This window comes from Nonomuraea sp. NPDC050394 (assembly GCF_044459065.1).
Lineage (GTDB): Bacteria > Actinomycetota > Actinomycetes > Streptosporangiales > Streptosporangiaceae > Nonomuraea.
In genome coordinates, this window is the sequence record NZ_JBITIO010000004.1 from 391090 (window position 1) to 504848 (window position 113759).

At 71.1% G+C, this 113759-nt stretch carries 95 protein-coding genes and 1 pseudogene (2 of these 96 only partly in view); 38 read left to right on the top strand and 58 right to left on the bottom strand.

Annotated features, from left to right (window positions below; genetic code table 11):
- Positions 1–613, bottom strand: partial view of a cytochrome P450 gene (locus tag ACIBKY_RS19340; RefSeq protein WP_397098014.1) — the 5' portion only. The gene continues 527 nt to the left of window position 1, outside the view; the window shows 613 of its 1140 coding nt (coding positions 1–613); its start codon is at positions 611–613; its stop codon lies beyond the left edge, outside the window.
- 37 nt (positions 614–650) lie between these two features.
- Between ACIBKY_RS19340 and ACIBKY_RS19345 the strand changes: the two genes are divergently transcribed.
- Positions 651–1070, top strand: coding sequence for a MarR family winged helix-turn-helix transcriptional regulator (locus ACIBKY_RS19345; RefSeq protein ID WP_397098015.1), 420 nt, complete (start codon positions 651–653; stop codon positions 1068–1070).
- Here the strand turns inward: ACIBKY_RS19345 and ACIBKY_RS19350 are convergent.
- Positions 1057–1704, bottom strand: coding sequence for a M15 family metallopeptidase (locus tag ACIBKY_RS19350; protein WP_397098016.1), 648 nt, complete (start codon positions 1702–1704; stop codon positions 1057–1059). The genes ACIBKY_RS19345 and ACIBKY_RS19350 overlap by 14 nt on opposite strands.
- 12 nt (positions 1705–1716) lie before the next feature.
- Complete coding sequence (locus ACIBKY_RS19355; RefSeq protein ID WP_397098017.1) at positions 1717–2865, bottom strand: ROK family protein; 1149 nt, start codon at positions 2863–2865, stop codon at positions 1717–1719.
- A 142-nt stretch (positions 2866–3007) separates the two neighbouring features.
- Here ACIBKY_RS19355 and ACIBKY_RS19360 point away from each other — a divergent pair, with 142 nt between their 5' ends.
- The 4 genes from ACIBKY_RS19360 to ACIBKY_RS19375 all read left to right on the top strand — a co-directional run bounded on the left by ACIBKY_RS19360 (position 3008) and on the right by ACIBKY_RS19375 (position 7715).
- Positions 3008–4351, top strand: a complete 1344-nt coding sequence (locus tag ACIBKY_RS19360) for an extracellular solute-binding protein (RefSeq protein WP_397098018.1) — start codon at positions 3008–3010, stop codon at positions 4349–4351.
- A 3-nt stretch (positions 4352–4354) separates the two neighbouring features.
- On the top strand, positions 4355–5374 hold the full coding sequence (locus ACIBKY_RS19365) for a carbohydrate ABC transporter permease (RefSeq protein ID WP_397098019.1): 1020 nt from the start codon (positions 4355–4357) through the stop codon (positions 5372–5374).
- Positions 5371–6222 (top strand): carbohydrate ABC transporter permease, encoded by an 852-nt coding sequence (locus ACIBKY_RS19370; RefSeq protein ID WP_397098020.1) that lies wholly within the window; start codon positions 5371–5373, stop codon positions 6220–6222. The genes ACIBKY_RS19365 and ACIBKY_RS19370 overlap by 4 nt, the downstream gene beginning before the upstream one ends.
- Before the next feature lie 74 nt (positions 6223–6296).
- Entirely contained in the window at positions 6297–7715 is a 1419-nt protein-coding gene (locus tag ACIBKY_RS19375; protein WP_397098021.1) for a glycoside hydrolase family 3 protein, read from the top strand.
- 470 nt (positions 7716–8185) lie between these two features.
- On the opposite strand, the gene ACIBKY_RS19380 is transcribed toward ACIBKY_RS19375, so the two are convergent.
- Genes ACIBKY_RS19380 through ACIBKY_RS19400 form a run of 5 tightly spaced genes read right to left on the bottom strand, consistent with a single transcriptional unit; the run spans position 8186 to position 14033 of the window.
- Positions 8186–9367 carry a 2-oxo acid dehydrogenase subunit E2 gene (locus ACIBKY_RS19380; protein WP_397098022.1) on the bottom strand — a complete coding sequence of 394 codons (1182 nt, stop codon included), beginning with the start codon at positions 9365–9367 and terminating at the stop codon, positions 8186–8188.
- On the bottom strand, positions 9360–10325 hold the full coding sequence (locus tag ACIBKY_RS19385) for an alpha-ketoacid dehydrogenase subunit beta (protein ID WP_397098023.1): 966 nt from the start codon (positions 10323–10325) through the stop codon (positions 9360–9362). Before ACIBKY_RS19385 ends, ACIBKY_RS19380 begins: the two co-directional genes overlap by 8 nt.
- Positions 10322–11233 (bottom strand): thiamine pyrophosphate-dependent dehydrogenase E1 component subunit alpha, encoded by a 912-nt coding sequence (locus ACIBKY_RS19390; protein WP_397098024.1) that lies wholly within the window; start codon positions 11231–11233, stop codon positions 10322–10324. The genes ACIBKY_RS19385 and ACIBKY_RS19390 overlap by 4 nt, the downstream gene beginning before the upstream one ends.
- Complete coding sequence (locus tag ACIBKY_RS19395; RefSeq protein WP_397098025.1) at positions 11230–12633, bottom strand: condensation domain-containing protein; 1404 nt, start codon at positions 12631–12633, stop codon at positions 11230–11232. Before ACIBKY_RS19395 ends, ACIBKY_RS19390 begins: the two co-directional genes overlap by 4 nt.
- Entirely contained in the window at positions 12630–14033 is a 1404-nt protein-coding gene (locus ACIBKY_RS19400; protein ID WP_397098026.1) for a class I adenylate-forming enzyme family protein, read from the bottom strand. Before ACIBKY_RS19400 ends, ACIBKY_RS19395 begins: the two co-directional genes overlap by 4 nt.
- A 205-nt stretch (positions 14034–14238) precedes the next feature.
- Between ACIBKY_RS19400 and ACIBKY_RS19405 the strand changes: the two genes are divergently transcribed.
- Genes ACIBKY_RS19405 through ACIBKY_RS19415 form a run of 3 tightly spaced genes read left to right on the top strand, consistent with a single transcriptional unit; the run spans position 14239 to position 17587 of the window.
- Positions 14239–14475 (top strand): acyl carrier protein, encoded by a 237-nt coding sequence (locus ACIBKY_RS19405; protein ID WP_379625479.1) that lies wholly within the window; start codon positions 14239–14241, stop codon positions 14473–14475.
- A complete protein-coding gene (locus tag ACIBKY_RS19410; protein WP_397098027.1) occupies positions 14472–15734 on the top strand; it encodes a condensation domain-containing protein in 1263 nt (420 codons plus the stop codon). The genes ACIBKY_RS19405 and ACIBKY_RS19410 overlap by 4 nt, the downstream gene beginning before the upstream one ends.
- The gene (locus tag ACIBKY_RS19415; protein WP_397098028.1) at positions 15731–17587 is read left to right on the top strand and encodes a N,N-dimethylformamidase beta subunit family domain-containing protein; all 1857 of its coding nucleotides are present in this window, start codon (positions 15731–15733) and stop codon (positions 17585–17587) included. Before ACIBKY_RS19410 ends, ACIBKY_RS19415 begins: the two co-directional genes overlap by 4 nt.
- 519 nt (positions 17588–18106) lie before the next feature.
- Here ACIBKY_RS19415 and ACIBKY_RS19420 read toward each other — a convergent pair.
- From ACIBKY_RS19420 to ACIBKY_RS19450, 7 genes are all read right to left on the bottom strand, one after another.
- A complete protein-coding gene (locus ACIBKY_RS19420; protein WP_397098029.1) occupies positions 18107–18820 on the bottom strand; it encodes a PIG-L family deacetylase in 714 nt (237 codons plus the stop codon).
- A complete protein-coding gene (locus ACIBKY_RS19425; protein ID WP_397098030.1) occupies positions 18820–19953 on the bottom strand; it encodes a hypothetical protein in 1134 nt (377 codons plus the stop codon). Before ACIBKY_RS19425 ends, ACIBKY_RS19420 begins: the two co-directional genes overlap by 1 nt.
- A gap of 24 nt (positions 19954–19977) precedes the next feature.
- Positions 19978–20631 (bottom strand): DUF6875 domain-containing protein, encoded by a 654-nt coding sequence (locus ACIBKY_RS19430; RefSeq protein ID WP_397098031.1) that lies wholly within the window; start codon positions 20629–20631, stop codon positions 19978–19980.
- 3 nt (positions 20632–20634) lie between these two features.
- Positions 20635–21864 (bottom strand): FAD-dependent oxidoreductase, encoded by a 1230-nt coding sequence (locus ACIBKY_RS19435; RefSeq protein WP_397098032.1) that lies wholly within the window; start codon positions 21862–21864, stop codon positions 20635–20637.
- The gene (locus tag ACIBKY_RS19440; RefSeq protein WP_397098033.1) at positions 21861–22823 is read right to left on the bottom strand and encodes a methyltransferase; all 963 of its coding nucleotides are present in this window, start codon (positions 22821–22823) and stop codon (positions 21861–21863) included. The genes ACIBKY_RS19435 and ACIBKY_RS19440 overlap by 4 nt, the downstream gene beginning before the upstream one ends.
- 64 nt (positions 22824–22887) lie before the next feature.
- Positions 22888–24198, bottom strand: a complete 1311-nt coding sequence (locus ACIBKY_RS19445; protein ID WP_397098034.1) for an MFS transporter — start codon at positions 24196–24198, stop codon at positions 22888–22890.
- The gene (locus ACIBKY_RS19450; protein ID WP_397098035.1) at positions 24191–28288 is read right to left on the bottom strand and encodes a thioester reductase domain-containing protein; all 4098 of its coding nucleotides are present in this window, start codon (positions 28286–28288) and stop codon (positions 24191–24193) included. Before ACIBKY_RS19450 ends, ACIBKY_RS19445 begins: the two co-directional genes overlap by 8 nt.
- Positions 28289–28402: 114 nt before the next feature.
- Here ACIBKY_RS19450 and ACIBKY_RS19455 point away from each other — a divergent pair, with 114 nt between their 5' ends.
- A complete protein-coding gene (locus ACIBKY_RS19455; protein WP_397098036.1) occupies positions 28403–29911 on the top strand; it encodes a glycoside hydrolase family 3 protein in 1509 nt (502 codons plus the stop codon).
- On the opposite strand, the gene ACIBKY_RS19460 is transcribed toward ACIBKY_RS19455, so the two are convergent.
- Positions 29901–31079, bottom strand: a complete 1179-nt coding sequence (locus ACIBKY_RS19460) for an ROK family protein (protein WP_397098418.1) — start codon at positions 31077–31079, stop codon at positions 29901–29903. The two genes, ACIBKY_RS19455 and ACIBKY_RS19460, sit on opposite strands and share 11 nt — an antisense overlap.
- Positions 31080–31168: 89 nt before the next feature.
- On the opposite strand from ACIBKY_RS19460, the gene ACIBKY_RS19465 reads away from it, so the two are divergent.
- Positions 31169–32944, top strand: a complete 1776-nt coding sequence (locus tag ACIBKY_RS19465; protein ID WP_397098037.1) for an endonuclease/exonuclease/phosphatase family protein — start codon at positions 31169–31171, stop codon at positions 32942–32944.
- A gap of 8 nt (positions 32945–32952) precedes the next feature.
- Positions 32953–33402 carry an Rrf2 family transcriptional regulator gene (locus tag ACIBKY_RS19470; RefSeq protein WP_184966799.1) on the top strand — a complete coding sequence of 150 codons (450 nt, stop codon included), beginning with the start codon at positions 32953–32955 and terminating at the stop codon, positions 33400–33402.
- A 44-nt stretch (positions 33403–33446) separates the two neighbouring features.
- Here ACIBKY_RS19470 and ACIBKY_RS19475 read toward each other — a convergent pair whose 3' ends face one another.
- Complete coding sequence (locus tag ACIBKY_RS19475) at positions 33447–34754, bottom strand: MFS transporter (protein ID WP_397098038.1); 1308 nt, start codon at positions 34752–34754, stop codon at positions 33447–33449.
- A gap of 82 nt (positions 34755–34836) precedes the next feature.
- Between ACIBKY_RS19475 and ACIBKY_RS19480 the strand changes: the two genes are divergently transcribed.
- Positions 34837–35424: a TetR/AcrR family transcriptional regulator gene (locus tag ACIBKY_RS19480; RefSeq protein ID WP_397098039.1), complete on the top strand. Its 588-nt coding sequence runs from the start codon at positions 34837–34839 to the stop codon at positions 35422–35424.
- Positions 35411–36184, top strand: a complete 774-nt coding sequence (locus ACIBKY_RS19485; protein WP_397098040.1) for a DNA-formamidopyrimidine glycosylase family protein — start codon at positions 35411–35413, stop codon at positions 36182–36184. The genes ACIBKY_RS19480 and ACIBKY_RS19485 overlap by 14 nt, the downstream gene beginning before the upstream one ends.
- Here the strand turns inward: ACIBKY_RS19485 and ACIBKY_RS19490 are convergent.
- The 8 genes from ACIBKY_RS19490 to ACIBKY_RS19525 form a co-directional block, all read right to left on the bottom strand.
- Positions 36181–36537 (bottom strand): helix-turn-helix domain-containing protein, encoded by a 357-nt coding sequence (locus ACIBKY_RS19490; RefSeq protein WP_184966807.1) that lies wholly within the window; start codon positions 36535–36537, stop codon positions 36181–36183. The genes ACIBKY_RS19485 and ACIBKY_RS19490 overlap by 4 nt on opposite strands.
- 256 nt (positions 36538–36793) lie before the next feature.
- On the bottom strand, positions 36794–37291 hold the full coding sequence (locus ACIBKY_RS19495) for a CinA family protein (RefSeq protein WP_397098041.1): 498 nt from the start codon (positions 37289–37291) through the stop codon (positions 36794–36796).
- A complete protein-coding gene (gene pgsA / locus ACIBKY_RS19500; protein WP_397098042.1) occupies positions 37288–37860 on the bottom strand; it encodes a CDP-diacylglycerol--glycerol-3-phosphate 3-phosphatidyltransferase in 573 nt (190 codons plus the stop codon). Before pgsA ends, ACIBKY_RS19495 begins: the two co-directional genes overlap by 4 nt.
- The gene (rimO, locus tag ACIBKY_RS19505) at positions 37857–39260 is read right to left on the bottom strand and encodes a 30S ribosomal protein S12 methylthiotransferase RimO (protein WP_397098043.1); all 1404 of its coding nucleotides are present in this window, start codon (positions 39258–39260) and stop codon (positions 37857–37859) included. Before rimO ends, pgsA begins: the two co-directional genes overlap by 4 nt.
- A 36-nt stretch (positions 39261–39296) precedes the next feature.
- Positions 39297–40067, bottom strand: coding sequence for a helix-turn-helix domain-containing protein (locus ACIBKY_RS19510; RefSeq protein WP_397098044.1), 771 nt, complete (start codon positions 40065–40067; stop codon positions 39297–39299).
- Positions 40068–40145: 78 nt separating this feature from the next.
- A complete protein-coding gene (locus tag ACIBKY_RS19515) occupies positions 40146–42662 on the bottom strand; it encodes a DNA translocase FtsK (protein WP_397098045.1) in 2517 nt (838 codons plus the stop codon).
- A gap of 403 nt (positions 42663–43065) precedes the next feature.
- Positions 43066–43692: a two-component system response regulator gene (locus ACIBKY_RS19520; protein WP_379634049.1), complete on the bottom strand. Its 627-nt coding sequence runs from the start codon at positions 43690–43692 to the stop codon at positions 43066–43068.
- Entirely contained in the window at positions 43689–48902 is a 5214-nt protein-coding gene (locus ACIBKY_RS19525; RefSeq protein ID WP_397098046.1) for a HAMP domain-containing protein, read from the bottom strand. Before ACIBKY_RS19525 ends, ACIBKY_RS19520 begins: the two co-directional genes overlap by 4 nt.
- 95 nt (positions 48903–48997) lie before the next feature.
- On the opposite strand from ACIBKY_RS19525, the gene ACIBKY_RS19530 reads away from it, so the two are divergent.
- Complete coding sequence (locus tag ACIBKY_RS19530; RefSeq protein ID WP_397098047.1) at positions 48998–51424, top strand: SpoIIE family protein phosphatase; 2427 nt, start codon at positions 48998–49000, stop codon at positions 51422–51424.
- Here the strand turns inward: ACIBKY_RS19530 and ACIBKY_RS19535 are convergent.
- Together ACIBKY_RS19535 and ACIBKY_RS19540 are read right to left on the bottom strand one after the other, a co-directional pair.
- Entirely contained in the window at positions 51414–52316 is a 903-nt protein-coding gene (locus ACIBKY_RS19535) for an aldose epimerase family protein (RefSeq protein WP_397098048.1), read from the bottom strand. The two genes, ACIBKY_RS19530 and ACIBKY_RS19535, sit on opposite strands and share 11 nt — an antisense overlap.
- Complete coding sequence (locus ACIBKY_RS19540) at positions 52313–53254, bottom strand: LacI family DNA-binding transcriptional regulator (RefSeq protein WP_397098049.1); 942 nt, start codon at positions 53252–53254, stop codon at positions 52313–52315. The genes ACIBKY_RS19535 and ACIBKY_RS19540 overlap by 4 nt, the downstream gene beginning before the upstream one ends.
- 89 nt (positions 53255–53343) lie before the next feature.
- On the opposite strand from ACIBKY_RS19540, the gene ACIBKY_RS19545 reads away from it, so the two are divergent.
- The gene (locus ACIBKY_RS19545) at positions 53344–54222 is read left to right on the top strand and encodes an NAD-dependent epimerase/dehydratase family protein (RefSeq protein ID WP_397098050.1); all 879 of its coding nucleotides are present in this window, start codon (positions 53344–53346) and stop codon (positions 54220–54222) included.
- A complete protein-coding gene (locus tag ACIBKY_RS19550) occupies positions 54222–55268 on the top strand; it encodes a mandelate racemase/muconate lactonizing enzyme family protein (RefSeq protein WP_397098420.1) in 1047 nt (348 codons plus the stop codon). The genes ACIBKY_RS19545 and ACIBKY_RS19550 overlap by 1 nt, the downstream gene beginning before the upstream one ends.
- Before the next feature lie 2 nt (positions 55269–55270).
- On the opposite strand, the gene ACIBKY_RS19555 is transcribed toward ACIBKY_RS19550, so the two are convergent.
- On the bottom strand, positions 55271–56074 hold the full coding sequence (locus tag ACIBKY_RS19555; RefSeq protein ID WP_397098051.1) for an NAD-dependent epimerase/dehydratase family protein: 804 nt from the start codon (positions 56072–56074) through the stop codon (positions 55271–55273).
- Positions 56075–56210: 136 nt separating this feature from the next.
- On the opposite strand from ACIBKY_RS19555, the gene ACIBKY_RS19560 reads away from it, so the two are divergent.
- The 5 genes from ACIBKY_RS19560 to ACIBKY_RS19580 are packed head-to-tail and all read left to right on the top strand — an operon-like array spanning position 56211 to position 61012.
- Positions 56211–57521, top strand: a complete 1311-nt coding sequence (locus ACIBKY_RS19560) for an ABC transporter substrate-binding protein (protein ID WP_397098052.1) — start codon at positions 56211–56213, stop codon at positions 57519–57521.
- A complete protein-coding gene (locus ACIBKY_RS19565) occupies positions 57518–58444 on the top strand; it encodes a carbohydrate ABC transporter permease (protein ID WP_397098053.1) in 927 nt (308 codons plus the stop codon). Before ACIBKY_RS19560 ends, ACIBKY_RS19565 begins: the two co-directional genes overlap by 4 nt.
- Entirely contained in the window at positions 58441–59298 is an 858-nt protein-coding gene (locus ACIBKY_RS19570; RefSeq protein ID WP_184966839.1) for a carbohydrate ABC transporter permease, read from the top strand. Before ACIBKY_RS19565 ends, ACIBKY_RS19570 begins: the two co-directional genes overlap by 4 nt.
- Positions 59299–59338: 40 nt before the next feature.
- Entirely contained in the window at positions 59339–60100 is a 762-nt protein-coding gene (locus ACIBKY_RS19575) for an IclR family transcriptional regulator (RefSeq protein ID WP_397098054.1), read from the top strand.
- 12 nt (positions 60101–60112) lie between these two features.
- The gene (locus tag ACIBKY_RS19580; RefSeq protein WP_397098055.1) at positions 60113–61012 is read left to right on the top strand and encodes a 5-dehydro-4-deoxyglucarate dehydratase; all 900 of its coding nucleotides are present in this window, start codon (positions 60113–60115) and stop codon (positions 61010–61012) included.
- Positions 61013–61254: 242 nt separating this feature from the next.
- Here ACIBKY_RS19580 and ACIBKY_RS19585 read toward each other — a convergent pair whose 3' ends face one another.
- Positions 61255–62076, bottom strand: coding sequence for a carbohydrate-binding protein (locus tag ACIBKY_RS19585; protein WP_379618248.1), 822 nt, complete (start codon positions 62074–62076; stop codon positions 61255–61257).
- A gap of 152 nt (positions 62077–62228) precedes the next feature.
- On the opposite strand from ACIBKY_RS19585, the gene ACIBKY_RS19590 reads away from it, so the two are divergent.
- A complete protein-coding gene (locus ACIBKY_RS19590) occupies positions 62229–63611 on the top strand; it encodes a pyridoxal phosphate-dependent decarboxylase family protein (RefSeq protein ID WP_397098056.1) in 1383 nt (460 codons plus the stop codon).
- A gap of 385 nt (positions 63612–63996) precedes the next feature.
- Here ACIBKY_RS19590 and ACIBKY_RS19595 read toward each other — a convergent pair whose 3' ends face one another.
- Positions 63997–65529, bottom strand: coding sequence for an aldehyde dehydrogenase (NADP(+)) (locus tag ACIBKY_RS19595; protein ID WP_397098057.1), 1533 nt, complete (start codon positions 65527–65529; stop codon positions 63997–63999).
- A gap of 535 nt (positions 65530–66064) precedes the next feature.
- Between ACIBKY_RS19595 and ACIBKY_RS19600 the strand changes: the two genes are divergently transcribed.
- From ACIBKY_RS19600 to ACIBKY_RS19610, 3 genes are read left to right on the top strand one after another with little or no spacing between them, the layout of a single operon-like run.
- Entirely contained in the window at positions 66065–67336 is a 1272-nt protein-coding gene (locus ACIBKY_RS19600) for a glucarate dehydratase family protein (RefSeq protein WP_397098058.1), read from the top strand.
- A complete protein-coding gene (locus tag ACIBKY_RS19605) occupies positions 67255–67584 on the top strand; it encodes a hypothetical protein (RefSeq protein WP_397098059.1) in 330 nt (109 codons plus the stop codon). The genes ACIBKY_RS19600 and ACIBKY_RS19605 overlap by 82 nt, the downstream gene beginning before the upstream one ends.
- Positions 67581–68714, top strand: coding sequence for a hypothetical protein (locus ACIBKY_RS19610; RefSeq protein ID WP_397098060.1), 1134 nt, complete (start codon positions 67581–67583; stop codon positions 68712–68714). The genes ACIBKY_RS19605 and ACIBKY_RS19610 overlap by 4 nt, the downstream gene beginning before the upstream one ends.
- A gap of 426 nt (positions 68715–69140) precedes the next feature.
- Here the strand turns inward: ACIBKY_RS19610 and ACIBKY_RS19615 are convergent, their stop codons facing one another.
- From ACIBKY_RS19615 to ACIBKY_RS19625, 3 genes are all read right to left on the bottom strand, one after another.
- Positions 69141–69632 (bottom strand): DUF402 domain-containing protein, encoded by a 492-nt coding sequence (locus ACIBKY_RS19615; protein ID WP_397098061.1) that lies wholly within the window; start codon positions 69630–69632, stop codon positions 69141–69143.
- 11 nt (positions 69633–69643) lie between these two features.
- The gene (locus ACIBKY_RS19620; RefSeq protein ID WP_397098062.1) at positions 69644–70285 is read right to left on the bottom strand and encodes a response regulator; all 642 of its coding nucleotides are present in this window, start codon (positions 70283–70285) and stop codon (positions 69644–69646) included.
- A 197-nt stretch (positions 70286–70482) separates the two neighbouring features.
- Positions 70483–71604: a sensor histidine kinase gene (locus ACIBKY_RS19625; protein WP_397098063.1), complete on the bottom strand. Its 1122-nt coding sequence runs from the start codon at positions 71602–71604 to the stop codon at positions 70483–70485.
- A 134-nt stretch (positions 71605–71738) separates the two neighbouring features.
- Between ACIBKY_RS19625 and ACIBKY_RS19630 the strand changes: the two are divergent.
- The 3 genes and pseudogenes from ACIBKY_RS19630 to ACIBKY_RS19640 form a co-directional block, all read left to right on the top strand.
- A pseudogene (locus ACIBKY_RS19630) lies at positions 71739–72380 on the top strand (ABC transporter ATP-binding protein); the annotation flags it as partial.
- A 74-nt stretch (positions 72381–72454) separates the two neighbouring features.
- Positions 72455–73219 carry an ABC transporter permease gene (locus tag ACIBKY_RS19635; protein ID WP_397098064.1) on the top strand — a complete coding sequence of 255 codons (765 nt, stop codon included), beginning with the start codon at positions 72455–72457 and terminating at the stop codon, positions 73217–73219.
- Between the two features lie 84 nt (positions 73220–73303).
- Positions 73304–74062, top strand: a complete 759-nt coding sequence (locus ACIBKY_RS19640) for an ABC transporter permease (protein WP_397098065.1) — start codon at positions 73304–73306, stop codon at positions 74060–74062.
- Between the two features lie 116 nt (positions 74063–74178).
- On the opposite strand, the gene ACIBKY_RS19645 is transcribed toward ACIBKY_RS19640, so the two are convergent.
- Positions 74179–75864: a ribonuclease J gene (locus tag ACIBKY_RS19645; protein WP_379618230.1), complete on the bottom strand. Its 1686-nt coding sequence runs from the start codon at positions 75862–75864 to the stop codon at positions 74179–74181.
- A 54-nt stretch (positions 75865–75918) separates the two neighbouring features.
- The gene (gene dapA / locus ACIBKY_RS19650) at positions 75919–76836 is read right to left on the bottom strand and encodes a 4-hydroxy-tetrahydrodipicolinate synthase (RefSeq protein WP_397098066.1); all 918 of its coding nucleotides are present in this window, start codon (positions 76834–76836) and stop codon (positions 75919–75921) included.
- A 1030-nt stretch (positions 76837–77866) separates the two neighbouring features.
- Here dapA and ACIBKY_RS19655 point away from each other — a divergent pair.
- The 3 genes from ACIBKY_RS19655 to ACIBKY_RS19665 all read left to right on the top strand — a co-directional run bounded on the left by ACIBKY_RS19655 (position 77867) and on the right by ACIBKY_RS19665 (position 82418).
- Entirely contained in the window at positions 77867–78583 is a 717-nt protein-coding gene (locus ACIBKY_RS19655) for a GntR family transcriptional regulator (RefSeq protein ID WP_397098067.1), read from the top strand.
- A 112-nt stretch (positions 78584–78695) separates the two neighbouring features.
- Entirely contained in the window at positions 78696–81725 is a 3030-nt protein-coding gene (locus ACIBKY_RS19660) for a glycosyl hydrolase family 95 catalytic domain-containing protein (RefSeq protein WP_397098068.1), read from the top strand.
- Between the two features lie 33 nt (positions 81726–81758).
- Positions 81759–82418: a RadC family protein gene (locus ACIBKY_RS19665; protein WP_397098069.1), complete on the top strand. Its 660-nt coding sequence runs from the start codon at positions 81759–81761 to the stop codon at positions 82416–82418.
- A 702-nt stretch (positions 82419–83120) separates the two neighbouring features.
- Here the strand turns inward: ACIBKY_RS19665 and ACIBKY_RS19670 are convergent.
- From ACIBKY_RS19670 to asnB, 12 genes are read right to left on the bottom strand one after another with little or no spacing between them, the layout of a single operon-like run.
- On the bottom strand, positions 83121–84128 hold the full coding sequence (locus ACIBKY_RS19670; protein ID WP_397098070.1) for a methyltransferase: 1008 nt from the start codon (positions 84126–84128) through the stop codon (positions 83121–83123).
- 10 nt (positions 84129–84138) lie between these two features.
- On the bottom strand, positions 84139–84798 hold the full coding sequence (locus ACIBKY_RS19675) for a class I SAM-dependent methyltransferase (protein ID WP_397098071.1): 660 nt from the start codon (positions 84796–84798) through the stop codon (positions 84139–84141).
- Entirely contained in the window at positions 84795–86285 is a 1491-nt protein-coding gene (locus tag ACIBKY_RS19680; RefSeq protein WP_397098072.1) for an acetyl/propionyl/methylcrotonyl-CoA carboxylase subunit alpha, read from the bottom strand. The genes ACIBKY_RS19675 and ACIBKY_RS19680 overlap by 4 nt, the downstream gene beginning before the upstream one ends.
- 11 nt (positions 86286–86296) lie before the next feature.
- Complete coding sequence (locus tag ACIBKY_RS19685; protein ID WP_379618214.1) at positions 86297–86767, bottom strand: acetyl-CoA carboxylase biotin carboxyl carrier protein; 471 nt, start codon at positions 86765–86767, stop codon at positions 86297–86299.
- Positions 86768–86771: 4 nt separating this feature from the next.
- Positions 86772–88406: an acetyl-CoA carboxylase carboxyltransferase subunit alpha gene (locus ACIBKY_RS19690; RefSeq protein WP_397098073.1), complete on the bottom strand. Its 1635-nt coding sequence runs from the start codon at positions 88404–88406 to the stop codon at positions 86772–86774.
- Positions 88407–88415: 9 nt separating this feature from the next.
- Entirely contained in the window at positions 88416–88991 is a 576-nt protein-coding gene (locus ACIBKY_RS19695; protein WP_397098074.1) for an antibiotic biosynthesis monooxygenase family protein, read from the bottom strand.
- Positions 88988–89452, bottom strand: coding sequence for an anthrone oxygenase family protein (locus ACIBKY_RS19700; protein WP_397098075.1), 465 nt, complete (start codon positions 89450–89452; stop codon positions 88988–88990). Before ACIBKY_RS19700 ends, ACIBKY_RS19695 begins: the two co-directional genes overlap by 4 nt.
- Before the next feature lie 4 nt (positions 89453–89456).
- On the bottom strand, positions 89457–89909 hold the full coding sequence (locus tag ACIBKY_RS19705; protein ID WP_184966885.1) for an SRPBCC family protein: 453 nt from the start codon (positions 89907–89909) through the stop codon (positions 89457–89459).
- A 2-nt stretch (positions 89910–89911) separates the two neighbouring features.
- A complete protein-coding gene (locus tag ACIBKY_RS19710; RefSeq protein WP_397098076.1) occupies positions 89912–90235 on the bottom strand; it encodes a TcmI family type II polyketide cyclase in 324 nt (107 codons plus the stop codon).
- Positions 90232–91350 carry a PLP-dependent aminotransferase family protein gene (locus tag ACIBKY_RS19715; RefSeq protein WP_397098077.1) on the bottom strand — a complete coding sequence of 373 codons (1119 nt, stop codon included), beginning with the start codon at positions 91348–91350 and terminating at the stop codon, positions 90232–90234. Before ACIBKY_RS19715 ends, ACIBKY_RS19710 begins: the two co-directional genes overlap by 4 nt.
- Positions 91347–92471 carry an enduracididine biosynthesis enzyme MppP gene (mppP, locus tag ACIBKY_RS19720; protein WP_397098078.1) on the bottom strand — a complete coding sequence of 375 codons (1125 nt, stop codon included), beginning with the start codon at positions 92469–92471 and terminating at the stop codon, positions 91347–91349. The genes ACIBKY_RS19715 and mppP overlap by 4 nt, the downstream gene beginning before the upstream one ends.
- A 19-nt stretch (positions 92472–92490) precedes the next feature.
- Positions 92491–94332 carry an asparagine synthase (glutamine-hydrolyzing) gene (asnB, locus tag ACIBKY_RS19725; protein ID WP_397098079.1) on the bottom strand — a complete coding sequence of 614 codons (1842 nt, stop codon included), beginning with the start codon at positions 94330–94332 and terminating at the stop codon, positions 92491–92493.
- Between the two features lie 191 nt (positions 94333–94523).
- On the opposite strand from asnB, the gene ACIBKY_RS19730 reads away from it, so the two are divergent.
- Positions 94524–95273 (top strand): ABC transporter ATP-binding protein, encoded by a 750-nt coding sequence (locus ACIBKY_RS19730; protein ID WP_379618196.1) that lies wholly within the window; start codon positions 94524–94526, stop codon positions 95271–95273.
- Positions 95270–97219 carry an FtsX-like permease family protein gene (locus ACIBKY_RS19735; protein ID WP_397098080.1) on the top strand — a complete coding sequence of 650 codons (1950 nt, stop codon included), beginning with the start codon at positions 95270–95272 and terminating at the stop codon, positions 97217–97219. The genes ACIBKY_RS19730 and ACIBKY_RS19735 overlap by 4 nt, the downstream gene beginning before the upstream one ends.
- A gap of 7 nt (positions 97220–97226) precedes the next feature.
- Here the strand turns inward: ACIBKY_RS19735 and ACIBKY_RS19740 are convergent, their stop codons facing one another.
- Positions 97227–97880: a response regulator gene (locus ACIBKY_RS19740; protein WP_397098081.1), complete on the bottom strand. Its 654-nt coding sequence runs from the start codon at positions 97878–97880 to the stop codon at positions 97227–97229.
- Positions 97868–99148, bottom strand: coding sequence for a sensor domain-containing protein (locus ACIBKY_RS19745; RefSeq protein WP_397098082.1), 1281 nt, complete (start codon positions 99146–99148; stop codon positions 97868–97870). Before ACIBKY_RS19745 ends, ACIBKY_RS19740 begins: the two co-directional genes overlap by 13 nt.
- A 92-nt stretch (positions 99149–99240) precedes the next feature.
- On the opposite strand from ACIBKY_RS19745, the gene mppR reads away from it, so the two are divergent.
- A complete protein-coding gene (mppR, locus tag ACIBKY_RS19750; protein ID WP_397098083.1) occupies positions 99241–100017 on the top strand; it encodes an enduracididine biosynthesis enzyme MppR in 777 nt (258 codons plus the stop codon).
- A 188-nt stretch (positions 100018–100205) separates the two neighbouring features.
- On the opposite strand, the gene ACIBKY_RS19755 is transcribed toward mppR, so the two are convergent.
- The 7 genes from ACIBKY_RS19755 to ACIBKY_RS19785 all read right to left on the bottom strand — a co-directional run bounded on the left by ACIBKY_RS19755 (position 100206) and on the right by ACIBKY_RS19785 (position 108354).
- The gene (locus ACIBKY_RS19755) at positions 100206–101159 is read right to left on the bottom strand and encodes a cytochrome d ubiquinol oxidase subunit II (protein WP_397098084.1); all 954 of its coding nucleotides are present in this window, start codon (positions 101157–101159) and stop codon (positions 100206–100208) included.
- Between the two features lie 11 nt (positions 101160–101170).
- Complete coding sequence (locus tag ACIBKY_RS19760; RefSeq protein WP_397098085.1) at positions 101171–102430, bottom strand: cytochrome ubiquinol oxidase subunit I; 1260 nt, start codon at positions 102428–102430, stop codon at positions 101171–101173.
- Positions 102431–102522: 92 nt separating this feature from the next.
- Positions 102523–102780: an acyl carrier protein gene (locus tag ACIBKY_RS19765; protein ID WP_379618182.1), complete on the bottom strand. Its 258-nt coding sequence runs from the start codon at positions 102778–102780 to the stop codon at positions 102523–102525.
- Positions 102725–104260, bottom strand: a complete 1536-nt coding sequence (locus ACIBKY_RS19770; RefSeq protein WP_397098086.1) for an MFS transporter — start codon at positions 104258–104260, stop codon at positions 102725–102727. The genes ACIBKY_RS19765 and ACIBKY_RS19770 overlap by 56 nt, the downstream gene beginning before the upstream one ends.
- 103 nt (positions 104261–104363) lie before the next feature.
- Positions 104364–105848 (bottom strand): FAD-dependent monooxygenase, encoded by a 1485-nt coding sequence (locus ACIBKY_RS19775; RefSeq protein WP_397098087.1) that lies wholly within the window; start codon positions 105846–105848, stop codon positions 104364–104366.
- Positions 105845–106861 carry a methyltransferase gene (locus ACIBKY_RS19780; protein WP_397098088.1) on the bottom strand — a complete coding sequence of 339 codons (1017 nt, stop codon included), beginning with the start codon at positions 106859–106861 and terminating at the stop codon, positions 105845–105847. Before ACIBKY_RS19780 ends, ACIBKY_RS19775 begins: the two co-directional genes overlap by 4 nt.
- Positions 106858–108354, bottom strand: coding sequence for a peptide MFS transporter (locus ACIBKY_RS19785; RefSeq protein WP_397098089.1), 1497 nt, complete (start codon positions 108352–108354; stop codon positions 106858–106860). Before ACIBKY_RS19785 ends, ACIBKY_RS19780 begins: the two co-directional genes overlap by 4 nt.
- A 147-nt stretch (positions 108355–108501) precedes the next feature.
- On the opposite strand from ACIBKY_RS19785, the gene ACIBKY_RS19790 reads away from it, so the two are divergent.
- Positions 108502–109683 (top strand): cytochrome P450, encoded by a 1182-nt coding sequence (locus ACIBKY_RS19790; protein ID WP_397098090.1) that lies wholly within the window; start codon positions 108502–108504, stop codon positions 109681–109683.
- A gap of 6 nt (positions 109684–109689) precedes the next feature.
- Here the strand turns inward: ACIBKY_RS19790 and ACIBKY_RS19795 are convergent, their stop codons facing one another.
- A complete protein-coding gene (locus ACIBKY_RS19795; protein ID WP_397098091.1) occupies positions 109690–110355 on the bottom strand; it encodes a response regulator in 666 nt (221 codons plus the stop codon).
- Entirely contained in the window at positions 110352–111491 is a 1140-nt protein-coding gene (locus tag ACIBKY_RS19800; RefSeq protein ID WP_397098092.1) for a sensor histidine kinase, read from the bottom strand. Before ACIBKY_RS19800 ends, ACIBKY_RS19795 begins: the two co-directional genes overlap by 4 nt.
- An 81-nt stretch (positions 111492–111572) precedes the next feature.
- Between ACIBKY_RS19800 and ACIBKY_RS19805 the strand changes: the two genes are divergently transcribed.
- The 3 genes in view from ACIBKY_RS19805 to ACIBKY_RS19815 are tightly spaced (each overlapping or abutting the next) and all read left to right on the top strand, a layout consistent with a single transcriptional unit that may run on beyond the window.
- Positions 111573–111986: a cupin domain-containing protein gene (locus ACIBKY_RS19805; protein ID WP_379618167.1), complete on the top strand. Its 414-nt coding sequence runs from the start codon at positions 111573–111575 to the stop codon at positions 111984–111986.
- The gene (locus ACIBKY_RS19810) at positions 111983–113245 is read left to right on the top strand and encodes a beta-ketoacyl-[acyl-carrier-protein] synthase family protein (protein WP_397098093.1); all 1263 of its coding nucleotides are present in this window, start codon (positions 111983–111985) and stop codon (positions 113243–113245) included. The genes ACIBKY_RS19805 and ACIBKY_RS19810 overlap by 4 nt, the downstream gene beginning before the upstream one ends.
- A protein-coding gene (locus ACIBKY_RS19815; protein WP_397098094.1) for a ketosynthase chain-length factor crosses the window boundary here: on the top strand, positions 113242–113759 show its 5' portion. 715 nt of this gene lie beyond the right edge of the window; only the first 518 of its 1233 coding nucleotides appear in the window; its start codon is at positions 113242–113244; its stop codon lies off the right edge, out of view. Before ACIBKY_RS19810 ends, ACIBKY_RS19815 begins: the two co-directional genes overlap by 4 nt.

Sequence of the window (113759 nt, forward strand, 5' to 3'; positions counted from 1 at the left end):
GGCGGCCGTCTTCCGCGTCGCGGACCGCGATGACCTCGCTCAGCAGGTCGGGGCCCGGGTCGGCGCGCTTGGCGGCGATCAGGCTCGGGAAGTAGGCGGTGAGCTCGCCCCACGCCTGCTCGAAGCCCTCGCCGCCGCCGGTGATGCCGGAGGCGGCGTCGGCCCAGGCGTAGAAGCGTTCGCGGTCGGTGACGTTGATGCCGAGCATGTGGCTGGTCACCCCCAGCGGCAGCGGGCGGCCCACGATGGAGACCAGGTCGGAGCCGGGTCCGCGCTCGCGCAGCTCGGCCACGAGCTCGCCGGCCAGCGTGGTGATGGCGGGGCGCAGCCGTTCCAGATTGCGGGGGGTGAAGGCGCGGGAGAGCAGGCGGCGCAGGCGCGCGTGCGGCGCGCCGTCGCTGAGCAGCGAGGCGGGCCCTTCGGGCGTGCCGGGCGGCGCCATCGTGAAGCGCGCGTCGGACAGCACCCGTCGGGCCAGCGCCGCCCCGACGATCACCCACGCGGGCTGACCGTCCGCGGTCACGACTCTGGCGATGGGTCCGGTACGGCGCAGCTCGTCATGGACCGGCGTCGGGCCGAACGGGGCAGGGCGCTCAAATGGTAGGTTCCGCATATCGTGAAGCTAGCATATAGTGAAGGTGCATCACTACATGACCATTGAGATATTCGAGCGGACGCTTGAGCTGGCCGAACTGCTCGGCGAGGAGATGGAGCGCAGGCTCGCGGCCGACGGCCTGACGCCGTCCCGCGCGCAGTTGCTGCGCGAACTCGGCCGGCGCGGACCGCAGCAGCAGCGGGAACTGGCCGGCACGCTGGCGGTGAGCGCGCGCAACATCACCGGCCTGGTGGACGGCCTGGCGGCCACCGGATTCGTGACCCGCGAGCCGCACCCCGACGACCGGCGGGCCACGCTCGTCACGCTGACCGGGCGGGGCACGGCGGCGGTGCGCGCCATGGAGGACGGGCGCGCGGCAGCGGCGGCCATGCTGTTCGCCGGGATGTCACAGGAGCGGCTGGCCGCCTACGCCGCCGGGCTCGACGTGCTGCTGGGGAACCTCAGAAAGGCGTAGGCCCGTAGTGGGCGAAGGAGGCGCCGGTGGTGAAGGCCCAGTAGCGGTCGCCGTAGGACCAGTGCCACCACTCGGTCGGGTAGTTGACGAGGCCGGCCTCTTCGAGCGCCTTGCCCAGGATGGCGCGGTGCTCGCGGGCCTCGGGGCCGATGTTGGCGGCGCCGGTGTAGCAGGCGCCGTCGCTCTGCTCGGGGTTGTCGTTGACGGCGGTGCCCATGTCGTACTCGACGCCTTCGGGCGAGCACAGCGTCAGGTCCACGGCGGCGCCGGCGGTGTGCGGCGCGACCTCTACCGGCGAGACGTAGCGGCTGGCCGCGACGTGCGCCTCCGCGGGCGTCATCTCCGGGAAGGAGGCCTGGAGCTGGTCGCGGTACTCCTCGAAGTAGTGCCGCTGCGTGGGGATCGGGCGATAGCCCTCGACGATCAGCAGGTGGTAGCCGGAGGGCAGGAGGTTCTCGGCCTTCTCCAGGCGGGCCAGCAGCCCGGAGCGCAGGTGCGCGTAGGCGCCGATCGCGTCGGCCAGCCGGTCGTCCACGCGCAGCCGCCCGCGTACGTCGGCGAGTGGCTCTCCGCTCTCCCGAACCGGAATCGCCGCCACCCGAGGGTCCGAAATCAGCACGATGTCAGCCGCCATGGGCATAAATTCTCACACAGTGTCGGAGAAGACCTGTTCACGGGCCTGCTCCAGCGCGGCCACGAGCGCGCCGCGCAGCACCGGATTGCCGGCCACGCCGGTGGTCACGACGCGGGAGGGCGACGGGCACACGCGGGCCACGGCCTGCTCCACCTTGGCCGCCAGGCGGGCGCCGCCCGCGCGGCCGATGTCGCCGCTGAGCACGATCAGCCCGGGGTCGAGCACGACGGCGATGGCGGCGCAGCCGACGGCCAGCCGGGCGGCCACCTCGTCCAGGTAGCGGTCGCCGCCGTTGCGGACCTGGTCGGCGACGGACAGGCCGCTCACGTTGTGGTGCTTGGCCAGGCCCTCAAGCGCCTCGTGGCCGACGAGCCGCTGGAACGAGCCGGACTGCGGGTGGCGGACGTCGGTGGGCAGCGGTTCGCCGGGGACGGGCAGCCAGCCGATCTCGCCCGCGCCGCCGGTGAGGCCGCGGTGCAGCCGGCCCCCGAGCATGACGCCGAGGCCCTGGCCGATACCGGCCCAGATGACCGCGAAGTCCTCGTGACCGGCGGCGGCGCCGTAGCGGTGCTCGGCCAGCGCGACGAGGTTGACGTCGTTCTCTATCGTCACCGAGGCGCCGAGGGTGTTACGCAGGCTGGCCAGCACGCCCACGTGCCAGTCGGGCAGGTCGTGGGAGAAGCGCACGTCGCCCGAGCGGGGGTCGACGACGCCGCGGGTGCCGATGACGAACGAGCGCAGTTGCGACTGGCTGATGTTGGCCGAGGCACACGCCCGTTGTACGGCAGAGTGCACCGCTTTGACCGGATCCTTGGTGCCCCGCGGATTGACCGTCACCTCGACCACGATTTTACCTGTGATGTCGGCCACACCGACGGTCAGGCTGTCGGGCAGGACTTCCAATCCGGCGACGTAGGCGCTCGACGGAACCACGGCGTACAGGGCGGCGTGCGGCCCTCTGCCGCCGGCGCGCTCGCCGACCACCTCCACGAGTCCACGATCTTCCAGTCGGGCGAGTAGCTGACCTGCGGTTACCTTGGAAAGCCCCGTCTGTTCCCCCAGCTCGGCGCGGGTCAACGGTCCTTGGTAAAGGAGCAGTTCGAGTGCCGATCTGTCGTTCAGCCGGCGCAGCAGCCGCGGGGTTCCCGGGCTTCGGCTCATGAATGCGCCCCCTCTCGTCACGATCGGCTAACGGTCTGTTTCTTTTAATAAAGTTTCTTGTTAGTTTAGCAGCAATCGTTCGGACTGACGATCAGCCAGCCTGGTGCCGACCGTAGGCCAGCACCATGGAAGGGAGAACCCTGTGAGGATCGCGAAGATCACAGCCACTACGGTCACCACAGCCGCTCTGGCTCTTGGCGTGGCCGCCTGTGGAGGCTCCGAGGCGCCGAAGCCCTCCGCGGCACCGTCCGAAGGCGCGTCGAGCGCCGCACCGGGCCAGAAGTTCGCGGGGCAGACGCTCACGATGTGGCGCCTGGGCACGCCGAAGGACGTCTCGACCAAGCTCATGAACGACATCAACACCAAGTTCAAGGAGCTCACCGGCGCTGACGTCAAGGTCGAGTTCGTGCCGTGGCCCGACGCCCAGAAGAAGTGGACCACCGCCCTGGCCGCCGGCGAGGGCCCGGACGTGACCGAGTTCGGCAACGACCAGGTCGCCGCCTGGGTCAAGCAGGACGCGCTGCAGGACATCACCGACATCGCCAAGTCGACCCCCGACTTCCAGTCGATCCCGCAGAACCTGTGGAGCTACGAGACGATCGACGGGAAGATCTACGGCGTTCCGTGGGGCGGCGGCACCCGTGCCGTGCTCTACCGCAAGGACTGGTTCGACGAGCTCAAGATCGAGACTCCGAAGACCTGGGAAGACCTGGTGGCCGCGGCCAAGAAGGTTCAGGAGAAGAAGGGCAAGGACGTCGACGGCTTCGCCTTCAACGGCGGCTCCGACGCCAACATGTCCCTCTCCCCCTTCGTCTGGTCGGCCGGCGGCGACTTCGCCGCCAACGAGGGCGGCAAGTGGGTGGGCAAGCTCACCGAGCCCGGCTTCAAGGAAGGTTTCCAGTACTACACGGACCTGGTCGCCAAGAACGGCGTGTCCGGCAAGGCCCGCCTGAACCTGAACTCCATCGAGATCTCCCAGCGCTTCGCGGCCGGCAAGGTCGCCATGTACGTCACCGGCGGCTGGGACGTCTCCCAGGTGAAGGAACAGAGCAAGGGCAAGATCGACGAGTCGAAGATGGCCTTCTTCTCCCTCCCCAACAAGGACGGCAGCGGACCGGCCCCGGCCTTCCAGGGCGGCAACGACATCGCCATCTGGAAGGACTCCAAGAACCCCGAGCTCGCGGCCGAGTACATCAAGGTCGCGGCCGGCAAGGAGTTCGGCACCCTCTACGCCACCTCGGAGGGCCTGCTCCCGCTCTACCCCGAGGCTCTGGCCAAGCTCGGCGAGGACCCGATGCAGAAGGCGTTCACCGACACCTTCGCGGTCGCCAAGGGCTTCCCGGCCAGCCCCAACTGGGCTGAGGCCAACGACACCAAGGCCGTGCTGCAGAACGCGGCGCGCAAGGTGATCAAGGGCGAGGCGACCGTCGACGAGGCTCTGGCCGCCGCCAACACCGAGCTCGAGTCCATCCTCAACCAGCAGTAAACGATGAGTGATACGTCTACCATCGCCCGAGGCGGGGGCCACCGTGCCACCGCCTCGGCGCGGCGGGCCAAGCCGCCGCGCCGGCCCAGCGGACTGCCTCCGCGGTTTGTCCCGTACGCCCTGCTCCTGCCCGGCCTATTGGTCATCGCGGTGCTGTTGCTCTATCCGCTGTACCAGATGGTCGACATGTCCTTCCACAAGGTCGGGCTGCGGCAGATCCGGCCGAGGAACCCGCTGCCAGCGGAGTTCGTCGGCACCGACAACTACACCGCGGCGCTGCAGTCCGACCTGTTCGGCGTCGCCGTACGCAACACGCTGATCTTCGCCGTCGTCACGGTCGCGCTGACGCTGCTCATCGGCACGCTCGTCGGGCTGCTGCTGCACAAGCTCGGCCCGAAGATGTCCACCACGGTCATCGTCGGCACCATGGCCGCCTGGGCGGTCCCGCCCACCTCGGCGGCGGTCGTGTGGAAGTGGCTGTTCGACGCCGACTCCGGCGTGGTCAACTGGGTGCTCAACCTGCTGCCCGACTGGCTCTCGCAACTGGTCTTCGGCCGGGCCGACTGGGCCGGCGTGCCGTGGCTCAACGACCCGTCCGACATCTACTTCGTGCTCATCCTGACCGTCGTCTGGGCCTCGTTCCCCTTCATCGGGGTCTCGATCCTGGCCGGGCTGAAGAGCATTCCGAGTGAGCTGTACGAAGCGGCGCGGGTGGACGGCTCCACGGCCTTCCAGACGTTCAGGAAGATCACCTTCCCGCTGCTGCGGCCGGTCTTCTCGGTGCTGGTCGTGCTCTCCATCATCTGGGACTTCAAGGTCTTCACCCAGCTGTTCATCCTGGCCGGCGGCAGCAACATGCCCCGGGAGGCCTTCAACTTCTCGGTGTGGAGCTACATCGAGGCCTTCAACCCGCCGCCCGACATGGGCCTGGGCTCGGCCATCGCCGTCGTGCTGACCGTGATCCTCCTGCTGATCACGTTCGTGTACGTACGGCAGATCGTGAAGACGGAGGACGTCCGATGAATCCCGTGACCCGCAAGAGGCTCGGCAAGATCGGCCTCAACACGGCCGGCATCGCCGTCTTCCTCTTCGCGGTCTTCCCCGTGTACTGGATGGTCTCGGCGGCCTTCAAGCCGAACGACCAGATCTACACCACGGAGTTCATCCCGTTCCCGATGCCGCCCACTCTCGAACACGTCGAGCGGGCCTTCACCAAGGGCATCAACGGCAACTCCATCTGGACCTACATGATGAACAGCGCGATCGTGTCGCTGAGCACCATCATCATCGGGGCCGTGTTCGCGCTGCTGGCCGCCACCGCGGTCGCGCGCTTCCGGTTCCGCTTCCGGACGAGCTTCCTCATCCTGCTGCTGATCGTGCAGATGGTGCCGTCCGAGGCGCTGCTCATCCCGCTGTTCCTGAACGTGCGCCAGATGGGCCTCTACAACGAGCTGCTCGGCCTGATCGTCATCAACGTCGGCCTGACACTGCCGTTCTCCGTGTGGATGCTGCGTACCTTCGTGGCCGCCGTCCCGAAGGAGCTGGAAGAGGCGTCCTGGATCGACGGAGCCAGCCGTTTCACCACCTTCTGGCGGGTCCTGTTCCCGCTGGTCGCGCCGGGCCTGGTGGCCACGAGCATCTTCTCGTTCATCACGGCCTGGAACGAGTTCGTCTTCGCGCTCACGCTCATCGAGGACTCCAGCAAGTTCACGATGCCCAGGGCGCTGTCGTTCTTCGTCGGGCAGCGCTCGACGGACTGGGGCGGCATCATGGCCGCGTCGACACTGATGACGATCCCGGTCCTGATCTTCTTCCTGCTGGTGCAACGCCGTATGGTCTCCGGCCTGGTGGCCGGGGCCGTCAAGGGCTAGCACCCCGCAAGCGGCTCGCGCCGCCCGCCGTACAGGCCGCGGCGCGAGCTCACCAACCTCCGTGATGAGGAGATATGAGTCAGAGTGATCGGGGGCTGCGCCGCCTGGCGGCCGGCACACTGCTCGTCGCCTTCCAGGGCACCACGGCACCCGACTGGGTGCTGAGGGAACTGGAGCAAGGCCTCGGCGGCGTCACGCTCTTCGGTTTCAACGTCGGCAACCCCGCCCAGGTGGCGGAGCTGACCGGCAGCCTGAGGGCGGCCGGGGAGCCCGTCATCTCGCTGGACGAGGAGGGCGGCGACGTCACCCGTCTCGCCTACCACGTCGGCAGCCCTTACCCGGGCAACGCCGCTCTGGGCGCGGTGGACGACGTCGAGCTGACGCACCGGGTCTACCGGGCGATCGGCTCGGAACTCGCCGCGTGCGGGATCAACCTGGACATGGCCCCCGACGCCGACGTCAACACCGCCGACGACAACCCCGTCATCGGCACCCGCTCGTTCGGCAGCGACACCGCGCTGGTGTCCCGCCACACCGTGGCCGCCGTACGCGGCCTGCAGTCGGTGAACGTGGCCGCCTGCGTCAAGCACTTCCCCGGCCACGGCGCGACCCGCATGGACTCGCACCTGGCCATCCCCATCGTGGACGTCACCATGGACGTCCTGTACGAACGCGAGCTCGCGCCCTTCCAGGCGGCCATCCAGGCGGGCGCCAAGTCCATCATGACCGCGCACGTCGCCGTCCCCGCCCTCACGGGCGACACCCCCGCGACCCTGTCCGCCGCCGCGCTGAGCGTGCTGCTCCGTCAGGAGCTCGGGTACGACGGCGTCGTCGTCTCCGACGCCCTCGACATGCACGCGATCACCAAGAGCGTGGGCCTGGCGGGGGGCGCCGCGCGCTCGCTGGCCGCCGGGGCTGACATGCTGTGCCTGGGCCCCATCCCCGGCTACGACGACGTCCAGCGCGTCATCGCCGAGATCGCCGCCACCGTGCCGGTCGAGCGGCTGGAGGAGGCGGCGGCCCGGGTGGCCGCGCTGCGCGAGTGGTTCGGCTCCGGCACCGCCCCCACCACCGAGCTGAACGTGATCGGCCTGGCCGCCGCGCGCCGCGCGGTCCGCCTGACCGGCGCCACGAACCCGCTCACCAACCCCCTCGTGGTCGAACTCGACACGCCGCCCACGATCGCCGTCGGCGACGTGCCCTGGGGTCTCGAACTGCCCGAGGCGGAGACGGTCAGGCTGAAGCCCGACGACGCGGACGCCCTGGGGATCTTGGAACGCGCCAGGGGCCGCTCGCTCATCGTCGTCGTCAAGGACGCCCACCGGCACACGGCCAGCCGGCGCCTCGTGACCATGCTCGTCACCGCCCGGCCCGACACCACGGTGATCGAGATGGGCCTGCCCGTGTGGCGTCCGGACAGCGCCGCCTACATCGCCACGTACGGCGCGGCCAGGGCCAACGCGATGGCAGCCGTCGAACTCCTCACCGCCTGACACCCGAACCGTGGGCACAGCAACCCACGGCCCGACCACCCCATGGTTTGACCGCAGGTGGGATGACGGCCTGAGGGATGACGGCCCGTGGCATGACGGCCCGTGGGATGACAGCCCGTGGGATGGCGGGGCGCCGAAGGGACGACAAACCCGTGGGGTGACCCCGTGGCGCGGCGACCTGAGGAGTTGACGACCTGGGGGTGGGCGGTCCCTGACACGACGGCCCGGGGTCGGCGGGGCTCCGAAGAGGCGGCAAACCCCGTAGGGGTGACCCCGTGGCGCGGCGACCTGACGCGTTGACGGCCCTGGGGTTGACGGCCCTGGGGTTTGGTGGTCCGGGGTATGGCCGCGCGCAGGTTGACGGCCTGTGGGGTTGTGTCGAGGGTCGGCGTTCAGGCGGCGGCTTCACGCACGCCGCCTGAACGCCTGCCCTCCGGGCCCGAACCCCTGGGCCCGGGGACCTTGGCCCGCTACGCGAGCGTCCCGCCCGTCCAGCCGGTCACGGCCGTCCGCAACGCGGCGAGGAACAGCGAGGCGTCCCGGCCGTTGATCAGCCGGTGGTCGTAGGCCAGCCCGATCAGCGCCGGGGACCCGTCGGCCGGTGAGGTCACGGCCAGCGCGCCGGCCGTGCCGGGGAAGACGAACGGGATCGCCATCTCGACCTCCCCCTCGGTGTGCAGGGTCACGACGAAGTTGGCGCCGGTGAGGTCGGACTCCTTGAAGTCGCCGGTCGTGGCGGCCAGCCGGTGCTTCATGAGCGTGCCCGCGAGGTCCTTGAGTGTACGGCCGGCCGCGTCGTGCACCACCGGCACGTACAGGCCCTCCCCCAGGTCCACCGTCACCCCGATGTCCGGCGTGGCGGACAGAACCGCATGGCTGCCATCAAGCCTGGCGAAGAACAGGGGGAACTCCCCGTGCAGCCCCGCGACCGCCTGGACGAAGATCTCGGCCACGCCGACGGGCCGGCGGACCTCCTTGGTCAGGGTGCGGGCTCGCTCGAGCGCGGGCGTCAGGTTCATGCGCACCGCGACGTAGGCGGCCGGGATGGTCTGGTGGGACAGCTCCACGGCCCTGGCGACGGCACGTTGCACGCGGGGCAGTTCGATCCGGTCCGCCCGGGTCAGCAGGCGTTCCACGTCGGCCCGCCGTACCAGATGCACACCCAGGCTCGCGACCTGCTCGGGCGTGATGCCGTGCTGGTCGATGAGGGCCTGGGCGGGCGCGGTCACCAACGGCCCACCCGCCTCCGCGGACCCGGCAGCCGAGGGGGCGGGTGCGGAGAGCCCAGCAGCGGGCGCGGAGGACCCAACAGCCGGCGTGGAGAGCCCAACAGCCGGCGCGGAGGACCCAACAGCGGGCGCGGAGGACCCAACAGCGGGCGCGGAGGACCCAACGGCGGGCGCGACGGCGGGCGTGGCGGGGTCGGGGCCGATGGTGGCGATGACCTCGTCGGGGTGGCACCAGGCGCCGGCCTTCATCGCGTGGCGCAGGACGCCGGTGGTGTCGGCGGGGAGTTCCTCGGCCGCCTTGGAGGTCTCCACCAGCACGACCGCGTCGTCCTCGTGTACCTCGGCCCCGTCGGGAACCAGCCACTCGACGATCATGTACTCGGTGTCGTTGTTGTTCAGCTTGGGCACGCGCAGCTCAGCCACGGATGACCTCTCTGATGACGCGGTGGATCACGGTCTCGTCCACGACCACTTCGCGCTCCAGGTGGGCGGCGGTGGGGATGACGGAGTCCGCGGAGTGGACGAGCGTCACCGGGCCGGCCAGCCGGTCCCAGTGCCGCCGGTGGACGGCGTGGGCGACCTCGGCCCCCCAGGTGCCGCCCGCGGTGCTCTCCTCGACGACGAAGACGTGCGGCGCGGCGGGCACGTCCACGTCGAACGGGTAGAGGCGCGAGGGGACCAGCAGGGTGCAGGAGATCTCCTCTTCCATCAGCAGCGAGTGCATGGCGGCCAGCGCCCGGTGGGCCATTCCGCCGGGCGCGACGATCACGCAGTCGGGCCGGGTGTCGAGGAAGACGCGGGCGACGCCACCGGTGTTCTCGACGGTGAAGGGGGGCCGCACGGTGTGCATGGGGCGGGTGTAGAGGACCTTGTCCTCGAACAGGACGCACGGCTCCTCGCGGGCCAGCATCTCCTGGAGGACGGCGAGGTTGTCGTGCAGGTGTGACATCTCGTACAGGGCGAGGCCGGGGATGCCGACGAAGTGCTTCTGGAGGCTCTGGCTGTGGGTGGGGCCGTAGCCTCTGCCGCCGCCGACGGGGCAGCGCACGATCATGCGCATGGGTACGCGGGAGCCGTACATGGAGACGGATTTCGAGGCGAAGTTGAGCAGCTGGTCGAAGGCGAGTGCGGCGAAGTCGCCGAACATGACCTCCACGATGGCGCTGTCGCCGCACAGGGCCAGGCCGGCGGCGACGCCGGTGATGGCGCTCTCGCTGATCGGGGTGGTCAGCACGCGGCCGGGGTGGCGGGTGGACAGGCCGCGGGTGACCTTGAAGGCGCCGCCGTAGGGGTCGAGGACGTCCTCGCCGAGCAGGTACAGGTCCTGGCGGGTGTCCATGAGGGTGTGGAGGGCGGTGTTGAGGTTCTCTGCGACTCTCATGGGCGCGCCCATCGGGACGGCGGGCGGGCGATGACGTCGGCGGCGACGGCCTCGACGCGGGCGCGGGCGGCCTGGTCGAGGCGTTCTGACTGCTCGGGGTGGGCGGCGGCGTAGAGGTCGCGCCAGTCGCGCAGTTCGCTCAGCGCCTCGGGCGGGCGGGTGTCGTCGCCCTTGCTGTGCGGGCCGATCCGGTGGGTGGCGAACTCGGCGATCAGCGGCTCGCCCTGCCGTACCCGCGCGATCAGCGGTTCCAGCGCGGTGCGGATGCCCGGCAGGTCGAAGCCCTCCACCAGGTGGTGGCCGATGCCGAAGGCGGCGGCCCGGCCGGCGATCGTGCCGGCCAGGTGCGTGGCGATCGGGGTGGACTGGGCGATGCCGTTGTTCTCGACCACGACGAGGACGGGCAGCCGCCAGAGCGCGATGATGTTGAGCGCCTCGTAGACGGCGCCCTCGCCGAAGGTGCCGTCGCCGATGTAGACGAGCGCGAGCGCGCCGGAGCCCGCCCGCGCGAGGTGCAGGGCGACGCCGGCGGCGACGGGCAGGCTCTCGCCCTGGACGCCCGTGGACAGGTAGCCGTCGCGGCGGATGTGCTGGCTGCCGCCGACGCCCGCGCAGACCGCGCCCTCGCGTCCCATGATCTCGGCCAGCAGCCCTTCGAGGTCGCCGAAGCGGGCGAGGTAGTGGCCGTGGCCGCGGTGGTTGCTGAAGACGTGGTCGCCGGGGGTGAGCAGCGGGCGCAGGGCCACGGGCACGTACTCCTGGCCGAGGCAGGTGTGCGTGGTGCCGTTGAGCAGGCCCTGGGAGAACAGGTCGAGCAGCTTCAGCTCGAACGCCCTGATCTCCAGCATGAGGGACAGGTCCGCGTCGTCGAGCTTCGGCACCAGCGCCCGGTCGAGCGTGGTGGTCATCGGCGCATCACCTCGACGAGCCCGGCGATGGTCGGGTTGTCGAAGAAGTCGTCCAGCTCGATCTCGACGCCGAGGCGCTTGCGGACGCGGGCGATGATCTGGGTGATGGTCAGCGAGTGCCCGCCGAGGTCGAAGATGTCGTCGTGCGGCTCCACCGGCGAGAACTTGAGCACCTCCTCCCAGATCGCGGTGATCTCCGCGAGCAGCGGGTCGCCGGGCACGGCCTCGGCGGCGGCCTGCCTGGACTCCTCGGGCGCGATGGCGGCCAGGTCGTGGAACGGGGTCAGGTCCTTCAGGGGGCGGCCGGGCTCGATGCGGGCCAGGAGCGCCTGGAGGTCGGCGGCGACGCGGCCGGGGTCGGGCAGTTCCTGCCGGTCGTGGCGCAGGCTGGCGGTCAGGCCCTCGGGGCCGTCGAGGAGCTGGAGTTGCAGGGCGCCGCGTACGGCCTGGTTGAAGGCCAGCCATTCGACCTGCCAGCCGGGGATCTCGGGTCCGGCCTTGCGGTAGCTGACGCTCACGGGGGCCAGCGCCGCGTGTGGCCTGATTCCCGGTACGGCACGCGCCACGGGCACCTCGCGGAAGCCGTACACGAGACGCAGCTCGGCACGGAGCCCGGCGGCGAAGTCCCCGAACGACATGTCAGGAGACGGCTCGCCGAAGACCGGCACCTCGTTGACGAACGCCCCGATCCGTCCGGTTTCGGAAGGTGTGCGGGTGGACAGGTCGACCGCGGTCACGACGTGCTCATTGCCATAGGAGCGCAGCAGCGTGTGCAGGGCCGCCAGGACGACCTCGAACCTGGTCAGGCCGGGCAGCTCGGGCGGTTCCAGCGTGAACTCCAGCACGCCGCCCTCGCCCGCGCGGCGCGAGCGCAATCGTCCGCCGGGCACCGCCACCTCGCCCGGCTCGCGCCAGCGCGCCGACCAGAACGCCTTGGCGTCCTCCAGCTGGGCCGCCACCCGCTCGCGCTGGGCGGCGACGCCGTCGAACGCCTGCAAGGGGCCGGGCTCGCGGCCTTCGTAGAACGCGGCGAGGTCGGCGACCAGCACGTCCTTGGACTGGCCGTCGAAGACCAGGTGGTGGGCGAGGACCAGGAGGCGGTCACCGGCCAGCGTGAAGCGGATCAGCGGCCCCTTCTCCAGGTCGAAGGGCCCGTCGACGGGCTGCGCGTCGAGCGCGGGCCGCAGGGCCGCCGGGATCAGGTGAGGCACGCCGGAGCGCTCCTCGACGGCGCAGGCCAGCAGCGGATGCCGTTCCACGAGCCTGGTCACGGCGGCGGCCAGGCGCTCACGGTCGGGTGGTGTGGCGAAGCGGACGGTCAATGGCATGTGGTAGGCCGACCCGGCGCCCATGTTTTCCATGATCCACATGCCGTGCTGGGTGAAGGTCGCTTCGGTCATCTAACAACCTCTCGAAGTGCGTGTTTGTCCACTTTGCCGTTGTGGTTGCGCGGCAGAGCGTCGAGGGAGATGAGGCGGACGGGCAGTTCGTGGGGAGCCAGGCGCTCCTTGAGGAAGATCCGCAGCTCCTCGTGGGTCACCGGGCCGACGACGGCGACCGCGACGGCCTTGCCGAGCGTCGGGTGCGCCACGTCGAAGGCGGCGGCCTCGGTGACGTCGGGGTGCTGGTAGACGGCGTCCTCGACGTGGATGGTGGAGACCTTGTAGGCGCCGGACTTGATCACGTCGCTCTCGCGGTCGACCAGGTACAGGTAGCCGTCGTCGTCGAGGTAGCCGAGGTCGCCCATGCGGACCCAGCCGGCGCGGAAGACCTCGCCGGTGGCCGCGGCGTCGCCGTAGTAGGCGCGGACCGCGGCGGGCGAGCGCATCCAGACCTCGCCCGTGGTACCGGCCGGCAGGGGTTCGCCCTGCGCTGTGGCGATCTTCACGGCGCCGCCCGAGGCCGGTCGGCCCACGCTGGACGGCCGGTCGGGGTCGAAGATCATGACGGTCTGGGCGGGCGCGGCCTCGGTCGAGGTGTAGTAGTTGGTGATCGTGGCGTTGGGGAAGGCGTCGCCGAGCCCCACCGCGATCTTGGCGGGCAGCGGCGCGGCCGCCGAGCCGAGCAGGAGCACGCTCGACAGGTCGTGGCGCTCGTGCACGCGGGCGGCGAGCATCTCGATGGCCATGGCGGGGACCAGGAAGACCGTGCCGGCCTCGTAGTGCTGGATGAGCTGGGCGAAGCGGCCGGGTGTGAAGCGGGGCAGCGTCACCGTCTCGGGGTGCGCGTCCACCGCGTTGACCAGCATCCACTGACCGGCGTTGGTACCGATCGGGAAGGCGTGCGCCAGGTGCTTGCTGTGGGCGAAGGGGCGGCGCCGGCCGCCGCAGCCGTGGGCGAGGTTGGCGTGGGTGGCGGAGACGCCCTTGGGGCGGCCCGTGGTTCCGGAGGTGTAGAGGATCTGGGCGAGGGACCCGGGCGCGGGCGGCGACGGCGCGGCCGCGGCGGCCAGGACGTGCGGGACCTCACCCGGGCGTAAGACCGCGCTCGCGCCGCAGTGGGCGAGCATCGCGTCGATGTCGGCCCGCGCGAGCCGGTCGGACAGCGGTACGGCCACGCCGCCCGCCTTCACCGCCCCGAAGAAGGCGACGGCATAGTCGAGCCAGTCGCCATTGCCATAGACCAGCCCCACCCGGTCACCTTCGCGGACTCCCCGTTCGACCAGTGCGGCGGCCAGGTCGGTCGACCTGGTCTCCCACTCGCCGAAGGTCAGCGAGCCCGTGCCGTGGACGGTCATCGCCACGCGACCGGGGTCCGCGGCGGCTCGCGCGCGGAGAAGGGATGGAAGCGTCACGCTCACGATCGCCCCCAGGCTCGGACGTCTTTCTATTAGGAAACTTTCCTTTTATTTCAACGAGCGCCAGTCTCGCACGCTGCCGCGACGGAGACAAGCCCCGAACCCCTTGCACTGCTGGCCTTGCGGTCTTCGGAAGATCCATGGAACACTCAACAGTAAAGAATCTTTCCAGTAAGGTGCTCTCTCCATCCGGGAGGCCGGGCAAGTGATGATCAAGGAAAGGCTCGCCGAGCTCGTCGCGGAGTCATCCGACGGCGAGATCAGCGCCCGGGAGGCGCTGACGGCGGGAGTACCGCTCAGCGCGCTTGGACTCACCTCCATCGCGCAGTTACGCCTGATCGACGCGATCGAGTCGGAGTTCGGCGTCGAGATCGACCTCACCGACGAGGGCGTCGCGCTGCTCGACGACCTCGACGCGCTGGCCGGGCGGCTGGCCGCGCGATGAGCGCCGACTTCGCCGCGCGCGACTCGGGCACGGCGCCGCTGACCTGGGGGCAGCGTGCGATCTGGGAGGCGATCCGGCGCACCGCCCCCGACGACCACTACTTCAACTTCGGCCGGGTGCTCAAGGTGCCGGGCCGGCGCCCGGCCGCCGAGGTCACGCGCGCGCTGGGCGCCCTGGTGGAACGGCACGGCGCCCTGCGCACCCGCCTCGGCGACCGGGCCGAGCAACGGCTCTTCGCCAAAGGCGCCCTGCCCGTCGAGATCGTCGAGGGCGACCCCGACAAGGTGATGGACGAACTGGCCGCGACCCGGTTCGACTACTCCGCCGAGTGGCCACTGCGCGTCGCGCTCGTGGCCGACGGCGACGCCGTCACCCACGTGGTGCTGGTCTTCTGTCACCTCGCCGCCGACGGGCTCGGCGCCGAGATCGCCGTGCGCGACCTTCGCGCGCTGATCCTGCGCGGCCACGTGGCCGGTCCCCGCGCCCCGCAGCCGCTCGAACTGGCCCGCTGGCAAGGCGGCGCGGAAGGCCGCCGGGTCGCCGAGGCGGCCGCCGCGCACTGGGCGGAGGAGCACCACCGCGCGCCGGCCACGATGTTCGCCGAGCCGGACGGCCGGAAGAGCACGCCGCCCATCTGGCGGGCGACGCTCCGCTCCCCCGCGCTCGGCCTGGCCGTCCGCGCGATCGCCTACGCCCGGCACACCTCCACCTCGACCGTCCTGCTGGCCGCCACCGCCCTGCTCGCCGGCCGGCACTCCGGCCACGACACCTGCGCGATGCTGCCCATCGTGGCCAACCGTTTCCGCCGCGACAGCCTCGGCATCGTCAGCACGCTCTCCCAGGAGGGCCTGTTCACGCTGGACGTGACCGGCGAGTTCATCGACGTGCTGCGCGCCGCCGGACCCGCCGCGATGCGCGCCTACCGCTCCGCCTACCACGACCCCGCCGACCGGGCGCGCGTGGTCGCCGCCGAGAGCGAGCGCAGGGGCGAGCCCGTCCACCCCAACTGCTGCTTCAACGACATGCGCCTGGCCGACCCGGGCCCCGAGCCCTGCGCGGCCGCCGAACTCGACAAGGCGCTGGAGGACAGCGCGCTGGAGTGGCCGATGAGCCAGGACATGCTCAACTGCAGGTTCTGCGTGCACGTGACCGGCGAGGGCGTCTCGCTGACCGCCGACACCCGCTACCTGCCGCGCCCCGCCATGGAGCGCTACCTCCTCGACCTGGAGTCCCTGCTCGTCGAGACGGCCCGCCGATGACCGTCAGCGCCTACGCCGCCGCCACCTCCTGCGAGCAGGGGTCCTCGCTGCGGTTCACACTCTCCGCGCCCGCCGGCGTCGAGGTCGCCGACGTCACCGACGAGCGCGTCCTGTTCTCGGGTACGGCCACGCGCGACTGGAAGCTGGAGATCGGCGCGGACTGGCCCAGTTCCCTCTACCGGGCCCGGTTCGGCGCCGAGATCCCCTGGCCGCAGAGCCTGCCGGGCGGGCGTCCCTGCCCCGACAACGAGGTCTACTTCGTCGTACGGCAGGCGGTGCCGACCTCCCCGATCCTGGTCAGCCTGCCGTTCACCACCTGGCAGGCGTACAACAGGGCGGGCGTGCCCGGCGAGGGCGTCTACTGGACCGAGTCCCCGCAGCGGGCCGCCAGGGTCACCTTCGACCGCCCCGGTGTCGGGCCCTCCCCCGAACGCTGGGAGCACGGCATGCTGCGCTGGCTGCGCCCGGCCGGCTACGACGTGGCGTTCTGCTCCAACCTGGACCTGCACGACGGGCTCGATCTGCTGACCCGCCACCGGGTGCTCGTGGTGAACGGCCACGACGAGTACTGGAGCGCGGGCATGCGCGACGCCGTCGAGGAGTTCGTCCGCCTGGGCGGCAACGTCGCCTTCTTCGCCGGCAACACCGCATGGTGGCAGATCCGGCTGGAGGACGGCGGGCGGACCATGGTCTGCCACCGCGACGCCATCGCCGATCCGGTCGGCGACCCGAGCCTGGCCACGGTGGAGTGGTCGGCCGCCGGCCGTCCGGAGAACTCCCTGACCGGCGTCAGCTTCCGCGCCGGGGCGGGGACGTGGGGGCCGTACATGCCGCGCATGCTGGAGGAGTCCTACACGGCGCGCTTCGCCTCGCACTGGGTCTTCGAGGGGACCGGGCTGACCGACGGCGACGCGTTCGGGCAGGGCTGCCTGGGCTACGAGACCGACGCGGCCGAGTTCGAGGAGGTGGGAGGGGTGCCGCGGGCGACCTCCCGTGACGGCACGCCGGCCTCGTTCGTCGTGCTGGCCACCGCCGACCTGCGCCACTGGGCCTCATACGGCCAGGGCGGCATGGCCACCATGGGCGTCTTCTCCAGCGGCCTCGGCCAGGTCTTCACCGCGGCCACCGTCAACTGGGGCAACACGCTGCACGACCCGGTCGTCGAGCGCATCACCAGAAACGTCATCGACCGCTTCTCCGCCGCGGCGTCCGAGCGGTGGGAGGTCATCGGCCCGAGCGCCGACGTGCGGGCGATGGCCGTGCTCGGCCGCACCCTGTACGCGGCAGGAGCCGATGGCACGCTCATGAGACGCGAGCTGTGCGGCCAGAACCTGCCCTGGACCGGCACCGCCCCCACCGCCGACCTCCGCGGCCTGGCGGTGCCCAGGGAGGCCGCTGGCGGCCGCGGCGTCGCCCTCTACGGCGTCTCCGCCGAGGGCCGCCTCCTCCAGCTCGACGGCACCGGTACGGCCTGGCGCGACCTGGCCCCGGCTCCTGAACACCCCGTGGGCCTGGCCATAGCCGACTGCACCTTCTACGTGGCCACCGCCACCGGCGAGCTGTGGCGCCAGCCCTTCGGATCCTCCGGATGGGAGCCGGCCGGGTCCTCGGGCGGCGCCGTCAGCCTCGGCGGGATGAACGGGCGCCTGTTCGCGGTGGACGAGCGCGGCCTGCTGCTGACCATGCTGCCCGGCGGCGTGTGGGAGGAGCACGGCCTGGAGGTTCCCGGCACCGTGCTGACGGCCCACGCGGGCCTGCTCGTCGCGGGCGGCCCCGGCCTGCCGCTGCGCTGGCGCCCGCTCAGAAGCATCGGGACGCAGCGGGGGCCCGGCGATACGAAGCGCCGGACATAGCGGGAGCCCGGCGATATGAACCGCCGGACATAGCGGGGCCGGGCGATCTGAACCACCGGCCATAGCGGGGCCCGGCGATGTGAGCCACCGGCCATAGCGGGGCCCGGCGATCTGAACCACCGGGCATAGGGCGGGAGCCGGCGGTAAGAACCGCCGGCTCCCGGGTTGTCAGGCGGGGTGTGTTACCACCACCACCCTCCTCCCCACCAACGCCTGCGGCATCCGCCACCCCAGCGGCGCCATCTACGGTGACGCCTCCGCCTGTGGCGACGGCGGTGGCCATGGCCCCAGCCATCCCAGTCTGTCGAGAAGCCGACATTCGCCATGATTCCCCTCCTCATGAACAAGCTCCCTCTGACGGGAGCCCCTATATGCCGACAAATCGACGCTAACACCGCATAAGGCACATATAAGGAGATAAAGGGAGTATTGGCGCGTTCTTGGCGTGCAGCCCCTCAAGCCCAAATCCGCATGGGAACGATCGGTGGAAAGTATCTTGTGGCCTTGGCATTACCGAGGTCAGAAGCGAGCCGCCCATACCAGTTCGTGCATGAGCGGCCCCGGCATCGCCAGCACCTCCCCGAAATCGGTGGCCAGCGGCGCCAGCTGGGAGGCATAGGCCAGCACCGCCCTGCGCTTCGCCACCCACGCCTCCCCCTTCAGCGACGGCGCGCGGCACGGCGCGATGGCGCAGGACAGCGCCCTGATCGGCGCCCCCGCCCGGGGATGCTCGGCCAGCGCGCCCGCCGCCGCCTCGGTGCCCCACTCGGGCACGACCGAGGCGTACGGCAGGTCGGCGTAGATCCACGGCGCGGGCAGCCCGGCCCCGGCCAGGGCGTCGAGCGCCTGGTCGCGTACCTGGGCGTGGTCGGCGTTGCCGATGCCCATCGGGATCAGGATCCGGGTGGCCGCCCCGGCGTGGGCGCGCAGGAACTCGGCCAGGCCGGCCAGCCGTACGCCGTTGGCAGGCAGGTCCGGGTTGTCCAGGACGAGCTGCTCGACGCCGAGCAGGTCACACGCCCTGGCGTCCTCGGCCCGTCGCTCGCGGGCGGCCTCCGCGGCCGACGTGAACCCGCACAACCGCTCCCACGCCGACGGCGCACGGCCGGTCGGCGGCGCGCCACCGAACACGGTCACGAACACCGCCGGGCGGGGCAACGCGTTGAGCAGCCCCGACACCGACAGCGCGGCGTCGTCGAAGTGTGGCGAGAGCACAATCGTGCGAAAACTCACTACCTGGCTCCGTTTCGCGTCAGTGCCAATCCCCGGCTGCCGCGTTTGCGGACGTAGGCCAGGCCGTCGCAGACCTGTTCGAGGGCGGGCGGGGCCAGTTCGCGGCGTTCGGCGACCCGCCAGACGTCCTGCTCACGCACCCATGGCCAGATCGTGTCGGCCATGCGCTCCTCGGCCAGGGAGATCAGCAGGACCTCGGCGGGCAGGTCGCGCAGCACGTCGAGGTCCTGCCCGTAGTACAGCATCTCGCCGAGCAGGTAGACCTTGGCCGGCCAGCGGCGATGCGCGGCCAGGTCCTCCAGGCTGTCGGGCAGCGCCGCCACGCCGTGCTCGCGTTCCAGGCGGTCGCGGAAGAGCGGGTTGGGCTCGGCCGCGTGCACCGCGTACCCCTTGGCCAGCAGCCGCGCGGTCAGCGCCCCCTGGCAGGCGCCGACCTCGACCACCGGCCCGTCCTCCGGCACGCACCAGCGCGCCACCCACGCCGCCGTGGCGTCCAGACGGGCCATCTCGTACGGCGAGCCGCGAAACTCCCACGGGTCGTCGGCCAGCGCGGCGTCCTCCCCGAGGCTGGCCGTGAGCGCGTAGAGCCGGTCGGCCTGCCCGGCGTCCACCCGGAAGAACCGCTCCACCGAGGGCACCCGCTCGGTGGTGACCAGCCGATCGGCCACCCGGCTTGCCAGCAGCGCGGCACCGTGCCGTACCACGAACTCGATCTTCGCTGCCGCCTCGGCAGGGGTGAGCGCGGCGGCCTGGTCGGCGAGCACCTGCAGGTGCGCGCTGTCACCCGCCGAGCAGAGCGCCGCGCCCGCGCTCCGCGCCACGGTCCATCCGTGGCGCGCCCGCCGCATGCGGTGGTCGGCGGGCGAGTGGGTCCACACCACCGGGGCGCGCAGGCCGGCCAGGACCTCGGCGACCTGCTCGGGTGTGGGCGGGGCCGCGGTGTTGCGGCCGGGCTCGACATACGGCGCGAGCAGGGCGAGCCGCTCGCGCAAGGGCAGTCCGCCGGGCAGGACGAGCGCCGCGGAGGGCACCCCGACCAGCACGTGGACGTCGTCGTCCGGATGCCGGGTCAGGACGGAGACGAACTCCAGGGCGACGTCCTCGGCATGCAGGACGGCTAAGACAGGCAGCATGGTGGTTTCCCCCGTGATGTGGTGTCAGCCCGGCCGGATCGCGGCGATCGCCTCGCGCAGCGCCGCCGGCGGGCGGTCGCCGAAGCGCTCCAGATAGGCGGCCGTCTGCTTGGGATCGTCCTTGAGGAACGGGAAGTCGCTGGCGACCATGTGCCGGATCGCCAGCAGCGGCACCGGGCTGCCGAGCGGCCTGAAGTCGGGGTTCCAGAGTCCCGCCTTGGGCGGCGGCCCAGGGTAGAACTCGCCGATCATCAGCCCGGCCTCCACGTACTCCTGCTTGAGCTGGAGCTGCGCGGCGTCGATCAGGCCGGCCGCGCGGGCGTGGGGCAGGTCGGGCACCAGCACCAGAATCGTACGGAACTGCGGCGAGACGCCGGCGGGCGCCACCAGCCGCTGGAACCAGGAGCGGTATCCGGCCAGCAGGCCCGACAGCTCCTCCACGGTCGGCTCGCCGGGGCAGACGGCCAGGTAGAAGGTGCCCCGGTCGAGGGAGGTCTGGGCGTAGGGGCAGACGGGGCCTTTCCTGCCGAGGGACGGATGGGGCCGGGTCAGGTACGCGCGCGCCCAGTCGACGATGGCGCGCAGCGGCTTGCCGTACATTTTGACCAGGTCGGAGTCCCCGTCGAGGTCGGCCACTTCGATGAGCACGCGAGTGGGGTCGGTGGGATCCGTGAGCATGGTTTAGCGGACCTTCCTGGCGAGCATGGCGACGGCGGCGAGACCCGCGGCGCCCACCGCGGCCCAGCGCAGGACGGCGTCCTGCCGCTTGGCCTTGGCGAGCGCGTCCGCGTAGGGCGTGGTGGTGTGGGAGACCATGGTGTAGAGGGGAACCCAGCGGCCGGGGAAGATTCTCGCCAACGTCAGATCGGCGCGCTTGCGCGCGTGGTGGAGCGGCGAGCGGACCCGCTCGCGCAGCTCGACGAAGTTCTGCCTGGACAGCTCGTCCAGGACGTCGGTGTGCGGCCGGCGCCGGCGCTCGAACTCGGCGAAGGCGGCGGCCAGGTCGTCGGGATGCTCGTCCAGGCAGGCGTCGAGCACGGTGCAGTCTTCGAGCGCGGAGTTCATGCCCTGGCCGTAGAAGGGGTAGACGGCGTGGGCGGCGTCGCCGATCAGCACGACCTGGCCCTCGTGGTGCCACGGCGCGGTGCGGATCGAGACGAGATGGCCGACGGGGCGCTCGGCGAACTCCTTGGCCAGGTCGGGGATGAGCGCGAGCGCGTCGGGGAAGCGGTCGGCGAAGAACGCCTCCGGGTCGGTGATGGCGGCGAGCTTGTCGTAGGGCAGGAAGAGGGTGGCGGTGGCGGAGCCGTCCAGGTTCGGGTGGGTGACGATGAGCCCGTCGTCGCCGCCCGGCCACACGTGCAGCGCCTCGTGGTGGCTGGGCATCCTGGGGATGGTCAGCTCCTTGTAGCCCCAGGGCAGGTACTCCTGGCGGAAGTCGGCGCGGGCGCCGCGGTGCATGAGCGTCCTGACCGTGGAGAACGCGCCGTCGGCGCCCACGACCGCGTCCGCCTCCGGCAGGGCGCCCAGGGTGGTGTCGAAGTGGAAGGCCACGCCGGCCGAGTCGGCCTGGTTGACCAGGCTGATGACCAGGTCGCGGCGGCGGATCGAGTGCAGGATCTCCGTCCGGCGGTTGCCATACGGGTGGAAGGCGACCTTGCCGTCGGGCGCGTGTACGGCCCGGCCGCGCATGGGCACGGTCAGCGGCTCGATCTCGGCCATGAGCCCGACGTCGGTCAGCGCCCGCATGCCGCGGGCCGACAGGCCGAGGTTGATCGAGCGGCCCTCTTCGTCGTCGTAGCGGCGCGGATCCGGCCGCCGCTCGTAGACCTCGACCTGGTGGCCGCGCCTGACCAGGTAGCAGGCGAGCAGGCTGCCCGCGGGCCCCGCCCCCACTATCGCGATCTTCACTGCGCCTCCCGCCGCGCCACGAGCAGTTCGTCGGTGCCCGGCGCCGACAGCGCCAGGCGCTCGATGCCGCTCAGCCCGGCCGCCGACACCCAGCCGGCGATCTCGTCGAAGGTGTACAGGCGGCCGCCCTGGGTGGCGGCGAGGTTGAGGCTGAAGCCGCCCAGGAGGGCGGTGTCGTGCGCCCCCACGCCGTCCGGCGGGTCGGCGAAGGGTTCCAGGACGAGCAGGACGCCACCCGGCCGCAGCGCGCGGGCCGCACGGGCGACCAGGTCGGCACCGGCCTCGGGGTCGAGGCCGTGCACGACGTTGAACAGCAGCACGGTGTCATGGCCGCCGTCGATGGGGTCGGCCAGGTCGCCGGGGACGAGCCGGATGCGCTCGGCCAGCCCGGCCTCCTCGACGTTGGCGCGGCCCTGCGTCAGCGCGCCGGGCAGGTCGATGACGGTCGCGGTCAGCTCGGGCACGGCGCGGCAGAAGGCGATGCTGTAGATCGCGTGCCCGCCCCCGATGTCGAGGAGGCTGCCGCCGATCTCCGGGGCCGCCTCCACCACCGCGGGGGCCAGCATCCCGGCCAGCCCCGCCAGCATCGTCTGGAAGTCGCGCACCCGGTCGGGGCTGCGCTCCAGCCAGGGGTAGAACGGCTCGGGCGGGCGCCCGGTGCGTACCGCGTCCTCCAGCCCTTGCCACAACTCGCCGAGCAGGTCGTGCCAGACGGCCAGGGCGGGTGCGAATCCGCCGCTGGCGTTGCGGTCGAGCCACGGGCTGGCGGGCGGGCCCGCCGTGTAGAGGTCACCCGACTTGCGCAGGTAGCCGAAGCCCACGAGCGCGTCGAGCAGAACGGTCAGAGGTTCGCCGGGCAGGCCGAGCTTCGCCGCCACGCCCGCGGCGGACTGCGGGCCGGCGCCCAGAACCTCGAAGAGGCCGAGCCGCTGGGCGGTCCCTGCCGTGCGGAAGGCCATGGCGCCGATCAGGTCGAGTATGGCGCCAGGGCCTTGGTTCAGATCACGAAAGGAATGAAGTGCGTCAGGATCTAGATAGAGCGGCATCCGAGGGCTCCTCGATGTCGGGCAGTTCCGTCTCCACCCGGCGCAGGCGCGGCTGGAGGTAGGCCAGAGGCGCGAGCACGAGCAGCCCGGCCCCGGCGAGCAAGAAGATGAAGGCGATCCCGCGGCCGGGACCGGTGCCGATCAGCGCCCCCACGCTGTCGGCCAGCGCCCCGCCGGGCGCGAGCATCGGCTCGAAGACCCGGTCGGCCAGCGGCCCCGCGGCCAGATAGGTAAGGACGGTGGCGGCCTGGGTGACCATGCGGACCGCGCTGAGCACGCGGCCCAGTTCGTCCGGCGCGGTCTTGAGCTGGATGACGGTGATCCCGGTCCCCTGCACGAACGGCAGCGTGAACAGGAACGCCGGGGCGACCACGGCGATCAGCCAGGGCGAGGGGCTCAGGCTGTGGGCGGCCAGCAGCACGCCGCCCGCGACCATGAAGACGAGAATGCCGCGCACCCGCTGCTTCGGGCCGCCCCAGGCGCTCATCACCAGCCCGCCGGCGAAGATCCCCCCGCCGCCCGCGGCCATGAGCACGCCGAGCACGGCGGCCGAGCCGAAGGACAGGATGAGCGGCTGGACGAGCACGCCGGCGATGCCGAAGAACAGGTTGTAGGCGGCGAGCAGGGTGACCAGCCAGAACAGTCCTCGCCTGGTTCGCAGGTAGGACAGGCCGAAGGCCAGGTCGCGCAGCCACGGCTCGGCCGGTCTGCCCTCGCCGGGCCGGGTCACGGCCCGCGACAGGGGCACCAGGTGGAGCACCACCCGGGAGATCAGGAAGGCCGCCAGGTCGATGACGACCACTCCGGTGAGTCCGACGGCGACCAGCAGCGTGCCGGCCAGCAGCGGCGAGGCGATGCGGACGGCGTCGGCCACCTGCATCATGCCGTTGGCCCTGCCGAGCTGCTCCTTCGGCACCAGCAGGGGCATCATCGAGTGGTAGGCGGCCATCTGCGCGGTGCCGAAGACGGCGCCGACGGCGGTGACGAGGTAGATGTGCCAGACCTGCAGCCCGCCGGTCGCCAGCAGCACCGCCAGGGTGCCGGTGGTCAGCGCGGCGCCCAGGTCGGCGCCCATCATGAGCTTGCGCCGGTCCCAGCGGTCGGCCAGCGAGCCGACCAGCGGCGCGAAGACGACCTCCGGCAGGATCGCGCAGAGCGTGATCGTGACGAACTGGGTGGCGGAGCCGGTCTGCTGGAAGACCCAGACGCCCAGCACGAAGCCGGTGATGCTGGAGGTGATGATCGACAGCAGCTGGGAGGACCAGATGATGACGAAGGTCCTAGGCACGACATCCTCCCGGGAGGGTTCCGGAGTCGATCAGGTCGTCGAGGTAGGCGTCGAGCAGGGCGGGCGCGGGCGGGCACACCAGCCCCGCCTGGGCGAGCCTGGCCTCGGTGGCCGAGCAGTCGAAGCGCGGGCCGTGTTCGTCGCCGTACTCGGCGAAGTAGGCGGGGAAGGCGGCGACCGGCAGCTCCTCGCCCTTCTCAAGCCGCTCGCGCACCTCCGCCCGCCACTCCGACGCGGGTGACAGGGCCACGGCGACGCCGTGCGCGACCATGCCGTCCGCGAGCTGGGCCGAGCTGAGCGTGCCCGGGTTGTAGTAGTGGAAGTCGCCTTCGGCGCCATTCCTGGCCAGGTGGCCGATGGCCGCGGCGACATGGTCCACGGGGGCCATGTCGAGCTGTTCGCCGTCGGGAACCGCGCCGAGCAGCGCGCACGTGGCCAGGAACCTGGCCAGGAAGTCGTTCTTGGGCACCTTCCCGGTACGGCTGTCGCCCGAGATCCGGGCCGGCCGGTGGATCGCCACCGGCAGCCCCGCCTCCCTGGCCGCGGCGGCCAGCCGGTCGGCCACCCACTTGCTCTGGTCGTAGCCGAGGTGCAGGTGTTCGGGGTCGGGCAGCAGGTCGCCCTCACGCACCACCCGCTCCCCCGGCGCCAGGTAGACGCCGAGCGTGGAGACCAGGTGCACGGGCGTGGCCGAGCGGGCGGCCAGCCGCAGGATCGCCAGGGTGCCGTCCACGTTGGCGGCCTTGAGCCGGGCGTAGGGGCGGGTGAAGTCGACGGCGCCGCCGTTGTGCAGGATCAGGTCCATCTCGCGGGCGGGCATGATCGGCCCGGTGGCCAGATCACCTGGTTCGGGGACGATCCGGTCGGTGAACTCCTCCTGCCACAGGCCGTGCGCTTCGAGGTTGCGGCGCAGGCGGTCGGCGGGGGCCGCGCCCCTGACCAGGCAATGGACGGTCGCCGTCGAGCGGGTCAGCAGATCGGCGAGGAGGTGGGCGCCGAGGAAGCCGGTGGCGCCGGTGAGCAGGACCCGGGCGGGTTCGCGGCGGGGGCGGGCGGGGACCACGGTGTAGTCGGCCGGCAGGACGGCGTCGCCGTACAGGCCGGGCGGGGCGGTGGCGGGGGCGTGGCCGTCGAGGGCGGCGGCGAGCTCGGCCAGGTCGGCGCTGGCGAAGAAGACGGGCAGTTCGACGCGGACGCCGGTGGCGTCGGCGAGGCGGGTGACGGTTCGCGGGGTGAGCAGGGAGTGGCCGCCGAGGTCGAAGAAGTTGTCGCGGCGGCCGGCGCGCACGCCGAGCACCTCCTCCCAGACGGCGGCGACGGTCTCCTCGGTGGGGGTGCGCGGTCTCTCGTAGGCGACGGCGGCGATCTCGGGCTGGGGCAGCGCGCGGAAGTCGATCTTGCCGTGCGCGGTGAGCGGCAGGGCGTCCAGCGCGACGGCGGCGGCGGGCACCATGGCGGGCGGCAGCCGGTCGGCGAGGAAGGCGCGTAAGTCGGCGGTGGACGGCGGGTTGCCGGTCAGGTAGGCGACCAGCCGGCCGCCCGCGGCGGTCACCACCGCCTCGCGGACGCCGGGGTGGGCGAGGCAGGCGCTCTCGACCTCGCCGGGTTCGATCCGGACGCCGTTGATCTTGAGCTGGCGGTCGGTGCGGCCGAGGAAGTCGAGTGTGCCGTCGGGGTGGCGGCGGACGAGGTCGCCGGTGGCGTACATGGTGGCGCCGGGCAGGAACGGGTCGGGCTGGAAGCGGGCGGCGGTCTGCTCGGGGCGTCCGAGGTAGCCGCGGGCGACGCACTCGCCGCCCAGGTGGAGCTCGCCGGGCACGCCGACCGGCGTGGGGCTGCCGTGCCGGTCCAGCACGTACGCGCGCACGTGCGGCAGAGCCGTGCCGATCGGCAGATGGGTGCGCCCGGTGAGCTCGCCCCCGTCGACGGTCCGGTAGACGGTCGCGCAGACCGTGGCCTCGGTGGGTCCGTAGTGGTTGTAGAAGGCGACCCGGCCGCCGGTGAGCGTGGCCCATGCGCGCAGCCGGTCCAGCGGGACGCTCTCGCCGCCGACCATCATCGTGGTGAGCGGGCCGGTGTCCACGGGGCCGTGGCCGGCCAGGTCCTCCACCCACTGCTGCCACAGGGCGCTGGCGGTGTCGACCATGGTGATGCCGAGCCGTTCGCACAGCGCGAGCAGCGCGGGGCCGCCGAGCGAGGCGGGGTCGGGGTGCAGGACGAGCGCGGCGCCGCTGACCAGCGCGGGGAAGATGTCGCCGACCGAGGCGTCGAAGCTCAGCGGCGGCACCATGAGCACGCGCTGGCCGGGACCGAAGCCGTGCGCGTCGCGGAAGGACATGGCCAGGCGGGCGGCGGTGCGGTGCTCGACGACGACGCCCTTGGGCGTGCCGGTCGAGCCGGAGGTGTAGATCACGTAGGCGGCGCCGGGTTCGCTCGCGCGGCCGGGCAGCCGCTCCACGCCCGCCTCGGAGATCACCGCGGCGCAGCCGTCCAGCATGAGCCGGGTCCTGGTCTCCGGCTGGGCCGGATCGACCGGCACGTACGCCGCGCCCGCCTTGAGCACGGCCAGCAGCGCCACGATCGCCTCGGGCCCGGCGCGCATCCTGATCCCGACGAGCGCGCCCGGCGCGACGGCGAGCTCCTCCGCCAGCAGGCCGGCCCGCCGGTCGAGCTCGGCGTAGGACAGCAGGCCTTCCCCGGTCACCACGGCCGGCGCGTCGGGGGTGCGGGCGACCTGCTGGGCGATGAGCCCGTCGAGCCGGTCGGGCAGCACCAGCGCCAGTTCGGCGGCGGTGAGCATGCGCAGCTCGCTCAGCCGCTCGCCCGGCCGCTCCACCATCTCCTCCAGCAGCCGCCGCAGGTGCGCGGCCATCCGCTCGACGGTGGCGGGTTCGAACAGCTCGCTGCTGTAGGTGAGCATGAACTGCAGGTGGCTCTCGTAGACGACCACGTCCACGGCCAGGTCGAACTTGGCGGGCGCCAGCCCGGAGATGACCGGGGTGCGCTCCAGCCCGGCGAGCGTGAGGCTGCCGGTGCCGTCCGTCAGTCCTTCGTCCGGGTTGTCGAGGTTGAGCATGGCCTGGATGAGAGTGCCGTCCTCGCCGTGGCGGCGTAACGCGGCGACCACCTCGTCGAAGGGCACCTCCCGGTGCGCGAACGACTTCAGCACCCTGCGGCGCACCCTCTTGACCAGGTCGCGCACGGTCGGGTCCCCGGCCAGGTCGGCGCGCAGCGCGAGCGTGTTCACGAACGGGCCGAAGACCTGCTCGAAGTCGACGTCCTCGCGCCCGGCGACGGGGATGCCGACGCAGAAGTCCTCCTGGCCCGAGTACCGGGCCAGGAGGGTCTGGAAGGCCGCGAGCAGCACCATGAACGGCGTGCACCGCTCGGCCCTGGCCAGCGCCGTCACCCGCGTCCAGAGCTCGACGGGCATGCGGTGGATGACCAGGTCGCCGGCGCCGGTGGGCGCGGCCGGGCGCGGGTGGTCGGCGGGCAGGTCCAGCACGGGCACGCCGCCCAGGTCGGCGGTCCAGAAGTCGAGGTGCGCGCCGTGGTCCTGCTCGCGCTGGCGCCGGGCATACTCCGAGTACGGCGGCGCCACCGGCAGCTCCGGCGTCGGCCGGCCCGAGGCGTGGGCCGCGTACAGGGCCGACAACTCGGGGAACATGATCCGCTCCAGCGACCAGGCGTCGCCGATGATGTGGTGCAGGACGAACACCAGCACGTGCTCCCGCTCGCCGACGCGCAGCAGGCTCACCCTGGCCAGCGGGCCCGTGGCCAGGTCGAAGGGGCGGTTGGATCGTTCGGACAGCAGGGCGGGCAGATCGGCCTCGGTGACGTCGAGGAGTTCGACGGGGACGGGCCCGGCGGGGTGTACCACGGCGGAGGGGACGCCGTCGGCCTCGGGAAAGACGGTACGCAGCGCCTCGTGGCGGGTGGCCAGGTCGGTGAAGGCACGCTCCAGGGCGGCGACGTTCAGGGGGCCGGTCAGCCGCTCCGCGACGGCGATGTTGTAGGACGAACCTCCGCTGGAGAGGCGGTCGAGGAACCACAGGCGCTCCTGCGCCCTCGACATGACCGCACTGTGCATGAACACGTCTCCTTGAGCACCATTTGGGAGGTTCACAAACTCTTAGGAAACTTTCCTATTTATTAGTGGAGTTTGATGCTATACACAGGTGATGACCACAGACAAGGACTTGGCATGACGTCATGGGTGAGCTCGCGGAACGCCGAGAGTTCCGCGCTGGCCGGGCTTGCCGACGCCGTGCTGCAACCCGGATTCAAGGGCACGACTCTGCCCGATTGGGTCCGCAAACGCCTTGCGACCGGCTTAGGCGGCATCGCCCTCTATTCGCGAAATTTGGTCGAAAAAGGACAGATAGAGGCACTTACGGCTGCAATCCGGGCGGAGAATCCGGACGTGATCCTCGCGCTCGACGAGGAGGGCGGCGACGTCACCCGCCTGGAGGCCTTCACCGGAAGCTCGCGGCCCGGCAACCTGGCGCTCGGCGCGGCCGATGACCTCGTGCTGACCCGGGGAGTCGCCCAGGGAATCGGGCGCGACCTCGCGCGCGCGGGCGTGAACCTCAACTACGCGCCCGTCGTGGACATCGACGCGGGCCTGGACAACCCCGTGGTCGGCACCCGCGCCTTCGGCGCCGACCCCGAGCTCGTCGCCCGGCACGCCGCGGCCTGGGTCACCGGCCTGCAGGCGGCGGGCGTGGCCGGGTGCGCCAAGCACTTCCCCGGCCACGGCGCCACCGCCGTGGACTCCCACGACGCGCTGCCCACCGTCGAGCTGCCCGCCGAGGAACTCGCCGTCACCGCCCTGGTCCCCTACCGCGCCGTCATCGCCGCGGGCGTCAAGGCGATCATGACGGGCCATCTGCTGGTGCCCGCGTACGACGCCGGCGCCCCCGCCACGGTCAGCGCGCCCATCATGATGCGGCTGCTACGCGAGGAACTGGGCTTCGAGGGCCTGATCGTCACCGACGGGATCGAGATGCCCGCCGTCTCGGCGGCCTACGGGCTCGGGGGCACCGCCGTACGGGCGCTGGCCGCCGGGGCCGACGCGCTCTGCGTGGGCGGGGAGAACGCCACGCCCGGCGTGGTCGGGCTCCTGCGCAACAGCATCATGGCCGCCGTCAACGACGGCACCCTGCCCGAGGAGCGCCTGGCCGAGGCCGCCGCCCGCGTCCGGTCCGTCTCCGCGTGGGCCGCCCGCCACCGCGACCCGTTCCCCCGCCTGCCCGGCGACGACGGCTCGGAGGCCGCCGCGCGGCGCGCGCTGCGCGTGAGCGTCCGGCGTCCGCCCACCGGATCGGGGCCGCCGCACGTGATCGAGCTGGACGCCCCCACCAACCTCGCCATCGACCCGGCCACCCCCTGGGGCCTGGGCGTCCCTCTGTCCCGTCTGCTCCCCGGCACCACCGTGGTACGGCTGAGCGCTCCGGGCACAGCCGAGCTGGACGAGGCGGTTCGCGCGGGCGCCGGGCGGCCCTTGGTGATCGTCCTCAGGACCGCCTACCGGCACGCCCACCTGACCGGTGCGGTCGACCGCGTCCTGGCCCACGTCCCCGGCGCGGTCGTGGCCGAGCTCGGCGTGCCGGGTGAGCAGGTGCCCGGCGCGGTGCACGTGGCGACGTCCGGCGGCACCACGCTGTGCCGCGAGATCGCCGCCGAGGCTCTGGCGAACCTGCTCAGGAGCTGAGCAGTTCCTCCCTGGCCTGGTCGAGTGCGGCCAGCACCGCGCCACGCAGCACCGGGTTCTGCTCCATCGTGCTGGTGACCACCTGCGGCCGGACGGGGCAGATACGCGCCACCGCCTCCTCCACCCGCGAGGTCAGGGCCGCGCCGCCCGCGTGGCCCACCTCGCCGGCCAGCACCACCAGCCCGGGGTCGAGGATCACGCACACGGCCGCCACGCCGAGGGCCAGGCGATGGGCCAGTTCGTCGAGCAGCGGGTCGCCCCGCTCCCCCGCCGCCACGGCCACCCGGACGGCCTCGCCCGCCGAGGCCGCGGCGAAGCCGTACCCCTTGGCGAGTTCGGCGACCACTTCGGCGCTGACGAGCGACTGCAGGCCGCCCGCGAGCGTGGGCAGGCGGCCGGGCACGGCGTGGATGTCCTGGGGCAGCGGCACGCCGGGCACGGCGAGGTAGCCGATCTCGCCCGCGCTGCCCGAGCGGCCGCGGTGAAGCTTGCCGCCGAGCATGACCGCGAGGCCCAGGCCGCGGCTGGCCCACAGCAGCACGAAGTCGTCGATGCCCTGCGCGGCGCCGTCGGACCGCTCGGCGATGGCGGCGAGGTTGACGTCGTTCTCGATCGTGACCTCGCGCTTGAGGTCGCCGGCCAGCGCCTCGTGGATGCCTTCGTGCCAGCCGGGCAGGTCGAAGGAGAAGCGCACGTCACCGCTGCGCGGGTCGACCACGCCCGGCGTGCCGATCACGACGCCGCGCAGCTTGGCCAGGCTGACCTTCGCGCTGCGGCAGGCCTTGACGATCGCGCCGTGCACGACGGGCACGGGGTCGTCGTGACCGTTGGGGTTGACACTGACCTCCGCGATCGTGCGGCCGTGGATGTCGGCGATCACGGTGGAGATGAGCTCCGGCCCGACCTCCAGCCCCGCCACGAACGCGCTTGAGGAGACCACCGAGTAAAGGGCGGCATTGGGCCCGCGCCCGCCGCCCTGCGTGCCGACGACCTCGACCAGCCCTCGCTCCTCCAGTCTGGAGAGCGTCTGCGAGGCCGTCACCTTGGACAACCCCGTCAGATCGCCGATCTGGCCCCTCGTCATGGGGCCGGTGGCCAGCAACAGGTCGAGCGCGGCCCGGTCGTTGATCTCTCTCAGCAACCTGGGCACACCAGGACGTCGCTCCACGCTGTATCCCACCGTCATTCAGTCAAGGTTGTTGGAAGTTTAGCGCTCCAGCTCTTGCGAATCATCGCAGGCGAACACGAGGATGGCTCATGACCATCCCCCGCGGCCCGCTCCTGCTCGGGCTGGGCGTCACTTTGCTCTTCGATGTGCTGCGTGTCTTCCTGCCCTCGTTGATCACGCTGTTCGGCCGCGCGGGCGAGACGCCACCCGAGCTGATGGGACTCTACGCCGCCGCATGGTTCATTCTGCCCTTCCTCGCCGCTCTGGTCAGGCCGAGGTGGGCTCTCACGGGTGGCGCGGTCGCGCTCGTCCTGGCCCGCCTGCTGCTACAGGCCGAGATCTCGCAGCTCTACGTCGCCTCGGCGGGCGTCAGCGCAGGTCTCGTCTTCCTGTACGGCAGCGCCCGCACGATGCCCAGATCCTGGGCCGCCCCGGGGATCATGGGCGGCCTGGCCCTGTCGTTCACCGTCCACTTCCTGCTGGACGGCGTGGACCTGGTCTGGCGTGACGGCCCGGTGGCCTGGCTGGCGACCGCCACGCTGTGCGCCGCGTTCCTCGCCCTGACCTGGAGCTTCCGCCCGTCGGACGCCGATCCGGCCCCGTGGTCGGTGTGGTTCCTGGGGGGCCCGGTGATGCTGGTCGCCGGCATGTCGGCCACCGCGCAACGCACCGACGCGGGACCGGGCGGCGGCTGGCTGTGGGTGATGCCCGTGGTGCTGGCGCTGGTCTGCTCCCCTTACCTGGCCACCCGGCCGCCGCGCTCGTCCTCGGGCGCGATCGCCTTCGGCGTGTTGTGCGTGGCGGGCACGGTGTTCCTGCAGCCTTGGGCGGTCGTAACCGGCGCCGCCGTGCTGATGGCGGTGCCCGGCGGCCCGGCCAGGCGGCCCGGCGCGGCCGTGCTGAGCGGCGGGCTGGTGTTCTTCCTGGGGTTGTTCGCCTACTACGCCGCCTACGACATGAACCTGGGCTTCCCCAACCGGGTCGTGCCCGTCGTGGCGGGCCTGCTGATCGCCGGCGTGTCGCTGTCCGCGTATTTCCGGCACCGGCCGCCGCCCTACGCCCTTGGCCGCATAGGGCCGCTGAGCGCCGCCGCGGTCGTGGTGGCGCTGCTGGCGGGCGCGACGGCCTACCAGCCGGAGCCGGCCGTACAGGCCAAGCAGGGTGACACGCTCAAGCTCATCGCCTACAACATCCGCATGGGCTTCGGCCTCGACGGCCGCCTCTCGCTCGACCGGATCGCCTCCTGGGCCGCCGCGCAGGAGCCCGACATCGTCCTGCTCAGCGAGGTGGATCGCGGCTGGCTGCTCAACGGCGGCCACGACGACCTGGCCCGCATCGCCCGCGGCCTCGGCATGAGGTACCACTTCGCCCCGGCCGCCGACGAGCTGTGGGGCGACGCCCTCCTGACCAACCTGCCCGTCGAAGCGCTGACCTCGCACAAGCTGGGCCGGCACGACTACCCCACCGGCGCCCAGGCCCAGACGTTCACGGTGGAGGTGGGCGGCCGGGAGGTTGGCGTCGTCAACACCCACCTGCAGGCCCCCGAAGGCCAGGCGCCCGAGGTGGCGGCCATCGTCCGCGGGCTGCGCGCGGGCGGGCGGCCCGTGGTGCTGGCCGGAGACCTCAACCTGCGGCGCGGCGACCCGGGCATGCGCGTACTGGAGTCGGCGGGCCTGACGGACCCGCTGGTCGCGCTCGGCGACCCGCCCACCTCACCGGCCGACGCGCCCACGGAACGCATCGACCACGTGCTCGTCAGCGAGGGTCTGACGGTCACGTCAGCGGAGGTGCCGCCCCTGCGGCACTCCGACCACCTGCCCGTTTTGGTGGTCCTGCGCATAACCAGTGTTGACCACCAGGGATAATCGACAACATGCGCCTTTCCGCTCGTGTCGACTACGCCCTCCGTGCCGCCGCCGAACTCGCCGCGGCCGGTGCCGGCCCCACCACCGTGGGCGAGCTCGCCAAGGAGCAGGACATGCCGCCCAAGTACTTGGAGAACATCCTGCTCCAGATGCGCCGCGCCGGGCTGGTGCGCGGCCAGCGTGGCCCGGAGGGCGGCTACGTCCTGGCCCGTCCGGCCGGCGAGATCAGCCTCGCCGACGTCATCAGGGCCGTCGACGGCCCCCTCGCCAACGTGCGGGGCGAGCGCCCCGAGCACGTCGGCTACCGGGGGCCCGCCGAATCGCTGCAGGCCGTCTGGATCGCGCTGCGGGCCACCGAACGCGCCATCCTCGAAGAGGTGACGCTCGACCAGGTGGCCACCGGCGCCCTGCCCGAGCGGGTCCGCCAGCTGGCGGCCGACCCCGCCGCCTGGGACTGACCCGCAACGGGCCGCCCTAGACCTGACCCCGCAACGGGCCGCCCCTAGAGCCGACCCCGGGACGGGCCCTCGGGCCGACCCGGGACGGGTTCCGTGGCCGGCTCTGAGACGGGACCTGGGGCCGGCTCTGAGACGGGACCTGGGGACGGCTCTGAGACGCGGCCTGGGGACGGCTCCGGGGCCGGCTCACCGCCGTGGTTCCGGGTGGCCCCGCGGGCGGCGGCCCAGAGCAGCAGCAGTGCGGCCAGTTCGACAAGAGCCGCGGCGGCCGGGAGCACGGCGCTTCCCCACGCCTCCAGGAGCAGGCCGCCGAGCGCGCCGCCGCCGGACACGCCCACGTAGACCGCGCTGCTGTTGAGCGCGAGCGCCTGCGGGCCGGCCGTACCCGCGAGAGCCAGCAGCCGCGTCTGGGCGGGCGGCGGGATCCACCACGAGACGCCCGCCCACACCGCCAGCAGCGGCAGCAGCGCGAGCAGCGGCACCGGCCGGACGAACCAGCACGCGGTGAAGGCCGCCATCACGGCGGTGAAGCCGCCGACGCCCACCAGCAGCGCCCGGTCGGCGCCCCAGCCGTCCGCGGCCCGCCCGCCGAGCTGCCCGCCGACGAGCCCGGCCACCCCGGCCAGTACGAAGATCCAGCCCAGCTCCGCCGCCGTGACCCCGGCGAGGTCGCGCAGGTAGGGGGCCAGGTAGGTGAGCACCATCATGCTGCCCATCACGATCGCGACGATGCCGAGAAGCCCGAGCAGCACGGGCCGCCTGGCCAGCGGGCGCACCCGCTCGGCGATCGGCATCGCCGGCACCGGCGGCAGTTCGGGCAGCGTCCAGCGCACGGCCACCAGCGCGACGACGCCCAGCGCGCCCCCGAGCCCGAACGTGGCCTGCCAGCCGAAGGCGCCGCCGACCCAGGTCCCGATCGGCACGCCCAGCGCGAGCGAGCCGGTCAGCCCGCCCATCACCAGGGCCAGGTACCGCCCGCCGCGCCCCTCCGGCGCGAGCGCGGTGGCGATGGCGTAGGCGGCGGGCACCACCGCGGCGGCGGCCAGCGCGGCCAGCACCCGCAGGCCCATGAGCAGCGCGTACGACTCGGTGAAGGCGGCGGCCCAGTTGGCGGCCACGAAAACCAGAAGCGCCCAGGTGACCAGCCCTCTGCGCGACCAGCGCGCGGTCACCACCGAGGCCACCGGCGCCCCGAGCGCGAAGGCCAGCGAGAACACGGTCACCAGCTGCCCGGCCGCCGCTTCGCTGACCCCGAGGTCGGCGGCGATGGCGGGCAGCACACCGGCGATGACGTAATCGTCGGTGGCGAAGGCGAACGTGGTGAACATCAGCGCGAACAACCACGCGGGCATGACTCTCCCCTCAATAAAGGTAACACTCGTTACCCATATAAGGTAACGAGTGTCACCCCACCCGCGTCAAAGGGAAATCCGGATGGCCAGGACGCCCGACCCGCAGCGCCGGTCCGAGCTGCTCGACCAGATCGTCGACTACCTCGCCGACCACGGCCTGTCCACGCTGTCCATGCGTCCGCTGGCCGAGCATCTGGGCAAGTCCACGCGGGTGCTGACCCACCACTTCGCCGACAAGGAGGAGCTCCTGTCGGCCACCATGCGCCGCCTCGACGAGCGTCACCGCGCCTGGCTGCGTTCCCTGCCGGGCTGGGAGGGGGGCGACAGCGTCGGCACGATCGTGCGCCGCACCTGGGACTGGCAGCTACACGAGGAGAACCTGCCCGTCGCCCGCCTCATCCACGAGATCGAGGGCCTGGTCGCGGGCGGGCGCCTGGCCGGACACGTGCCGGAGCTGCTGTCGGACCGCTCCGCCTTCGTGGCGGGGCTGTTGCGCGAGCGGGGCGTACCGGAGAAGGACGCCCGGCGCATCTCCACGCTGGTCAACTCCGCCTACACCGGCCTGCAGCTCGACTTCCTGACCACCGGCGAGCGCGAGCGCGTGGAGGGCGCGCTCGACCAGCTCACCACGATGCTGGACGCGTGGGTGGCCGAGCATGCCCGAGGGTGACGCCGTCTACCGCACCGCCGCCCGGCTGCGCGAGGCGCTCGACGGGCGCGTGCTGACGCGTACGGACTTCCGCGTGCCACGCCACGCCACCGCGGACCTGTCCGGCCGCACGGTCCTCACCACGGCCTCGTACGGCAAGCACCTGCTCACCAGGGTCGAAGGCGGCCTGACCGTGCACACGCACCTGCGCATGGACGGGAGCTGGCGCATCATGGAGCCGGGACGCCGCCTGCCGCCCGGCGACCAGGTACGCCTCGTGCTGGCCACCGCCGAACACCAGGCCGTTGGCCTCAAACTCGGCATGGTGGACCTGGTCAGGGACGAGCGCCAGATCATCGGGCACCTGGGCCCGGACCTGCTCGGAGAGGGATGGGACGCGGCGGAGGCGGTCAGCCGGCTGCGCGCGCGACCGGAGAGAAGCATCGGAGAGGCGCTGCTGGATCAGCGCAATCTCGCGGGCATCGGGACGATCTACCGGGCCGAGACACTCTTCCTGCGCGGCGTGTGGCCATGGCGGAAGGTCGGCGAGATCGAGAATCTGGACAGCCTGGTCTCGCTGGCGCAGCGCTTGCTGAACGCCAACAAGATACACGCGGGCACGGTGACCACAGGCGACCGCCGTCCGGGCAACCAGACGTGGGTCTACGGCAGGGCCGGGCGACCCTGTCGCCGATGCGGCACCCGCATCAGCCGCGGGGAGATGGGGGCACAACCACAGGAACGCCTGATCCTGTGGTGCGGGAACTGCCAGCCGCGCTAGGCGGCCACCATGTCCTTCACCTCGGGGAAGACCGAATCGGAGATCGAACCGGGGACCGACTCGGAAAGGGGCAGACGCTCGTGCTCGGGCGCGTCGGCGAGAACGGGAGCAGCCTGGAGCTCGGCCAGCGCGAACTGGTCGGACACCTCACGCAGCACCTGCGACAACGGCACACCCAAGGCACCGCAGATCGAGGCGAGCAGCTCCGACGATGCTTCCTTCTGCCCACGCTCGACCTCGGACAGGTATCCGAGCGAGACACGCGCAAGCGTCGACACCTCGCGAAGGGTGCGACCCTGCCGCACCCGCAGCCGCCGCAACACGTCACCGAGCAGCTGACGCAGCAGAATCATCTGTCGCTCCCTCCCCGGCGCGGATGTCGGCACCACGCCTCGCGCGATCGGACTCTTCTTCTTGGGTTCGTACATACTCCTCGCCGTCATCATCGGGCGTCGCCGCTGCGTCGCACGTGGCTTGTCAGGCCCGCCGGCCGGGCGCTCAATGCTTGCTGATGGCTCACGGACCTCACTCACAGCTCCACCGTACCCGTATCCACCGACACCGCGTCAGACCGTGCTTGGCATGTTCGCTGGGGACGTAACACGGTAATCACCCGGAATGTTCCCCATTGCTCCGCTTCAGCACACCTGCGAGGAGATCGACAGCCTCGTCCACCGTCCTTACCCGGATCTCCTGCCTCGACCCTCCTCGCCCCAGATTTCGCCGCCAAACCTGGTCACCAGGTCCGCTCACGGCGATGTGCACGGTGCCCACGGGCTTGCCGTCCTGCGGGTCGGGTCCGGCCACTCCCGTCACGGCCAGGCCGTAGGTGGCACCGCACAGCTTCGCCGCGCCCCGCGCCATCGCCACCGCCACCTCGGGGTGCACGGCACCCTCCCGCCGCAGCAGATCCTCCGGTACGGCCAGCAGCGCGTGCTTCAGATCCGTCGCATAGGCGATCACCCCGCCACGGAACGCCCTGGAGGCCCCCGGCACGCCGGTGAACGCCGAACCCAGCAGCCCACCGGTCAGCGACTCGGCCACGGCCAGGGTGGCGGACTGGCGTACCAGGAGATCGAGGGCCTCGGCGGCGCGGCCGGCGCTCACTCGCCCCGCACCCGCCTGGCCACGCCGCGCAGCCGGATCGCCCGGAACACGTAGTCGATGCCCGTGCCAACGGTGACCACCACCGCCGCCCCCATCACCACCCAGCGCACCGGGTCGGAGCCCCAGGGCAGGATATACAGGACGATCGCGGCTATCTGCAGGACCGTCTTGACCTTGCCGCCGTAACTGGCCGGGATGACCGCGTGGCGCAGCAGGACCAGCCGCAGCAGCGTGATGCCGAGTTCACGGCCGAGGATCACGATCGTGACCCACCAGCCCAGCTCGCCCAGCACCGACAGGCTCACCAGCGCCGCCCCGGTCAGCGCCTTGTCGGCGATCGGGTCGGCGATCTTGCCGAAGTCGGTGATCAGGCCGTAGCGTCTGGCCAGCTCTCCGTCGAGATGGTCGGTGATCGAGGCCACCGCGAACACCCCGAGCGCGGCCAGCCGCCAGCCCGTGCCGGGCAGGAACAGGCAGACAACGAAGAAAGGGACGAGCACCATCCGGACGACCGTGAGGACGTTGGCGATGTTCCACGGGCTGACCACCCGGCGCTCGTCCTTGGTCACGGGCTGGCCTTGATACGCGCGATCAGGTCGACCCCCTCGGCGTCGACCGCGACCGCGCGCACGATCTGGCCCGGCACCAGGCCGATGCCCTGAACCGTCACGGAACCATCCACCTCGGGACCCTGGTGGGCCGCGCGGCCCTCGTAGCCGCCGTCGCCGAGGTCCTCCTCGATGAGCACGTCGAGCTCGGTGCCGATGCGCTCCTCCGCGCGCTGCGCGGTCAGCTCCTCGGCCAGCTCGGTCAGCGTCCGCACCCGCTCGTCGACGACGTCCTGGGCGAGCTTGCCCGGCAGCGAGGCCGCCTCGGTGCCATCCTCGTCGGAGTAGCCGAAGACGCCGATCACGTCGAGCCTGGCCGACTCCAGGAAGCTCACCAGCTCGCCGAACTCCTCCTCGGTCTCGCCCGGGAAGCCCACGATGAAGTTGGAGCGCACGCCCGCCTCAGGCGCCTTGTCGCGGACGGCGTCAAGGAGCTCCAGGAAGCGCTTGGGGTCGCCGAAGCGGCGCATCCGGCGCAACACCGTGCCGCTGGCGTGCTGGAAGGACAGGTCGAAATAGGGAGCGACGCCCTCGGTGCCGGAGAGCACGTCGATCAGGCCGGGGCGCAGCTCGGCGGGCTGCAGGTAGCTGGCCCGCACCCGCTCGATGCCCTCGGTCGCGGCCAGTTTGGGCAGCAGCTTCTCCAGCGCGCGCAGGTCGCCGAGGTCCTTGCCGTAGGACGTGGAGTTCTCGCTCACGAGCACGAGCTCGCGGACCCCGCGATGGGCCAGCCAGTCGGCCTCGGCCAGCAGCTCCTGCGGGTCGCGCGAGACGTAGGCGCCGCGGAAGGCCGGGATCGCGCAGAAAGAACAGCGGCGGTCACAGCCCGAGGCCAGCTTCAGCGAGGCGACCGGGCTCTCGTCGAGCCGCCTGCGCAGCACCCTCGGCCCGCTGGCCGGCGCCAGCCCCTCGGGCAGGTCGCCGTGACCTGGGATGGCGGACTTGGGCGCGCTGGCACGATCCACCGGCGAGATGGGTAGCAGGGTACGGCGGTCTCGCGGCGTGTGCGGCGTCAGCGACCTGCCGTCGAGCACGTCGTCGAGGCGCTCGCCGATCTCGGCGTAGTCGTCGAAGGAGATGACCGCGCTCGCCTCGGGCAGAGCCTCGGCCAGCTCCTTGCCGTAGCGCTCGGCCATGCATCCGGCCGCGACCACCTTCGCGCCGGAGTCGGCGGCGGCCAGCAGCGTGTCGATCGAGTCCTTCTTCGCAGAATCGATGAAGCCGCACGTATTGACGACGACGACATCGGGGTCGTCGTCACCGAGCTGCCAACCGGCAGCCTCGATGCGCGCGGCGAGCTCTTCGGAGTCGACCTCGTTGCGCGCGCAGCCCAGGGTGATCAGCGATACGGACTTTGACATGGTGAACACTACGGTATCGGGAGTTGGCCACTACCTTCACCGTGGCCGGGGTGCAGATGGCCCGAACGAGCGCCGCACCGTCTCCCCACGCCCGCCGGGCTGACCCAGATCCTTGCCGTTGACCTGCAGCAAGACCGCTCCGGCATCGCCGAAGAGCAGCTTCATCTGAGTCGGGGCCCGCCACGTCGAGCTCTTGCCCGCCGCCAGGGTCCCGGCGAACAGCTTGCGCCCCTTCGCGTCCCGCACGTTCAGATAGGACGAGCGCTTCGCCTCCACCTTCACCACGACAAGATCCTTCATCGCGGGTACGGCCGGCGCCGGCTTCTTCGGCACCGGCGGCGGCTCGGTGAACGGCGTGTTGGGCGGCACGCTGGGCGCGGCCGAGACCGGCGTGACGTCGGCGACCCGCGTCTCCCCCGATCCGCCCATCACCCGTACGACCCCGAACACCACCACGATCGCCAGCGCCACCCCCAGCGCCATCGTCCAGTTGGGCCCGCGCCGCTCGCGCAGCTTCACCCGGCGATCGGCCTGGAAGATCGTGGCCGCCCGCACCGGCATCGGCACGCCGCCGTGATGCTCGTCATAGAGGTGGACCATGGCCTCGGGATCGAGGCCGACCGCCCTGGCTATCGCCTTGATGTGCCCCCTGGCGTAGAAGTCGCCCCCGCACAGGGAGAAGTCATCGCGTTCTATCGCGTAGATCAGCGCCTCGCGCACGCGTGTGGTCGCGCTGAGCTGACCTACCGTCAGCCCCGATGCCCGTCTGGCCGCTGCCAGCGTGGACCCAATGCTCTGCTCCTGCACGGCAAACGCCTCCCCGCCCCCGACGTTGCGTAGTGGTCCATATTCAACCAGTAATCGCCGGGCGGGGAAGCATTGGGGTCACTCGCCGCGCAGGTCGGCCAGCAAACCCGCGAGTTCGTCGGGCTTCACCATGACCTCGCGGGCCTTGGAACCCTCGCTCGGGCCGACCACGTTCCGGCTTTCGAGCAGGTCCATGAGACGCCCGGCCTTGGCGAACCCGACACGCAGCTTGCGCTGGAGCATCGAGGTCGAGCCGAACTGCGTGGTGACGATCAGCTCGGCCGCCTGCAGCAGCAGGTCGAGGTCGTCGCCGATGTCCTCGTCGATCTCCTTCTTGACCGTCACCGCGGCCACGTCGTCGCGGTACTCCGCCTGCATCTGCCCCTTGCAGTGCTCGACGATCGCCGCGATCTCCTTCTCGGAGACGAACGCGTTCTGGATGCGGATGGGCTTGCTCGCGCCCATCGGCAGGAACAACGCGTCGCCCTGGCCGACGAGCTTGTCGGCGCCGGGCTGGTCGAGGATGACCCGCGAGTCGGTGAGGCTGGAGACGGCAAAGGCCAGCCTGGAGGGCACGTTGGCCTTGATCAGGCCGGTCACGACGTCCACGGAGGGCCGCTGGGTGGCGATCACCAGGTGGATGCCGGCCGCGCGGGCGAGCTGGGTGATGCGGACGATGGAGTCCTCGACGTCGCGCGGGGCGACCATCATCAGGTCGGCCAGCTCGTCCACGATCACCAGCAGGTACGGGTAGGGCTGGTAGACGCGCTCGCTGCCCGGCGGTGGCTTGAGCTGGCCCGCCCGCACGGCCTTGTTGAACTCGTCCACGTGCCGGAAGCCGCTGGCCGCCAGGTCGTCGTAGCGGCGGTCCATCTCGCCCACGACCCAGTCGAGGGCCTCGGCGGCCTTCTTCGGGTTGGTGATGATCGGGGTGATCAGGTGGGGGATGCCCTCGTAGACGCTGAGTTCCACCCGCTTGGGGTCCACGAGCACCATGCGGACCTCGTCCGGGGTGGCGCGCATAAGGATGCTCGTGATCAGCCCGTTCACGCAGACGGACTTGCCGGCGCCGGTCGCGCCCGCGATCAGCAGGTGCGGCATCTTGGCGAGGTTGGCGACGATCGTGCGCCCCTCGACGTCCTTGCCCAGGCCCACGATCATCGGGTGGTGGTCGGCCTGCGCCACCTGTGCCCGCAGGACGTCACCGAGCGCGACAAGATCCTTGTCCGCGTTGGGAATCTCGACCCCGATCGCCGACTTACCGGGGATCGGCGACAAGATCCTGACATCCGCCGATTTAACGGCATAAGCAATGTTTTTGGTGAGGGCGGTGACTTTTTCCACCTTCACGGCGGGCCCGAGCTCGATCTCGTACCGCGTCACCGTCGGCCCGCGCGTGAAGCCCATCACCTGCGCGTCGATCGTGAACTGCTCCAGCACGCTGGTCAGCGCGTTGACCACGACGGTGTTCGCCTTGGTCTGCGGCTTCGGCGCCGAGCCAGGCTTGAGGCTCTGAAGATCCGGCAGCTGGTACGGCCCGGCCTGCGGCGACAGGACAAGTTGCTCCACCTTGCGCGGAGCCGGGCTCGGCTCTGGCAGCTCCTGCTTGCGGGCCTCCGGACCGGCCGGCGACTCCTCCTCGTCCGTGAGCCCCGGCACGATCTCCGGTGAATGGTCGCCGCGCTTGTCCTTGTCCTTCTCCGCCAGGACCGGCGTGTCATACGGCTTGACCAGGTCGCCGACCTCCGGCTCACCCGGCTTCTTGGCCCTGGTCCGCTTCTTGCCCTGGTCGCCGGGTTGCGCGGGGCCGTGCCGTTCGAACAGAAGGTGCTTGAGCTCGGCCAGCCGTTCCGGAATGCGGTGGACCGGCGTGGCCGTGATCACCAGCACCCCGAAGCCCGACAGGATCAGCAGCAGCGGGATCGTGATGAACGGCGGCAGGATGCTGTGCGGCGGCGCCGAGACGATGAACCCGATGATGCCGCCGGCCTCCGACACCTTGTCCATGCCGTCGGTCTTGGTCCCCGAGGGGTACGGCACGCCGTTCGCGACGTGGATGACGCCCAGCACGCCGATGAGCAGCGCGCTCCAGCCGATCACCATGCGGCCGGTGTCGGCGTTCTGGTCGGGGTGGCGCAGGAACCGCCAGGCCAGCAACCCGAGCAGCAGCGGCAACGCCCAGGCCAGCGACCCGAACACGCCCTGGACCACCACGTTGACCACGTCGGAGACCGCGCCCCTGGCGTCGCGCCACGTCATGGCGGCCAGCACGATCGCGCCCGCCAGCACCGCCAGCCCGACGCCGTCACGCCGATGGGCGGGGTCAAGCTCACGGGCACTGGAGCCGAGCGCACGGGCGGCGCTGCCGATACCGTTGGCCAGCAGCATCCACAGCCCGACGATCAGCTTGCCGATCATCGTGAAGATCCAGCTGATGGGGTCCTGGTGGGTCACGGACGACTTGCGGGCCGAGCCCGTCCCCTTCGCCTTGGGGCGTCCCGCCGACGAGGACGTCCGCTTGGCAGGGGTCGCCCGCGACGAGTTCGACCGCTTCGCCGGCCCCTTCGGTGCGCTTTTCGGCGTACGGGTGGCCATGATGCCAAAGGTACGTCCCCAACCCCCGCCACGGCACAGAGGCTCGCCGTTGCGCCCGAAAAATCCCCTTTCCCCCACCGCCCCCACCCGGATACAGCACCCCCACCACCCCAACCCCACCCCACCAGCTCTGCCCAGTCCCGGCTGCTGGCTCTCGCCTCTCCCATCCGGTCCCGGCCACGGAGCCCCTCCTCCGGATCAGCCATCTCCGGACAACGACCTTCACCGCTCTCACGGCCCCACGCCGGCCTGGGCGACCCCTGCTGCGAGGGTCCTTGTGCGGCGACCCCGCGTGGCGCGCGGGCAGCGCGACGCGAGCGCACGCGGCACCGAGGGCAAGGTGGGAGGCCGGGCCCGGGAGGGCGAGCAGGCCGTTGCGGAGGGGTCTGGCGGGCCTTCTGGGTTAGGGGGTGGGGTGGAGGGTGTCGAAGGCGGACTGCATGGCGTTGACCCGGTCGGCCAGGTCCTTGATGGCGTCCCTGAGGCCGTCGTCGTCCGGGACCGCCGCCGTCAAGGTGGTCAGCTGGTCCTCCACGGACTTCAGGCGGTCGGCGAACGTGGTCAGCGCCTGGGCGTTGCGGGTCAGATCGGGGTCGCTGCGGAGCAGGTCGCGCAGCAGGGCCGCCTGTTCGCGCAGCATGTGGCTCTTGCGGGACAGTTCGATGAACACCGCCACCTTGCTTCGGAGCACCCACGGGTCGAAGGGTTTGGTGATGTAGTCCACGGCCCCGACGGCGTAGCCGCGGAAGGCGGCGCCCGAGCCGGTGTCGGTTCCGGTGAGGAAGATGATGGGCACGTCGCGGGTCTGGTCGAGGCGTTTGATGTGGGCGGCGGTCTCGAAGCCGTCCATGCCGGGCATCAGCACGTCCAGCAGCACCACGGCGAAGTCGTGGCGCAGCATGAGCTTCATGGCCTCCTGCCCCGACCTGGCCTTGAACAACTGCTGCTGCAACGGCCGCAGCACCGCCTCCAGCGCGACCAGGCTCTCGTCCTTGTCGTCGACAAGGAGGATCTTGACCTGGCGGATCATTCTGTACTCTCCTCCGCTTCGGCGACGCGCTCGCCGTCGAGCCAGCCGCGCATCACCTCCAGCAGGTGATCGAGGTCGACGGGCTTGGGGACGTAGTCGGACGCGCCGCAGGCGATGGTCTTCTCCCGGTCGCCGGGCATCGCCTTGGCCGTCAGCGCGATGATCGGCAGGTCGGTGAAGCGGGGCATCTGCCGTACGACGCCGAGCGTCTCGTAGCCATCCATCTCGGGCATCATCACGTCCATGAGCACCAGGGCGATCTTCTCCTCGCGTTCGAGCGCCTCGATGCCCTCGCGGCCGTTCTCGGCGTAGATGACCTCCATGCCGAGACGGCCGAGGACGTGGGTGAGGGCGTAGACGTTGCGGATGTCGTCGTCGACGATGAGTACCCGCTTGCCGGCGAAGGCGGCGCCGACGGGGCCGTCGACGAGCGCGCTGAGCTGGGCGGCCGACTGCCACAGCTCGTCGCCGCTGTCGACGACCGGCCATTCGGCCTGGGGCGGGGCGGCGCGGGTGTCGACGGCCTTGCGCAGCGGCTCGGTGGGCAGCCACGCGGGCTCCAGAGCCGCCGGCTCGGCGCCGCCCGACTCGACGGTGACGCTGGTCGCGGGGCAGACGGCGGGCACGAACAGGGTGAACGTGCTGCCGCGCCCGGGTTCGCTGACGGCGTGGATCTGGCCGCCGAGCAGCCGGGCGATCTCGCTGCTGATGGACAGTCCGAGGCCGGTGCCGCCGTACTTGCGGCTGGTGGTGCCGTCGGCCTGCTGGAAGGCGCCGAAGATGGCGGGCAGCTTGTCGGCGGCGATGCCGATGCCGGTGTCGGAGACGGCGAAGGCGATCACGTCGCCCGGCCGGGTGTGGCCGTCGTCGCCCCCGGAGGCGAAGGCGCCGACGTTGGAGACGGCCAGGCGTACCTCGCCGCTGCTGGTGAACTTGACCGCGTTCGACAGCAGGTTGCGCAGGATCTGCTGCAGCCGCCGCTCGTCGTTGAACATCTCCCGCGGTACGCCGGGGTGCACCTCGATCTCGAAGGTGAGACCCCGGTCGACCGTGAGCGGGCGGAAGGTGGCGTCGACGTAGTCGAGGACCTTGCTGAGCGGCAGGTTCTCCGGCCGCACGTCCATCCGGCCGGCCTCGATCTTGGACAGGTCGAGGATGTCGTTGATGAGCTGGAGCAGGTCGCTGCCGGCGTTGTGGATCGTGGAGGCGAACTCGACCTCCTGCGCGGACAGGTTGTTCTCGGGGTTGTCGGCCAGCAGCCTGGCCAGGATGAGCAGGCTGTTGAGCGGCGTACGCAGCTCGTGCGACATGTTGGCCAGGAACTCCGACTTGTAGCGCGAGGAGGTGGCCAGCAGGTGCGCCTTCTCCTCCAGCGCGGCGTTGGAGCGGCGCAGCTCGGCCTGCTGGCGCTGGAGTTCGTCGGAACGGCCCTGCAACTGCTGGGCCAGCCGCTGTGACTCCGACAGCAGCGACTCGGTCCTGGCGTTGGCGATGATCGTGTTGATGGCCACGCCGATCGTGACCACGAACTGGTCGAAGAAGGCCAGGTGGACCTCGCTGAAGCGGCTGAAGGAGGCCAGTTCGACGACGCCGAGCACCTTGTCCTCGAACAGGATCGGCAGCACGACCACGCTGGCGGGCGCGGCCTCGCCGAGCCCGGTGTGGACCTTGATGTAGTCGGCGGGCACGTCTTCGAGCAGGATGCGCTTCTTCTCCAGCGCCGCCTGCCGGATCAGGCCGGGGCCCTCGGTGCCGGGGTCGGGCAGCACGTCCCGGTCGTGGGCGGCGCCGTACCCGGCGATGAAGGCGAGCGCGCCGTCGCGCGCGTCGAGATCGGCGAGGTAGAACGCGCCGAACTGCGCGCTGACCAGCGGGGTGAGCTCGCGCAGGATGAGGTCGGCGACCTCGACGAGGTCGCGGTGGCCCTGCATGAGCCCGGCGATGCGGGCGAGGTTGGACTCCAGCCAGTCCTTGGCCCGGGTGGTCTCGCGCAGGTTGGCGACCATGAGGTTGACGTTGTTCTTGAGCTCGGCGACCTCGCCCTTGGCTTCGAGGCTGATGCTGCGGCTGAGGTCGCCCTGGGCGACGGCGCTGGCGACCTCGGCGATCGCGCGCACCTGGGTGGTGAGGTTGCCGGCGAGCTCGTTGACGTTCTTGGTGAGGCGTTCCCAGGTGCCGTAGACGCCTTCGACCTCGGCCTGGCCGCCGAGGCGGCCTTCTGAGCCGACCTCGCGGGCCACGCGGGTGACCTCGGCGGAGAAGGACGAGAGCGTGTCGACCATGGTGTTGATCGTGGTCTTGAGCTCCAGGATCTCGCCCCGGGCGTCCACGTCGATCTTCTTGGACAGGTCTCCGTTGGCGACGGCGGTGGCCACCTGGGCGATGTTGCGTACCTGGGAGGTGAGGTTGGAGGCCATGAAGTTGACGTTGTCGGTCAGATCCTTCCAGACGCCGGACACGCCCCGGACCTGGGCCTGACCGCCCAGGCTGCCTTCGGTGCCGACCTCGCGGGCCACGCGGGTCACCTCGTCGGCGAAGGCGGAGAGCTGGTCGACGGTGGTGTTGATGGTGTCCTTGAGCTGGAGGATCTCACCGCGGGCGTCGACGGTGATCTTCTTGGACAGGTCTCCGTTGGCGATGGCCGTGGTGACGACGGCGATGCTGCGTACCTGGGAGGTGAGGTTGGACGCCATGAAGTTGACGTTGTCCGTGAGGTCCTTCCAGACGCCCGACACGCCCCGGACCTGCGCCTGACCACCCAGGCGGCCCTCGGTGCCCACCTCGCGGGCCACCCTCGTCACCTCGTCGGCGAACGCGGACAGCTGATCGACCATCGTGTTGATGGTGTCCTTGAGCTGCAGGATCTCGCCCCGGGCATCAACGGTGATCTTCTTGGACAGGTCGCCCTCGGCGATGCCGGTGGTGACCTGGGCGATGTTGCGTACCTGGGAGGTGAGGTTGTCGGCCATGAAGTTGACGTTGTCGGTGAGGTCCTTCCACACGCCAGAGACGCCCTTCACCACCGCCCGGCCGCCGAGCTGGCCCTCCGTGCCGACCTCGCGGGCCACCCTCGTCACCTCGTCGGCGAAGGAGGAGAGCTGGTCGACCATGGTGTTGATGGTGTTGGTCAGCTCCAGGATCTCGCCCTTCACCTCCACGGTGATCTTCCTGGACAGGTCGCCCTGGGCCACGGCGGTGGCCACCTGGGCGATGGAGCGCACCTGGGTGGTCAGGTTGTCGGCCATGAAGTTGACGTTGTCCGTGAGGTCCTTCCACACGCCGGACACGCCCCGGACCTGCGCCTGACCGCCCAGCCGGCCTTCCGTGCCGACCTCGCGGGCCACCCGCGTGACCTCCGCGGCGAACGCGGACAACTGGTCGACCATCGTGTTGACGGTGTCCTTGAGCTGGAGGATCTCGCCCTTCACGTCAACGGTGATCTTCCGCGACAGGTCGCCCTGGGCCACGGCGGTGGCCACGGTGGCGATGTCGCGTACCTGCGTGGTCAGGTTGGAGGCCATGAAGTTGACGTTGTCGGTGAGGTCCTTCCACACGCCCGAGACGCCCTTCACCACCGCCCGGCCCCCGAGCTGACCCTCCGTGCCGACCTCGCGGGCCACCCGCGTCACCTCGTCGGCGAACGCCGAGAGCTGGTCCACCATCGTGTTGATGGTGTCCTTCATCTGCAGGATCTCACCGCGCGCGTCCACGGTGATCTTCTTGGACAGGTCTCCGTTGGCCACCGCCGTGGTGATCTGGGCGATCGAGCGCACCTGGGAGGTGAGGTTGTCGGCCATGAAGTTGACGTTGTCGGTGAGGTCCTTCCAGGTGCCGGAGACCCCGCGCACGTCGGCCCGGCCGCCGAGCTGACCCTCGGTGCCGACCTCGCGGGCCACCCGCGTCACCTCGCTGGCGAACGCCGAGAGCTGATCGACCATCGTGTTGATGGTGTCCTTGAGCTGCAGGATCTCGCCACGCGCATCGACGGTGATCTTCCGCGACAGGTCGCCCTGCGCGACCGCGGTCGTCACCTGCGCGATGGAACGCACCTGCGTCGTCAGGTTGGACGCCATGAAGTTGACGTTGTCGGTGAGGTCCTTCCAGGTGCCCGAGACGCCCTTCACCTCGGCCCGGCCGCCGAGCTGGCCCTCCGTGCCGACCTCGCGGGCCACCCTCGTCACCTCGTCGGCGAACGCCGAGAGCTGATCGACCATCGTGTTGATGGTGTCCTTGAGCTGCAGGATCTCACCACGCGCATCGACGGTGATCTTCTTGGACAGGTCGCCGTTGGCCACGGCCGTCGTCACCTGTGCGATCGAACGCACCTGCGTCGTCAGGTTCGACGCCATGAAGTTGACGTTGTCCGTGAGGTCCTTCCACACCCCGCTCATCCCGCGCACCTGCGCCTGACCGCCCAGGCGGCCCTCGGTGCCGACCTCGCGGGCCACCCTCGTCACCTCGTCGGCGAAGGCGGACAGCTGATCGACCATGGTGTTCACGGTGAGCTTGAGCTCCAGCAGCTCGCCGGTGGCCTCGACCGTCACCTGCCGGGTCAGGTCGCCCCTGGCCACGGCGGTGGTGACCACCGCGATGTCGCGCACCTGCGCGGTCAGCCGTCCGGCCATGGCGTTGACCGCCTCGGTCACGTCGCGCCAGCTGCCCTGCATGCCCTGCACCTTGGCCCGGCCGCCCAGGCGGCCCTCGGTGCCGACCTCGCGGGCCACCCTCGTCACCTCGCCGGAGAACAGCGCGAGCTGGTCGACCATGCGGTTGACGGCCTTGCCCATCAGCCGCAGCCCGCCGCGCAAGGGCCGGCTGTCCTCCTGCAGGTCGACGCGCTGCGACAGGTCGCCGTCCGCGACGGCGTTGAGCACCCGGGTGGCCTTGGCCGCCGGGATCACCAGGGCGTCGATGAGCGAGTTGACCGCGGTGACGTTACCCGCCCAGGATCCGGCCCCCTGACTGGGGCTGATCCGCTCGTCGAGGTGGCCCTGCCTGGCGACCTCGGTGCGGACTCTGTTCAGCTCTCTGGACATGTGCTCGTTGCGCTCGACCACCTGGTTGAAGGCGACCGCGAGCTCCGCCAGGACCGGATCGTCGGGCACCGGCAGCCTGCTGCGGAAGTTGCCGTCGCGCAGGCCGTGCAGGGCGACGAGTAACGGGCGCAGATCGGCGGATTGGAGCGCTCCAGGAGCAAGCGATGTGACCATGGCCGCCTTCTTCACAACTGGAAGTATCAGCGGCCTCAGTCTGCCACTCTGAGTGTGACCGAACTGCCACATCGAGTGATGTTCTAGGAAGACGCGTGGACGCCGCCCGGGTTACGAGCACGGCCTTCGACGGGACGCCCCATGCCCCGGCCGCGGCGCGCCGCTTCGTACGGGACGTTCTCGCCGAATGGCACCTCAGTCACATCGAAGCGGACGCGGTGCTGCTGACCAGCGAACTCGTCACCAACGCCGTCGTCCACGCGGGCACGGCGATCGAGCTGACCTGCCGCCTCGACGAGGCCGCCACCCCGCCGCGCCTGGAGATCGAGGTGGACGACCACCACCCCTCGCGCACGGTCCTGTCCCCCGGGACCATGGCCACCTCCGGCCGTGGCCTGGCGCTGGCCGGGATGCTGGCCGACGCGTGGGGGGTCACCTACTCCCGCTCGGCCAAGCGCGTGTGGGTGCGCCTCGACCTCATGGAGGACGACGCTACGCCGGAGACGGGCGGGCCACCGGCCGCCGCCCCCGCGACCGCCGCGGCGCCCGTGGAGTCGCTGCACGTGGCGGTGATCGTGGCCGACGCCCACGGCCGGGTGCTGCTGTGGAACCCGGAGGCCGAGGCGCTGCTCGGCCGGCCGGCGAGCGAGGCGGTCGGGATGACGCTGGCCGAGCTGGTCGCCTGGCGCGGCCACGGCCGCTACGCGCTGACACTGGACGACACGCTCGGCCTGGGCCGCTGGCGCGGGCCGTCGTGGATGCGCCACGGCGACGGCCGCCTGGTTCCCGTGTACGTCTCCCATCTGCGTACCGGCGGGCGGGCGGGTGATCGCCGGGTGGTGTGGATGGTGGTGGCCGAGGACCACCGCTACGTCCTGGCGCCGCCGCCCACGCCGCTCAGGCGCGAGGCGGGAGAGCAGATCATGGAGGTGCTCGGGCGCACCCGTCCGCTGACGGAGCGCCTGCGGGCCACGGCCCAGGTGATCCAGGCCTCGTCCGGGGCGGACGCCGCGTACGTGCTGGTCAGGAGCGAGCACGACGACGGCTTCGCCGTGGCGGGCGGCGCGGGCGCGACCACGGGGCTGGTGAGCGTGCTGGGCGCGGGGGTGTTCTCGCGATCGGGCGCGAGCCCGAGCATGGTGGACGATCTGCTGAGCACGGACGTGGAGCTGGCGCGGCGGTTGCACGCCAGGTCGCTGGCGTGCGCGCCCCTGCGTACGGCCGGCGAGGTCCACGGCTATCTCGTGGTGACCTCGGCCGAGCCGGGCCGCTTCGACAGCGCGCTGGCCGCCGGGCTCCAGCACGTCGCCGACCAGGTCGCCCTGCACGTGGAGCGGGAACGGCTGGCCGAACGCGACCGCGCGCACCGGGGCCGGCTGTCGTTCCTGGCCGAGGCGGGCGAACTGCTGGCCGGTGTGCATGACGAGGAGCTGATCGCGGCGCTCGCGGCCCAGCTCGTGGTGCCCAAGCTCGCCCAGTGGGCGGCGGTGTATCTGACCGATCTGTCGGGCACGACCCGCCTGGCCCATGTCTGGCACTGCGAGGAGCGGCACAACGCCGAGCTGCGCCGCGTGCTGCCGGACAGGCCGCAGCCGGAGCTGGGCGAGACCGACTGGCCGCCCGGGGCGGCGACGGTGTTGTCGTTCCCGTTGCTGACCGGCGACAGGTCGCTCGGGGCGCTGGTGCTCGGCCGGGCCGAGCCGATGCTCTCCCACGAGCTGGCCGACCTGCTGTCCGACCTGTGCCGGCTGGTGGCGCTCAACCTGCACACCGCCATGCTCTACGCCCGCCAGGAGACCACCTCGCGGGTCCTGCAGCGCAGCCTCCTGCCGGTGACCACCTCCTCGATGCCCGGCCTGGAGTCGGCGGTGGTCTACGAGCCGGCCGAGGAGGGCGCGGACGTGGGCGGCGACTTCTACGACCTGTTCGCGGTCGGCGAGCGGTGGTGTTTCGCGCTGGGCGACGTCTGCGGCAGCGGGCCGGAGGCGGCCGCGGTGACCGGTCTGGCCCGCCACGCCGTACGCCTGCTGGCCAAGGAGCGCTATCCGATCGCGGCGATCCTCGACCGGCTCAACGCGACGTTGATCGACGAGGCGGAGGAGGGCCGGTTCCTGAGCCTGCTGTGCGGGGAGCTGACGCCGCTGCCGCAGGGCGGGGCGCGCTGCGCGATCGCCTCTGCCGGGCATCCGCCGCCGCTGGTGCTGCGGGCGAACGGCGTGGTGGAGACGGTCGCCGCGCCCCAGTTGCTGCTGGGCATCGAGGGCTCGGCCGAGTTCTTCGACGAGAGCTTCGAGCTGGCTCCCGGCGACGTCCTGCTGTGCGTGACCGACGGGGTGACCGAGCGGCGCGAGGGCAAGCGGCTGCTGGACGACGACGACGGGCTGGCGAGGCTGCTGGCCACGTGCGGGGGGCTGAGCGCGCACGCGGTCGCCGAGCGGATACGGCACGCCGTCGACACCTTCGCCGCCGAGCCGTCCCGCGACGACCTGGCGATGCTGGTGCTGAAGGCGGTCAGGCCGTGAAGCGGTAGGTGGTGCTCGACTCCATGCGCTCGCCCGGCCGTAGCACGGTCGAGGGGAAACTCGGCTGGTTGGGCGAGTCGGGGAAGTGCTGCGTCTCCAGGCAGAACCCGGAGAACGGCCCGTACGGCGTGGCCGCCGGGTCGAGCATGCCGCCGGCGTAGAACTGCACGCCCGGCTCGGTGGTGGCGACCTCCATGGCCAGCCCGGAGACGGGTTCGACGACCCGGATGCCGCCGTCGAGGACGAAGCAGTGGTCGTAGGCGGCGCCGTACCTCTGCCCGATGACCGTCGGGGTGGTGAAGTCGAACGGGGTGTCCCGCACGGACGCGAGCTCGCCCGTGGGGATCTTGCCGCCGTCGACGGGCAGGTAGCGGCCCGCTTCGATGCGCAGGAGGTGGCCGCGGACGTCGCCGCCGCCGGCGAGGTTGAAGTAGGTGTGGTTGGTGAGGTTGACGACGGTGGGGGCGTCGGCGACCGCGGTGTAGTCGAGGCGCAGCGCGTCGCCGTCGAGGGTGTAGGTGACGGTGGCGGTGAGCTCGCCGGGGTAGCCCTGGTCGCCGTCGGGGCTGGTGAGGGTGAGGGTCACGGACTTCGGGGAGGATCGCGCGACGGTCCAGTCGTGCTTGTCGAAGCCCTTCGTGCCGCCGTGCAGGCTGTTGGCGCCGTTGTTGACGGGCAGGGTGTGCTCGACGCCGTCGAGGACGAAGCGGCCGCCGGCGATGCGGTTGGCGTAGCGGCCGACGACGGCGCCGAAGTAGCGGCTGCGGGTGAGGTAGTCGGCGGGGTCGTCCAGGCCGAGCACGACGTTGACGCCGCCGATCTCGAGCGACTGCAGGACGGCGCCGTAGGGCAGCACGCGGGCGCGCAGCGCGCCGGACGCCAGCTCGATCATCTGGGGGCCTCTCCGGTGGATTCGCGGACGATGAGCGCGGTCGGCAGCGTGACGGGCCCGCTCTCCGCGCCCAGGAGCAGGTCGACGGCGGCGCGCCCGGCGGCCTCCGTGGGCATGGCCACGGTGGTGAGCTTGGGACGGTTGAGCCGGCCCGGCAGGATGTCGTCGACGCCGACCACGCTCACGTCAGCCGGCACGCGTACGCCGAGGTCGGCCAGGCCCTCGATGAGGCCGAGCGCGACCAGGTCGTTGTAGGCGAGCACGCCGGTGGCGCCGGAGCCGGCGACGGCGCGGGCGGCGGCGATGCCGCCCTGCTCGGTGGGCTGGTTGGGCCCGATGACCAGTACGTCCCCGGCGGCGAGGCGCATCTCCTCGCTGGTCCACGAGCCGGCCGGCCCCCTGACGTAGGCCAGGCGGCGGTGGCCGAGGCCGCGCAGGTGCTCCAGGGCGAGCGCGGCGCCCCGCGCGACGTCCATGAGGACCCAGGGCAGGCCCTCGACCTGGCGGTTGACGACGACGAACGGCACGTCCCGCGCCAGCCGGACGATCTGGTCGTTGGCCAGGCGCGGGCTGCACAGGATGACGCCGTCGACCTGCTTGGCGAGGGTGCGGAGCAGCTCTTCCTCGGCCCTGGGGTCCTCGTCGGTGTCGGCGACGAACACGTGGTAGTCGTGGCTCCTGGCGTGGCTCTGGGCGGCCTTGATCAGCGGCGGGAAGAACGGGTTGGCGATGTCGGCGACGATCAGGCCGAGGTTCATGGTGCGGCCGGTGGTGAGGGCGCGCGCGGCCCGGTTGGGCCGGTAGCCGAGCTGGTCGGCGGCGGCCAGGACGCGGTCGCGGGTGGCCGGGTTGACCAGGTGCGGGGCGGAGAAGCTGCGGGAGACCGTCGAGACGTGCACTCCGGTGGCGCGGGCCACGTCTCTGATCGTCACCGCCATGGCGTTCCCCCCTGCAAACGGTTGCCCACAAACCTTGACGGTTGCGATTGCGGCCGTCAAGGTCAATGCAACCGTTTGCTTTAGGAGAGATGATGACGCGTACGCTCGTGACCGGGAGCGCGGGCAGGCTCGGCCGTAGCGTGGTGAGCGCCCTGGCCGCGGCCGGGCACGAGGTGATCGGCATCGACCGGGCGCCGGGCACGCCCGCGCAGGCCGCGGCCACGCTGCCCGCCGACCTGACGGACCTGGGCGAGGCGTACGAGGTCATGACCCGCTTCCGGCCCGGCGCGGTGGTGCACCTGGCGGCGATCGCGGTGCCGTTCAGCAGGAGTGACGCGGTCACCTTCAAGGTCAACAGCCAGCTCGCGTTCAACGTCTGCCAGAGCGCCGTCCGCTCCGGCGTCGAGCGCGTCGCCGTCGCCAGCAGCCCCACGGTCATCGGGTACGGCACGCCCGGCTGGACCCCGTCGTACCTGCCGATCGACGAGGTGCACCCGCTGGCCCCGTGGAACGCCTACGGCGTGTCCAAGCAGGTGGCCGAGGAGGTCGTCAGGAGTTTCGCGCGCACCGCGCAGACCCGGCTGGCCGTCTTCCGCCCCTGCTACGTCGTGGCGCCCGAGGAGTGGGAGGGCGCGCCCACGCAGCAGGGACACACCATGGCCGAGCGCCTCGACCGGCCCGAGCTGGCCGGGGTCTCCCTGTTCAACTACATCGACGCGCGCGACGCGGCCGACTTCGTGATCACCCTGCTGGAGCGGCTGCCGGACATCCCCAACGGGGAGGTGTTCTTCGCCGGCGCCGCCGACGCGCTCACCCGCGAGCCCTTGTCGGAGGTGCTGCCCAAGGTGGTGCCGAGCACGGCCGGGCTGGCCGGCACGGTGGGCGAGACGGTCTTCTCCTGCGACAAGGCCGAGCGGATGCTCGGGTGGCGGGCCGCGCGCAGCTGGCGGACGGAGCTGCGCTCGTGATCGCCGACGTCGTGGTCTCGCCGCGCACCGTCCCGCTGCGCCGTCCGTGGGGCGCCGACGTGCCCTCCAATCACCTGCTCAAGGTCGAGGTACGGCTGGCCGACGGCCGCACCGGCACCGGTTTCTCGTGGACGCCGCAGATCGGGGCGCGAGCCGTACAGGCGCTGCTGGAGAACGAGGTGCGTGCCTTCGTCGTCGGCCGCGAGCCCGACCCCGGCGTGCTGTGGGACCTGCTGTGGCGGCACCTTCGCGAGGCCGGCGGCGGCGGGCTGACCACGATCGCGATGGCCGGGGTGGACCTCGCGCTGTGGGACCTGCGCTGCGCCGGAACGAGCCTGGCCGACGCGCTGGGCCGGCGGCGCGCGTCGGTGCCCGTCTACGGCAGCGGCGTCAACATCCACTACAGCCTGGACGAGCTCGTCGCGCAGGCCGGGCGGTGGAAGGCGGCCGGGTACCCGGGGGTCAAGGTCAAGGTGGGGCGGCCCTCGCTGGCCGAGGACGTGCGCCGGGTGGCGGCGGTGCGGGAGGTCGTCGGGCCGGACGTCCTGCTCATGGTCGACGCCAACCAGCGCTGGGACCTGCCGTCCGCGCGGCGGGCGATCGCTGCGCTGGCCGAGTTCGGGCTGTACTGGGTGGAGGAGCCGCTGCCGGCCGACGACATCGGGGCGCAGGCCCGGCTGCGGGAGTCGGTGCCGGTGCCGATCGCGGTGGGCGAGAGCGCGTACACCGTCTACGACTTCCGCGACCTGCTGGTGGCCGGGGCCTGCGACATCGTGCAGCCGAACGTGGTGCGGGTGGGCGGGCTGACGCCGCTGCTGCGGATCGCGGAGCTGGCCAGGACCTTCGACGTCCCGGCCTTTCCGCATCTGCTGCCGGAGGTGTCAGGGCAGGTGGCCATGGCGTTGCCGCTGCCGTGCATGGTGGAGGAGGTGGAGGACGCCTCGTTCGCGGCGCTGGGGGTGCTGGCGGAGCCGTACCCGGTGAAGATCGTGGACGGGGAGCTGAGCACGGCCGGGAACCCGGGGCTCGGCCTGATCTGGCGCTGAGCTCACCAGGCTTCGCCCAGGGGCTTGATGCTGAACATGCCGCCCGCGCGGTCGTGGAGCGGCTCGGTGAGGTCGGGCTCGCCCTGGGCGGCGAGGATCGGGCCGGCGTAGGTCTCGGAGTCGTCGTGGGAGACGTAGCCGATGGCCTGGGCCTCCTCCAGCGACCACCAGCGGCGGGCGTTGTCGGAGACGCCCCACACCACGTGGTAGCCGGGCGCGGTCAGCGCGGCCTCGACCAGGCGGGTCAGGTCGCCGGGCGAGATCCAGGTGGCCAGGCCGCGGGTGTCGCCGGAGGCGTCGTTGCAGGTGCCGAGCCTGATCACGGTGACGTTCATGCCGAAGCGGTCGTGGTAGAGGCTGCCCAGGGCCTCCATGACGACCTTGCTGACGCCGTAGAAGGTGTCGGGGCGGGGGAAGGCGTAGTCGGGCAGGTCCTCGCCGGTGACGGGGCGGGTGTGGAAACCGGCCGCGTGGTGGCTGCCGACCAGGACCACATGCTCCACGCCTTCCTTCCTGGCCGCCTCCAGCAGGGCGTGGGTGCCGTTGATGTTGGCCTGGACGATGTCGGCCCACGGATGTTCGCGGCTCTGGCCGCCCAGGTGCAGGACGGCGTCCACGCCCTTCATCGCCGCGGTCAGCGCGGGCTCGTCGTTGAGGTCGGCCTGCGCGAACTCCTCGCCGGGACCCAGCTCGCCGGGCGGCAGCGGGTGCAGGTCGGACAGGCGGACGGTCCTGGACGGGCGGGCGAGGCGGGGCCGGAGGAGGGTGCCGACCTTCCCGGCGGCCCCCGTGACGAGGATGCGCATGAGGACTGTTGTACACAAGTCTGATCGAAATTCACATCCTTGAATATTGACCGTGACACAGGTGCGTCGTTACGTTCACATGAACCAGCTCCACATTTGGAGAACACGTCCACATACGTGAACAGGAGGCGGTCTGATGTCTCGCAACCTGATCGGGGCCGGCGTTGCCATGGCTCTGGCCGTAACAGTGGTGGGTTGTGGATCGCCATCAGGCTCCGGCGGCGGCACGGACGCCCTCGAGATCTGGATCCGCCAGGTGCCCAACTCCCCGTCGCACAAGACCGCCCAGAAGTTCGTGGCGGAGTTCGAGAAGGCCAGCGGCGTCAAGACCAAGCTCGTCTCCCTGTTCGACGACTTCGAGACGAAGCTCCAGCAGCAGGCCCAGGCCAAGGACCTGCCGGACGTGGTCATCAACGACACCGCCCGGCTGGGCAACATGCAGCACCAGGGCTGGCTGCGCGAGGTCGACAAGGCCAAGCTGGCCGGCCAGGACAAGGTCACCGAACTGGCGTGGAAGGCGGCCGCGGCGGGCGACGGCAAGCACTACGCGGCGCCGTTCTCCGCGCAGTCGTTCGCACTGATCATCCGCAAGGACTGGCGCGAGAAGCTCAAGCTGGAACCGCCCAAGACCTGGGAAGACCTGGCCGCGATGGCCAAGGCGTTCACCGAGAAGGACCCCGACGGCGACGGCACGGCCAACACCTACGGCTTCGTCGCACCGGCCGGCACCAAGCGGGGCTACGCCTCGTGGTACGTCTCCTCGCTCGTCTACGCCAACGGCGGGGACTTCATCAAGGCCGGCGGCGGCAAGTTCAGCTCCAGCGTCAGCGACCCCAAGACGGTCGAGGCGGTCAAGTGGATGCAGGACCAGTTCTGCACCGCCAAGACCGTCAACCCCGGCGCCGTCAGCAACGACACCACCGTCACCCACACGGTGTTCGAGAAGGGCCAGGGCGGCATCTACCTGGTCGGGCCCTACGTCCTCGCCCGCTTCGTCAAGAGCGTGGGCGATGACAAGATCGAGGTCGTCCAGGTGCCCAAGGGTCCGTCCGGCGGGCCCGGCACGCTCGGCGAGGGCGAGAACGTCTACCTGATGGCCGGCTCCAAGATGGAGCCCGAGCAGCAGAAGTTCGCCGAGTACGCCATCTCCGCCGCCGGCCAGAAGATCGGCATGAACGGCGACAACGAGGGCCCGATCGTCCGCCTGCCCGTCAACCAGGAGGTGGACCTCGCCGCCGAGCGCAAGGACCCGCGCTGGAAGGTCTTCGCCGACGCCTACCCGAGCGCCGTCTACACGCCGCCGGTGCCCGACTGGACGCCGTTCCGCCAGAAGGCCGCCGACGCCATCAACGCCGCGTGGGCCGACTGCGGCAAGGACGTCAAGGCGACGCTGGACGAGCTCAACACCACGTTCACCACGGAACTGACGACCCAGAAAGCGTCATGACCACCACGTTGTCGCCCCCGCGCACGGGGACCGAGCCGCGCCGCCGCCACAAGCGGATCCGGCGGCGCGGCGCGCTGGTCCCGTGGCTGTTCCTCGCTCCGGCTCTGGTGCTGTTCCTGTACTTCAAGTTCATCCCGATCTTCGTGATGATGAAGGACAGCTTCTTCGAGGTCCGGCCCTTCCTCGGCAACCGCTGGGTCGGGCTGGAGAACTACGAGAACGCCCTCACCGACAGCGCGTTCACCTCGGCCATGTGGCACAGCGCGGTGCTGGCCCTCCTGACCACGGCCGGCTCGATCGTGCTCGGGCTGGTGCTGGCCCTGCTGGTCGAGGGTCCCGCCCGCTATCTGTGGTTCGTCAGGACCGCGGCGTTCCTGCCGGTCGTGACCACGATCGCGGCGGTCGCCGAGGTCTGGCGGATCATGTACCACCCGGGCCCCGACGGCCTGCTCAACACCGTGGCCGGCTGGGTGGGCATCGGACCGCTGTCGTTCCTGTCCAGCGAGGACAGCTCGCTCTGGTCGATCATGGTGATGATGATCTGGCGCGGCGCGCCGTACGACATGATGATCTTCGTCGCGGGGCTGGTCGGCGTGGACCGCACGCTCTATGAGGCGGCGGCCGTGGACGGCGCGACCGTGTGGCAGCGGTTCTGGCGGGTGACGCTGCCCGCGCTGCGGCCGGTCTTCTGGATCCTGTTCACGCTGGCGGCCATCCGCGGGCTGCGCGTGTTCGTCGAGGTGTACGTGCTGACGAACGGCGGGCCGAACGGCTCCTCCGAGGTGCTCATGACGCTGATCTACAAGGAAGGCCTGCAGAACAACCGCTTCGGGCTCGCCTCGGCCGCCTCCGTCGTGCTGTTCCTGGCGACGCTGCTGCTGACCGTGATCGTCCAGGTGCTGCGCAGGAGGCAGGCGCGATGAGGTTCGACAGCACGCTCGGGCTGGAGAGCAAGCGCGGCCCGCTCGCGGTCACGCTCAAGACCATCCTGTACGCCGCCATCGTCATCGTCTTCCTCGGGCCACTCGTCGGCCTGCTGATCAACGCCTTCGGCGCGGTGCCCGACCCGACCCGTTTCTCGCTGCCCGACAGCTTCTCCCTGGACAACTTCATCCAGGCGGGCAACCGCAAGGTCTTCCTCTATTTGCTGAACTCGTTCGTGGTCGTCGGGTTCGGGCTGCTGCTGCAGATGATCGTGAGCGTTTTCGCCGCGTACGCGCTGGCCCGCAAGAAGTTCCGCGGGATGACGGTCGTGCTGCTGCTCATGCTGGTCACGATGATGATCCCGGAAGAGGTCATCATCCTGCCGCTGTCGGCGGTGCTCGGCGAACTGCCGCTCATCGGGACCCGGCTCATCGGCACCTACGCCGGCATGATCCTGCCCATCGGCGCCTGGGGCTTCTCCATCCTGGTCATGACCGAGTTCATGAAGGAGGTCCCGGTCGAGCTGGAGGAGGCGGCCAGGATCGACGGCGCGGGCGAGATGCGAACGTTCTTCACGATCATCCTGCCGCTGTGCCGGCCCGCGATCGGCGTGATCGGGGTGTTCGGCTTCACCATGATCTGGGACCAGTACGTGCTGCCGCTGATCGTGGCCACGGACTCCGACCAATGGACCCTGCCCATCGCGCTGCGCTCGCTGCGTTCCGACGAGGAGGTCGGGATCGGCGTGCTGCTGGCCGCCTCGCTGCTGGCGCTGCTTCCGTCGATCATCGCGTTCCTGGCGTTCCAGCGGCAGTTCATGCGCGGTCTGACCAGCGGCGCCATCAAGGGTTAAGTGTCCATGTATATGAACGCCATCCAATATCCTGGACCCTATGGAGTCCTCGATGGTCAAGTCAGCCGAGCGAACGGTTCGCATCCTGGAGACGCTCGCCGCGTCCCCGGACCGCCTCTCCCTGTCGGAACTGCAGACACAGACCGGCTTCCCCCGCAGCAGCCTGCACGCGCTCATGCGCACCCTCGTCGAGCTGAAGTGGGTGGAGACGGACGGCGCCAAGTCGGCCTTCGGTATTGGCCCGCATGCCCTGCTCACGGGGACGGCGTACCTGGACAAGGACCAGGCTCTTCCCTTCGCGCTGGAGACTCTGGACGACCTGCGCGACGAGATCGGGCACACCGTGCACTTCGCCCGGCGCGACGGCGCGCACGTGCTCTACCTGGCGACGCGCGAGGGCCGCAGGACGCATCGGGTGATACCGCGCGTCGGCCGCCGGCTGCCCGCCCACGTGACCGCGCTCGGCCAGGCGCTGCTCGCCCAGCTGACCTACGACGAGGTCACGGACCTGCTGCCGGACGAACTGGTCGGCTACACGCCGTACACGCTGACCGACCACGGGAAGCTGGCCAAGGAACTGGAGCAGGTCCGCACGCGTGGGTGGGCGCTCGAAAGCGAGCAAGGGACCCCTGGTGTGAAGTGCGTCGCGGTCGCGGTCGACTACCGCATCCCCGCGACCGATGCCATCAGCTGCTCGATGCCCACCGACCTGGACGACGACAAGCTCGACAAGGTCATCGACGCCGTGATCCGGCACACACGCAAACTGATTGCCACCCTGCGCAGGGAGGGCATTCGCTAGAAAGGACCGTACATGCGTCTTGATGGTGTTCTCTTCTTCCCGGTGACCCCCTTCGGAGCCGACGGCGACGTGGCGGAGACAGTGCTCGCCGAGCACGTCGCGCGAGGGGTCGCGGCCGGGGCGGGAGGAGTGTTCACCGCGTGCGGCACCGGCGAGTTCAACGCGCTGGACCTGGCCGACTACACGCGGGTCGTCAAGACGAGCGTCGCGGCGACGGCGGGCAACGTGCCCGTCTTCTCCGGCGCGGGCGGCGTCTCCGGGCGCGCCTACGCGCGGGCCGCCGCCGAGAGCGGCGCCGACGGGCTGCTGCTCTTCCCGCCCTACCTCGTCTCCTCCCCCACGCAAGGTCTTGTCCGGTACGTCAAGGACGTGGCGGCCGAAACGGACCTGCCGCTGATCGTCTACCAGCGCGGCACCGCGCGGTTCACGCCCGAGGCGGTCGCCGAACTGGCCGAACTGCCCCATGTGATCGGGTTCAAGGACGGGCTCGGGGACCTTGATCTGCTTCAGCGGATCATCCTCACCGTCCGGCAGGCCAGCGATCGGGAGTTCACGTTCTTCAACGGGATGCCGACGGCGGAGCTGACCGTACCCGCTTATCGAGGGCTTGGGGTGACGCTCTACTCCAGTGCGGTGTTCGCGTTCGCGCCGGAGATCGCCCTCGCCTTCTACAAGGCGGTGACCGGCGGGGACGAGGAGCTGACCCGGGCCCTGCTCACGCGGTTCTACCTGCCGTTGGTACGGCTGCGCGATGTTCAGGCCGGGTATGCGGTTTCGCTGGTCAAGGCCGGTGTCCGGCTGCGTGGGCTGGATGTGGGGGGTGTCCGGCTGCCGCTGCTCGATCCTGCTCCTGAGCATGTGGTGGAGCTTGAGCGGATCATCGCGGCCGGGTTGGAGCTGGCGGGGGCCTGACCGGCGTTTGCCGCTTGGATTCGCGTTCTTGACCGGCATGTTTGCGAATTGACCGGTTTGTTGCTTTTTGGCCTTTGCCCCTTTCCGGCGTTGCCGGGAGGCGCGCTCGCGGGAGCCGTTGAGCGACCAGGCCCTGGGGGCTTTGGGCGGCGGCGCGCTCGCGGAATCTGGCTACCGCGAGCGCGCGGAGCCTGAGGGATGGGCGGCCGCCGCCGGGCTCGGCAGGCCCGGCGGCGGACAGCTCACACGCGCTGCCAGAGCGCCGGCACGTTGGGCGGCTCCCAGCCGGCTTGCGAGGTGTGGGCCTGCAGGCACCGGTAGCTGGAGCCCCCGTACGTCACCCCCGCGCCGGCCGTGTACCCGACGCCCGGAGCCCAGGTGCCGGTGGGCGGCGGGGTGCTCGGCGGCGGGGTCGTGGGGGGCGGGCTCGTGGGCGGGGTCCCCGGCACACGGAGCACGAAGTCGAACGTCGCCTCCCGGCGCCCGCCGACCGTCCGGACGGTCATCAGCAGAGCCGGGTTGAAGATGGTGTCGGTGTTGTTACGCGGCTCGCCGGGGAAGTACAGCTGGGTCGTGAGCACGGGCCGGTTCGGCGCCTGCGCCTTGACGTGGATGTGCCGGGTACGCCCCGGGTAGAGGCCGGGCACGATCGTGGTCAGCTTGAAGGCCCCGTTCGCGTCGGTGAACTGGTGGCCGCGGTAGTTGAACCCGACGTTGTCGTAGTTGCCGTTGGTGTCGCACTGCCAGAAGTCCAGCAGGACGTTGGCGAGAGGCTGGCAAGCCAGCCCGAAGACATATCCGCTGACGGTCAGCCCGGTGCCGGATCCGGGGATCGTGCTTCGCCGGGGCGAGTTGGGCTTGAAGTAGGGGCCTTCCGTCTGCGCCGGCGTCGGGTCGTCGCCGTCGTCGCAGAAGGGCGTGGGGGTGAGCGGCCCGCCCTCGGCCCAAACGGTGCGGGCCAATGCGGGCGCCCCCGCCGCGAGCAGCGGCACCGGTGTGGCGATGAGAGCTGCTTTCAGAAGGGTTTTGCGGGAGATTGCGGGGGTGTTTCCCTCTTCTTCCATGGGGGGTCCTTCTCCTTGTCAGAGTTGGCCCCAAGTTCGCATCGTGGACATGACTGGAGAACCCTTCAGATCTCCATAACGTGGCCCTATGTCAATGTTCAAATCTGAACAACACTGGCGTATGGCAAGACCTGCCAGAAAGGAGTGCCCGCATGACCTACCCCCTTGAACCTACTCCAGCGGACGCGCGCGCGATGGGGATGGCCGCCCTGGAATTCGTCCAGAGTTATGTGAACGGCCTCGCCGACCGTCCGGCCAGCGACTTCGACGGCGCCGGCGAACTCGCCGCCGAACTGCGCGAACCCGCGCCCGAGGAAGGCCAGCCGTTCGCCAAGCTGCTCGACGTGGTGGCCAGGGGTGCCACCACCGGCGTCACCACGGCCGGACCCGGCTACCTGGCCTACATACCCGGCGGCGGCCTCTACGCCTCCGTGCTCGCCGACTTCGTGGCCGCCGCCGCCAACAAATACGTGACCGTCTGGAATCTCGCGCCCGGCTTCTCCCAGATCGAGGCGACGGTGCTGCGCTGGCTGTGCGACCTGTTCGGCTACCCGGACTCTGCGCGCGGCGTGCTGACCTCGGGGGGTTCGCTCGCCAACTTCTCCGCCATCGTCACCGCGCGCACCGCGCTCCTGCCGGAGAACTTCCTCGACGGCGTCATCTACGTCACCGGGCAGACCCACGCCTCCTGCGCCAAGTCGGCGATGCTCGCCGGGTTCCCGCGTGCGAACGTGCGGGCCGTACCCACCCTCGACACCCTCGCCATGGACCCGCAGGCGCTCGACGACCTGATCGACGAGGACCGCCGGGCGGGCCGCCGGCCGTTCCTGGTGATCGGCAACGCCGGCACCACCAACACCGGCGCGGTGGATCCCCTCGACGCGCTCGGCGCGATCGCGCGCCGCCACGGCCTGTGGTTCCACGTGGACGGCGCCTACGGCGGCCCCTTCCAGCTCACCGAACGCGGCCGGACGGCCTTCCGCGGCATCGAGACCGCCGACTCGATCACGCTCGACCCGCACAAGGCCATGTTCCTTCCCTACGGCACCGGCGCCCTGCTGGTCCGCGACGGCGCCCGCCTGCGCGCCGCCCACCACGTGGGCGCCGACTACCTCCAGGACCTCAGCGCGGAGGAGGACATCCCGAACTTCACCGAATACTCCCCCGAACTGACCCGCCGCTTCCGCGGCCTCGCGCTGTGGCTCCCGATCAAACTCCACGGCCTGGCCGCCTTCCGCGCGGCCCTCGACGAGAAGCTGGATCTGGCGAGGTACGCGTATGAGGAACTGGTCGCGGCGGGCTTCGAGGTGCCGTGGGAGCCGCGGCTGAGCACGGTCGCCTTTCGTGTGCCGGGCGACGACGACCAGGCTAGCCAGGAGCTGTTGCGGCGGGTGAACGCGGGTGGGCGGGTGTTCCTGTCGAGCACGCTGGTGGGCGGACGTTTCTTCCTGCGCCTGTCGATCGTCAGCTTCCGCACCCACCGGGACCGCATAGAAGAGGCCCTCCAAGCCATCGGCCACCCCCACCAGCCCTAGCCACCATCTTTACTGATGGTGGCTAGGTCCCCAGATCCCTGCACCCACGCGACCGGGCGCCACCTTCCACCGACCCGATCCCCACCTGCTGCGGGCCGTCCGACCAAACGCGCAGAGCCCGCCCTCATCCCCCCATCCCGCAAGCCGGCGACATGCCCCCACCTCCAACCACCTCTGACAGACCCCCCACCAGCGACCGCTCCTTGACCGACCCCCACCCCCAGCCACCCTCTGACAGACCCCCCACCAGCGGCCACTCCTTGACCGACCCCCACCCCCAGCCACCCTCTGACAGACCCCCCACCAGCGGCCACTCCTTGACCGACCCCATCAGCGACCACACCCCGACAGACCCCCCTCCGACCACCCCGGAGAGACCCCCCGGTCAGGCGTGGAGCCGCCCGTCCACCCGCTGCGGGACACCCAGCGGGTTGCCATCCTGCAGTTCGGGCGGCAGCAACTCAGCCGGCCAGTCCTGATAGGCAGTCGGCGCCAGCCACCGATCGATGGCCATAGCACCAACCGAGGTGTGGGCCGCGCTGGTGGAGGCAGGCCAAGGCCCACCGTGATGCATGGCCCAGCAGACGGCGACCCCGGTCGGCCAGCCGTTCCAGATCAGCCGCCCGGCCTTGCGCCCGAGCACCTCAACGACGGGAGCCGCCTCCTCGGGGACGGTGCCGTGCACGGTGGCCGTCAACGACCCTTCCAACTGCTCGAGTACGGCCGGCAGCTCCGACACTTCCCGATACGTCACCACAATCGACGCAGGCCCGAAGCACTCCTCGGCAACCCGAGGCAACTTGTCGGCGAACTCCCGGATATCGGTGACAAAGACCGTGGGCGTAACCCCCCAGGCCCCCTCGCCCGCCTTCCCCTCGGCCAGCACCCGCAGCTCGGACAGCCGCTCCAGCCCGCCCAGATACCCGTCCCTGATCCGCTCGGCCAACATCGGCCCGCCCGTGGTCTCCCCGACCGCCGCCGCCAGCCGATCAAGCAGCCCGGCATCCTCCGGCACGAACAAGAGCCCCGGATTCGTACAGAACTGCCCCACCCCCAACGTCAGCGACCCCGCGAACCCGCCGGCCACCTCCTCCGCCCGAGCCGAAGGCAGCACCACCACCGGGTTGACACTGCCCAGCTCCCCGAAGAACGGAACAGGCGTCTCCCGCTGGTCGATCAGCGCCTGAATGGCCTTGCCCCCCGCCACCGACCCGGTGAACCCGACCGCCACCACATCCGGATGCCGTACGAGCTCCGCGCCAGCCTGCATCCCATGCACCAGCCCAAGCAGATCCGGCGAAGGCAGTGCCGACCGCACCACCTCGGCCACCAGCTCCGAGGTCTGCGGATGCCCAGGATGTGCCTTGACCACCACTGAACATCCAGCCGCCAGCGCCGAGGCGGTATCCCCTCCCGCCACCGAGAACGCGAACGGGAAGTTACTGGCCGCGAACACCGCCACCACACCGGGCAGCGGCCGCTTCATCCTCCGCACATCCGGCCGGGGCGGCGTCAACGACGGATCGGCATGGTCGATAATCGCCTCGACATGACCACCATCCCTGATCACCTGCGCGAACAGCCGAAACTGCCCGGCACTCCGGGCAATCTCCCCCCGCAACCGCACCTCACCCAGCGCAGTCTCCCGCTCGGCCACCACCCAGAGATCGTCCGCCCGCGCAATCAACGCATCAGCCACGGCCTCAAGCACCGAAGCCCGCTCCTGCACCGAAGAATCCCGCCACCCCCCGCCTCTTACCGCCCCCGCACCAGCAACCCCCGCAACCGCCCCGACACCAACTCCGCTTCCCGCACTGGCACCGGCAACCGCCCCGCTTACCCCACCGGCTCCCGGCCCACCGAGCCCGCCCCCGCTCGCCCCGCCGACCCCGGCGGCCCCACTTGCCCTGCCCGTCACCCCGCCTACTCCGCCAGCTCCGCCCTCGGCGTCTCCTCCGCTGGGGATTACAGGAGCTCCAGTGCCTCCAGCGACCTCAGCGGCGACATCGCCGACGCCGGAGGCAACCCCACCAGCCCCACCGACCCTGGCCGCCCCACCTGCCCCACCAACCCCGGCCCCGCTGATCCCGGCGGCCCCACTCGGCCCACCGACCCCCGCCCCGCCGAGCCCGGCGACTCCCCTCGGCCCACCGGCCCCCGCCCCGCCGACCGCGGCCGCCCCACTTGCCCTGCCCGTCGCCCCGCCTACCTCGCCAGCTCCGCTCGTTCCGGCGGCTGCGGCTGCGGCTGCCGCGACGATCGTGTTGACGCCTGCGCTGTCGGTCTCGGGCAGCGCTGCGCCCACGGTCTCGCCGGTCCTCGGGTCATGTCCGTAGATCATTGCTTGGCCTCCCAGTGCAATATCACACTTCACAACCTATCGCTTGACACCCCTACAGGGCGATTCTTACAGTTGCGACACCTGTCCACAAACCTGTCTTTCGTTCACATATATGGACGGCGGTTATATGATCATCCAGGAGATCCGTGTCACGCCTGTCGCGTTCCGAGACCCGCCGCTGCTGAACGCCGCCGGCGTCCACGAGCCCTGGGCACTGCGCACGATCATCGAGGTGATCACCGACGACGGCCTGTCCGGCCTCGGCGAGACCTATGGCGACCTCGGCCACCTGACGAAGATGCGCGAATGCGCGCCCGCCCTCGTCGGCGTGGACGTGCACCACACCAACGAGATCTACACCCGCATCAGCGCGATCGCCGGCGACGTCGTCAGCGACCTCCACGGCCTGACCGGAACGTCCACCAAAGAGAAGAGCATCGATCGCATCTTCTCCCCCTTCGAGGTGGCTTTGCTGGACATCCGGGGCAAGGCGGTCGGCGTCCCGGTCTGCGACCTGCTTGGTGGCCGGGTACGGGAGGCGGTGCCGTACAGCGCCTATCTCTTCTACAAGTGGGACAGCCACCCGGGCGGCACGCCCGACCGCTTCGGCGCCGCGCTCGATCCCGCGGGGCTGGTGGAGCAGGCCGCACTCTTCATCAAGGAGTACGGTTTCCGCTCCATCAAGCTCAAAGGCGGCGTTCTCCCACCCGATGAAGAGATCGCCGCGATCCGGGCGCTGCATGAGGCGTTCCCCGGCGTGCCGCTCCGGCTGGACCCCAACACCGCCTGGACCCCCGAGACGTCCATCCGCGTGGCCCACGAACTGAACGGCGCCCTCCAGTACCTCGAAGACCCCTGTCCCGAGATCTCTGGCATGGCTGACGTTTCGCGAAATATCGCGACGAAGCTTGCTACCAACATGTGCGTCGTCACCTCCGAACACCTCCCACCGGCCATCGCCTCCGACGCCATTCAGGTACTGCTGCTCGACCACCACTACTGGGGCGGCCTGACCCGCTCCGCCCAGGTCGCCGCCCTGTGCGGGACGTTCGGCCTGGAGCTGTCCATGCACTCCAACTCCCACCTCGGCATCAGCCTGGCCGCCATGACCCATCTCGCCGCCGCCACCCCCAACCTCACCTACGCCTGCGACACCCACACTCCCTGGCAGGACGGCCAGGACGTCGTCGCCCCCGGAGCCCTGCGCTTCGTCGACGGGGCGGTGCCGGTGCCCGACGGTCCCGGGCTGGGGGTCGAGCTGGACCGCGAGGCCCTGGCCACGATGCACGAGCAGTACCTGACATGCGGTCTCACCTCCCGGGACGACACCGGCTACATGCGACGCTTCGACCCCGAGTTCGTGGTGAAGCGAGGCCACTGGTGACCACCCGAGGGCCACTTGTGACCATCCCCACGCCCTTTGGGACCGCCCCAAGGCCCCGCGCAACCACCCCAAGGCCCCTCGTGACCACCCCAAGGCCCCTCGGGACCGCCCCAAGCCCCCTCGTGACCACCCCCACGCCACTCGTGACCACCCCAAGCCCCCTCGTGACCACCCCCACGCCACTCGTGACCACCCCAAGGCCGCTCGGAACCGCCTCAAGGCAGCCGACGGAGAGGAACCCCCGGTGAACATCGCCTACCTCTACCCCTGGGACGTCGTAGGCGACCCCACCGCCCCCGGCCGCATCGCCGACCTGGGCGTCGAGGCGGTCGCCCTGGCCGCCTCCTACCACTCCACCCGCGCCGCCACCCCCTACCACCCGAACCACCGCGTTCTGGACGTAGCCCACTCAGCCTTCTACCTGCCCGTCCGCGAAGAGGCCTGGGGCTCTCTGGTCCCCGCCTCCCCCACCTGGACAACCCCCGACGCCTACCTCACGGCCCGGGACGCCCTGAAGGCGGCAGGCCTCAAGGTCCTGGCCTGGACCGTCCTCACTCACAACTCCTTCCTGGGCAGCAGGCACCCAGGCATCGCCACCCGCAACGCCTTCGGCGACCTGTACCCCCACGCGCTCTGCCCCGCCCACCCCGAAGTCGTCGACTACTGCGAACGCCTGGTCCGCGAAATCCTCACTGTCGGCGAACCCGACGGCCTCATCCTCGAATCCTGCGGCCCCATGGGCTTCGGCCACCAGAACATGCACGAGAAGACCGCCGGCGCCGACTGGAACGGGCCCCTCGGCGACCTTCTCTCCCTCTGCTTCTGCACAGCCTGCGCCCCCCGCTACCCCGAAGGCGCCCAAGAGCACATCAAACAAGTCGTCGACACCCAGCCCGACCCCGTCACGACAGAACAAGCCCTGGCCGACCACGCTCACGCCATCCAAGAAGTACGGCTCAGCCTCTCCACCCACCTACGCCAACGCCTGATCACCGTCGCCCGAGCGCTCTCCCCCGAAACCCCGATCACCCTCCACGCCAACCCCGACCCGTGGGCCGCAGGCGCCTTCGCGGCCCTCCCCCACGGCGAACCCGGCGCGGACGTCCTGGTCGGCAACTGCTGGGGCGACCCCGCCTCCGACGCGGCCCGCCTCACCACCCTGGCCAACATGGCCAACACCCCGGCCGAGAACACCCCGGATCCCCAGCGGATCGGCGCCTACGTCCTCGTCCTCCCGCCCCGCCCGGCCGACGCCACGGTGCTGGCCGACCAGATGGCCACGTACATCAAGGCAGGCGCCACCGAGTTCCACCTCTACCACGCGGGTCTCGCCTCCCCCGCCCGCCTGTCCGCCCTCCGTCAGGCCCTCAACCGCTGAACCACACCACTAAGCCCATGGCCACTTCGCCCCTGCCCGCCCAGATACCCCACAGGCCAAGCAACCCCGGCCAACCCGCGCAGGTCAACCGGCCCACCCGCGACAACCGGAGACCCACCGCCTGCCCCAGACAACCCGCGAAACCCGATCGCCCGCTCCAGCCGACCGGCACAAGCCAACCGGCACACCCGTGACAACCGGAGCTGACCCACCGCCTGCCCCGGACAGCCTGCGAAGCCCCAAAAGCCCGGTCCGGCCGACCTGCGCAAGCCAACAGCCGGAGCCCCTGTGCTGACCAACCTCGGTCGTCCGGTACCAGCCCGAGACCACCGACCGTGGCCGGTAGAACGGACCTGTCAGCCTGCCCGCCGCCCCCGTAAGCACAGGACCGGCGCTCCAGCCCCAAACCCATGCAGGTGGCCAGCCTCAGCCCGTGACCTGGCTCATCCATCGCTCGTGCGCTCCACCGAACGGCCCTACGCCTTCGGTGACCGCCTTGAACACCCACCGGGCCGACTCCTCAGCCGCCGCGATCACTTCAGCCGGATACCCAAACATCACCTGATGCTCGGCGAACTCATCCTCATCATCCAGATAGATAACCCCGGTCCGCTTCTTCACCACGTCGAGATCCAGATCCACCATGGTCACGATGCCGTCCCGCCATTCAGGCACCGTCGTGACATCCACGTAAATGGCGGTCCGGTGCGGTTCGGCGTTGAACAGCGCCACCCACCACTGATCCCGCGGAAACAACATCACGAACGGCTCTTCCCACACCACCGGCGGCTCGTGTCCCTTTGCCCCGACGGTGCCGGCCCCGGCGCCCACCCAAACGCCGTGGGCGTCCTCTCCGAGCCGTCGAGCCGCATGGTGCCAGTGGAGCGAACCGTCAAATTTCCGGAATTCCACCCTCATGTCACGTGACGCTATCGTGCCGCTCCGACGAGGCCGCTCTCGTATGCGGCGATGACGAGTTGTGCCCGGTCGCGAGCGTCCAGCTTGGTGAGCAGGCGACCGATGTGTGTCTTGATCGTGGCCAGGCTGAGGTGCAGGTACCCGGCGATCTCGTGGTTGGAGAGGCCTCGCGCGATCAGCGTCAGTACTTCCCGTTCCCGCTCGGTGAGCCCGTCGAGCCCCGGGAACGCGGGCGCGGCGGGTGTCCTGGCGAACTCCTCGATCAATCGCCGCGTGATGGCGGGCGCGAGCAGCGCCTCTCCCGCCGCCACCACGCGGATCGCCGACAGCAGAGCGGCCGGAGGTGTGTCCTTGAGCAGGAATCCACTGGCCCCGGCCCGCAAGGCCGCATACACATACGCATCAAGGTCGAACATCGTCACGATCAGCACCCTGGCCCCACTCCCGAGCCGCCGGGTGGCCTCGATGCCATCCATTTCCGGCATCCGCACATCCATGAGGACGACGTCCGGCTGCACCACCGCGGCCAGCGTCACCGCCTCGAGCCCCGTGGCGGCCTCGCCGACGACCTCCAGGTCGGGCTCGGAGTCCACGAGCAGCCGGAAGCTCCCTCTGAGCAAAGCCTGATCGTCGGCCACCAGCACCCGGATCACGGACTCTCCCTGCTCACCCACCCCGCTCACAGAACTCCCCACCCCGACAGCCCGTCCCCCTTCGGCAACCTCACGCACTGAGCGACTCGTCTCCTCGCTGGCCCCTCCAGCCAGCACTGCGGACGACTCACCCACGCCCGCGCCCGACCGGTGCTCCACGGGATTCCGTGCGGCCGACGGCGCCCTCACCACCCCGCTCATGGAACCTCCCCGTACGGCAGGGCCGCCCGCACGCGAAAGCCCTTCGCTCCCGGCCCGGCCTCGAAGGCTCCGCCGTACATCATGACCCGCTCTCTCATCCCGACCAGCCCGTGCCCAGCGCCCGTCGCCGGCAGCACACGCCAGCCGGGGCCGTCGTCCGTGACCTCGATGAGTACCTGCCGCCCGTCTGCGGCCACCGACACGCGGGAGCGGGCCGGGGCCGCGTGTTTGACCACGTTGGTGAGCGCTTCCTGGACGATCCTGTAGGCCGACAGACTCACTCCTTCCGGCACTTCACTGACATCACCGACATCGAGGTCGACCTCGACGCCGCCGAGCCTGGCCCGTTCGGCGAGTTCGGGCAGGCCGTCCAGATCGGGTGCCGGGCCCAGGTCGGGTTCCTCTGCGGAGCGCAGCACCCCCAGCAGGTGGCGCATCTCGACCATGGCGTTTCTACTGGCCGTCTCGATCACGCCCAGAGCCTCGCGCGCGTCCTCGGGGCGGGTGGAGAACACATGGCTGGCCACGCCCGCCTTCACCGCGATCAGCCCCACGCTGTGGGCGACGACATCGTGCAGTTCGCGGGCGATGCGCAGCCGTTCGTCTGTGACGGCCTGTTCCGCCTTGCGCGCCGCGTCTCGCGCGGCGAACGCACGGCGCTCACGGATGGCCAATCCAAAGGTGAACGCGACGCAGACGGCGGCGAGGCTCGACGTGGTCTCGCCCATGACCCAGGTGACGCCGCCCGGTACGCCGGCGACGAGCAGCGTGACCAGGGCCAGGACGCTGAAGATCGCGATGGAGTTGATCGGCAGTCTGCGCGGGGAGGCGGAGGCGACCAGATAGGCGGCGTAGGCGGGCGCGACGTACGCCTGGCTCGGGAAGCCTGTCATGATGGCGACCACGACCGCCGCGGTCACCACCGCGAACACCGCGACCGGCCACAACCGGCGCACCGCCAGCGGGACGGAGAGCGCGAGTGGCAGCGCGAGCCGGATCCAGCCGGGTGCGTCGGCGTCCGCGGTGCCGGCCAGGTAATACAGCACGCACACCCCCGCGAACGCGCAGTCGAGCGCGATGAGCTGGGCGCGGCTGAGCCGCCTGGCGAACAGGTCCACGCGAAGAAAGGTATCCGGAGGTCAGGCCGGGCGCGTCATCCCACGGTCTGACTCTGCGAGCCCCGAATGACACCGTGGTCTGACGGATCCCAGCCCGATGTGCGAACGGCCCGCCGTACCGCACCCTTGATCGCGTGATCGAACTCAGGCAACTGACCAAGCGATACGGAGACACGCTCGCCGTCGACGAGCTGAGCTTCCGCGTCGAGCCGGGGCACGTGACCGGCTTCCTCGGCCCGAACGGCGCGGGGAAGTCGACGAGCATGCGGCTGGTGCTCGGCCTCGACGCGCCCACCTCGGGTCAGGCGCTGGTGAACGGCGGCCGCTACGCCGACCTGCGCCGTCCGCTCCACGAGGTGGGCGCGCTGCTCGACGCCGGCGCCGTGCATCCGGGCCGGAGCGCCTACAACCACCTGATGTGCCTGGCACTCAGCAATGACATAGGTGCGCGCAGGGTCGCGCAGGTCCTGGAGCTGGTGGGCCTGAGCGGCGTGGCGCGCAGGAAGGCGGGCGGGTTCTCGCTCGGCATGAAGCAACGGCTCGGCATCGCGGCGGCGCTGCTGGGCGATCCGGGGGTGCTGATGTTCGACGAGCCGGTCAACGGCCTCGACCCCGACGGCGTGCGCTGGATCCGCGGCCTCATGCGCGGGCTGGCCGAGGAGGGCAGGACCGTTCTGTTGTCCAGCCACCTGATGAGCGAGATGGCGCTGACCGCCGACCGCATCGTCATCGTCGGCCGCGGGCGGCTGGTGGCGGACGCGACCGTGGCCGACCTCACCGCCGGATATCCCTCTCTGGAGGAGGCGTATATGGCGCTGACCGCCTCCAGCGTCGAGTACGGAGCCGCGCGATGAGGCCGGTGCTCGCGTCGGAGTGGCTGAAGCTGCGATCGGTCGGCTCCACCGGCTACGCGGTCGGCGTGGCCGCGCTCACGGTCGTGCTCGGAATCGTCTGGACGCTCTATGTCGCGAGCCTGGCCGACGCGCGCGGCTCGATCAGGGCCGCGGCTCCAGAAGTGGGATTCCTGCCGCTGGTGCAGGTCAGCCTGGCCGTCCTCGGCGTGCTGGCGATCACCTCGGAGCAGGCGAGCGGCATGCTCAGAACCAGTCTGGCCGCCGTGCCGCGGCGTGGACGCCTGCTGTTCGCCAAGGCCGCGGTGGTCGGCGGTGTGACGCTCGCGGCGGGCGCCGCCGTCCTGGTCGCCACCTATGCCATCAGCCGTCTCATCGCCGGCGAGCGCACCCTCGGCTTCAACGACATCGGCCTGCTCGACGGCCTGCCCACCGTGCTGGTTTCCGCCCTGTCGGTCGCGGTGCTGGCGCTGGTCGGCCTGGGGCTGGGCGCCGCCACCCGCTCGACGGCCGCGGGCATCGTCTCGGTTGTCTCGCTGCTGTTCGTGCTCCCCGGCGTCGCCGCCTACCTGCCCGCTCCATGGAACACGCGCGTCGCCTCGATCATGCTCCCCAACCTGGTGCCGCAGATCGCGGGTGACCGCCTGTCCCGCCGCCTCGGCGACGGAGTCCTGCCGCCGTGGGCGGCGCTGGTGGTCCTCATCGCGTACGGCGGCGCCGCGCTGCTGGCCGGATACCTCCTGTTGAGGAGGCGCGATGCGTGAACCGGCACAACCTCGCGGGCGGGCCGGACCCATGAACCAGGCATCCCTTCCGGCGCACGCGTGCCCAGGAGAAGGGAGACGTGGATGAGTGTGCTGGCCGCCGAATGGCTCAAGGTCCGATCGGTCCGCTCCAGCCATCTGATCGTCGGCGTCGGGCTGGGTTCCGTCCTGCTCGCCGCGGGGCTGGCCTGGATGGCGATCGGCATGTATGACGACGCGTCGCCGTCCATGCGGGGCAGCGCCCGCATCGCGGAACTGGAGGAGGTGGTGGTGATCGTTCCGCAGTTGTGCCTGGGCATCCTGGGCGTGCTGTCGTGGACGTCGGACCGCGTGCTCCAGACCAGCCTGACCATCGTGCCGCGTCGCTGGCCCGTCCTGGTCTCCAAGGCGGTGGTGGCCGGTGGGCTCGGGCTCGTGGTGGGCGCGGTCACGGTCTTCGGGACGTTCTTCCTGTCCCGCGGAATGCTCGCCGGGCGCTACCCGGTGAGCGGCTTCGCCGAGTCCTGGCCGATTCTGGTGCCGACCAGCATCTCCGTGGCGGTCTTCGCTCTGCTCGGGGTCGGGCTGGGCGTGATCATGAGGTCTGCGGCCGGTGCCGTGGCCGTCCTCGTCGGGCTTGTCTACGTTCTTCCGATGATCGGCGGCAATCTGCCCGAGCCGTGGAGCGAGCGGCTGGGGTCGGTGATGATCGGGGCGCTGCCCAGGGAGATCGCCGGAGCCTCACTGGCCTCGTCGGTCTACGGCGAGTTGCTTTCCCCGGTCGCCGCCGTGCTCGCACTGGCGGCCTATGCCCTGCTACCTCTGCTTGCTGGGGCCTGGTTGTTAAGGCGTCGTGACGCCTGACTGGCGCCGGAACACCCGCACAACCTGACCACCGTCAAACCTCGAAGCAGAAGGGCGTAGGCATGGCCCGAGGGACCGGGCAGGGGTACGGCGTCGCCGTACCCCTGGGGAGGGTGCTAGACCTCCACCACGACCGGGATGATCATCGGACGGCGGCGGTAGGTGTCGCTCACCCACCGACCCACCGTGCGGCGCACCACTCGGCGGATCTCCTGCATGTCGACGACCCCGTCGGCGGCCTTGGCCTCGAGGGCGCGTTCGATCTGCGGGATGAACTCGTCGAACTGCCTCGGGTCGATCCCGGAGCCCCTGGCGTATATCTCCGGGCCGGCGGTCAGTTTGCCGGTCTGGGAGTCGACGACGACGACCACCGAGATGAAGCCCTCGTCGCCGAGGATTCTGCGGTCCTTGAGCGAGGTGTCGGTGATCTCGCCGACGGACGAGCCGTCCACGTAGACGTAACCGGCGTGGACGGCACCAACGATCTTCGCCCGGCCGTCGATGAGGTCGACGACGACGCCGTCCTCGGCGATCACGATGTGATCGTCGGGAACGCCGGTGAGCGAGGCCAGCCTGGCGTGGGCACGCAGGTGGCGCCATTCACCGTGGACCGGCATGAAGTTGGAGGGCCTGGTCAGGTTGAGCACGTACAGCAGTTCGCCAGCGGCGGCGTGTCCCGAAACGTGCACCTTGGCGTTGCCCTTGTGCACGACGCGGGCGCCCCAACGGGTCAGGCCGTTGATGACCTTGTTGACCGCCGTCTCGTTGCCCGGCACCAGAGAGCTGGCCAGCAGCACCGTGTCGCCCTCCGCGATGCGGATGGGGTGGTCACGGTTGGCCATGCGCGACAGTGCCGCCATCGGCTCGCCCTGGGAGCCGGTGCAGATGAGGACGACATCCTCCGGCGGCCATTCCTCGATGTCGCGGGAGTCGACGATCAGCTCCGGCGGAACCTGCAGATATCCGAGGTCACGGGCGATGCCCATGTTGCGCACCATGGAACGGCCGACGAGCGCGACCTTGCGGCCGTACTTGGCGGCGGAGTCCATGACCTGCTGCACGCGGTGGACGTGGGAGGCGAAGCTCGCCACGATGACGCGCTTGTCCGAGGTACGGATGACCTCGTCCACGACCGGGCCGATCTCGCGTTCGCTGGTGACGAACCCGGGCACTTCGGCGTTGGTCGAGTCGGACATCAGCAGGTCGACGCCCTCGGAGCCGAGCCTGGCCATGGCGCCGAGGTCGGTCAGCCGGCCATCGCTGGGCAGCTGGTCCATCTTGAAGTCGCCGGTGTGCAGCACCAGCCCGGCGGGCGTGCGGATGGCGACCGCGAGCGCGTCCGGGATCGAGTGGTTGACGGCGAGAAACTCGCAGTCGAACGGCCCGAAGCGGTCGCGCTGCCCCTCCACGACCTCGATCTTGGCGGGCTGGATGCGATGTTCGGTGAGCTTGGCCTCGATGAAGGCGAGCGTCAGCTTGGACCCGACGAGCGGAATGTCGCGCCGCTCGCGCAGGAGATACGGCACGGCGCCGATGTGGTCTTCGTGGCCGTGCGTCAGGATGAGCGCCTCGACGTCGTCGAGCCGGTCCCTGATGTATTCGAAGTCGGGCAGGATCAGATCGACGCCCGGCTGGTCGGGCTCGGGGAACAGAACCCCGCAGTCGACGATCAGCAGCCGGCCGTCGTATTCGAAGACGGCCATGTTGCGGCCGATCTCACCGAGACCGCCCAGCGCGACGATGCGCAGGCCCCCGTCGGCCAGCGGCGGCGGGTCCGGGAGTTCCGGATGCGGATGGCTCATGGTCTACCCGCCTGGAGACGTAGTGTTCGCAAAACTTCCTTGTCCTCCCCGTTCCTATGTATCTGTCAACTTCACTCCGCCGGCCACCAGGCAGGCCCGCAGCTCGGCGATCTGCCTGTCGTCCGCTTCCACGAGCGGCAGCCGTACCGGGCCCACGGGCATACCGACCAGGCCGAGAGCGGCCTTGGCCATGATCGCCCCGCCGGCGCGCAGCATGATGCCGTCGACCACCGGAATCAACTGGCGGTGGATGGCGCGCGCTTGCTCGGCGTGGTTGTTCCGGAACAGCTGGATCATCTTGGCCAGCTCCGCGCCGACCACGTGCCCGACCACGCTCACGAACCCGGCCGCGCCCACCGACAGCCACGGCAGGTTGAGCAGGTCATCCCCCGAATAGAAGGCCAGGTCGGTGGCGAGCATCACCTGACCGGCGGCGAACATGTCGCCCTTGGCGTCCTTCACCGCGACGATGCGCTCGTGTTGCGCCAGACGGATCAGCGTCTCGGTGGCGATCGGAACCCCGCTGCGGCCCGGGATGTCGTAAAGCATCACCGGCAGCTGGGTCGAATCCGCCACCTGCGAGAAGTGTCGGTAGAGCCCCTCCTGCGGAGGCTTGTTGTAGTACGGCGTGACGACGAGCAGCCCGTGGGCGCCCGCCCGCTCCGCCGCCTTGGCCAGCTCGATGCTGTGGTGAGTGTCATTGGTGCCCGCTCCGGCAACAACGGTCGCCCGATCACCCACGGTTTCCAGCACCGCCTCCAGGATGCGAGTTTTCTCCTCATCCGAGGTGGTGGGGCTCTCGCCGGTCGTCCCACTGACGATCAGGCCGTCATTGCGCTGCTCATCAACCAGGTAGGTCGCGAGCCGCCGCACAGCGGCATAGTCGACGGCGCCGTCCCGAGTGAACGGCGTGACCATCGCGGTCAGCATGCGACCGAAGGGGGCGTCGGTGGTTCCATTGGGCGAAGCCATAGTGCGAACGCTACCTGGATTCCCCAAACGCCACCGACAGCGCCACCCCGATAGTGGCCTCTGCTGGGGTTTGAGGTCTATCCGTTACGCCAGCGTGTGCTCTCCCTGACGTCCCCACTGCACCCATATGTTACGGCAAAGCCAAGTGACCCCCTCCCACCGCCGCGAGCGCGCCCCGATCGTCCGCACGCTTCTCACGTCGGACGTGGTACCCGCCGTAACGACGCCCCTGACCCAGCCAAGTGGTTCACCGCCACCCAGAGGCACACCCTTGTCCGTACCCCTTCGAGCAAGACGACCGCACCCGGTCTGGCCTGATCTGGTTGGGCTTGGCGCAGTTCGGGTCTCGCAGGGCTGGACATTGGCTGAGGCCGGGCCTGGGCGCTGCCGAGCCAGCTCCTCTGCGAGAGCGGAACCCCTACCCGCCGTTGTGCCCGTAACCACAGACCACAGACCACAGACCACAGACCACAGACCACAGACCACAGACCACAGACCACAGACCACAGACCACAGCGAGAGGTTGCCCGTAACCAGACCTCGCGGTGTGCAGTCCGAGCCCACCGCCGGTGGACATCACCGCCCACGACCAGGAGCAGGTTCTGACATGACTGGCGCGTCGTTCACACGACTTCGCCGAATCCGCAGGTCCTGGCCTGATGCCGTCTACCTGCTGGTGCAAGCGACCCTGGACCGGTTCCGGTGCCGGGTCAGGGGTTGCGGATGGTGGTGGATGTTTGTGGCCAGGACGGGGGTGGTTACCGGGGGCCCGTATCGCCACATGTGGGGTTTCGGCAGCGCGTCCGGTCGTGTCCTGGAAATGGAAGAGGTCGCCGATATGTGCTCGGGGGTACACACATCGACGACCTCTAACGGAGAATCGGTCACCCTTACACCCGCGTTACAGGGTTTCGCGGACAATTTTCCGCCATCGCAAAGTTGGTACTCCAACACTCGGCGATGACGGATGGTTACCTGCCGAATACGGCAACATGGGGCAACGCCTCACACGAACCCCAGGGATGCACTAGTGGCCACCTCTGATCCGGTCTACCTGCGCGTCGTCGAAGACATTCGGCGGCAGATCAACGACGGCACCCTCCTCCCCGGCGCGCCCATCCCCTCACGGGCGCAACTCACCCGTAAATACCAGGTCGGCGAGACCGCGGCGCGTCACGCGCTGCGCGTGCTGGCCGCCGAAGGTCTCATCATCGGCCGCGTGGGCTCCGGCCATTACGTACGGGAACAGCCGGAGCTGTCCCCGCTGCACCGTTGGCGATTTCTCGACCACCCGGCCCCTTTCGCCGCCGACCTGCAGTCGCAGGGCAGGCGTGTGACCTGGGACTGGCACAGCGAGCCCGCCGAAGCCGGGCCGGACATCGCCCGGCGGCTGCGCGTCGACGAGTCCGTGACGGTCTCGCGTACCCGATATGTCTTCCGCGGCGACGGCAAACCGCTGCAGCTGGCCACCTCGTATGAGCCGATCGAGTTCGCGGCCCACTCGGAGGACGAACGGCGCAGCCTGGTGACCCGGATGTCAGCACACGGCATCAAGATCACGGAGATTGTGGAAAGCGTGTGCACGCGCGTGCCGCGCCCTACGGAGAGTGACGCTCTGGACCTCCCGGCCGGGGTACACGTTCTCCACGTCGAACGGACTCACTGGGCCGGCGACCGCCCGGTCGAGACGAGCGACATCGTGATCCCCGGCGACCGATTCCAGGTGGTGTACAGCATGCCCATGTAATTCATCGGACGTTCCTTCCGATCAAGTCTGGATTCGACCGTAATCTCTGGTTATCGTCACGGCAATACCTCCGATGTATGGAGCGCCGATGAGTCCAAGGATGCTGGCGGGAATGACCATGGTCGCGGTGATGCTGGTGGTGCCTCCGGCGGGGGCAGACATTCGGGCCGAAGGCGCCCCGGCACACGAAGGCCCGGCACACGAAGACCCGCAAACCGACGGACCGCCCACCGGCGACGCCATGACCCGCGCGGCCCTTTCCCAGCAGGGCGGAACAGCGCGGAGAGCGCCCGGAGAGCTGACGGCTCAGGGGTCCACCACGGTGGCGCGGCCCGGCACCGAAGCAGAGCCCACGGGTGCCGCACGGTCGGAGTCCGCCGAGGTCCGGGCAGGTCACGGGCCTCCAGTTGATGCGGTAGTCCAGCAGGCTTCCGGCCCGGTGGTGGCCCAGCGATCTTCTGAATCGGCGAACTTCCAGAAGGCTGCTGTGGGTGCGGAGCCGTACACGCTGTGGTTCGACGAGCCGGCGCCCGACTCCAACAGCGGGTGGGAGCAGCGGTCGTTGCCGATTGGCAACGGGGCGCTGGGGGCGACGGTGTTCGGTGGGGTGGCGGCCGAGCGGCTGCAGTTCAACGAGAAGACCTTATGGACCGGTGGGCCGGGGGTCAGCGACTACAACTACGGCAATTGGGACACTCTGCGGCCAGGAGCGCTTGAGGGCATTCGCGAACGTATCTGGAAAGAGGGCGGGGTCAGGCCCGAGGACGTGCTGGCCGCGTTGGGGCACAAGTCCGACTCGCCACGCCATCGGCGCTTCGGTGCCTATCAGAGCTTTGGAGACCTCCGGCTGACCTTCACCCAGCCACCCACAGCTCCGGACAGCCCGTCCGAGCGACCCGCCTCCAGCCCGATGACCGCTGGTCCGTCGGGCTCTGGGTCGAGCTTGAGCTCAGGCTCGAGCTTGAGCTCAGGCTCGAGCTTGGGCTTGGGCTCCGGTTCGGGTTTGGGCTCTGGTGCGGGCTCTGGCTCTGGCTTGGGTTCGGGCTCCGGTTCGGGTTCGGGCTCTGGCTTGGGCTTGGGCTCGGGTTCGGGCTCCGGCTTGGGCTTGGGCTCGGGTTCGGGCTCCGGTTCGGGTTCGGGCTCGACAGCTTCGGGGTCAACCGCCCCTGGTCTGGCCCGGGGTTCCGGCGGTTCGGGGCCAGCGGAAGCCTCCGGATACCGCCGCTACCTCGACATCTCCCAAGCAGTAGCAGGAGTCTCCTACACCTCGGCGGGCGTCCATTTCACCCGGGAGTATTTCGCCTCCGCCCCTGCAGGCGTGATCGTGGGCCGTCTGTCGGCGAGCGCACCAGGTCAGCTGTCGTTCAAGGCCGAGATCTCCACCCCGGCCAACCGCACCAGAACCGCCACGGCCGCCGACGGCCGCGTCACGGTCAAAGGCGCCCTGGCCAGCAACGGCATGCGGTACGAGACCCAACTCCACGTGGTCAACCGGGGCGGAAGCCGTACCGATGGGGCGGATGGGTCGGTGACGGTCACCGGTGCGGACGAGGTGGTGCTGATTCTCGGTGCGGGCACCGACTATGTCGCTAAATATCCGATGTATCGGGGTGATGACCCTCAGGCCAAGGTCACCGCCCAGGTGGATCGCGCGGTCAGACTGGGGTATGACGGGCTGCTCAAGAGGCATCAGGCCGACTATCGGGGGCTGTTCGACCGGATGAGGGTGGAGTTGGGCGGGGTGATGCCGGCCGTACCGACGGACGAGCTTCTTGCCTCCTACGGCGCCGCACCTCAGGCGGATCGCGCGCTTGAGCAGCTCTACTACCAGTTCGGGCGATATCTGCTGATCTCGTCCTCCCGGCCGGGATCGCTGCCCGCCAATCTGCAGGGTGTCTGGAATGTCCATGAGGCGCCCCCATGGCAGGCCGACTACCACGTCAACATCAACCTGCAGATGAACTACTGGCCTGCCGAGATGACCAATCTCGGTGAGACGTTCGAGCCGTTTGCCAGCTATGTCGATGGGCTGCGCGAGCCCGGACGGGTGACGGCGCGGCAGATGTACGGCGCGGATGGGTTCGTCGCGCACCATGCCTCGAACATCTTCGGCCACACGGGCGCTTGGGACCATCCCGCCTATTTCTTCCCGGAGTCCGGCGCGTGGCTGGCGGGTCAGTTGTACCACCACTACCGATTCACCCGCGACCGCGCCTTCCTGAAGAAGACCGCCTACCCGGTCATGAAGGACGCCGCGCGCTTCTGGCTCGATTTCCTGCAGACCGACCCGCGCGACGGCAAGCTCGTCGCCATCCCCAGCCGCTCGCCCGAACTCGGCCCGTCGGTGGCGGGAGCGTCGATGTCACAGGAGATCTTGTGGCAACTGTTCACCGAGGTCAGGGAGGCCGCGCTGCTGACCGGCGACCCGGCGTTCGCGGCGAAGGCCCACCAGGTACTCAAGACGCTCGATCCCGGTCTGCGCATCGGAAAGTGGGGCCAGCTTCAGGAATGGAAGGAAGACCTCGACAACCCGGAGGAGACGCACCGCCACGTCTCTCATCTGTACGCGCTTCATCCGGGACGCCAGATCTCCCCCCGAACCACTCCGGAGTTCGCGGAGGCCGCCAAGGTCTCGCTGAACGCTCGTACCGATGCGGGGACCGGCTGGAGCAAAGCCTGGAAAATCAACTTCTGGGCACGTCTGCTCGATGGCGACCGGGCCCACAAACTGCTCGGTGACCAGCTCAGAACCAGCACCCTCCCCAACCTGTGGGATACGCATCCGCCGTTCCAGATCGACGGAAATTTCGGTGCGACGGCGGGAATGACGGAGATGCTCCTCCAGTCCCATCTGGATGCCCTTGACCTGCTCCCCGCCCTTCCCGCCGCCTGGGCCGACGGCTCCGTGGACGGCCTGCGGGCGCGCGGCGCGTACACGGTGGGACTGACCTGGAAGGGTGGCAAGCCATCCGAGGTACGGCTTCGCGCCGATAAAGCGGGGTTGGCGACGCTACGGCATGACATGTTCCGCATGCCGGTACGCGTCTACCAGAACGGCCGTCCGGTGGCCGCCGTCCGCCATGGCGACACGCTGCTCATCACCGCCAAATTCGGTGCGAACTATCGCATCGTGCCCGCATGAATACTGTCGGTGGCGGTTGATAGAAAAGTTCTCGTGCTAGTCAACGACCTGCCCGCTCACGAACGGCCGCGCGAGCGCCTCATGGCGTCCGGCGGCGCCGCCCTCGCCGACCGTGAACTGCTCGCCGTGCTGCTCGGGTCCGGGTTCCGCGGGGCCGGGGCCGTCGAGCTCGCCGCGCGGGTCATCGAGCACTGCGGTGACCTCGGCGAACTCGCCCGCGCCGAGCCTCACCGCCTGCTCGCCGTCCGGGGCGTGGGTCCCGCGAAGGCCGCACGCGTAGCGGCCGCCTTCCATCTCGTACGGCGGGCGCAGGCCGGGCCGGAGCGGGTCAGGGTCACCGGGAGCTCCGACCTGGCCGAGGTCACCGCGCCGTTGCTCCGCGGGCACACGCGCGAACGGCTCGCGATCGTGGTGTGCGACGGGCAGGGCGGCATCCTGCGGCGTACCGTCCTGACGGAAGGCGGGGCCGACCATACACCGTTCCCGGTCCGCGAGATCATCACTACCGTGCTCACCATGGGCGGCGCCGCGTTCGGGGTCGCCCACAACCACCCGGCCGGCACCCTCACCCCCAGCCACGCCGATCTGACCGCCACGACCCGCCTGGCAGAGGCCGCCGACACCGTGGGCCTGCGCCTCCTCGACCACCTGATCATCACCGACACCGCCTGGCGCCGCATCCCCACCCCATAGCCGCGCTTTGCCTTCGGGTACGGCTGGGCGGGTTGTTGCCCGGAGTTGCATTTGCACGGGAGGGCGGTGGGGAGCCGGGGTTGGGTGGGCCGAGTGCCGGGGACAGCCGGGAGCCACGGTGGCCAGGGGCCGGGGTCGAAAGGGTCGGGGGCCGTGCGCGTTGCGCCGGGAGCCACCGGGCACCGTCTCGCCGACGCGGCGCCGGACAAGCATGGGCACGGGGCCGCACGAAGGGGTGGGCCGGGCGGGGGTGGTCGGGGTGGGGGCCGGGCTTGGGTGGTGGGAGTTGGGGTGGGCCGGGCTTGGGTGGTGGGGGTCGGGGTGCGGGGCAGCGGGCAGGGCGTGGGTGGCAGGGCGTGGGTGGAGGACCGGGGGGAGGGAGCGGGCGTGGGTGGAGGGGTGGGGTGGAGGACCCGGGGGGTGGGCCAGGCTTGGGTGGTGGGAGGCGAGGGGGGCGCTGGGCGCGGGTGATTGGGGTGGGGCCGGGCTTGCGCGTTGGGGTCGGGCTTAGGTGGAGGGGGTCGGGGTGGGCGGGGTGGGGCGGAGGAGCGGGTGGAGGGAATCGAGCGTGGGTGGTGGGCATCGGGGTGGGCGGGGCTTGGGTGGTGGGGGGTTGGGGTGGGGGCGGGCGTGGGTGGTGGAGGGGTGGAGGGGTGGGGGCGCCGGGGGACCCTTGGGGTCGGGCCCGGCGCCGGGTGGTGGTTAGAGGGGCTTGCGGCCGATCAGGAGTGTGGTGAGTTCGTTCAGGGCCACCGGTCTGTCCACCTGGAACCCCACCTCACGCAGCCACCCCTCCCCCTGCGCGATCGTGTACTCCGACGAGCCGCTGAGCAGCGCCATGTTCAAGCTCATCAGCAACCCGAACGCCGACTCCTCCCGCTTGTCGTCGATCATGCTGTCGTAGATGAGCAGCGCGCCGCCCGCGGGCAGGTGGTCGTAGGCACGCTGGATGATCTGGCGGCGCTGGGACTCGACCCAGTCGTGGAGCACGTGCCCGATCACGTACACCTCGGTCTCGGGCAGCGGGTCGCTGAAGAAGCTGCCGGCCTGGAAGCGGACTCGGGTGCCGAGGTCGGTCGAGGCCACCAGTTCGTCGAACAGCGGGTTGAGGGGGGCCAGGTCGAAGGTGACGCCCTCCAGGTGGGGGTGGGCGGCGGCGATGCGGGTGGTGAGCATGCCGCGGCAGCCGCCGAGGTCGGCGAAGGACTTCACCGAGGACCAGTCGAACTTTTCGGAGATGGGGCGGCCGAGGAGGGTGGCGTAGCCGTCCATGCCTTCGGCGAAGGAGCGGGTGCGCTGGGGGGTGGCGTACAGGGCGGGCATGGGGTCGTCGACCTTGGCGCCGTGGGCCAGGTTGGCGGCGGTCTTGAGGAAGGAGGTCAGGTCGCCCCACGCGGGGTAGAGGCGGCGCTGGTTGAGGGCGAGAAAGCCGCCGATGTACTCGGGGGCGCCGGGGGTGAGGTACGCCCTGGCGGCGGCGGTCGGGCCGTAGCCGGCGGCGTCGCGGGTGAGCAGGCGCATGGCGACGAGCGCGTCGAGGAAGTCGCCGGCGACGTTCTGGTGGAGGCCGAGGTCGTCGCGCAGGCGCTCGTAGGGGACGGGGCCGTCGGCGACCTTGGAGAAGACGCCGAGTTCTACGGCGGCGTAGAGGGCCTGGGCCTCGTAGAAGCCGGTGGCCGTCTTGATCAGAGAAGCTGCGGTCAGCGTCATGAGCTGTCTCCTAGTCCTTGGTGAAGCAGAGGATGAAGGCGTCGCCGCGGGTGCTCGGCGTGTAGGCGGTGGTGGCATAGGCGTGGTACGGCTGCCGCTCGACGACCACGCGGTCGAAGAAACGCAGGTAGCGTTCGAGGATGGTGGCGGCGGACGCGGTGCAGGTGGCGGCGTCGGGCACGTCGCCGTCGAGGGAGAACATGGGCACGAAGGTGCCGCCGGGGCGCAGCGCGCGCACCACCTTGGGCATGAACGCGTCGAGCCTGGCCCGGTCCTCGAAGATGGCCTTGGGCAGTTCGGGGTCGAAGAAGACGCCGTCGAAGCTTTCGGGCCGGAGGGTCTCGACGTAGTCGAAGAAGTCGGCTTCGACGATCTCCAGGGTGGCGGGCACGTCGGGGTTGGCCTCGCGGAACAGCTCGATGACCTTGGGGTGCTTCTCGACGACGGTGTGCCGGTAGGTGTCGGCGCGCCCGGCGATGCGCAGGGCGGAGTAGCCGAGCCCGAGGCCGACCTCCAGGAACTCGCCGCCGCGCTCGCACAGCAGGTCTGCCGAGCGCCACATGAGGGAACGTTCCCAGCCCTGCATGGCCTGGACTTCGCCGATGTAGAGCGTCACCTCTCCTTTCTCGTCGCGGACGAGGTTGATCTCGGTATCCGGCAGGGTCGTCATGTCTCTCCCTTGCTGAGGTGGTCGGTGAGGCCGGTGGTGAGGTGGTCGGTGAGGTCGGTGGTGGGGCCGGTGGTGAGGTGGTCGGTGAGGCCGGTGGTGAGGTGGTCGGTGAGGTCGGTGGTGGGGCCGGTGGTGAGGTGGTCGGTGAGGTCGGTGGTGGGGCCGCTGGTGAGGTGGTCGATGAAGCCGGTGGTGTGGGCGCCTTTGCGGAAGACGGGGGTGGCGAGCACGTCGCGCAGGAAGGCGGTGTTGGTGCGCAGTCCCGGCCCGGACACGCGCAGCTCGGACAGCGCCCGGTCCATGCGGTCGATGGCCTGGTCCCGGTCGGCGCCCCAGGTGACGATCTTGGCGATCATGGGGTCGTAGTCGGGCGGGATGCGGGTTCCGGCCCGCACGTGGGTGTCCACGCGGACGAACGGGCCGCCGGGCGGCGTGAACTCCTCGATGAGGCCGGGGGCGGGGGCGAAGTTCCGCTCGGGGTCTTCGGCGTTGATGCGGCATTCGAGCGCCGCGCCCCGCCGTACGACGTCTTCCTGCCGGAACGGCAGAGGGTGGCCCGAGGCGACGGCGAGTTGCTCGCTGACCAGGTCGAGGCCGGTGACCAGTTCGGTGACGGGGTGTTCGACCTGGATGCGGCAGTTGGTCTCGATGAAGAAGTAGTCGCCGGTGTCGTCGTCGACGAGGAACTCGAAGGTGCCGAGCCCGCGGTAGCCGATGGCGCGGGCGCCGCTGAGCGCGGCCTGGGCCATCCGCTCGGCGAGCTCGGGCGCGACGGCGGGCGAGGGGGTCTCCTCCAGCAGCTTCTGACGGCGCCGCTGGGTGGAGCAGTCGCGTTCGCCCAGGTGTACGGCGTTGCCGTGCGCATCGCAGAGCACCTGGATCTCCACGTGGTGCGCGGCCCGCAGGTAGCGCTCCAGGCAGACCCGGTCGTCGCCGAACAGGAGCTGGGCCTCGGCCCGCACCCGCCGGTAGGAGCCGGAGAAGTCGTCGCCGGAGTACACGATCGCCATGCCGCGCCCGCCGCCCCCGGCCACGGCCTTGATGACGACCGGGTAGCCGACCTCGTCGGCGAGCCGGCGGCCTTCGTCCTCCTCGACCGCGTGCAGGCTGCCGGGCAGTACCGGCACCCCGGCCGCGCTCATGGTGGCGCGGGCGGCGGCCTTGTCGCCCATGGCTTCGATGACGTCGGCGGACGGGCCGATGAACGTCAGCCCGTACTCCTCGCAGATGCGGGCGAACTCCGCGTCCTCCGACAGGAATCCGTAGCCGGGGTGCACGGCGTCGGCGCCGGACTGCAGGGCGGCCTCGATGAGGGCGGCGGCGTTGAGGTAGCTGCGCCGGGCCGGGCCGGGGCCGATCCTGATGGTCTGGTCGGCCCAGTCGGGCGGCGCGTCGGCCGCGGAGTGCACGGCGACGGTCCTGATGCCGAGCTCCCGGCAGGTACGCCCCACCCGTAGCGCGATCTCGCCCCGGTTGGCGATCAACACGGTGCCGAACATCATCGCGCCCCGGGGAAGAGGGTGTCGCAGGCCGAGGAGTCGCCGGGCGCGATGACCACGAGCGGCTGGTCGTACTCGACCGGTGCCGCGTCGGCCGCGGGGATCTCGACGACGCGGCCGGGGGCCTCGGCGACGATCGGGTTCATGAGCTTCATCGACTCGACGATCCCGATCTGCTGGCCGACTTCGACGGTGTCGCCGACGGAGACGTACGGCGCCGCCCCCGGCTCGGGCGCCCGGTAGAAGGTGCCGACGAGCGGGGCCCGCACCTGGATGTGACCGTCGTCGGGAAGCGGCGGGTCCACCGTGGTGGTCACCACGGCGGGGAAGCCGTCGCTCCAGGTCAGCTCGGCGCTGGCCAGCCCGTGCGAGATCTTGAGCGTGGCCGGCGGATGCGGCAGCAGGGAGACCAGTCTGGTCGCCGCCTCGCACAGCGTGTCGAAGTCGCTGTCGTTGGGGAGCTCGGTCATGGATTCACCTCCGGGTGAGTTCTGGGACGCCGAAGCGCCGGAACCGGTCGCGGCGCTGCCGTACCAGTTCGGGGCCGGACAGCGGGAGCAGTTCGGCGAAGGCGGCGCGGACGGCGGCGCCGAGCAGGGCGGCGGCCTTGGCGGGGTCGGTGTGCGCACCCCCGTCGGGCTCCTCGACGACCGCGTCCACCACGCGCAGCCGCAGCAGTTCGCCCGCCTCGACCCTGAGCGCGGCGGCGGCACGCGGCGCCTCCGCGGCGCTCTTCCACAGGATCGAGGCGCACCCCTCGGGGGTGATCACGGAGTACCAGGCGTTGGCGCTGATGAGGACGCGGTTGGCGACGGCGAGCGCGAGCGCGCCGCCGCTGCCGCCCTCGCCGGTGACGACGGTGACGACGGGCACGGTGAGCTGGGCCATGAGCCGCTGGCTCTCGGCGATGGCCAGCGCCTGGCCGCGTTCCTCGGCCGACAGGCCGGGGTAGGCGCCGGGCGTGTCGACGAGGGTCAGGACGGGCAGGCCGAGCTTGTCGGCCAGGCGCATCAGCCGGCCGGCCATCCGGTAGCCCTCGGGTGAGGGCATGCCGAAGTTGGAGGCCGTGCGGTCGCGGGTGGTGTGGCCCTTCTGGTGGCCGATGAGCATCAGCGGGAGGCCGTCGAGGCGGCCGATGCCGGCCACGATCGACGGGGAGTCGCCGAAGACCCGGTCGCCGTGCAGGCGCAGGAAGTCGTCGAGGATGAGGCCGGCGTAGTCGGCGGTGGTGGGGCGGCCGGTCTCGCGCGCCAGCCGTACCACGTCCCAGGGCTCGCGCGACGGCGGGACGAACGGCGCGGGAGACTCGAAATCCGGCGAAAATCTAACAGAACCACAAGCCGATACCAGCGACGACAGCGTCGCGCGCAGCCCGGAACGCGGCACGATCGCGTCGACCATCCCGTGCTCCAGCAGAAACTCGGCCGTCTGGAAGCCTTCCGGCAGCTCCTGCCTGATCGTCTGCTGGATGACCCGGGGCCCGGCGAAGCCGAGCCGCGCCCCCGGCTCGATGAGGATGACGTCGGCCAGCGTCGCGAACGAGGCGGCCACCCCGCCGAAGGTGGGATCGGCGACCACCGAGACCGACAGGACCCCGGCCGCGTCCAGACCGGCGAAGGCCTGGGCGGTCTTGGCCATCTGCATGAGCGCGATCACGCCCTCCTGCATGCGGGCGCCGCCCGAGGCGGTCACGGTGACCAGCGGCGCCCGCTCGGCCGCCGCGGTCTCGGCGGCGAGGGTGACGAGCTCTCCGACGGCGGCGCCGAGGCTGCCGCCGAGAAAGCGGAAGTCCATGACGACCAGCACGACGGGCCGGCCGCCGATCGTCCCCCGGCCGCCGATGGCGGCCTCGTCGAGGCCGGTCGCCGTCCGCGCCGCCGCGATCCTGTCCGGGTACGGCACCGCGTCGACGAACCCCAGCGGGTCCTCCACCACCTCCGGCGTCTCGAAGGGCCGGAACGAGCCCGGGTCGAGCAGCTGCTCCACCCGCTGCCCTGCGGTGACGGGGTGATGGCACCCGCACTCGGGGCAGACGCCCAGCGCCCTGCCGAACCGGCGGTGATGGATCATCGCCTGGCAGCGCCGGCAGCGGATCCACCTCTCCTCCACAACTTCCTCCTAGAACGCCGAGACCACGGTGAAGGTCTCGTAGGGCTGCTCGCGGGCGGTGTCGAGGTAGGGGCGCAGCGGGCTGGTGTGGCGGTGGCTGCTGCTGTGCACCCAGTCCTGAAGGTGCTGGGCGCTCTCCCAGTAGCTGGTGACGGCCATGGTGGTCTCGTTCACCTGGGAGTGCAGGAGCTCGTTGCCGAGCATGCCGGGGGTGCCGACGAGCTGCTCGCTGATCTGCTGGTACGTCTTCGACAGCGGCTGCACCTCCTCCTTCGGCACGCGGTACCAGAGGATGACCCGGACCCGCTCGTGGGCGGTCGGCATGGTGGCCATGGAGCCTCCTGTTCGGTAAGGGGCCAGCCGCGCGCGGTTGTCGACGTGCGCGGGGCTGAGTTCGAATTGCCGGAACGCGGACTCGTCGGTCCAGTCGGTGATCACGTAGTAGGCGTCCTCGCCGCGCAGCAGGCTCTGCCCCCGGTTGGCGGGGTGGGCGGCGATGCCCTCGGCGACCTCGCGCCAGGTGCGCTCGAAGGCGTCCTCCTGGCCGGGCCGTACCTGGATGTCGAGCAGCACGCGGAAGGTCACAGCGTGTACACCGCCATGGCCTCGACGTTGCCGAGGAAGACCAGCACCGTGATGACGGTCCTGACCATGTTCCACTTGCCGAAGGCGGGACGAGGGTCGCGCTGCGACCAGTCGGCGGGCAGGTCGTCGGGGTCGAGCCGCATGACCCGCTTCTTCAGCACGGCGTTGCGGGTCGCGGAGATCACGATGACCGCGACCAGCGCCGCGATGAGCGTACCGAGCAGGTATCGCGCGCCCTTGGTGGGCGCGACCAGCAGCAGGTAGACGTCGCACGCCAGCACGCCGACCACCATGATCGGCCCGAGCGGGTCGAACCGGGGCGACCAGTACTGGTGCAGCCGCACGTACTCGCCGGCGGGCAGGCGGCTCATCCAGGGCACGCCGCCGATCGCCGACCACAGGAGCATGCCCGCGACCAGGCCGCTCAGCGCGATGGAGATCTGTGAGACCAGGACGCCCATCGGCTCAGCCCGCCGCCTGCTCGACCAGGCCCTTGATCCGCTTCATCTGGACAGCGGTGTTGGTGTTGAGGCGCTCGCGCATGGCGGCGTCGTCCACCGGGGAGACGGGCTTCATCTCGAAGTCCTGGACCCAGCGCATGCGTACCTGGCCGGGCGCGGTCTCGGTGTACTCCCAGAAGAGGTTCATGTACTTGAACCAGCCGGTCTCGACCCGGTGGGCGCGTACGGTCCTGGTCTCGGGGTCGGAGGTGCGCTCGGAGACCCAGCTCCACTTGTTGCCCTGCGGGTCGGGGTGCATGGTGAGCCGGAACCTGATCGTGTGACCGTCGCGGGCGAGGATCTCGGTGGCGGCGTACTCGCTGAACAGCTCGGGCCACGACTCGACGTCGTTGGTCATCTTCCAGACCAGGTCGAGCGGGGCGGCGATGTCGATGGCGTTGTCGGTGTGGCCGGCCATGATCAGGCCTCCCAGTGGTAGAAGGGCGTGGCCATGGCGTCCTTGGGCTCACGCCAGTTCGGGTCGTAGGGCGAGATGAACTCGCTGAGGCCGGTGTTGAGCTCCTTGTAGAGCTCCGTGCTCCTGGCCTTGTAGAGCCCGTCGGTGATGTCCTCGCCGGCCTCGACCAGGTGGAAGTAGAGGTCGTGGAAGCGGAACAGCGTGCGTCGCGAGGCCCCGATGAGGTGGGGCAGCTCGGAGGCGTCCGACTTGGCGAAGAGGGCGGCGACGGCGTCGGCGTTCGCCGCGTCCATCTTCGCCACGATGAGCGTTCGCTGCATGGTCATCCCTTCTGGTGTTGGGTCAGCCGGCGGCCGGCCTGGAAGAGGGTGTCCGGGGGGTTGAAGCTGTAGCTCAGGCGTACGGCGGGCGTCGGCGGCCGGCCGAACCGCGAGCCCGCGGCCACCCGGATCCCGGCCCGCGAGGCGGCGGCCAGCATGTGTTCCTCGCTGGCACCGCGCACCCACAGGAAGAACCCGCCGTGCGGCGGCCGTGCGAAGCAGGCCGTGCCCAGGCCCTTGACCAGGGCGTCGCGGCGCGCGCCCAGTTCCTTGCGGAGCATGGTGAGCCTGGTGTCGTAGCCGCCGTCCTCGATGAGGGTGGTGACGGCCAGCGAGGCCAGGTGGTTGAGCCCGCCGCCGCTGGACAACAGCCCGCTGGCGGCGGCGGAGGCCACCATGGGCGGCGCGGCCAGCATCCAGCCGAGTCGCAGCCCCGGCCCGAGCGTCTTGGCGAACGAGCAGAGCCTGACCACTCCCTCGTAGCCGGCCAGCGCGGCCATCGGCGCCGGCATGGTCAGCTCGTCCAGGCACAGCTCGGCGTAGGCGTCGTCCTCCACGACGAGGACGTCGTGCTCGCGGGCCACGTCCAGCAGCGCCAGCCGCCGCTCCTCCCCCACCAGCCGCCCGGTCGGGTTGTGGAAGGTCGGGATCAGGTAGGCGAACGCGATCCGCCTGCCCACGGCGCGGTGCCTGCGGATGGCGGCGGCCAGCGCGTCCGGTTCCGGTCCCGCCTCGTCGGCGGCGAACGGGGCCAGGCGCAGCCCTCGGTCGGTGAAGATCTGCTTGCCGTAGTCGTAGGCGGTCGGCTCGCACAGGACCACGTCACCCGGCTCGGCCAGCGTGGTGGCCAGCATGTGCAGGGCGTGGGAGGTGCCCGCGGTGATCAGGATGTGCTCGGGTCCGCAGCCGGCGCGTTCGGCGAGGGCCTCGCGCAGGGGCTGGACGCCCTGGTTCTCGCCGTAGGAGAGGGCGGCGGGGCCGTACCGGGAGAAGGCCTTGTCGTAGGCGGCGGCGAGCAGGTCCACGGGCAGCAGGGCGGGGTCGAGGTAGCCGGGGGCCAGGTCGGTGATCCCGGGCGGTGCGACGTCCTGCACGATTCCGGTACGCCAGTACGGGCTCACCCCGCGGCCAGCAGGACGGCGCGCAGTTCTTCCGCCGCGGCGCGGATGGAGCTGTGCGGCCTGGCCAGTGCGATGCGCAGGGAGCGGTCGCCCCGGGCGGGCTCGGCCCAGTGGAACTGGGTGCAGGGCAGCGCGTAGACCTGACGCTTGTGCAGTTCGTCCCAGATGTCGTCGCAGCGCAGGTGGCCGAGGTCGACCCGCTCCACGCTGACGCGGCTGTCGGGGTCGGGGAAGCTGACGCCGGGCACGTCGCCCAGGACGCCACGAACGATCGCGCGGCCTTCGGCGATGAAGGCGTGCAGGTCGGACAGGCCGCCGTTGGCCGCGTCCTCGGCGAAGTGCTCGACGAGGGTCAGGATGAACGGCGAGACGCCGAGCAGGATGTCGGAGTAGATCTTGGGGATCGGCAGGCCGATGTTGCGGCTGTAGGCCAGCAGGCCGACCTTGAGGTCGAGCGTCGCCCAGAGCTTGCCGGTGTCCTCGATGACGACCCACCGGCAGCCGCTGGCCTCCAGCACCGCGTAGTGGTCGTAGTGAGCGCGGGTGTCGAAGCCGCGGAAGGAGGTGTCCAGGGCCAGCACGACGTCGCGCTCCCTGCACACCTCGGCCACCTCGGCCAGCCGCCGGGCCGACAGCACCCGGCCGGTCGGGTTGTTGGGCGTGGTGATGAAGACGCACCCCACCCCCTCCGGTACGGCCAGCGCCGGGTCCCCGGTGTGCAGCGGCTCCTCTTCGACCGGCACCAGCCGCAGCCCCACGCCGCGCAGGATGTCGGGGATGTTGTCGAAGGTCGGATGCACCAGCCCGACCGCGTCCGACGTCGTCACCAGCGACCTGGCCAGGATCTCCATGGCCACGGACGAGGCGTAGCAGCTGAGCACCGCGTTGTCGCCCACGGGGTAGCGGTGCTGGCCGAGCAGCTGGAAGAAGGTCCGGTGGGCGGTCCTTTCCAGGTCGGCGATCGGCTGCAGCGCGGCCTTCTGGAAGAGCGTGGACAGCTCGTCGATGATGCGCTGCTGGCCGTCGCTGAGCTCCTGGCGGGCGTGGCCGTCGGCCACGTTCAGCTGGCTGTCGAGAGCCAGGATTTCGAGTTCGGTGAGGTTGACATTGCTCGAGATCATCTCTACGCCCCGTCGTGTTCTACCGGGAAATCCGGATGCTGTGCTGGTCAAGCCATTGGTTGATCTGCAGGACCGACTCCATGTCGGTCAGGTCGCGCCACGCCCGCTTGGGCTCGATCGGCGACTCCAGCAGTGCCCTGGCCCTGCCGGTGTCGATGAGCGGCAGGACGGGGGCGCCGGAGTCGTCGAGGAGCCGGCCGAGCTCCGACTTCAGCAGCGGCGCGTACCCCGGGTCACGGCCGGTGGGGAACTGGCTGGGCCCCCGCTCCAGGACGGAGGCGGGCAGCAGGTCGGCGACGGCCGCCCTGAGCAGGCTCTTGGGCTTGCCGTCGAAGGTCTTCATCGCCCACGGCACGTTGAAGAGGTACTCGACGAGCCGGTGGTCGCAGAACGGCCAGCGCAGCTCCAGCCCGCCGGCCAGGCTGACGCCGTCGTCGAGCGCGCAGCCGAACTCCTGCCACCCCTGCAGGTGCAGGTAGTAGATCTCGCGCATGCGCCGCTCGTCCGGGTCCTCCCCCTCCAGGTACGGCATGCCGGCCAGGTCCTCGCGGTACCGGTCGGCGCAGTAGCCGGGCACGTCGAGCTCCTTGAGCAGGTCGGGCGCGAACAGCCCGGTGCCGAGCCCGTCGGGCGGCAGGTGGTGGGCGGTGGCGGCGACCCACGGGTAGGTCTGGGCGGCGACGACCTCGGGCCGGTCCATGCCCATGAAGGAGGCGAAGACGGTGTCGGCCTGCTCGCCGGCCAGTACGACGCTGACTTTCTCGCTGACGCGCCTGGCCAGTGCCCGCAGGGACGCGGGGAACTGGGGCGCGGCGACCGGCAGGTCCTGCTGGGCGGCGACCGCGGTGCGCCGCAGCACCGGGTCGGTGACGGCGACGCCGTCCAGTTCGACGAACTCGTGCTCGGAGCCGATGTGCGCGGCCACCTCGCGGGCGTAGGGCGCGTCCTCGCTCGCCCGCATCGGCCCGGGGCCGCCCGCGGCGCCGCCGGGGTAGCCGACGGTGAACGTGCGCAGCGGCCCGTCGCCCCGATCCGCCAGGGTCTTGGCGGCGATCGCGGCGACCGTGCTGGAGTCGAGGCCGCCGGACAGCAGCACGCCCACGGGGACGTCGGCGTCGAGCTGCTGGGCCACCGAGTGTTCGAGCAGCTCGCGGACGCGGGCCACGGTGGTCTCGTGGTCGTCGGTGTGCGGTCTGGCCGCCAGTCGCCAGTAGAGGTGCTCGTGGACGCCGGAGCGGCTGACGGTGACGACCTCGCCGGGCCGTACGCGCCGCATGCCCTTGACCGGGCTGCGGCCGACACTGCTGGTGAAGGCGAGCAGCTCGCGCAGGCCGTCGAGGTCGGCCACCCGCTCGACGAGCGGGTGGGCGAGCACGCCCTTCGGCTCCGAGGCGAAGACGACGCCGGAGACGGTCGGGTAGTAGAACATCGGCTTGACGCCCATGCGGTCGCGGACCAGCAGCAGCCGCTCGCGGCCGGTGTCCCAGATCGCGAAGGCGAACATGCCGTCCAGGTGCTCGGGGCAGCGCTCGCCCCACTCCAGGTAGGCGTGCAGCAGCACCTCGGTGTCGCTGCGGGTGGCGAACGTGTGGCCGAGCGCCTTCAGCTCGGCCCGTAGCGCGTCGTGGTTGTAGATCTCGCCGTCGAAGGCGAGGACGGCGCCGCCGTGCGCCATGGGCTGGGCGCCGCCGCCCAGGTCGAGCGCGGCTCTGCGCCGGTGGCCGAGCACGGCGCGCGAGGAGGCCCACAGGCCCTCGCCGTCCGAGCCGCGCCACGCGAGCGCGCCGAGCTGCGCCAGCACGATGTTGCGGTCCAATGCGAGATCACGGTGGAAATCCACCCATCCTGCGATGCCGGCCATCCGCCAGTTCCTCCGCGCGATTCGGGGACGCTTGCCCCGGTATGGTGGCAACCCGGTTTCGGCGCGGCCTGTAGCCGTGATCCAGACGGGAGCCAGCCCGCTTGGTCTAGGCGGTGGTAGTGCTGACACCACCCCGGGATCTCTCGTCGCCACCCGGGTCTTTCGCGCCCGATCTCGGTTGACTGGGACCCATGACAGAGACCGCCACCGTGACGACGGACGCCGTACGCCTGATCGACCTCTCCCGCGTCTACGGCGAGGCACCGAACGAGGTCGCCGCGCTGCGCGGGGTCAGCACCACCTTCCCCGCCCGCTCCTTCACCGCGATCATGGGCCCGTCGGGCTCCGGCAAGTCCACGCTGCTGCAGTGCACCGCCGGGCTCGACCAGCCGACCGGCGGGAAGGTGCTCATCGGCGGCGCCGACCTGGGCGAGCTCAACGAGCGCCAGCGCACCGAGCTGCGCCGTGACCGCCTGGGCTTCGTCTTCCAGTCCTTCAACCTCATCGCCTCGCTGACCGCCGCCCAGAACGTGGCGCTGCCGATCCGCCTGTCGGGCCGCCGCCCGCCGCGCGCGTGGATCCGCGAGGTGCTCACGCTGGTCGGCCTCGGCGAGCGCATGGGTCACCGCCCGGCGGAGCTGTCCGGCGGGCAGCAGCAGCGTGTGGCCATCGCCCGCGCCATCGCCGCACAGCCCGAGGTGATCTTCGCCGACGAGCCCACCGGCGCCCTCGACAGCAAGTCCGGCCGCGAGGTGCTGGCGCTGCTGCGCCGCCTGGTCGACGAGCGCGGCGACACCGTGGTGATGGTGACGCACGACCCGTTCGCCGCCTCCCACGCCGACCGCGTGCTCTTCCTGTCCGACGGCCTCCTGGTGGACGAGCTGCGTCAGCCCAGCTCCCGCACGGTCGCCGCCCGCCTGGCCGAACTGGAGGCGGCGTGACCACCATCTCCGCCCTGCCCGCGCGGCCGGGCGTACGCACCCGCACGCTGCTGTCGGTCGCCTGGCGCACCCTGCGCAGCCGCGTCTCCGGGTTCGCGGGCGCGGTGATCGCGCTCGCCCTGGGCGTCGCCTTCGCGGGCGGCGCGACCTCGATGCTGGCCTCCGGCTCCGCCCTCCCGCCCGAGACCCCCGAGGCGGTACGGCGGGCCGTGTCGGAATCCGGCGCGCTGCTGGTCATGCTGGCCGTGATCGGCGCCTTCGTCACCGTCTTCGTGGTGGCCGGGACCTTCGCCTTCATCGTCGCCCAGCGGCGCAAGGAACTGGCCGTGCTGCGCACCGTCGGCGCCGCGCCCCAGCAGGTGCGGTGGATGGTGCTGGCCGAGTCGGCGTTCGCCGCGATCCTGGCCTCCACGCTGGGCGTGCTGCTGGCCGGGCCGCTCATGGCCGCGATGGCGGCGCTGCTGCGCTCGCAGGAACTCCTGCCCGCCGCCTTCACCCCGAGCCTGTCGCCGGGCGCGCTGGCCGGCTGCTTCGCCGCCGGGGTGCTGGTGGGCCTGGTCGCCACGGTGGCCGCCGCCCGGCGGGCCGCCGCCGTCCGGCCCGTCGAGGCGCTGCGCGCCGCGGCCCTGGCCGACCAGCCGATCGGCAAGGGCCGCTGGCTGGGCGGGCTGGCCGCGCTGGCGGCCGGCGGCGGCATGCTGGCCCTGGTGCCGGTGGCGCCGCCGGACGGGCGGATGCCGCTGACGATGTTCGTCTCGATGCCGCTGGTGATCGGCTTCGCGCTGCTGTCGCCGGTCTTCGCCGCCTGGACCAGCGCGCTGGTGGCCGCGCCGCTGACCCGCCTGACCGCCGCCACCGGCGAGCTGGCCAGGGAGAACGTGCGGATGGCGGCCCGGCGTACCGCGGCCACCGCCGCGCCGGTGCTCATCACGGTCGGGCTGGCCGGGTCGCTGCTCGGCGGCACCACGCTGCTGGGCGAGGCGATGGCCGCCGACGCCGAGCAGGTGTGGCGCTCCGACCTGGTCGTGTCCGGCGCCGGGAGCGCCGAGGCGGCCCGGTGGCTGGGTGGGCGGGCCGGGGTGGGCGCGGCCGTACCGGTGACGTCGGGTCAGGTGGAGGTGCACGCCAACCGCACCACCCGCACGGTGCCCGCGCAGGGCGTGGACCCGGCCGGGATCGGCCAGGTCATGAACCTCACCAAGGTCGAGGGCAGCCTGGAGGCACTGCGCGAGGGCGCGGTCGCGGCCGATCGGCGCCAGGCCTCGGCGCTCGGCTGGCGGCTCGGTGAGAAGGTCGAGTTGCGGCTGGCGGGAGGGGTGAAGGCCACGCCTCGGCTGGCCGCGCTCTACGAGGGCTCCCCGCTGGGCGGCGGGCTGCTCGTGCCGCCGGGCATGCTCAAGGGCGCGGACGCGGGCTGGAGCGCCGTGCACGTGTCCGCCGACCGGCCCGCGGCGATCCGCGCCGAGCTGGAGAAGCGCTGGCCCAAGCTGAAGGTGTTCGACACCGTGGAGATCATGACCATGGTGAGCGGGGCCCGGCAGGAGGGCATGCGCATCGGGGCCATCGCGCTGGCCGGGTTCGCCGTGGCGTACACGCTGATCGCGGTGGCCAACACCTCGGCGTTGTCGTTCGGGGCGCGCCGCGGGGAGTTCGCGCGGCTGCTGTTCCTGGGGGCGCGGCGGGCTCAGGTGCTGCGGATGGCGCTGTGGGAGGCGTTGTGCGTGGCCGCCACGGGCGTGCTGCTCGGTGGCGCGGTCACCGTGGTGGCGGTGCTGGGGCTGCGCGGCGTGCTGGGCGGGCTCGGGCTTGAGGTGCCCACCGCGTTCCCCTGGACCGAGGCGGGGCTGGTGGCGCTGGCCTGCGCGCTGGTCGTGGTGGTCTCCGCGCTCGTGCCCACGGCGCTGCTGCTGCGCCGCCGTACCTCCGTCGCCGAGGCGGCGGTCTAGCGGGCGATTAGCGGGCGCCTTCGCGCAGGTATCGGAGCACCGCCGCGACCCGGCGGTGCTCCTCGTCGCTCGGCTCCAGCAGGAGCTTGGCGAAGATGTTGCCCACGTGCTTGAGCACGGCCGCCTCGGTGACCACGAGCTCGCGCGCGATCGCGCTGTTGGACCGGCCCTCGGCCATCCGCGCGAGCACCTCGCGCTCGCGCGGCGTCAGGCGCTCCAGGCCGGGGTCCTGGCGGTTCTCCAGCAGGCGCACCACCACCGTGGGGTCGATGGCGGTGCCGCCCGCGGCCACCCGGGTGACGGCGTCCAGGAAGTCCTCGATCTCGCCCACCCGGTTCTTCAGCAGGTAGCCGACGCCCCGCCCGGAGCCCGACTCCAGCAGCTCCATCGCGTACGAGCGCTCGACATACTGCGACAGCACCAGCACCGCCACCTTCGGGTGCTCGGTGCGGATGCGCAGGGCCGCGCGCAGCCCCTCGTCGCGGAACCCGGGCGGCATCCGCACGTCCACGACCGCGACGTCCGGCAGGTGCCGGTCGACGGCGGCCAGTAACGACGGCGCGTCGCCGACGGAGGCCACGACCCGATGGCCGAAGCGCTCCAGGATGTGGCGCAGCCCCTCGCGCAGCAGCACCGCGTCGTCCGCGATCACGACGTCCACGTAACCTCCACCCGCAGGGTCGTTCCCCCGCCTTCCGGACTGGACAGGCTGACCGTGCCGCCCACCGCCGCCACCCGGTCGGCCAGGCCGACCAGCCCGGTGCCGGCGGCGGTGTCGGCGCCGCCGACGCCGTCGTCGCCGACCTGCAGCACGATGCGGCCGGGCGCGTCGCGCAGCAGCAACTCGGCGCCGCTCGCGCCGCTGTGCTTGGCGAGGTTGGTGAGCGCCTCACAGCCCGCGAAGTACAGAGCGGACTCCACCGACTCGGGCGGGCGTCCGTGCGAGGTCTCCACGCGTACGGTCACCGGCACCGGACACCGCTCCGCGGCCTCGGCCAGCGCCCCTTCGAGCCCACGGTCGGTCAGGATGGGCGGATGGATGCCGCGTACGAGGTCCTGGAGCTCGGCCAGCGTCTCCCCCGCCTCCCGGTGGGCCCGCTCGACCAGCTTCCTGGCCTCGGGGTCGGCTCCGGCCAGCTCCATCTTGACCAGCCCGAGCGTCATCATCAGCCCGGTGAGCCGCTGCTGGGTGCCGTCGTGCAGGTCGCGTTCGAGGCGGCGGCGCTCGCTGTCGAAGGCGTCGGCGAGCCGGGCCCGCGAGCGGTCCACCTCGATGAGCCGCAGCTCCAGTTCTTCCTCCGGCGGCTGCGTGAGCAGCGTACGGGCCAGCCCGGCCTCGGCCGCCGCGACGGCGGTCACCAGGTAGGCGCCCAGGACGAGCAGCAGCAGCCCGGCCAGCGAGGCCCCCCACGCGAGCGCCGGGTCGGAGGTGACCTTCTGCCAGGACGGGTTGGCCGACGGCGAGAACGGCAGCAGGCGCCAGAACGGGGCCAGCAGCGGGCCGCCGGCCAGCAGCGCGAGCACCAGCAGGGCGACGGCGTTGAGCGGGCCGAGCAGGCAGAGCAGCAGCCCGTGCCCGGCCTCGCGCCAGGTGGCCGCCTCGCGCAGCAGCGGCCTGCCATGATGGCGGCCGCCGTGTGGGTCTGGGGCCGGGCGGCCGTCGACCAGGCGTAGCCGGGCCCGTTCGACCCGGCCGAGCGTCTCGGCCCAGCGCGGCAGCAGGCGCAGCAGTGGCACGCCGACGACGATGGGGACGGTCACCACACCGACGACGAGCAGCACGACGGTCCCGGCCAGCCAGACGACCGCGACGAGGAAGCCGCCGAGCAGGTAGGCGACCGAGCGCCAGGGCCGGGAGCTGAGCGGCACCCGCGCCGGAGCGCTGACCAGCCCTTCCCACGGCCCGCCCTCGATCCCCACGATCCTCATCCTAATGAGGGAATTGAGCCTGGTTAGTGGCCCGCGCCAGGCGGGATGGAGGCTCATTGCCGATCTCCCCGGCGCTTCCTAGGCTGCGGGACATGACGCTGACCGGGTACTCCCTGCCGTTGTCCCCGTCCGGAAGCTCCTCCTCCCTCACCTCGCCGCCCTGGTACTTCTCCGGCGAGGTGGTCATGGTCGACTACCGCGTCGACGCGGCCGCCGCCGCCCGCTTCCTGCCACCGGAGCTTGAGCTCGGCCCCGATCCGGGGGCCGCGGCCGCGGTGTTCGCCGAGTGGCAGTGGTGCTCGGAGTCGGGCGCGGAGCTGGAGGACCCGGCGGGCAGCCGGTTCTCGGAGTTTCTGATCCTGCTGGGCTGCTCGTTCGGCGGGTCGCCGATGGCGCGCTGCCCGTACGCGTGGGTGGACCAGGCGGTGCCGCTGATGCGCGGCTGGGTCCAGGGCATGCCGAAGCAGTTCGGGTCGGTGCATCTGACCAGGCCGGTCCAGGTGGGCAGGGCGGGGCCGCGCATGGCCGCCGGCGGACGCTTCAGCGCCAGCCTCGCGGTGCGCGACCGGCGGGTGGCCGAGGTGGCGGTGACGCTGGCCGAGCCCGCCGAGCCGCCGCACCTGCACACGGTGCCGCTGGTGCACAACCGGCACTTCCCGGCCTGGGTGCCGGGCGAGAAGCCGCTGCACCAGCTCGTCGCCTCGTCGGTGCGGGACGTGGAGTTCGGGCCGGTGTGGCGTGGCTCGGGCGCGTTCCGGCTGCTGCCCGGCGCGGACGAGGATCTCGCCTCGCTGGCACCGGTCGAGGTCGGCGCCGGATACGCCTTCAGCTACGCCGAGACGCTGGTGAGCGGCCGCCGCCTGGGCTGAGCACACACGCCCGGCCGCCGCCTGGGCTGAGCACACACGCCCGGCCGCCGGCCGGGTCGAGCGCACACGCCCGGCCGCCGGCTGGGCTGAGTGCGCACGCGGGCCCCGGGACGGAACACCGCCCCGGGGCCTTTTCCCGCGCGGGTCCGTAAGAACACCACGCGGGGCCGGAAGGACACCACTCAGGGTCAGAAGAACACCACCGTGCCCGCGTGCACCCGGCGGCGGAACGTCCACCACATCCATGCCTGCATCGCCGCCAGCACCGGCACGATGACGACGAGGAAGCCGCTCAGCACGCTCAGCGTCGCCGGGTCCGCGGTGACGTCCGACAGGCCACCGGCCAGGCGCAGGCTCGCCAGCACCGCCGGTACGGCCGCCGCGAACGAGGTCAGCGCGACGGCCCTGCCGTACCGGGACTTGGCGAGGGCGGCGGGGGCGGCCCAGAGCGCGGCGGCGGCGAGCAGCCCGAGCAGGACGACCGGCGCGGTCGTGGCGATCCCGCCGGGGCCGGGCACGGCGAGCTGGGCGAGGGAGGCGAGCGCGAGCAGCCCGGCGGCGGGGCGCGACAGGCGGGTGGCCGTGGCGGTGGCGCGGGCCGCGAGGTCGGCGGGCAGGCGGGCGGCCAGGAAGACGGCGCCGTGCGTGGTGAACAGCAGCACCATCACCAGGGCCCACACCGCGGCGTTGATCCCGGCCACGAGCCAGCGGTCGGTCAGCGGCGGCGGGCCGGTCAGCAGCGCGCCCACGAGCAGCCCCCAGAAGACGGCGAACACGCCGCTGGACCCGCCCAGCATCGCGTCCCACCCGGCGCGCCAGCGCGGCGACGGGCGGCGGCTGCGGAACCAGATCGCCGCGTCGCGCACCACCCAGATGAGCAGCCCGGCCACGATGAGCAGGTAGAGACCGCCGAGCAGGTGGTCCTTCATCAGCGGGAAGGCGCCGGCGAGCACGCCGCCGACGGCCACCAGCCACACCTCGTTGCCCAGGAAGAAGGGTCCGATGGAGGTGAGGACGGCCCGCCGCTCGTACTCGCCGCCGCCGAGGCGGCGCAGCAGCAGCCCGGCGCCGATGTCGAACCCGTCCACGACGAAGTATCCGGCGAACAGCAGGCCCAGCAGGATCGGCCAGAGAAGGTCCATGGTCTGCTCCTTCAGAAGCTGTGGGCAGAGGCGGGCTTGGCCACCTGGTCGAGAGTGGAGCCGAACAGCTCGTCGTCCGGGCCTCTCCGGACGAAGCGCGCGATCAGCACGTAATCCACGACCGCCAGCGTGCCGAGCACCAACGTGAACCCGACGAAGGAGATCAGCACGACGGCGGCCGGGAGATCGGAGACGGCCTTGTCGGTGGTCAGCAGGCCGTAGACGGTCCATGGCTGACGGCCCACCTCCCGCACCAGCCAGCCGGAGATCACCGCGACGAACGGCAGCGGGACCATGATCAGGAGCACGTAGAGCGGGAAGCGCAGCCTTACCACCCAGTTGCGGAACAGCAGGATGAGGCAGACGAGCAGGATGAGCGCCATGACGAAGGCGCTGTTCATCATGATCTGGTACGGCACGCCGATCCACCCCGGCGGCGCCCAGTCACCGGGCCCGAACTGCTGCTCCATGGCCTGTTGCGCCGCCGCCAGCCGTTCCGGCTCGCCGTACATCTGGGCGAGCTTGGCCGGTTGGGTCTTCTCGATCACGACCTCCTGCAGGAAGCCCCAGTGGATGATCGAGAACGCGCCGATCGGGGCGGCGATCAGTCCCCAGCGCATCGACCGGCGGAAGACCTCCACCTCCCGCGTGCGCTTGATGAAGTGATAGGCGCTGATCCCGGCCACGAACAGCCCGCCGGCCAGCACGGCCGCGGAGATCACGTGCAGCAGCGTGTCGATGAGGTTGCTGTTGGCCACAAGCGCGCCGAAGTCGGTGAGGTAGGCCTGGTCGCCGCGCATCTCGTAGCCCACCGGATGCTGCAGGAACGCGTTCGCGACCATGATCCAGAAAGCCGAGGCGTAGGCGGTGAGCGCCACCAGCCAGATCAGCGTCAGATGGACGCCCTTGCGGATCCGGTCCCAGCCGAAGATCCACATGCCGAGGAAGGTGGCCTCGGCGACGAACGCGATGAGCGTCTCCAGGGCCAGCGGCACGCCGAAGACGTTGCCGGTCACCTTCGACAGGCCGCTCCAGTTCAGCCCGAACTGGAACTCCATCACCAGGCCCGTGACGATGCCGACCGCGTAGTTGACGACGTAGATCTTGCCCCAGAACTTCGTCATGCGGCGGTAGACCGGGTTTCCGGTGATCGTGTAGGCGGTCTGCATGCCCGCCACGAACAGCACCAGCCCCAGCGTCAGCGTGACGAAGAGGAAGTGGATCGAGGTCGTCGTCGCGAACTGCAACCTCGACAACAGCAGGTTGTCCATGGTTCACCAGCCTGTCAGTCCAGGTCGGAAGGGGGCGTCCGCCGCAGGGAGGCTTCTGCGCCTACCCCGGCGGACGCAGTGGGCGTGGCCGGCTACTCCCCCGGCTGTAGGCGGCTGTTGACCAGGTCGATGAACTCGCTCGGCAGCTTCACGCCGCCGACCTCGTCGTCGCCGAGCTTGACGCCGAACTCGCGCTCGACGCGCACGGTCATCTCCAGTACGGCCAGCGAGTCGTAGTCGAGGTCGGCGAAAGGCGTGTCGAGGATGTCGCCGTCCAGGTCGACGGCCTCTCCCTCACCCGCGGCCTCCCTCATGATGCGCCGCAGGTCGTCCAGGGTGAACACGGTCATGGTCGCTCCCTTTCTTCGTTGGAGTGGGCAGTTTGAGCAGGAGGGTGGCCAGCAGCCCGACGCCCGCGCAGACGGCGGCGGCGAGCAGGACCAGCGTGAGCGCCGAGCCGTAGCCGCCGGTGACCGCCGTGCGCAGCGCCTCGGGCAGCGCGCTGACCGTCTCCGGGTCGCCGGCGGCGGCCACGGCCCGGGTGAGCTGGTCCTCCGGCACGCGGGCGGCCAGTTCGGCCCCCAGCCGCGCCTGGAAGGCGCCGCTGAGCGCGGCCAGGCCGAGCGTGCCGCCGAGCTGGCGGCTGAGCGACTGCAGCCCGATCGCCGAGCCGAGGTCGCGGCGGGGCGCGTGGTTCATGACGGCCACGGAGTAGACCTGGAAGATCAACGCCAGCCCGACGCCGAACACGAGCGCGCCGGCCAGCATCGCCGCCCCCTCCGCCACGGCCAGCGCGACCAGCCCGCCGGTCAGCAGCACGCCGCCGAGCACGGCGAACATCTGCGGCCGTCCGGCGCGGGCCATGAACGAGCTGAGGCCCAGGGAGACGATCAGTGACCCGGCGGTGAGCGGCATGAGCGCCAGCCCGGCGCCGGTCGCCGACTCGCCGCGCGCCACCATGAGCAACGGCAGGAAGGTGACCGCCGCGAACATCGTGAGACCGGTGACGAAGCCCTGGACGTTCGCGACGACGAGCACCGGGTCGCGGAAGAGCCGCAGCGGGATGATCGGCTGCTCGGCCCGCCGTTCCACCCGCAGCCAGGCGATCACCAGGACGATCGCAGCCGCGCCGAGACCGACGACGACCGGCGAGCCCCACGCGTGGGCGACGCCGGCCCAGCTGCTGACCAGCACCAGGCAGGTGCAGACGCCGCCGAGCAGCGCCGCGCCCAGGTAGTCGATGCGCACCCGCGTCTCGGGCCGCGGCAGCAACCGGGTCCTGGCGATGAGCGCGACCGAGATCAGCGCCACCGGCACGGTCAGCCAGAACGTCCAGCGCCAGTTGATCCAGTCGGTGATGAGGCCGCCCAGGAACGGGCTGATCGCCGCCGAGGCGTTGAGCGTGGTGGCGAACCAGATCTGGTAGCGCATGCGTTGCTCGGGGGTGAGCAGCTCGGCGTAGATGGCCATGGCCGAGACCATGAGACCGCCCGCGCCGACGCCCTGGACGATGCGGAACAGCACGAGCTGCGGCATCGACTGGGCCAGCGCGCACAGCACCGACCCGGCGGTCAGCAGGGCCAGCGCCAGGATGAAGACCTGCTTGCGGCCGAGGACGTCGCTGAGCTTGCCGTACAGCGGGGTGGTGACGGTGGAGGCGAGCACCGCCCCGGTGGTGACCCAGGCGAACAGGTCCAGCCGCCCGAACTCGCCCACGATCGCGGGCATCGCGGTCGCGGTGATGTTGAGGTCCACCATCGCCAGGAACTGCGCCAGCGCCACGGCGACCAGCGGCAGCGCCACGCCCTGGCGGGTCCCGGCGTTCACCATGGCCGCTCCTCTTCCTCGGCGCGTTCCTCCTCGGGCACCGGGAACCAGATCCAGAACACTCCGGCCTTGGCGATCTGCTCCAGCAGGTGCATGACCACTCCCCTCACCGCGTCGCCCGGCACAGGACGCGCGCCAGCGCGTCCGGCAGTTCATCCGGCGAGCCGCCGCGCCAGGCCACGATGCCGTCCGGCCGCACCAGTACCGCCCCGTCCCGCTCCACGCCGTAGCGCGCGGCGAACTCCGGCGCCCACACGACGTGCACGTCGAGATCCGGTACGGCCGCGCGCCAGCGTTCACCGGCGGACCCGGTCAGCAGGCACGGCTCCCGCCCGAACAGGTCGAGCGTCGAGCGGCCGTCGCCCAGCTGGACATGCGGCGCCCGGGTGCCCGGCTCGCCCGCCGGCTCGGCGTACTCGCCCTCGCCGTAGCGGAAGCCCAGCGTGAGCGTCAGGTCGTCGAGCAGCCCCGCGTCGGCGGCCGGGCGGCCGAAGCCGGTGCCCGAGGTGACCCTGCGCAGGCACTGCTCGACGGTGAACTCCGCCACCGGGGCGCGCTCGGCCTCGTAGGTGTCGAGCAGCTCGGGTCCCGCCTTGCCCCGCAGCACGTGGGCGAGCTTCCAGGCCAGGTTGTGCGCGTCCTGGATGCCGGTGCTGGCGCCGAAGCCGCCCACCGGTGGCATCACGTGGACCGCGTCCCCGGCGAGGAACACGCGGCCTTCGCCGTACCGGGTGGCCGACAGTGCCGACAGCTCCCACGACTGGGTGTCGAGGATGCGCACCGGCAGCCCCGGCGCCCCGATCGCCGCCCTGACCAGCTGGACGCAGCGGGGCCACGGGTAGTCGGCCGAGCTCTGGCCCTTGGCCGGGTCGTACTGGATGTAGAGCGTGCCCTGCGTGAGCGTGTCGTCGTGGACGAGCAGCGCTTCGACGGTGTCGTTGACCACCTGGCAGATGGCGAAGCGGCGTTCGCCCAGGTACTCGCGCAGGTCGGCCTTGAACACGATGCTGAGCTGGCGCAGGAGCGCGGGCGTGCCCTTGAGCTCGATGCCGAGGCGCTGCCTGACGCGGCTGCGCACCCCGTCCGCGCCGATCAGGTACCGGGCCCTGATCCGCTCCGCCGAGCCGTCGCCACGGCTGCGCACGGTCGCGGTGACGCCGTCGCCGTCCTGCTCGAAGGCCGAAAGCTCGACGCCGAAGTCGACCCGCGCGCCCAACTGCACCGCGTGCTCGCGCAGCAGCGGCTCCAGCCGGTCCTGGCTGCACAGCGCCCACGGCGACGGGCTGAGCCGGTCGAGGTCGGTGGCGGTGGGCAGATCGGCGCGGAACATCTCCTTGCCGGTCAGGCTCTCCACGCGGGCCCGCATCGTGTGCCCGGCGAAGCCCTTGCTGGCCTCCAGTACGGCCGGCTCCAGGCCGACCTGGCGCAGCAGTTCGACCGCGCGCGGGTTGAAGCCGCGCGCCCTCGGATGGATGGACAGGTCGGCGCGGCGCTCCACCACCCGGCAGGAGACGCCGTGCCAGGCCAGGAAGGCGGCGGCCGACAGGCCGACCACACCGCCGCCGACGATCAGGACCTCGGTCTCGCTCATGGCTTGCGGGCGGTGATGAGCGTGTTGTGCGTACCGAGGTCGGCCTCGGTCAGCCCGCTGAACCCGGCCTTCTCCAGCCAGGAGCGGCAGTCGGCCCGCGTGTACTCCGAGCCGTGCGGCGTGACCATGAGCATGTTGAGGCTGGTCAGCAACGCTCCCGCCGGGCCCTGGCGGTCGTCGTCGATCATCGGGTCGCAGATCAGCAGCACGCCGCCGGACGGCAGCGCGGAGAAGGCGGCGGCCACGAGCTGCTCGCGCTCGCTCACCCCCCAGTCGTGCAGCACGTGGCTCATGACCAGCGCCTGCGCGCCCGGCATCGGGTCGTCGAAGAAGTTGCCCGGATGGAAGGTGATCTTCCCGGAGAGCCCGAGCTGGGTCATGTGCTCGTGGAAGACCGGCTCGACGCCGGGCAGGTCCATGACGCCCGCCTCGATGTGCGGGTGTCCGCGCAGGATCGCCGCGGCCAGGTTGCCGCGCGCCCCGCCCACGTCGACCACCGAGGTGACCGTGGACCAGTCGAACGCCTCGGCCAGCACCGGGCCGATCATGCCGTTGAGGTAGTCCATGCCGGCGGTGAAGTTCCGCCAGGCGGCCGTGGTGCGGTACTGCTCGGTGAACATCTGCGCGCCGGAGCCCCACCGGTTCTGCGGCTCGCCGGTGCGCAGGGCGTCGATGAGCTGGTTCCAGCGGGCGTCGGCCGCGTTCAGGAAGGCGCCCACGTAGGAGGCGCGGTCGGAGTTGAGGTAGTGCTCGGCCAGCGGGGTGTTGTGGTAGATCTCGCCCTCGCGGCTGAGCACGCCGAGCGCGACGAGCGTGTCGAAGAAGTCGCGGGCGCCGCGTGGATGCAGCTCCAGGCGTTTGGCCAGTTCGTCGGACGAGGCGGGCGCGCCGGACAGGGTGGTGAAGACGCCGAGCTCGGCCGCCGTCAGCACCGTCTTGCGGCTGAAGTAGGCCGTGCCCAGGCGCCACAGCGGCTCTGCGCTGACGGCGGGCGCGGTCATCTCGCTGGTCATACGGGACCTCCATCGGTGGTGAGCTGGAAGGACGGGTTTGCGGGGCCCGGTCGCAACCGGGCGGCGATGCGGGTGCGGGCCAGCGCGAGCGCGGCCGCGACGAGAAGGGGCAGGATCGTGAGCACGAGGAAGTAGCCGGGCCCGGGGCCCTGCGCGGCCTGTGGTCCGGCGCCGCCGGGCATGGCCAGCCGCGCCAGCTGGCCGCCGACGACGGCGCCGACCGCCCCGGCCAGCCACCACAGCCCCATGAGCTGGCTGGTGGCCCCGGCCGGCGCGACCATGGCGGTCACCCCGAGCCCGACCGTGCCGATGATCAGTTCGGCGATCGACAGCGTCAGGTAGACCACGACCAGCCACAGCGGCGAAGCCGCCGGGCTCTGCGCGGCGAAGACCATGAGCAGGAAGCTGCCGGCCGCGATCACCAGCCCCGCCGCCAGCTTCACCGGTACGGCCAGCCGCCCCGCCGGCCCGCCCCACACCCGCGCCAGCACCGGCGCGGCCAGCAGCACGAACAGCGGATGCAGCGACTGGAACCAGCTCGCCGGAACCAGGAACCCGCCCACCTGCCGGTCGGTCGAGACGGCGGCGAAGTGGTTGAGCACCGAGTTGCTCTGGCTGACCAGCAGGAACAGTACGGCCGTGGTGAGGAAGACCCAGGCGTAGGCGCGCAGCCGTACCCGCTCGTCCGCCGACGCCCGTTTGAGGATCGCCCGTGAGTACGGCAGCGGCGCGAGGAGTACCAGCAGACCGACCACGGCCACGAGCACCTCCACCCGCAGCACCCCCCGGACGGCGGCGGCGATCAGCCCCGCCGCCACGACGGCCACCGCCACGGCGCTCCAGAGCCGCAGCCGCCGCAGGGCGGCCGGATCGGCGGGCTGACCGGGCTCGCGGCCGAGTTCGCCGAAGTGCCTGCGGCCCCGGGCGAAGACGGCGATGCCGATGCCCATCCCGATCGCGGCGGTGCCGAAGCCGAGATGCCAGTCGACGGTCTCGCCCACGAAGCCGGTGATCAGCGGCGCGAGCAGCGCGCCGACCTGGATGCTGACGAAGAAGACGGAGAACGCCGCCTCGCGCTCGGCCGCCTGGCCGGGCGGGTAGAAGGAGCCGAGCAGCGCGGAAAGGTTGGGTTTGAGCAGGCCGGTACCGGCCGCGATCAGCGTGATGCCGAGGTAGAACGTCGCCTCGGCCGGGACCACCAGCGTGAGGTGGCCGCACGCGATGAGGATCGCGCCGAACAGGACCGCGCGCTGCGGCCCGAACACCCGGTCGCCCAGCCAGCCGCCCGGCACCGAGGCGACGAACGTGGCCGAGATGTAGAGCCCGACCAGGGCGCCCGCACTGCCGGGAGGCATGCCGAGCCCGTCGGGACTGGTCGCGTAGAGGAAGAGGATGGCCATCATCCCGAAGAAGCTGAATCGCTCCCACAGGTCGGTCATGAACAGCGTGCTGAACCAGCGCGGCTGTCGCCAGGGAAGCAGCGATGGCGCCATGGGCATCCACTCCCGTCGCTCGGGGGCCGGTCCGTCGGCAGCGATGCTGGCACCCGGATCTTGTGCCGGGTTTGTGTCTCCTTGGTGCCCGAGTCGTCTCCAGCGCCGCTCAACGTCCGCACGACGGCCGCCCGGTATGGCTGGGGGATGCGCAGATTCCCCTTCGTCCCCCGCTGCCCCGGCGAGCCGGCGCCCGAGTTCGAGCAGCTCAGGCGGGAGGAGCCGGTGAGCAAGGTGACCTTCCCGACCGGCGACACCGCCTGGCTGGTCACCACCTACGAGGACAACAAGGCCGTGATGGGCGACCAGCGCTTCAGCCGGGCCCACACCACCCGGCCGGGCGCGCCCCGCCTGCAGCCGATCCCGCCGGACCCGAACTCGATGTTCAGCATGGACCCGCCCGAGCACACGCGGCTGCGCCGGCTGGTCTCACCGGCCTTCAACAACCGCAGGACCGCCGCGCTGCGCCCGGTCATCGAGCGCGAGGTGGACCTGCTCGTCGCCGCGCTGAAGGAGGCCGGGCCGCCCGCCGACCTGGTCTCGCTGTTCGCCAGGCGGCTGCCGATCACCGTCATCTGCGAGCTGCTCGGCGTGCCCGCCGCCGACCGCGACACCATCGCGGGCTTCGTGGACGTTCTGCTCAGCCTCACCCAGTACCCGCCCGAGCAGGTCGCGGCCACCCGGGCCGAGCTCAAGCGGTACCTGGCCGGGCTGATCGCCGACCGGCGCGCCGACCCGCGCGACGACCTGGTCAGCGAGCTGATCGCCATGCGCGACTCCGGTGACCGGCTCAGCGAGGACGAACTGGTCATGCTCGGCGCCACCGTCCTGACCGGCGGCTTCCTCAGCACCGCCAGCGAGATCGCGTTGTCGTTCCTGTGCCTGTTCCGTCACCCCGCCGAGCTGGAACGGCTGCGCGCCGACCCCGGCCTGCTGCCGTCCGCCGTGGACGAACTGCTGCGCTACAACGCCCTCACCACCGGCGGCGGCCTCCTGCGGATCGCCACGGAGGACGTGAAGCTGGGCAACGTGACCGTCGCCGCCGGCGAGGCCGTGCTGCCCGCGATCTCCTCGGCCAACCGGGACCCGAGCGTCTTCCACGACCCGGACGTGTTCGACGTCGGCCGCGAGGACAACCCCCACCTCACCTTCGGCCACGGCATGCACTACTGCCTGGGTGCCCGCCTGGCCCGGCTGGAGCTGGAGATCGCGCTGGCCGGGATGTTGCGTGGCCTGCCGGGGGTACGGCTGGCCGTACCGGTGGAGGAGCTGCGCCCGCAGGGCGGGCACCTCATCCGCGGCCTGCCCGAACTGCCCGTGACCTGGTGAGGTTCTTCAGAGCCTTCTGCGGGGCGTGACGAGGCCGGACTCGAAGGCGATCACCACGAGCTGCGCCCGGTCGCGCGCGCTCAGCTTGATCATGGCCCGGCTGACGTGGGTCTTGGCGGTCGCCGGGCTGACCACCATGCGCTCGGCGATCTCCTTGTTGGACAGGCCCGCGGCGACCAGCGCGACCACCTCGCGCTCGCGGTCGGTCAGCACGTCCAGCTCGGGCGTCGGGCGGTCCTCCGTCGACTTGGCGGCGTACTCGTCGATCAGGCGCCTGGTCACGCCGGGGGTGAGCAGCGCCTCGCCCCCGGCCACCACCCGGATCGCCTGCAGCAGCATGGCCGGCTCGGTGTCCTTGACCAGGAAGCCGCTGGCACCGGCGCGCAGGCTCTTGAAGACGTACTCGTCCAGCTCGAAGGTGGTCAGGATGACCACGCGCACCCCGTCCAGGCGGGGGTTCTCGGCGATGCGGCGGGTGGCCTCGATGCCGTCCATCTCCGGCATGCGCACGTCCATGAGGACGATGTCGGGTCTTGACGTCGCGGCCAGTTCCAGTGCGTGACGGCCGTCGCTGGCCTCGCCGACGACCTCGATGTCCGGTTCGAAGTGCAGCAGCGCCCGCAGGCCCGCCCTGATCAGCGGCTGGTCGTCGGCCAGCACCACCCGGATCACGCGGCCAGCCCCCTCACCGGCAGCCGGGCCGCCACCAGGAAGCCGCCGCCGGGCGCGGGACCGGCGTCGAAGGCGCCGTTCAGCGACGCCGCGCGCTCACGCATGCCCACCAGTCCGTTCCCCTCGCCCGGCGTGCCGCCCACGCCGTCGTCGCGTACCTCCACCAGCAGCTCGCCGGCCGAGCACCGCACCGACACCTCGGCGCGGGCCGCCCCTGCATGTTTGATGATATTGGTCAGAGCTTCCTGAACAATCCGGTAAACCGCTAGATCTACGGTTTTCGGGAGTGGGGGGCAGTCGGCGGGCAACGTGAGATCCACTTCGACGCCGCCGGACCTGGCCCGCCGTACCAGCTCGGGAAGGCGGTCCATGCCCGGTGCGGGCGCGAGCGGCTCCTCGCCCTCGTCCACGTCGCGCAGCACCCCGAGCGCGCCCCGCAGCTCCACCAGGACCTCCTTGCTCACCCGGCGGATGTCGCCGAGCGCCCGGCGGGCCTGCTCGGGATCGCGGTCGATGAGGTGCTCGGAGACGCCCGCCTGAAGGTTGATCACCGAGATGCTGTGGGCCAGCAGGTCGTGCAGTTCGCGGGCGATGCGCAGGCGCTCCTCGGTCACCCTCCGCCTGGCCTCCTCCTCGCGGGCGCGCTCGGCCTGGGCGACCCGCTCGCGCTCGGCGATCAGCTGCTCGCGGCGGTTGCGCGAGATCCCGCCCAGGATGAGGATCGCGACCAGCCAGGTCACGAACCACACCGTGCCCTGCAGGCCCGGCGGGCGGGTGCCGAACCAGCCCAGCATCAGCGTGCCCACCAGCCAGACCAGCGCGCCCGCTCCCCCGAGCCTGCGGTAACCGGCGCTCATCACCGTGAACAACGCGATCGACGGCGGGATCGTCGACGCACCCCCGGGGAAGTTGAGACCCTGGTACGCCAGCGCACCGGCGATGACGGCCACCACGGCCGCCACCGGAGCCCTCTGCAGGAGCAGCAGCGGCAGCGACATCGCCGTCAGCAGCAGAAAACCCAGCCACAGCGGCAGCGAACCGGGCGGCGACTCCCGCGCGATGAAGGCGGTTCCCACGATCGTGACCGCGATGACCGCCACCACCTGCGCGACGTCCATCGGGATTCGGCGGATCATACGCAACACTGTAGGCGCTAACCAACGCCACTCGACTGGGCCTGGAAGTCCGCACCAACGGGCTTTGGCAGTGTTGCGGGCATGAAGATCACCGCTAGTGATGTCGTCCCCAACAGGCGCAGAGGCGGCGACATCCGGGTCCTGCTCAGCCCGAAGACCGTGCGGAGCACCTCGGGCTTCATGGGGGTGCTCAGGCTCGCGCCCGGCGAGTTCGTGGCCGAGCACTACCATCCCCACTCCGAGGAGTTCCTTTACGTCGTCCGCGGCACGCTCACCATGCGCGTGGAGGACGAGTCGGTCGAGCTCGGCCCCGGCGACGGCCTGATGGTGCCCATCGGCGCCAAGCACCGGCTCGTCAACACCGGCGCCGAGGAAGGCGAGGCCGTCTTCCACCTCAGCCCGCTCGCCCCCCGTCCGGAACTCGGCCATGTCGACACCGAGGAGCCGCCCCACGCTCACGAGTCCTCCCCCCAGGTAGGCGGGGCGCGGCTGTGAGACGCCGGGTCGTGATCACCGGAATCGGCATGGTCACACCGGGGGGTGTGGGCACCAAGGCCACCTGGGAGATGCTCACCGCCGGACGCTCGGCCACCCGCCTCATCCAGGCCTTCGACGCGAGCGCCTTCCGCTCGCCGCTGGCCGCCGAGGTCGACTTCGACCCCGCCGCCGCGGGGCTCACCGCCCGCCAGGTACGCAGGATGGACCGCGCCGCCCAGTTCGCCGTCATCAGCGCCCGCGAGGCACTGGCCGACAGCGGCCTGCCGGAGGTGGACCCCGGCCGGATCGGGGTCAGCCTCGGCAGCGCGGTCGGGTGCACGGTCAGCCTCGAAGAGGAGTACGTGGTCCTCAGCGACGCCGGCAAGCGCTGGCTGCTCGACCACGAGTACGGCGTACCCCACCTGTACGGGCACATGGTGCCGAGCACGCTGGCCGTCGAGGTCGCCTGGGAGAGCGGGGCCGAAGGTCCCGTACAGCTCGTCTCCAACGGGTGCACCTCAGGGCTCGACGCCGTCGGGTACGGCGCGCAGCTCGTCGCCGAAGGCACCGTGGACGTGGCGATCGCCGGAGCCACCGACGCGCCCGTCTCACCGATCACCGTCGCGTGCTTCGACGCCATCAAGGCCACCACCGCCGACACCAGCGACCCCGCCTCCGCCTCCCGGCCCTTCGACCGGACGCGCAGCGGGTTCGTGCTCGGGGAGGGCGCGGCCGTACTCGTGCTGGAAGAGCTCGAAGCGGCACGGGCGCGCGGCGCGCACATCTACGCCGAAGTGGCCGGATACGCCGCGCGCAGCAACGCCTTCCACATGACCGGGCTCAAGCCCGACGGCAGGGAGATGGCCGAGGCCATCACCGTCGCCCTCGGCGAGGCCCGGCTCGACCCCACCGCCGTGGACTACATCAACGCCCACGGCTCGGGGACCAAGCAGAACGACCGCCACGAGACCGCCGCCTTCAAGCGCAGCCTCGGGCAACACGCCTACGAAGTGCCGGTCAGCTCGATCAAATCCATGGTCGGGCACTCGCTCGGGGCGATCGGCGCGATCGAGGTCGCCGCCTCCGCCCTCGCGATCGAGCACCAGATCGTCCCGCCCACGGCGAACCTGCACCACCCCGACCCGGAATGCGACCTGGACTACGTACCGCTGACGGCCCGCGACCACAGGACCGACGTGGTGCTGAGCGTCGGCAGCGGGTTCGGGGGGTTCCAGACCGCCATGGTGCTGGCCAAGCACGAGAAGGGAGATTCGTGAGGGAACGCCTCGGCGTCACGGGCATCGGCGTGGTCGCGCCGAACGGCACCACCACCGAAGAGTACTGGGCGGCCACGCTCGCCGGCCGCAGCGGCATCGGCCCGATCACCAGGTTCGACCCCGCCTCCTACCCGGCGCGGCTGGCCGGCGAGGTGCGGGACTTCACCGCGCGCGAACTGCTGCCCAGCCGGATCACCACCCAGACCGACCACTGGACCCACATGGGCCTGGTGGCCGCCGACCGCGCGCTCGCCGACGCGGGAGTACGGCCGGCGGACCTGCCCGAGTACGAGATGACCGTCGTGACCGCGAGTTCGTCCGGCGGGACGGAGTTCGGGCAGAAGGAGATGACCGGGCTCTGGGGCAAGGGGCCCGACCACGTGGGCGCCTATCAGTCGATCGCGTGGTTCTACGCGGCGTCCACGGGACAGATCTCCATCCGCAACGGGATGCGTGGACCCTGCGCGGCGATCGCCACCGAACAGGCGGGCGGACTGGACGCGGTCGGGCAGGC

Excerpts from the sequence above, each read along its gene's own strand:
- ACIBKY_RS19345 (WP_397098015.1), top strand. The coding sequence starts at position 651 with ATGACCATTGAGATATTCGAGCGGACGCTTGAGCTGGCCGAACTGCTC.
- ACIBKY_RS19350 (WP_397098016.1), bottom strand. The coding sequence starts at position 1,704 with ATGGCGGCTGACATCGTGCTGATTTCGGACCCTCGGGTGGCGGCGATT.
- ACIBKY_RS19355 (WP_397098017.1), bottom strand. The coding sequence starts at position 2,865 with ATGAGCCGAAGCCCGGGAACCCCGCGGCTGCTGCGCCGGCTGAACGAC.
- ACIBKY_RS19365 (WP_397098019.1), top strand. The coding sequence starts at position 4,355 with ATGAGTGATACGTCTACCATCGCCCGAGGCGGGGGCCACCGTGCCACC.
- ACIBKY_RS19370 (WP_397098020.1), top strand. The coding sequence starts at position 5,371 with ATGAATCCCGTGACCCGCAAGAGGCTCGGCAAGATCGGCCTCAACACG.
- ACIBKY_RS19375 (WP_397098021.1), top strand. The coding sequence starts at position 6,297 with ATGAGTCAGAGTGATCGGGGGCTGCGCCGCCTGGCGGCCGGCACACTG.
- ACIBKY_RS19385 (WP_397098023.1), bottom strand. The coding sequence starts at position 10,325 with ATGAGAGTCGCAGAGAACCTCAACACCGCCCTCCACACCCTCATGGAC.
- ACIBKY_RS19390 (WP_397098024.1), bottom strand. The coding sequence starts at position 11,233 with ATGACCACCACGCTCGACCGGGCGCTGGTGCCGAAGCTCGACGACGCG.
- ACIBKY_RS19395 (WP_397098025.1), bottom strand. The coding sequence starts at position 12,633 with ATGACCGAAGCGACCTTCACCCAGCACGGCATGTGGATCATGGAAAAC.
- ACIBKY_RS19405 (WP_379625479.1), top strand. The coding sequence starts at position 14,239 with ATGATCAAGGAAAGGCTCGCCGAGCTCGTCGCGGAGTCATCCGACGGC.
- ACIBKY_RS19410 (WP_397098027.1), top strand. The coding sequence starts at position 14,472 with ATGAGCGCCGACTTCGCCGCGCGCGACTCGGGCACGGCGCCGCTGACC.
- ACIBKY_RS19415 (WP_397098028.1), top strand. The coding sequence starts at position 15,731 with ATGACCGTCAGCGCCTACGCCGCCGCCACCTCCTGCGAGCAGGGGTCC.
- ACIBKY_RS19425 (WP_397098030.1), bottom strand. The coding sequence starts at position 19,953 with ATGCTGCCTGTCTTAGCCGTCCTGCATGCCGAGGACGTCGCCCTGGAG.
- ACIBKY_RS19430 (WP_397098031.1), bottom strand. The coding sequence starts at position 20,631 with ATGCTCACGGATCCCACCGACCCCACTCGCGTGCTCATCGAAGTGGCC.
- ACIBKY_RS19440 (WP_397098033.1), bottom strand. The coding sequence starts at position 22,823 with ATGGCCTTCCGCACGGCAGGGACCGCCCAGCGGCTCGGCCTCTTCGAG.
- ACIBKY_RS19450 (WP_397098035.1), bottom strand. The coding sequence starts at position 28,288 with ATGCACAGTGCGGTCATGTCGAGGGCGCAGGAGCGCCTGTGGTTCCTC.
- ACIBKY_RS19455 (WP_397098036.1), top strand. The coding sequence starts at position 28,403 with ATGACGTCATGGGTGAGCTCGCGGAACGCCGAGAGTTCCGCGCTGGCC.
- ACIBKY_RS19465 (WP_397098037.1), top strand. The coding sequence starts at position 31,169 with ATGACCATCCCCCGCGGCCCGCTCCTGCTCGGGCTGGGCGTCACTTTG.
- ACIBKY_RS19470 (WP_184966799.1), top strand. The coding sequence starts at position 32,953 with ATGCGCCTTTCCGCTCGTGTCGACTACGCCCTCCGTGCCGCCGCCGAA.
- ACIBKY_RS19475 (WP_397098038.1), bottom strand. The coding sequence starts at position 34,754 with ATGCCCGCGTGGTTGTTCGCGCTGATGTTCACCACGTTCGCCTTCGCC.
- ACIBKY_RS19480 (WP_397098039.1), top strand. The coding sequence starts at position 34,837 with ATGGCCAGGACGCCCGACCCGCAGCGCCGGTCCGAGCTGCTCGACCAG.
- ACIBKY_RS19485 (WP_397098040.1), top strand. The coding sequence starts at position 35,411 with ATGCCCGAGGGTGACGCCGTCTACCGCACCGCCGCCCGGCTGCGCGAG.
- ACIBKY_RS19490 (WP_184966807.1), bottom strand. The coding sequence starts at position 36,537 with ATGATTCTGCTGCGTCAGCTGCTCGGTGACGTGTTGCGGCGGCTGCGG.
- rimO (WP_397098043.1), bottom strand. The coding sequence starts at position 39,260 with ATGTCAAAGTCCGTATCGCTGATCACCCTGGGCTGCGCGCGCAACGAG.
- ACIBKY_RS19515 (WP_397098045.1), bottom strand. The coding sequence starts at position 42,662 with ATGGCCACCCGTACGCCGAAAAGCGCACCGAAGGGGCCGGCGAAGCGG.
- ACIBKY_RS19520 (WP_379634049.1), bottom strand. The coding sequence starts at position 43,692 with ATGATCCGCCAGGTCAAGATCCTCCTTGTCGACGACAAGGACGAGAGC.
- ACIBKY_RS19525 (WP_397098046.1), bottom strand. The coding sequence starts at position 48,902 with ATGGTCACATCGCTTGCTCCTGGAGCGCTCCAATCCGCCGATCTGCGC.
- ACIBKY_RS19535 (WP_397098048.1), bottom strand. The coding sequence starts at position 52,316 with ATGATCGAGCTGGCGTCCGGCGCGCTGCGCGCCCGCGTGCTGCCCTAC.
- ACIBKY_RS19540 (WP_397098049.1), bottom strand. The coding sequence starts at position 53,254 with ATGGCGGTGACGATCAGAGACGTGGCCCGCGCCACCGGAGTGCACGTC.
- ACIBKY_RS19545 (WP_397098050.1), top strand. The coding sequence starts at position 53,344 with ATGATGACGCGTACGCTCGTGACCGGGAGCGCGGGCAGGCTCGGCCGT.
- ACIBKY_RS19555 (WP_397098051.1), bottom strand. The coding sequence starts at position 56,074 with ATGCGCATCCTCGTCACGGGGGCCGCCGGGAAGGTCGGCACCCTCCTC.
- ACIBKY_RS19560 (WP_397098052.1), top strand. The coding sequence starts at position 56,211 with ATGTCTCGCAACCTGATCGGGGCCGGCGTTGCCATGGCTCTGGCCGTA.
- ACIBKY_RS19565 (WP_397098053.1), top strand. The coding sequence starts at position 57,518 with ATGACCACCACGTTGTCGCCCCCGCGCACGGGGACCGAGCCGCGCCGC.
- ACIBKY_RS19570 (WP_184966839.1), top strand. The coding sequence starts at position 58,441 with ATGAGGTTCGACAGCACGCTCGGGCTGGAGAGCAAGCGCGGCCCGCTC.
- ACIBKY_RS19575 (WP_397098054.1), top strand. The coding sequence starts at position 59,339 with ATGGAGTCCTCGATGGTCAAGTCAGCCGAGCGAACGGTTCGCATCCTG.
- ACIBKY_RS19580 (WP_397098055.1), top strand. The coding sequence starts at position 60,113 with ATGCGTCTTGATGGTGTTCTCTTCTTCCCGGTGACCCCCTTCGGAGCC.
- ACIBKY_RS19585 (WP_379618248.1), bottom strand. The coding sequence starts at position 62,076 with ATGGAAGAAGAGGGAAACACCCCCGCAATCTCCCGCAAAACCCTTCTG.
- ACIBKY_RS19590 (WP_397098056.1), top strand. The coding sequence starts at position 62,229 with ATGACCTACCCCCTTGAACCTACTCCAGCGGACGCGCGCGCGATGGGG.
- ACIBKY_RS19600 (WP_397098058.1), top strand. The coding sequence starts at position 66,065 with ATGGACGGCGGTTATATGATCATCCAGGAGATCCGTGTCACGCCTGTC.
- ACIBKY_RS19605 (WP_397098059.1), top strand. The coding sequence starts at position 67,255 with ATGCGGTCTCACCTCCCGGGACGACACCGGCTACATGCGACGCTTCGA.
- ACIBKY_RS19615 (WP_397098061.1), bottom strand. The coding sequence starts at position 69,632 with ATGAGGGTGGAATTCCGGAAATTTGACGGTTCGCTCCACTGGCACCAT.
- ACIBKY_RS19635 (WP_397098064.1), top strand. The coding sequence starts at position 72,455 with ATGAGGCCGGTGCTCGCGTCGGAGTGGCTGAAGCTGCGATCGGTCGGC.
- ACIBKY_RS19640 (WP_397098065.1), top strand. The coding sequence starts at position 73,304 with ATGAGTGTGCTGGCCGCCGAATGGCTCAAGGTCCGATCGGTCCGCTCC.
- ACIBKY_RS19645 (WP_379618230.1), bottom strand. The coding sequence starts at position 75,864 with ATGAGCCATCCGCATCCGGAACTCCCGGACCCGCCGCCGCTGGCCGAC.
- dapA (WP_397098066.1), bottom strand. The coding sequence starts at position 76,836 with ATGGCTTCGCCCAATGGAACCACCGACGCCCCCTTCGGTCGCATGCTG.
- ACIBKY_RS19660 (WP_397098068.1), top strand. The coding sequence starts at position 78,696 with ATGACCATGGTCGCGGTGATGCTGGTGGTGCCTCCGGCGGGGGCAGAC.
- ACIBKY_RS19670 (WP_397098070.1), bottom strand. The coding sequence starts at position 84,128 with ATGACGCTGACCGCAGCTTCTCTGATCAAGACGGCCACCGGCTTCTAC.
- ACIBKY_RS19675 (WP_397098071.1), bottom strand. The coding sequence starts at position 84,798 with ATGACGACCCTGCCGGATACCGAGATCAACCTCGTCCGCGACGAGAAA.
- ACIBKY_RS19685 (WP_379618214.1), bottom strand. The coding sequence starts at position 86,767 with ATGACCGAGCTCCCCAACGACAGCGACTTCGACACGCTGTGCGAGGCG.
- ACIBKY_RS19700 (WP_397098075.1), bottom strand. The coding sequence starts at position 89,452 with ATGGGCGTCCTGGTCTCACAGATCTCCATCGCGCTGAGCGGCCTGGTC.
- ACIBKY_RS19705 (WP_184966885.1), bottom strand. The coding sequence starts at position 89,909 with ATGGCCGGCCACACCGACAACGCCATCGACATCGCCGCCCCGCTCGAC.
- ACIBKY_RS19710 (WP_397098076.1), bottom strand. The coding sequence starts at position 90,235 with ATGACCATGCAGCGAACGCTCATCGTGGCGAAGATGGACGCGGCGAAC.
- mppP (WP_397098078.1), bottom strand. The coding sequence starts at position 92,471 with ATGATCTCGAGCAATGTCAACCTCACCGAACTCGAAATCCTGGCTCTC.
- asnB (WP_397098079.1), bottom strand. The coding sequence starts at position 94,332 with ATGGCCGGCATCGCAGGATGGGTGGATTTCCACCGTGATCTCGCATTG.
- ACIBKY_RS19730 (WP_379618196.1), top strand. The coding sequence starts at position 94,524 with ATGACAGAGACCGCCACCGTGACGACGGACGCCGTACGCCTGATCGAC.
- ACIBKY_RS19745 (WP_397098082.1), bottom strand. The coding sequence starts at position 99,148 with ATGAGGATCGTGGGGATCGAGGGCGGGCCGTGGGAAGGGCTGGTCAGC.
- mppR (WP_397098083.1), top strand. The coding sequence starts at position 99,241 with ATGACGCTGACCGGGTACTCCCTGCCGTTGTCCCCGTCCGGAAGCTCC.
- ACIBKY_RS19755 (WP_397098084.1), bottom strand. The coding sequence starts at position 101,159 with ATGGACCTTCTCTGGCCGATCCTGCTGGGCCTGCTGTTCGCCGGATAC.
- ACIBKY_RS19760 (WP_397098085.1), bottom strand. The coding sequence starts at position 102,430 with ATGGACAACCTGCTGTTGTCGAGGTTGCAGTTCGCGACGACGACCTCG.
- ACIBKY_RS19765 (WP_379618182.1), bottom strand. The coding sequence starts at position 102,780 with ATGACCGTGTTCACCCTGGACGACCTGCGGCGCATCATGAGGGAGGCC.
- ACIBKY_RS19770 (WP_397098086.1), bottom strand. The coding sequence starts at position 104,260 with ATGGTGAACGCCGGGACCCGCCAGGGCGTGGCGCTGCCGCTGGTCGCC.
- ACIBKY_RS19775 (WP_397098087.1), bottom strand. The coding sequence starts at position 105,848 with ATGAGCGAGACCGAGGTCCTGATCGTCGGCGGCGGTGTGGTCGGCCTG.
- ACIBKY_RS19780 (WP_397098088.1), bottom strand. The coding sequence starts at position 106,861 with ATGACCAGCGAGATGACCGCGCCCGCCGTCAGCGCAGAGCCGCTGTGG.
- ACIBKY_RS19785 (WP_397098089.1), bottom strand. The coding sequence starts at position 108,354 with ATGGCGCCATCGCTGCTTCCCTGGCGACAGCCGCGCTGGTTCAGCACG.
- ACIBKY_RS19790 (WP_397098090.1), top strand. The coding sequence starts at position 108,502 with ATGCGCAGATTCCCCTTCGTCCCCCGCTGCCCCGGCGAGCCGGCGCCC.
- ACIBKY_RS19800 (WP_397098092.1), bottom strand. The coding sequence starts at position 111,491 with ATGATCCGCCGAATCCCGATGGACGTCGCGCAGGTGGTGGCGGTCATC.
- ACIBKY_RS19805 (WP_379618167.1), top strand. The coding sequence starts at position 111,573 with ATGAAGATCACCGCTAGTGATGTCGTCCCCAACAGGCGCAGAGGCGGC.